Origin of the sequence: Vibrio crassostreae 9ZC13 (assembly GCF_000272045.2) — a bacterium.
In the GTDB taxonomy this organism is placed as follows: domain Bacteria; phylum Pseudomonadota; class Gammaproteobacteria; order Enterobacterales; family Vibrionaceae; genus Vibrio; species Vibrio crassostreae_C.
In genome coordinates this window covers 651,246-766,588 of sequence record NZ_AJYZ02000019.1, presented here as the reverse complement: position 1 = coordinate 766,588, position 115,343 = coordinate 651,246, and the positions used below count along the sequence as shown (strand labels likewise).

79 protein-coding genes and 4 pseudogenes (1 of these 83 only partly in view) are annotated in these 115,343 nt (G+C 44.1%); 47 read left to right on the top strand and 36 right to left on the bottom strand.

From position 1 onward, the window contains the following. Together A136_RS04655 and A136_RS04650 are read left to right on the top strand one after the other, a co-directional pair. Positions 1 to 17,363: part of a tandem-95 repeat protein coding region (locus A136_RS04655; RefSeq protein ID WP_017064674.1), annotated on the top strand (this coding region is incomplete at its 5' end). The annotated region extends 1,504 nt beyond the left edge of the window; the window shows 17,363 of its 18,867 annotated nt. A 206-nt stretch (positions 17,364 to 17,569) separates the two neighbouring features. Next, the gene (locus A136_RS04650) at positions 17,570 to 17,923 is read left to right on the top strand and encodes a hypothetical protein (protein WP_017060510.1); all 354 of its coding nucleotides are present in this window, start codon (positions 17,570 to 17,572) and stop codon (positions 17,921 to 17,923) included. A 173-nt stretch (positions 17,924 to 18,096) separates the two neighbouring features. Here the strand turns inward: A136_RS04650 and A136_RS04645 are convergent, their stop codons facing one another. The 5 genes from A136_RS04645 to A136_RS04625 form a co-directional block, all read right to left on the bottom strand. Further along, complete coding sequence (locus tag A136_RS04645; protein ID WP_017060509.1) at positions 18,097 to 18,993, bottom strand: sigma-70 family RNA polymerase sigma factor; 897 nt, start codon at positions 18,991 to 18,993, stop codon at positions 18,097 to 18,099. A 414-nt stretch (positions 18,994 to 19,407) separates the two neighbouring features. Further along, complete coding sequence (locus tag A136_RS04640; protein ID WP_017060508.1) at positions 19,408 to 19,740, bottom strand: Hpt domain-containing protein; 333 nt, start codon at positions 19,738 to 19,740, stop codon at positions 19,408 to 19,410. Continuing rightward, positions 19,734 to 21,323 carry a response regulator gene (locus A136_RS04635; protein WP_017064673.1) on the bottom strand — a complete coding sequence of 530 codons (1,590 nt, stop codon included), beginning with the start codon at positions 21,321 to 21,323 and terminating at the stop codon, positions 19,734 to 19,736. The genes A136_RS04640 and A136_RS04635 overlap by 7 nt, the downstream gene beginning before the upstream one ends. A gap of 289 nt (positions 21,324 to 21,612) precedes the next feature. Continuing rightward, the gene (locus A136_RS04630) at positions 21,613 to 23,163 is read right to left on the bottom strand and encodes a DHA2 family efflux MFS transporter permease subunit (protein WP_017060506.1); all 1,551 of its coding nucleotides are present in this window, start codon (positions 23,161 to 23,163) and stop codon (positions 21,613 to 21,615) included. Between the two features lie 3 nt (positions 23,164 to 23,166). Further along, positions 23,167 to 24,228, bottom strand: coding sequence for an HlyD family secretion protein (locus A136_RS04625; RefSeq protein ID WP_017064672.1), 1,062 nt, complete (start codon positions 24,226 to 24,228; stop codon positions 23,167 to 23,169). 128 nt (positions 24,229 to 24,356) lie between these two features. On the opposite strand from A136_RS04625, the gene A136_RS04620 reads away from it, so the two are divergent. After that, positions 24,357 to 25,259 carry a LysR family transcriptional regulator gene (locus A136_RS04620; protein ID WP_017064671.1) on the top strand — a complete coding sequence of 301 codons (903 nt, stop codon included), beginning with the start codon at positions 24,357 to 24,359 and terminating at the stop codon, positions 25,257 to 25,259. Between the two features lie 68 nt (positions 25,260 to 25,327). Here the strand turns inward: A136_RS04620 and A136_RS04615 are convergent, their stop codons facing one another. The 4 genes from A136_RS04615 to A136_RS04600 all read right to left on the bottom strand — a co-directional run bounded on the left by A136_RS04615 (position 25,328) and on the right by A136_RS04600 (position 30,626). Then, positions 25,328 to 27,676, bottom strand: a complete 2,349-nt coding sequence (locus A136_RS04615) for a glycoside hydrolase (protein ID WP_017064670.1) — start codon at positions 27,674 to 27,676, stop codon at positions 25,328 to 25,330. Positions 27,677 to 27,779: 103 nt separating this feature from the next. Next, positions 27,780 to 28,592, bottom strand: a complete 813-nt coding sequence (locus A136_RS04610) for a DUF2861 family protein (RefSeq protein WP_017064669.1) — start codon at positions 28,590 to 28,592, stop codon at positions 27,780 to 27,782. Further along, on the bottom strand, positions 28,592 to 29,239 hold the full coding sequence (locus A136_RS04605; RefSeq protein ID WP_017064668.1) for a response regulator transcription factor: 648 nt from the start codon (positions 29,237 to 29,239) through the stop codon (positions 28,592 to 28,594). Before A136_RS04605 ends, A136_RS04610 begins: the two co-directional genes overlap by 1 nt. Further along, positions 29,217 to 30,626: an ATP-binding protein gene (locus A136_RS04600; protein WP_017064667.1), complete on the bottom strand. Its 1,410-nt coding sequence runs from the start codon at positions 30,624 to 30,626 to the stop codon at positions 29,217 to 29,219. The genes A136_RS04605 and A136_RS04600 overlap by 23 nt, the downstream gene beginning before the upstream one ends. A gap of 243 nt (positions 30,627 to 30,869) precedes the next feature. Between A136_RS04600 and A136_RS04595 the strand changes: the two genes are divergently transcribed. Beyond that, entirely contained in the window at positions 30,870 to 31,403 is a 534-nt protein-coding gene (locus tag A136_RS04595) for a YbhB/YbcL family Raf kinase inhibitor-like protein (protein WP_017060498.1), read from the top strand. A gap of 56 nt (positions 31,404 to 31,459) precedes the next feature. Further along, positions 31,460 to 32,257, top strand: coding sequence for a helix-turn-helix transcriptional regulator (locus A136_RS04590; protein ID WP_017064666.1), 798 nt, complete (start codon positions 31,460 to 31,462; stop codon positions 32,255 to 32,257). 30 nt (positions 32,258 to 32,287) lie between these two features. On the opposite strand, the gene A136_RS04585 is transcribed toward A136_RS04590, so the two are convergent. Beyond that, a complete protein-coding gene (locus A136_RS04585; RefSeq protein WP_017064665.1) occupies positions 32,288 to 33,481 on the bottom strand; it encodes an MFS transporter in 1,194 nt (397 codons plus the stop codon). 132 nt (positions 33,482 to 33,613) lie between these two features. On the opposite strand from A136_RS04585, the pseudogene A136_RS04580 reads away from it, so the two are divergent. From A136_RS04580 to A136_RS04560, 5 genes and pseudogenes are all read left to right on the top strand, one after another. Continuing rightward, positions 33,614 to 34,243: pseudogene (locus A136_RS04580) on the top strand (D-serine ammonia-lyase); the annotation flags it as partial. Positions 34,244 to 34,452: 209 nt separating this feature from the next. Next, positions 34,453 to 35,253 (top strand): hypothetical protein, encoded by an 801-nt coding sequence (locus A136_RS04575; protein ID WP_017064663.1) that lies wholly within the window; start codon positions 34,453 to 34,455, stop codon positions 35,251 to 35,253. 226 nt (positions 35,254 to 35,479) lie between these two features. After that, positions 35,480 to 35,941 carry a hypothetical protein gene (locus A136_RS04570; RefSeq protein ID WP_029235242.1) on the top strand — a complete coding sequence of 154 codons (462 nt, stop codon included), beginning with the start codon at positions 35,480 to 35,482 and terminating at the stop codon, positions 35,939 to 35,941. A gap of 356 nt (positions 35,942 to 36,297) precedes the next feature. Next, on the top strand, positions 36,298 to 37,161 hold the full coding sequence (locus tag A136_RS04565; protein ID WP_017064661.1) for a delta-class carbonic anhydrase: 864 nt from the start codon (positions 36,298 to 36,300) through the stop codon (positions 37,159 to 37,161). Between the two features lie 234 nt (positions 37,162 to 37,395). Next, positions 37,396 to 38,022, top strand: a complete 627-nt coding sequence (locus tag A136_RS04560; protein WP_017064660.1) for a LysE family translocator — start codon at positions 37,396 to 37,398, stop codon at positions 38,020 to 38,022. Positions 38,023 to 38,124: 102 nt separating this feature from the next. On the opposite strand, the gene A136_RS04555 is transcribed toward A136_RS04560, so the two are convergent. Beyond that, entirely contained in the window at positions 38,125 to 39,507 is a 1,383-nt protein-coding gene (locus A136_RS04555) for an MATE family efflux transporter (protein WP_017064659.1), read from the bottom strand. 406 nt (positions 39,508 to 39,913) lie between these two features. On the opposite strand from A136_RS04555, the gene A136_RS04550 reads away from it, so the two are divergent. Both A136_RS04550 and A136_RS04545 read left to right on the top strand, forming a co-directional pair. Next, positions 39,914 to 41,161 carry a DUF3644 domain-containing protein gene (locus A136_RS04550; RefSeq protein ID WP_017064658.1) on the top strand — a complete coding sequence of 416 codons (1,248 nt, stop codon included), beginning with the start codon at positions 39,914 to 39,916 and terminating at the stop codon, positions 41,159 to 41,161. A gap of 67 nt (positions 41,162 to 41,228) precedes the next feature. Further along, entirely contained in the window at positions 41,229 to 42,257 is a 1,029-nt protein-coding gene (locus tag A136_RS04545; protein ID WP_017064657.1) for an IS110 family transposase, read from the top strand. Between the two features lie 543 nt (positions 42,258 to 42,800). On the opposite strand, the gene gcvP is transcribed toward A136_RS04545, so the two are convergent. From gcvP to A136_RS04530, 3 genes are all read right to left on the bottom strand, one after another. Next, the gene (gene gcvP, locus A136_RS04540; RefSeq protein WP_017064655.1) at positions 42,801 to 45,680 is read right to left on the bottom strand and encodes an aminomethyl-transferring glycine dehydrogenase; all 2,880 of its coding nucleotides are present in this window, start codon (positions 45,678 to 45,680) and stop codon (positions 42,801 to 42,803) included. An 89-nt stretch (positions 45,681 to 45,769) separates the two neighbouring features. Further along, complete coding sequence (gcvH, locus tag A136_RS04535; protein WP_017064654.1) at positions 45,770 to 46,150, bottom strand: glycine cleavage system protein GcvH; 381 nt, start codon at positions 46,148 to 46,150, stop codon at positions 45,770 to 45,772. 51 nt (positions 46,151 to 46,201) lie between these two features. After that, a complete protein-coding gene (locus A136_RS04530; RefSeq protein WP_017064653.1) occupies positions 46,202 to 47,494 on the bottom strand; it encodes a serine hydroxymethyltransferase in 1,293 nt (430 codons plus the stop codon). 440 nt (positions 47,495 to 47,934) lie between these two features. Between A136_RS04530 and A136_RS04525 the strand changes: the two genes are divergently transcribed. The 3 genes from A136_RS04525 to A136_RS04515 all read left to right on the top strand — a co-directional run bounded on the left by A136_RS04525 (position 47,935) and on the right by A136_RS04515 (position 51,489). Beyond that, positions 47,935 to 48,558 (top strand): helix-turn-helix domain-containing protein, encoded by a 624-nt coding sequence (locus A136_RS04525; RefSeq protein WP_017064652.1) that lies wholly within the window; start codon positions 47,935 to 47,937, stop codon positions 48,556 to 48,558. A gap of 447 nt (positions 48,559 to 49,005) precedes the next feature. Further along, positions 49,006 to 50,139, top strand: a complete 1,134-nt coding sequence (gene gcvT, locus A136_RS04520) for a glycine cleavage system aminomethyltransferase GcvT (RefSeq protein WP_017064651.1) — start codon at positions 49,006 to 49,008, stop codon at positions 50,137 to 50,139. 279 nt (positions 50,140 to 50,418) lie between these two features. Next, entirely contained in the window at positions 50,419 to 51,489 is a 1,071-nt protein-coding gene (locus A136_RS04515; RefSeq protein ID WP_017064650.1) for a S1 family peptidase, read from the top strand. A gap of 91 nt (positions 51,490 to 51,580) precedes the next feature. Here the strand turns inward: A136_RS04515 and A136_RS04510 are convergent, their stop codons facing one another. Beyond that, entirely contained in the window at positions 51,581 to 51,907 is a 327-nt protein-coding gene (locus tag A136_RS04510; protein ID WP_017064649.1) for a hypothetical protein, read from the bottom strand. 200 nt (positions 51,908 to 52,107) lie between these two features. On the opposite strand from A136_RS04510, the gene A136_RS04505 reads away from it, so the two are divergent. Beyond that, positions 52,108 to 52,425: a helix-turn-helix transcriptional regulator gene (locus tag A136_RS04505; protein WP_017059843.1), complete on the top strand. Its 318-nt coding sequence runs from the start codon at positions 52,108 to 52,110 to the stop codon at positions 52,423 to 52,425. Positions 52,426 to 52,518: 93 nt separating this feature from the next. On the opposite strand, the gene arfB is transcribed toward A136_RS04505, so the two are convergent. Beyond that, a complete protein-coding gene (arfB, locus tag A136_RS04500) occupies positions 52,519 to 52,929 on the bottom strand; it encodes an alternative ribosome rescue aminoacyl-tRNA hydrolase ArfB (protein ID WP_017059842.1) in 411 nt (136 codons plus the stop codon). An 87-nt stretch (positions 52,930 to 53,016) separates the two neighbouring features. Here arfB and A136_RS04495 point away from each other — a divergent pair, with 87 nt between their 5' ends. Further along, entirely contained in the window at positions 53,017 to 53,622 is a 606-nt protein-coding gene (locus A136_RS04495) for a beta-phosphoglucomutase family hydrolase (RefSeq protein WP_029235241.1), read from the top strand. 63 nt (positions 53,623 to 53,685) lie between these two features. Here A136_RS04495 and A136_RS04490 read toward each other — a convergent pair whose 3' ends face one another. The 4 genes from A136_RS04490 to A136_RS04475 all read right to left on the bottom strand — a co-directional run bounded on the left by A136_RS04490 (position 53,686) and on the right by A136_RS04475 (position 59,784). Next, on the bottom strand, positions 53,686 to 55,590 hold the full coding sequence (locus A136_RS04490; RefSeq protein ID WP_017064647.1) for a sensor domain-containing diguanylate cyclase: 1,905 nt from the start codon (positions 55,588 to 55,590) through the stop codon (positions 53,686 to 53,688). A 237-nt stretch (positions 55,591 to 55,827) separates the two neighbouring features. Continuing rightward, complete coding sequence (locus A136_RS04485; protein ID WP_017059839.1) at positions 55,828 to 57,576, bottom strand: formate--tetrahydrofolate ligase; 1,749 nt, start codon at positions 57,574 to 57,576, stop codon at positions 55,828 to 55,830. Positions 57,577 to 57,870: 294 nt separating this feature from the next. Beyond that, positions 57,871 to 59,175, bottom strand: a complete 1,305-nt coding sequence (locus A136_RS04480; protein ID WP_017064646.1) for an inosine/guanosine kinase — start codon at positions 59,173 to 59,175, stop codon at positions 57,871 to 57,873. A gap of 129 nt (positions 59,176 to 59,304) precedes the next feature. Continuing rightward, positions 59,305 to 59,784, bottom strand: coding sequence for a CreA family protein (locus A136_RS04475; protein ID WP_017064645.1), 480 nt, complete (start codon positions 59,782 to 59,784; stop codon positions 59,305 to 59,307). Positions 59,785 to 60,032: 248 nt separating this feature from the next. Here A136_RS04475 and A136_RS04470 point away from each other — a divergent pair, with 248 nt between their 5' ends. The 3 genes from A136_RS04470 (at position 60,033) to A136_RS04460 (ending at position 63,425) form a co-directional block, all read left to right on the top strand. Next, positions 60,033 to 60,527, top strand: coding sequence for a hypothetical protein (locus tag A136_RS04470; protein ID WP_017064644.1), 495 nt, complete (start codon positions 60,033 to 60,035; stop codon positions 60,525 to 60,527). 60 nt (positions 60,528 to 60,587) lie between these two features. Next, positions 60,588 to 62,396 (top strand): HD domain-containing phosphohydrolase, encoded by a 1,809-nt coding sequence (locus A136_RS04465; protein ID WP_017064643.1) that lies wholly within the window; start codon positions 60,588 to 60,590, stop codon positions 62,394 to 62,396. A gap of 303 nt (positions 62,397 to 62,699) precedes the next feature. Continuing rightward, the gene (locus A136_RS04460; RefSeq protein WP_017064642.1) at positions 62,700 to 63,425 is read left to right on the top strand and encodes an HAD-IA family hydrolase; all 726 of its coding nucleotides are present in this window, start codon (positions 62,700 to 62,702) and stop codon (positions 63,423 to 63,425) included. 408 nt (positions 63,426 to 63,833) lie between these two features. Here A136_RS04460 and A136_RS04455 read toward each other — a convergent pair whose 3' ends face one another. Beyond that, entirely contained in the window at positions 63,834 to 65,258 is a 1,425-nt protein-coding gene (locus A136_RS04455) for a methyl-accepting chemotaxis protein (protein WP_017064641.1), read from the bottom strand. A 148-nt stretch (positions 65,259 to 65,406) separates the two neighbouring features. Further along, the gene (locus A136_RS04450; RefSeq protein WP_017064640.1) at positions 65,407 to 66,630 is read right to left on the bottom strand and encodes an aromatic amino acid transport family protein; all 1,224 of its coding nucleotides are present in this window, start codon (positions 66,628 to 66,630) and stop codon (positions 65,407 to 65,409) included. A 446-nt stretch (positions 66,631 to 67,076) separates the two neighbouring features. On the opposite strand from A136_RS04450, the gene A136_RS23100 reads away from it, so the two are divergent. The 3 genes and pseudogenes from A136_RS23100 (at position 67,077) to A136_RS04440 (ending at position 69,340) form a co-directional block, all read left to right on the top strand. After that, positions 67,077 to 67,205 (top strand): hypothetical protein, encoded by a 129-nt coding sequence (locus A136_RS23100; RefSeq protein WP_017059831.1) that lies wholly within the window; start codon positions 67,077 to 67,079, stop codon positions 67,203 to 67,205. A gap of 205 nt (positions 67,206 to 67,410) precedes the next feature. Further along, positions 67,411 to 68,011: pseudogene (locus A136_RS04445) on the top strand (ACP phosphodiesterase). A 57-nt stretch (positions 68,012 to 68,068) separates the two neighbouring features. Continuing rightward, positions 68,069 to 69,340, top strand: a complete 1,272-nt coding sequence (locus A136_RS04440) for a DEAD/DEAH box helicase (protein WP_017064638.1) — start codon at positions 68,069 to 68,071, stop codon at positions 69,338 to 69,340. 115 nt (positions 69,341 to 69,455) lie between these two features. Here the strand turns inward: A136_RS04440 and A136_RS04435 are convergent, their stop codons facing one another. Further along, a complete protein-coding gene (locus tag A136_RS04435; protein ID WP_017064637.1) occupies positions 69,456 to 70,199 on the bottom strand; it encodes a TetR/AcrR family transcriptional regulator in 744 nt (247 codons plus the stop codon). 150 nt (positions 70,200 to 70,349) lie between these two features. On the opposite strand from A136_RS04435, the gene A136_RS04430 reads away from it, so the two are divergent. The 3 genes from A136_RS04430 to A136_RS04420 are packed head-to-tail and all read left to right on the top strand — an operon-like array spanning position 70,350 to position 75,549. Further along, entirely contained in the window at positions 70,350 to 71,438 is a 1,089-nt protein-coding gene (locus A136_RS04430) for an efflux RND transporter periplasmic adaptor subunit (RefSeq protein WP_017064636.1), read from the top strand. Next, positions 71,438 to 72,493, top strand: a complete 1,056-nt coding sequence (locus A136_RS04425; RefSeq protein ID WP_017064635.1) for an efflux RND transporter periplasmic adaptor subunit — start codon at positions 71,438 to 71,440, stop codon at positions 72,491 to 72,493. Before A136_RS04430 ends, A136_RS04425 begins: the two co-directional genes overlap by 1 nt. Further along, positions 72,490 to 75,549: an efflux RND transporter permease subunit gene (locus A136_RS04420; RefSeq protein ID WP_017064634.1), complete on the top strand. Its 3,060-nt coding sequence runs from the start codon at positions 72,490 to 72,492 to the stop codon at positions 75,547 to 75,549. The genes A136_RS04425 and A136_RS04420 overlap by 4 nt, the downstream gene beginning before the upstream one ends. Positions 75,550 to 75,728: 179 nt before the next feature. On the opposite strand, the gene A136_RS04415 is transcribed toward A136_RS04420, so the two are convergent. Together A136_RS04415 and A136_RS04410 are read right to left on the bottom strand one after the other, a co-directional pair. Next, positions 75,729 to 76,466 (bottom strand): EAL domain-containing protein, encoded by a 738-nt coding sequence (locus tag A136_RS04415; protein ID WP_029235240.1) that lies wholly within the window; start codon positions 76,464 to 76,466, stop codon positions 75,729 to 75,731. A 575-nt stretch (positions 76,467 to 77,041) separates the two neighbouring features. Continuing rightward, positions 77,042 to 77,677, bottom strand: coding sequence for a hypothetical protein (locus A136_RS04410; RefSeq protein WP_017067365.1), 636 nt, complete (start codon positions 77,675 to 77,677; stop codon positions 77,042 to 77,044). Positions 77,678 to 77,929: 252 nt separating this feature from the next. Between A136_RS04410 and A136_RS04405 the strand changes: the two genes are divergently transcribed. The 3 genes from A136_RS04405 (at position 77,930) to A136_RS04395 (ending at position 79,434) form a co-directional block, all read left to right on the top strand. Further along, on the top strand, positions 77,930 to 78,175 hold the full coding sequence (locus A136_RS04405; protein ID WP_017059821.1) for a DUF2164 domain-containing protein: 246 nt from the start codon (positions 77,930 to 77,932) through the stop codon (positions 78,173 to 78,175). A gap of 153 nt (positions 78,176 to 78,328) precedes the next feature. After that, positions 78,329 to 78,868, top strand: coding sequence for a cytochrome b (locus tag A136_RS04400; RefSeq protein WP_017064631.1), 540 nt, complete (start codon positions 78,329 to 78,331; stop codon positions 78,866 to 78,868). After that, on the top strand, positions 78,865 to 79,434 hold the full coding sequence (locus A136_RS04395) for a YceI family protein (RefSeq protein WP_017064630.1): 570 nt from the start codon (positions 78,865 to 78,867) through the stop codon (positions 79,432 to 79,434). Before A136_RS04400 ends, A136_RS04395 begins: the two co-directional genes overlap by 4 nt. Positions 79,435 to 79,708: 274 nt before the next feature. Here the strand turns inward: A136_RS04395 and focA are convergent, their stop codons facing one another. Further along, positions 79,709 to 81,160: a formate transporter FocA gene (gene focA, locus A136_RS04390; RefSeq protein WP_017064629.1), complete on the bottom strand. Its 1,452-nt coding sequence runs from the start codon at positions 81,158 to 81,160 to the stop codon at positions 79,709 to 79,711. Between the two features lie 273 nt (positions 81,161 to 81,433). On the opposite strand from focA, the gene A136_RS04385 reads away from it, so the two are divergent. Both A136_RS04385 and A136_RS04380 read left to right on the top strand, forming a co-directional pair. Then, on the top strand, positions 81,434 to 82,339 hold the full coding sequence (locus A136_RS04385) for a LysR substrate-binding domain-containing protein (RefSeq protein ID WP_017064628.1): 906 nt from the start codon (positions 81,434 to 81,436) through the stop codon (positions 82,337 to 82,339). A 204-nt stretch (positions 82,340 to 82,543) separates the two neighbouring features. Beyond that, the gene (locus A136_RS04380; protein WP_017059817.1) at positions 82,544 to 83,038 is read left to right on the top strand and encodes a DUF1097 domain-containing protein; all 495 of its coding nucleotides are present in this window, start codon (positions 82,544 to 82,546) and stop codon (positions 83,036 to 83,038) included. A 176-nt stretch (positions 83,039 to 83,214) separates the two neighbouring features. Here A136_RS04380 and A136_RS04375 read toward each other — a convergent pair whose 3' ends face one another. Further along, a complete protein-coding gene (locus A136_RS04375) occupies positions 83,215 to 84,966 on the bottom strand; it encodes an ATP-dependent endonuclease (protein ID WP_017059816.1) in 1,752 nt (583 codons plus the stop codon). Between the two features lie 238 nt (positions 84,967 to 85,204). Between A136_RS04375 and A136_RS04370 the strand changes: the two genes are divergently transcribed. The 8 genes from A136_RS04370 (at position 85,205) to A136_RS23090 (ending at position 94,326) form a co-directional block, all read left to right on the top strand. Continuing rightward, positions 85,205 to 86,944 (top strand): bifunctional metallophosphatase/5'-nucleotidase, encoded by a 1,740-nt coding sequence (locus A136_RS04370; protein WP_017064627.1) that lies wholly within the window; start codon positions 85,205 to 85,207, stop codon positions 86,942 to 86,944. A 574-nt stretch (positions 86,945 to 87,518) separates the two neighbouring features. After that, entirely contained in the window at positions 87,519 to 88,520 is a 1,002-nt protein-coding gene (locus tag A136_RS04365) for a TerC/Alx family metal homeostasis membrane protein (protein WP_017059813.1), read from the top strand. 313 nt (positions 88,521 to 88,833) lie between these two features. After that, positions 88,834 to 89,022: a hypothetical protein gene (locus A136_RS04360; protein ID WP_017059812.1), complete on the top strand. Its 189-nt coding sequence runs from the start codon at positions 88,834 to 88,836 to the stop codon at positions 89,020 to 89,022. Between the two features lie 175 nt (positions 89,023 to 89,197). Continuing rightward, a complete protein-coding gene (locus A136_RS04355; RefSeq protein WP_017064626.1) occupies positions 89,198 to 89,938 on the top strand; it encodes a DUF1223 domain-containing protein in 741 nt (246 codons plus the stop codon). A gap of 201 nt (positions 89,939 to 90,139) precedes the next feature. Further along, entirely contained in the window at positions 90,140 to 91,429 is a 1,290-nt protein-coding gene (locus A136_RS04350; RefSeq protein ID WP_017059810.1) for a DEAD/DEAH box helicase, read from the top strand. Between the two features lie 213 nt (positions 91,430 to 91,642). Beyond that, positions 91,643 to 93,361: an autotransporter assembly complex protein TamA gene (locus A136_RS04345; RefSeq protein WP_029235239.1), complete on the top strand. Its 1,719-nt coding sequence runs from the start codon at positions 91,643 to 91,645 to the stop codon at positions 93,359 to 93,361. A 228-nt stretch (positions 93,362 to 93,589) separates the two neighbouring features. Beyond that, positions 93,590 to 93,955: an aspartate/glutamate racemase family protein gene (locus A136_RS23095; protein ID WP_017064623.1), complete on the top strand. Its 366-nt coding sequence runs from the start codon at positions 93,590 to 93,592 to the stop codon at positions 93,953 to 93,955. Further along, positions 93,928 to 94,326 carry an aspartate/glutamate racemase family protein gene (locus A136_RS23090; RefSeq protein ID WP_017064622.1) on the top strand — a complete coding sequence of 133 codons (399 nt, stop codon included), beginning with the start codon at positions 93,928 to 93,930 and terminating at the stop codon, positions 94,324 to 94,326. The genes A136_RS23095 and A136_RS23090 overlap by 28 nt, the downstream gene beginning before the upstream one ends. A 101-nt stretch (positions 94,327 to 94,427) precedes the next feature. Here the strand turns inward: A136_RS23090 and A136_RS04335 are convergent, their stop codons facing one another. The 7 genes and pseudogenes from A136_RS04335 to A136_RS04310 all read right to left on the bottom strand — a co-directional run bounded on the left by A136_RS04335 (position 94,428) and on the right by A136_RS04310 (position 102,761). Beyond that, positions 94,428 to 95,885, bottom strand: a complete 1,458-nt coding sequence (locus A136_RS04335; protein ID WP_029235238.1) for a phospholipase D family protein — start codon at positions 95,883 to 95,885, stop codon at positions 94,428 to 94,430. Positions 95,886 to 95,969: 84 nt separating this feature from the next. After that, positions 95,970 to 96,620 (bottom strand): annotated as a pseudogene (locus A136_RS23225) (carboxylesterase family protein); the annotation flags it as partial. A gap of 278 nt (positions 96,621 to 96,898) precedes the next feature. Then, a pseudogene (locus tag A136_RS23220) lies at positions 96,899 to 97,952 on the bottom strand (carboxylesterase family protein); the annotation flags it as partial. 369 nt (positions 97,953 to 98,321) lie between these two features. Next, positions 98,322 to 99,980 carry a hypothetical protein gene (locus tag A136_RS04325; RefSeq protein ID WP_017064619.1) on the bottom strand — a complete coding sequence of 553 codons (1,659 nt, stop codon included), beginning with the start codon at positions 99,978 to 99,980 and terminating at the stop codon, positions 98,322 to 98,324. A 326-nt stretch (positions 99,981 to 100,306) separates the two neighbouring features. Next, the gene (locus tag A136_RS04320; protein ID WP_017064618.1) at positions 100,307 to 101,662 is read right to left on the bottom strand and encodes an FUSC family protein; all 1,356 of its coding nucleotides are present in this window, start codon (positions 101,660 to 101,662) and stop codon (positions 100,307 to 100,309) included. A gap of 9 nt (positions 101,663 to 101,671) precedes the next feature. After that, positions 101,672 to 102,538, bottom strand: a complete 867-nt coding sequence (locus A136_RS04315; protein ID WP_017059803.1) for an HlyD family secretion protein — start codon at positions 102,536 to 102,538, stop codon at positions 101,672 to 101,674. A 10-nt stretch (positions 102,539 to 102,548) separates the two neighbouring features. Continuing rightward, positions 102,549 to 102,761, bottom strand: coding sequence for a DUF1656 domain-containing protein (locus A136_RS04310; RefSeq protein ID WP_017059802.1), 213 nt, complete (start codon positions 102,759 to 102,761; stop codon positions 102,549 to 102,551). Between the two features lie 471 nt (positions 102,762 to 103,232). Here A136_RS04310 and aspT point away from each other — a divergent pair, with 471 nt between their 5' ends. The 8 genes from aspT (at position 103,233) to A136_RS04270 (ending at position 113,237) form a co-directional block, all read left to right on the top strand. Then, the gene (aspT, locus tag A136_RS04305; RefSeq protein WP_017064617.1) at positions 103,233 to 104,948 is read left to right on the top strand and encodes an aspartate-alanine antiporter; all 1,716 of its coding nucleotides are present in this window, start codon (positions 103,233 to 103,235) and stop codon (positions 104,946 to 104,948) included. A gap of 151 nt (positions 104,949 to 105,099) precedes the next feature. Further along, positions 105,100 to 106,695: a bifunctional aspartate transaminase/aspartate 4-decarboxylase gene (locus tag A136_RS04300; RefSeq protein ID WP_017064616.1), complete on the top strand. Its 1,596-nt coding sequence runs from the start codon at positions 105,100 to 105,102 to the stop codon at positions 106,693 to 106,695. Between the two features lie 70 nt (positions 106,696 to 106,765). After that, positions 106,766 to 107,974 (top strand): sodium/glutamate symporter, encoded by a 1,209-nt coding sequence (gltS, locus tag A136_RS04295; RefSeq protein ID WP_017064615.1) that lies wholly within the window; start codon positions 106,766 to 106,768, stop codon positions 107,972 to 107,974. Between the two features lie 98 nt (positions 107,975 to 108,072). Next, on the top strand, positions 108,073 to 108,930 hold the full coding sequence (pdxY, locus tag A136_RS04290) for a pyridoxal kinase PdxY (protein ID WP_017064614.1): 858 nt from the start codon (positions 108,073 to 108,075) through the stop codon (positions 108,928 to 108,930). A gap of 213 nt (positions 108,931 to 109,143) precedes the next feature. After that, positions 109,144 to 110,316 (top strand): patatin-like phospholipase family protein, encoded by a 1,173-nt coding sequence (locus A136_RS04285; protein WP_017064613.1) that lies wholly within the window; start codon positions 109,144 to 109,146, stop codon positions 110,314 to 110,316. Positions 110,317 to 110,333: 17 nt separating this feature from the next. Then, positions 110,334 to 110,759, top strand: coding sequence for a hypothetical protein (locus A136_RS04280; protein ID WP_017064612.1), 426 nt, complete (start codon positions 110,334 to 110,336; stop codon positions 110,757 to 110,759). 159 nt (positions 110,760 to 110,918) lie between these two features. Continuing rightward, positions 110,919 to 111,824 carry a LysR family transcriptional regulator gene (locus tag A136_RS04275; RefSeq protein ID WP_017064611.1) on the top strand — a complete coding sequence of 302 codons (906 nt, stop codon included), beginning with the start codon at positions 110,919 to 110,921 and terminating at the stop codon, positions 111,822 to 111,824. Between the two features lie 261 nt (positions 111,825 to 112,085). Further along, complete coding sequence (locus A136_RS04270) at positions 112,086 to 113,237, top strand: BamA/TamA family outer membrane protein (RefSeq protein WP_017064610.1); 1,152 nt, start codon at positions 112,086 to 112,088, stop codon at positions 113,235 to 113,237. Positions 113,238 to 113,320: 83 nt separating this feature from the next. Here A136_RS04270 and A136_RS04265 read toward each other — a convergent pair whose 3' ends face one another. Both A136_RS04265 and A136_RS04260 read right to left on the bottom strand, forming a co-directional pair. Continuing rightward, complete coding sequence (locus A136_RS04265) at positions 113,321 to 113,878, bottom strand: PhnA domain-containing protein (protein WP_017060062.1); 558 nt, start codon at positions 113,876 to 113,878, stop codon at positions 113,321 to 113,323. A 223-nt stretch (positions 113,879 to 114,101) separates the two neighbouring features. Further along, a partial coding sequence (locus A136_RS04260; RefSeq protein ID WP_017064609.1) for a VolA/Pla-1 family phospholipase occupies positions 114,102 to 115,343 on the bottom strand: 1,242 nt, incomplete at its 5' end.

The window sequence follows — 115,343 nt, the reverse complement described above, 5'->3', positions numbered from 1 at the left end:
CAATTTCTGATGAACAGTTGCTAGCTAACTCTTCGGATATTGAAGGTGCGGTGTCGGTTGATACTGTGACTTACAGTGGCACTGATGGTGTGTTCCAAGATAACGGCGATGGCAGCTATACCTTCCTTCCTAATGAAAACTTCAGCGGTGATATCAGCCTTGATGTGATTGTTGCAGATGAAGAAGGTGCAATTGATGAAACCACAGCAGGTATTACCGTTCTTGAAGTGAACGATCCACCAGTTGCGGGTCCAACGTCATACACCATTGACGAAGATTCGGTTCTGACGTTCAGTGAATCTCAGATTCTTGTGAATGCTTCGGATATCGAAGGCGATGTAGAACTTGTTGGCATTAACTACGATGGCTCTGACGGTATCTTCACTGTAAATGGTGATGGTACATGCAGCTTTGCACCCAACGAAAACTTCAATGGTCAGGTTCAACTGGGTGTGACCATTCAAGATGAAGATGGCGCAACGGTTGAAACACGCATTAACGTTGATGTATTGCCAATCAATGATGCGCCAGTATCGGGCGATTTGGCTTACACCATCAATGAAGATAGCTCCATCACGCTAAGCCAAGAGCAATTGCTAGCAAGAGCAGGTGATATCGATAGCGATAACTTAGAAGCTATCAATCTATCTACTGATGAAAATGCGACCATCCAACACAATGATGATGGTAGCTACACCATCACACCGAACGCAGATTACAACGGTGACCTAGATCTGAACTTCGATATCATCGATAACGATGGTGGTTCAGTTCAAGTTGGCCTAGACATTAGCGTGAATCCGGTTAATGACTTGCCACAAGCGCAAGATCAACAGTTCACGATTGAAGAAGACGGTACGTTACTCTTCACCGATGCTGACCTGCTTGTAGGCGCGTCGGATGTTGATGGTGACGAGCTGTCGATTGAAAACGTGCTCTACACTGGTGCAGATGGTGTTCTTAGCGATAATGGCGACGGCACATATAGCTTTGCTCCAAACGAGAACTTCAATGGTGATGTTCAATTCTCATTCGATGTCTCTGACGGTACTGATTCAACATCAGCTGTTATTGATGTCAGCGTAACGCCTGAGAATGACCCACCAGTAGCGGGCTCAACATCGTACACAGTTCAAGAAGATGGCCAAATCACGATCAGTGATGAGCAATTATTGGCAAACTCTTCCGATGTAGAAGGTGATGTTTCACTGTCTGGAGTATCGTACTCCGGTGATGACGGCTCTTTTGTTGATAATGGCAATGGTACTTACACCTTTACGCCAAATGAAAACTTCGATGGTGATATTTCACTAGACGTTGTTGTCGTTGACGAAGACGGTGCAACCGCAACCACAACCGCTGGCATCGATGTTATCGCTGTGAATGACGGACCTGAAACTTCGGGCATTCAGGCTGAAGTCGATGAAGATAATTCAATCACCATTACTCAAGAGCAGTTACTCGCTAATGCGACCGATGTTGAAGGTGATGAGTTAACGGCATCTAACCTACAAACCAACGATCCAGATGCGACAATTGTTACTAATGACGATGGTTCATTCACTATTACGCACACAGAAAACTTCAATGGCGAGTTGGACTTCACATACAGCATCAGTGATGGTGAGAATGAAGTTCTGACGACACTCGACTTGACGGTTAACCCTGTCAACGATGCGCCAGAAGCGGGCGATGAAATCTTCATCCAAGCGCAAGAAGACCAAACAGTTGGTGTGACACTTCGTGAAGAACCAGCACTACGTTTAGACCAAGCGCCAGAAAACGGCATCATTGAAGCAAATGTTAATGACGAATGGGTGGTACTGGAAGTAGGACAAGAAGTTCCTGCAGATACCGAAGTGCGCTTTGTTCCAAGTGAAGATGCTCTTGCTGAAGGTACACACACCACACAAATCGGTACGTTTGACGATAACGCGAGTGTGGATGATTGGGGTACAGAAGTTGACCCTTATACGCGTGAGTTCTCAGATGGTGACTTAACGGTAACTGTTCAAAGTAACGATGACCCTCTTGGTGCCTGGAATGGCAACACCCACATTGGTCATGGTATCGGTGATACTGACCGCCAAGGCTTAAGTGGTGATGAGAAACTGACGGTTTCAGTTGAAGGTCAAGACATCAATGAAATCAGTTTCCACCTAGATGGTTTGGGTGGCTGGTTCATGGAAGAGTCTCGTCACTTTACAGAAGTAGAAATCAAAGCGTTCAATGAGGATGGCGACCTAATTGACTCGATGACTTACCACAAAGAAGACCGTGGTACTTTCGAGACAGATTACACGCTAACGGTTGATCAACCAGTGTCCTACTTTGAGCTCGGTACCGTGCAAGGTAATGGTACTTACGTCGTTCAAAACATGACAGTGTCACAAACTTGTCATGATGAAGCGGTGTTTACATCGATTGGTGTAGATGGCTCAGAGATTACTGAAACGGTTGAGTTGAATATCCATGCGGGTGACAACGAAATCGAGTTAACGGCTGATCTTCCGAATATTACTGTCGATACCGATGGTTCTGCCCAGTTTGCTTCGGTTGTGATTACCGAAGAGCAACTACTGGCGCAAGCATCTGATATTGATGGCGACGACCTTGATATTGAAAATCTAGAGCTAGTGGGTGAAAACTCAGAGTATGCAACACTCACCGATAATGGTGATGGCACTTGGACGGTAACACCGGATGAAAACTTCCATGGTGAAATCGAACTTGGTTACCAAGTTACCGATGGTGAGCTGACAGACAGCAATATCATCAATATCAATTTTGAATCAGTAAATGATGCGCCAATCGTTTCTGGCCCGATTGTTCTATCAACAGATGAAGATGAAGGTATCACGTTCAGTGCAGATGACTTGCTAGCGAACACCACAGATGTGGAAGGCGATACGCTGTCTATTTCTGACATCACTTACGGTGGTGATAACGGTGAGCTAGTTGATAACGGCGATGGTACGTTTACCTTCATGCCGAATGAAAACTTCAATGGTGAAATCGACATCGACTACAAGGTGTTTGATGGAACTGATGAAGTTGCAACGCATCTAGACCTAACGGTCGTACCAGTCAATGATGTGCCGGTTCCGGGTGAACCATTGCACACCCAAATGCTTGAAAACGGCTCCATGATCATCGAAGCGAAAGACCTATTGTCTGGTGCTACCGATGTTGATGGCGACATTCTTCATGTCGAAAACCTATTACTTGCAGACCAAACGCAAGGTACGTTAACGGATAACGGTGATAATACCTTTACCTTCGAACCTGCAGAAGACTTCTACGGTGAAGTGAATCTGACTTTCGATATCAGTGATGGCCAAGCAAGCGCACCAAGTACAGCAAGAGTTGACGTTGAAATTGTCAATGAAGGCCCAGAGGTTAGTGGTCCAATTGAAGCCGCTGTTGATGAAGATGGTTCAATCACTATCACTCAAGAGGATCTGTTAGCGAATGCGACGGATGTCGATGGCGACAACCTTGAAGCCGTTAACTTAGCGACCAACGATCCAAATGCGGTTGTTGTAGAAAACCCAGACGGTAGCTTCACTATTACACCAAGTGCAGATTTCTTTGGTGAGATTGAGTTTACTTATGATGTCACTGACGCGATCGAAACTGTTGCGGCTGACCTCAACCTAACCGTAAACCCTATCAACGATGCTCCAGACGTGCCTGACATGTCTTTCACTACGGAAGACGGTCAAGCGATTACCATTACCGAAGCTGAACTATTAGCACAAGCGACAGACATTGAAGGCGACGAACTGTCAGTTGTGAATGTGACGAGTGCAAGCGACACGGTAGAAGTCACAGACAATGGCGATGGAACATACACATTAACACCAGAGCAGGGCTTCTTCGGTAACGTTGACTTAGCGTTTGATGTGAGCGATGGCACTGATGTGGTTGCCGCAAACATCGACCTAAAAGTTGAGTTCGTCAACGATGCGCCAGAAGCGACGCCAATGGTGGCAGATGTCGACGAAGATGGTTCAATCCTCGTTACACAAGAAATGTTGTTGGAGAACGCGAGCGACCAAGATGGCGATGAGTTGTTTGCAAGCGCGCTTGAAACTAACGATCCAAATGCCAGCATTGTAGACAATGGTGATGGCACGTACACAGTGACACCTTCAGAGAACTTCAATGGCGATATTGCATTCACTTATGAGGTGAGCGACGGTGAGCTGAGCACGTCTAATGATATGACATTGACCGTTAATCCGGTGAATGACATTCCAATTGTTGCTCCAGGAATGTACCACATCGAAGAGGATGGCAGCATCCTGTTCACTCAAGAAGATCTATTGAGTGCTGCAATTGATATTGATGGCGACGACCTAAGCGTTACCAGCATCAATTACTCTGGTGATGAAGGCACAGTAACCGACAACGGCGATGGCACGTTCAGCTTCGTTCCTGAAGAGCACTTCAGTGGTGATCTGCAGTTCAGCTTTACTGTGACAGACGGTACGGATGAAGTTGAACAAGACATTAATGTTCACATTGAAGCAGTTGCTGATGCGCCTGACTTAGTTATCACGGATGGTGATGGTGTTAACGTCGACGACCAGGCGATTTTGGTTGAGCCAGGCGGTATTGTTGAACTGAACATTGCTGCGGCACTTGTCGACCAAGACTTGTCTGAAACACTCACTGTTACAGTAGATGGTGTGCCAGAAGGTTCGGTTATTCAATACGATAACGAAGGCGTTCTGAATGACCAAGAGAACGGTATCACCAGTTACAACGACACTGAAATCACAGTAACGTTTGAAGGTGAGACGGCTGGCTACCAAAACGCTGCGGGTTACTACAAAGTAGACGAAGACGGCAACATCACAGGTGTTGAAGTTGTTTACGAAAACGCATCACAAGTTGGTGGTGGCGGCGACCTTGTTCCAGGGCAAGATCAATTCAGCTTCCAAGTCGAGGAAGGTGAGAGCTTTAACCTGTTCTTAATTCCAAACGGACATCAGCACAACGACTTTGATGCGATGCAAGACGGTCAGTACGAGTTCCGTGCTGAGGATGGTTCGCCTGCGAACATGGATACGGTTGATCCTCAACTTGTCTTTGTGGCTGCTGATGGAACCGAGACAGTGATTCAAGGCCAAAATGGTGACGCGATCTTCCATGGTGGTTCAAGCTCTCAGCTAAACCAAGATGGTATCGAACATACTCGTACTACGGTTAATGAAGACGGCGAGCTGGTTTACGGATTTGAAGATTTGTATGGCGGCGGAGATGCTGACTATTCTGACTTCAACTTCACAATCGATGTCGGTGAAGTGAACAGCCAAATCTACAGCGGTGAAGTAACGGTTGGCCCTGATGGTACGGTGAACTTACCAACAACGGCTATCGAAAATGCGTTACAAATCCAGTTACCAGAAGACTTCAATGAGCAGCTTGAAGTTCATGTAACCGCAACTGCGACAGAGTTATCGAATGATGATTCTGAAACGGTATCTCAAACCATCTACATTAACGCGACAGGCGCGCACATTGAGCACGCACCTGAAGCACTTCCGGTTTCTGCAACGGTTGAAGAAGATGGTTCAATCATCATTACGCAAGAAGACTTATTGGCTAATGCGCGTGATTTAGATGGCGATCAGTTGACGGCTCTGAATTTAGCAACCGATGATGAGAGCGTTACGATTACCGATAACGGTGATGGTACGTACACATTAACGCCAGATGCTGATTTCAATGGCGATGTGAGCTTTACGTTTGATGTGTCTGATGGTGACGATGTTGTCTCTACCAACCTTGAGTTAACAGTTTCACCAGTAAATGACGGTCCAGAAGCACAAGACCACGCATTCACAGTCGGCGAAGATGGCGTGTTAACGTTCAATGACCAAGACCTATTAACAGGTGCAACGGACATTGAAGGGGACGACCTAAGTGTTGAAGGTGTAACTTACACTGGCGCAGATGGTGTCCTAACCGATAATGGCGATGGCACCTACAGTTTCGCGCCGAATGAAAACTTCAATGGCGATGTGAACTTCTCGTTCAATGTATCAGATGGAACCGATACGGTAACCGCTAACATTGATGTGAGCGTGACGCCAGAGAATGATCCTCCGGTTGCGGGTAGCACGTCTTACACGGTTCATGAAGACAACTCTATTACGATCAGTAACGAACAATTGCTAGCGAACTCTTCGGATATCGAAGGCGAAGTCGCAATTGATAACGTGACTTACAGTGGTAGCGACGGTGTTCTGGAAATCAACGGTGACGGCACATATACCTTCTCTCCAAACGAGAACTTCAATGGCGAAGTTAGCCTAGATGTTGTCGTGACGGATGAAGATGGCGCGACTGAAGCAACAACGGCGGGTATTACAGTCCTTGAGGTGAACGATCCGCCAGTTGCTGGCCCAACGTCATACACCATCGATGAAGATTCAGTACTGACTTTCAATGAGTCTCAAGTTCTGTTGAACGCTTCTGATATTGAAGGTGATGTTGAGCTTGTTGAGATCAACTACGATGGCCCAGACGGTATCTTCTCTATCAATGGTGACGGTACATGTAGCTTCGCTCCGAATGAAAACTTCAACGGCCAAGTGCAGTTGGATGTGACCATTCAAGATGAAGACGGCGCTCAAGTTGATACGTTTATTACGGTTGATGTATTACCAATCAACGACGTGCCAGTATCAGGCGACCTGGCATACAGTGTTGAGGAAGACGGTTCGATTACCTTGAGCCAAGAGCAGCTTCTTTCTCAAGCAAGCGATGTAGACGGAGACGACCTTACTGCTTCTAACTTGATTGTTGATGGAGACGCGACGGTTGTTGCTAACGATGACGGCAGCTTTACCATTACGCCAGATGCGAACTTCAATGGTGACATTGACCTAACGTTCGACATTAGCGACGGTACAGATACGCTTGTTGCGACGGCTGACCTAACCGTCAATCCAGTTAATGACCTTCCACAACCACAAGACCAAACGTTCAGCATTGGCGAAGATGGCGTCTTGAACTTCACTGACGAAGACTTGCTGACAGGGGCGACCGACATTGATGGGGATGACCTATCGGTTGAAGGCGTTACTTACACAGGTGCGGACGGTGTTCTTACTGATAATGGCGACGGAAGCTACAGCTTTGCGCCAAACGAGAACTTCAATGGTGATGTGAACTTCAGTTTTGATGTGTCAGATGGCACGGATACGGTTCAAGCCAACATTGATGTCAGCGTGACACCAGAGAATGATCCACCGGTTGCAGGTAGCACGTCTTACACCGTTCATGAAGACAACTCAATTACCATCAGCGACGAACAGTTACTTGCTAACTCTTCGGACATTGAAGGTGATGTGGCCGTTGACAGCGTGACTTACACTGGCGCTGATGGTGTCTTTGAAGACAACGGTGACGGTACTTACACCTTCTCACCAAACGAAAACTTCAACGGCGAAGTTAGCCTTGATGTTGTCGTTACCGATGAAGAGGGCGCAACTGAAGCGACCACCGCGGGTATTACTGTACTTGAGGTGAACGATCCACCAATCGCAGGCTCAACCAGCTACTCAGTCAACGAGGACGAAGTTATCACCATCAGTTCAGAGCAACTGTTGGCAAACGCTTCTGATATCGAAGGTGAAGTGGCGATTGATAGCGTTAACTACACAGGTTCAGACGGTATCTTTACCGACAATGGTGACGGAACATTTAGCTTCGCACCAAACGCGAACTTCGATGGTGATGTAAGCCTGGATGTTGTCGTTACTGATGAAGATGGTGCAACTGTAGCGACCAACGCAAGCATTGACGTTCTGCCTGTGAACGATGCTCCGGTATCGGGCGACTTGGCGTACAGCGTGGACGAAGATGGTTCAATTACCTTGAGCCAAGAGCAATTACTTGCTCAAGCGAGTGATGTTGACGGCGATGACTTAACAGCGGCTAACCTGACCGTTGGTGGTGATGCGACAGTTACAGCAAACGATGACGGTAGCTTTACTATCACACCAGATGCGAACTTCAATGGCGACATTGATTTGAACTTCGACATTACCGATGGTGATGCGACGCTTCAAGCAACGGCTGATCTTACCGTTAACCCTGTCAATGACTTGCCAACAGTCGGTGAGCCACAGTTTGTGACTCAAGAAGACACCAGCTTTACCTTTACAGAAGAGCAACTGCTGCAAAATGCGGGCGACATTGATGGCGATAACCTATCGGTTGAAAATGTGGCTTCAGATAGCGGTACTTTGGTTGATAACGGCGACGGTACTTACACATTCGCACCGAATGAAAACTTCGACGGCAATGTGAACGTGACGTTCGACGTGAATGACGGTACAGCGACAGTACCAGCAGAAGCGACGATTGATGTTCAATCTGTGGTTGATATGCCAGAGCTGTCGATTGCTTCTGACCTAGTGATTGCTTCAGACAACTTCGAGTCTGGCTCAAACGGCTGGAATACCGGTACTGAAAGCTCACAAGGCTTCGAATCAGGTGACATGCTAGGTCGTATTGGTGGCACTGGTGGCGATGAAGCTGTCAGCAAAACTTACGACATTCCAAGTGATGTGAGCGAAGTTAATATCTCGTTCAGTTTCTACGAAATTGATTCTTGGGATGGTGAGTCATTCCAAATCTTTGTCGGCGGCGAAGAGCTTACTTCGTTAGATAACTCGGCGTTCCAAACTCAAGATGGCACTACAACGTTGTACGATTCAGCGGGCAATGAAGTGGGTGAAGTTGTTCACGGCGTGTCGCAAGGTGAAGGCTTTAGTGGTTGGAACGACCAAGCACATCAAATCAACCTAACGGTGCCAGTAGAAGACGGCCAACTTGAACTTGGCTTCGGTTCAACCCTGAATCAAAGCGTCGATGACGAGGCGTTTGGTATCGACAACATCGAAATCACAGTGTCTGACGCGGATTACCAAATCATTGGTACTGAAGACACACCTGTACCACTTGATATTGATGCAGCTCTAACAGATACCGATGGCTCAGAAAACCTTGCTATCTTGATTGAAGACGTGCCAGAAGGCAGCTCGCTTTCTGCAGGTACCGATAACGGTGATGGCACTTGGTCATTGCAACCAGGCGAGCTAGAAGGGCTAGAGTTTATCCCTTCAGGTGACTTCAATGGTGATGTGGTTCTAACTGTGAATGCAACATCAACAGATGTTGATACCGGTACAACCGCAACAGCTACGCAAGACGTGACGATTCACATCTCACCTGCGAACGATGCTCCAGAAGTTGACGGTGATATTAGTGCCGTTACAGCCGAAGATAACAGCATCACGCTAACTCAAGAGCAGTTGCTAGAGCACGCTGTTGACATTGATGGTGATGATTTATCAGCAATCAACCTAACTACCAATGATGAAAATGCGACCGTTCAAATGAACGACGATGGCAGCTTCACCATTACACCGAGTGAAAACTTCAACGGTAATATCGAATTTAGTTACGATGTAACCGATGGAGAAGACATGGTCGCGGCTGGCCTAGACTTGACGGTAACACCTGTCAATGATGCGCCAGAGCCACAAGACCAAGCATTCACTATTGGTGAAGATGGGGTTCTTAACTTCACTGACGCTGACCTGTTAACGGGTGCGACGGATGTTGAAGGTGATGACCTAACAGTCGAAGGTGTGACATACACTGGTGCTGATGGTGTGCTTACCGACAATGGTGACGGAAGCTACAGCTTTGCGCCAAACGAGAACTTCAATGGTGATGTGAACTTCAGCTTTGATGTGTCAGATGGCACGGATACGGTTCAAGCCAACATTGATGTGAGCGTGACGCCTGAGAACGATCCACCAGTGGCGGGTAGCACGTCTTACACTGTGCATGAAGACAACTCAATCACGATCAGTAACGAACAGCTATTAGCCAACTCTTCAGATATTGAAGGTGAGGTTGCGATTGATAGCGTGACTTACACTGGCAGTGATGGTGTGTTCGAAGACAACGGTGACGGCACTTACACCTTCTCGCCAAACGAGAACTTCAATGGTGATGTGAGCTTAGCGGTTGTTGTTACCGATGAAGAAGGGGCAACAGAAGCGACCACCGCGGGAATCACCGTACTTGAGGTGAACGATCCGCCAATCGCAGGCTCAACCAGCTACTCAGTCAACGAAGATGAAGTTATCACCATCAGTGCAGAGCAACTGTTGGCGAACTCTTCTGATATTGAAGGTGAAGTGGCGATTGATAGTGTTACTTACACAGGCGCTGACGGTATCTTTACTGACAACGGCAACGGCACATTCAGCTTTGCACCGAACGCAAACTTCGATGGCGATGTTAGCCTCGATGTAGTGGTGACAGATGAAGACGGTGCGACAGTAGCCACCAGCGCAAGTATTGATGTTCTTCCAATTAATGATCCACCAGTATCGGGTGACTTGGCATACAGCATTGATGAAGATGGTTCGATTACTCTGACTCAAGAGCAGTTGCTGTCTCAAGCATCTGATGTGGATGGCGATGATCTGACCGCAAGCAACTTAAGCGCAGGCGATAATGCAACCGTTGTTGATAATGGCGATGGCACCTTTACGGTAACGCCAGATGCGAACTTCAATGGCGATATCGACCTAAGCTTTGATATTTCGGACGGCACCGAGTCGATTGTGGCGAACGCCGATCTGACGGTAAACCCAGTCAACGACTTGCCAACGACATCTGATGTTTATGCGAACGTTGATGAAGATAATGTCATCACTATCACGCAGGAGCAGTTACTTGCGAATGCCGCTGATATTGAGGGCGATGACCTTGTCGCTTCCGACTTAACCTTAGTGGGCGACGATGCAACGATTGTCGACAATGGCGATGGCACGTTCTCAATCACTCCAAGCGAAAACTTCAATGGCTACATCGATGTTGCCTACAGCATCAGCGATGGCGACACACCAATTGCCGCTAACTTAGGCTTAACCGTTGACCCAGTTAACGACGCGCCAATTGTTTCTGCTGATGTGGCGATAACCATTGAAGAAGACGGTTCATACACCATTACTCAAGAAGAGCTCCTACAATTCGCGACTGACATCGAAGACGATGACATGACCGCAATTATCGGAGAGCAGGGCGATGAAACAACCGTAACCGGTACAGTGTTGGATGCTGAAACTGGCAATCCAATCGCAGGTGCGGATGTTACGCTAACCGACAACGCAGGTCATTCTTACACAGCGGTGACCGATCAATCTGGTAACTACTCTGTGAGCGGTCCAGTTGTTGACCAAGGTACCGTTACGATTGAACAAGAAGGCTCAATTACTAACAGCTTCCTAGTTCCAGCAGGCGAAGATACCAATGGTGGCGTGACTGCAATATCTGAAGTCCTTGAAGAAACAGATATGCGTATCGTGGTCACATGGGGTGACAGTCCACGTGATATGGACAACCACCTATGGCTCTACGATACAGAGAATGGCAGTGAGCTAGACCATATTTACTATCGCGACATGAGCCATGATTTGGGTGAAGGTAATGTCGTTCAGCAAGATGTAGATGACACGAATGGCGGTGGTCCTGAAACCATCACTATTCCAAATTATCAAGATGCTGACATGCACTATTCAGTACACAACTACACCAGCAGAAGTTGGGATGTAGATGGTGTTGAAGATGTACAGGTTCAGGTATTTGTTGGCGATACATTGGTTGAAACCTTTAGCCCTGATTTATCTGAAAGCCCATCGGGTGACCACTGGCATGTATTTGATATCGTGAACGGCGTTATTGTTCCAAGCCAAGATGTAGGCAGCGAGAATGCGTTTGATTTACCAACGGCAGAAGAAGCGCTCGCGAATGAAAACGGCATTGATATCTCTGAATTGCTAACCGGCGAGGAAGGTGATGATTCTGGTGAAACGGGTGGTAACGAACCAAGTGTTGGAGATGTTTCCATTGAGAACGCTCTTATCACTGACAATGGTGATGGTACTTACACCATTACACCGGAAGAGAACTTCAATGGTGAATTCTCGATTAGCTACAACGTAGACGATGGCAACGGTGGGGTTACTCCAGCGGAACTAGACGTGACCGTAACAGCAGTTAACGACCTTTCTGTAATTTACGACCACGACTACACCATTAATGAAGATGGTTCGCTGACCTTTACCGATGAACAGCTATTGGCTGGTGCAACGGATATTGATGGCGATGACCTTTCTGTCGAGTCGGTTAACTACGAAGGTACAGACGGTGTGTTCACGGATAACGGCGACGGTACTTATACCTTTGCTCCAAACGAGAACTTCAATGGTAATGTCGACCTAACTTACGATGTGAGTGATGGTACAGATGTTGTATCGGCGAATATTGATGTTCAAGTGGTTCCAATCAACGACGTACCGGTAGCGGGTTCTACGACTTACAGTGTTGAAGAAGACGGCAGTATCACCCTAAGCGATGCACAACTTCTAGCGAATAGCTCGGATGTTGAAGGGGAAGTGTTTGTCAGCGATGTAAGCTACAGCGGCACTGATGGTGTATTCACTGATAATGGTGATGGTACTTACACCTTTGCTCCAAACGAAAACTTTAACGGTGACATCAGTCTTGATGTCTCTGTTATGGATGAAGATGGCGCAACCGCTGAAACAACCGCAGGTATCGACGTCATTGCCGTTAATGACTTGCCAGTTGCAGGTTCAACGACCTACAGCGTTGACGAAGATAACGTGATTACCATCTCTGAAGCACAGCTTCTTGCGAACAGCTCAGACATTGAAGGTGATGTATCCGTTAGCGACGTTTCCTACTCAGGCGCAGACGGTATCTTTACTGACAATGGTGATGGTACTTACAGCTTCGCACCAAATGAAAACTTCAACGGCAATGTCAGCCTAGATGTCACCGTTGCTGATGAAGAGGGTGCAACGGCTGAAACCACTGCGGGTATTGAAGTTATCGCGGTTAACGACGCGCCAGTGTCAGGTGACTTGGCTTACTCAGTGGATGAAGATGGTTCAATCACACTAAGCCAAGAGCAGCTGCTTGCTCAAGCATCGGATGTGGACGGCGATGATCTTACCGCTGCCAACCTAACCGCCGGTGATAACGCGACCGTTACGGCAAACGATGATGGTTCATTTACCATTACCCCAGATGCTGACTTTAATGGCGATATTGACCTAAGCTTCGACCTTTCTGATGGTACTGAAACGGTTGTTGCAACGGCTGACCTTACTGTGAATCCAGTGAATGACATCGCAGTTGTAGAAGATGTCGCTTACACCATTGAAGAAGACGGTTCGCTTACCTTTACGGACGAGCAACTGCTAGCAGGTGCTTCTGATATTGATGGTGATGAGCTTTCAGTTGCCGACGTGTCTTACACTGGCGCAGAGGGTGTGTTTACCGACAATGGCGATGGAACCTACACCTTTGCACCGAACGAGAACTTCAACGGTGACGTAAGCCTAGACTTCTCAGTATCTGACGGTACAGAGACGGTCGATGCTAACATCGACGTAACGGTAACAGACGTTAACGATGCACCAGTGGCAGGCGCAACGTCTTACCAAATGAACGAAGATGGCACCATCACATTGAGCCCTGAGCAGTTGATTGCTAATAGCTCCGATGTGGACGGTGAAGTGTCGCTTGATAGCGTGAGCTACTCAGGTGCAGACGGTATCTTGGTTCAAAATGAAGATGGGTCGGTAACGTTCGCACCAAACGAAAACTTTAACGGCGACATCAACCTTGATGTGACGGTTATTGATGACGACGGTGCAACGGCTCAGACTACCGCTGGTATTGAAGTTATTGCAGTTAACGACGCACCAGTGGCCGGAAACGTGGCTTACTCGGTTGATGAAGACGGTTCAATTACGCTATCTCAAGAGCAGTTGCTGGCTAACGCATCCGATGTTGATGGTGATGCACTAACCGCAAGCAACCTATCTGCAGGTGACAATGCGACCGTAACAGCGAACGAAGATGGTTCATTTACTATCACTCCGGATGCTGATTTCAACGGTGACATTGATTTGAGCTTCGATGTTTCAGATGGCCTTGAAACTGTTCAAGCTGGCGTCGACCTAACGGTTAACCCAGTCAATGACCTACCAACAGCAGAAGACCAAAACTTTACCGTTGAGGAAGATGGAACGCTAATCTTCACGGATGCAGACCTACTAGCAGGCGCTGCAGACATTGACGGCGATGACTTGTCTATCACGGATGTGTCTTACACGGGTGCAGAGGGTGTGTTCACTGACAACGGTGACGGCACTTATAGCTTTGCTCCGAACGAGAACTTCAATGGCGATGTAAACCTTGGCTTCACAGTGACTGATGGCACTGAGACAGTCGATGCGAATATTGGTGTGACGGTAACGGATGTTAACGATGCGCCAGTAGCGGGTTCTACGTCTTACCAAATGAACGAAGATGGCACCATCACAATCAGCCCTGAGCAGTTAATTGCTAATAGCTCTGACGTTGATGGCGAAGTGTCGCTTGAAAGCGTGACTTACTCAGGCTCTGACGGCACCTTGGTTCAAAACGATAATGGGTCTGTGACCTTCACGCCAAACGAGAACTTTAATGGTGATATCAGCCTAGATGTGGTCGTGACCGATGATGACGGTGCAACGGCAACAACAACGGCAGGTATCGAAGTTCTGGATGTGAACGATGGACCTGAATCTGAGGATGTGAAACTAACCACAGCCGAAGACAGCACCATTCTTATCACACAAGACATGTTGTTAGCTCAAGCTACCGACATCGATAACACCGCAGACGAGCTGTCGGCTTCTGGTCTACAAATCGACCCTAGCTTGGGTGAGTTGCTAGATAACGAAGATGGTACTTGGTCATTTACACCAAACGAAAACTTCAATGGCGATGTGCCAATGACGTTTAACGTTAGCGATGGCCAAGAGACAATTTCAGTCGACGGCAACATCGATGTTACGCCAGTGAATGATGCACCTGAAGCGCCAACCATTGAGATGCAAGGCGAAGAAGATGTGGTCATGGTGATTGACCCTGCTTACATCGCGGGTCAAGTGACAGACCTTGATGGCGACGAGATCAGCATTGAGAGCATCACAGTACGAGCACCAGCGAATGCGACCTTAACTCAGCAACCAGACGGCATGTATCACTTAGTGACTACTCAAGACTTTAATGGCTTAGTAGAACTCGGTTATCAAGCTACTGACGGTGAAGAAGTGGTTGATGGCTCGCTGAATGTGGATGTCATTCCGGTTAACGACGCACCATTCAATGTCGGCAACGCAATGATGACCACAGACGAAGATGGCGCGTTCACCTTCGATGCTGGCGACTTGATGAACTTGTTCGGTGACATTGATACCGCAGACCTTGTTGTTTCTCGCATTATCACCGCAGACGGTGAAGATGGCGGAGAAGTTACAGACAACGGTGATGGTACTTGGACATTCACACCAACAGGCGACTTTGCGGGTGTTTCTGACCTACAAGTTGTCGTGAGTGACGGTGAGTTCGAAACGGTTCTCGATGTTCCTGTGTACGTACGTCCTGTCGCAGATGGCGCGGTTATTTCAACTGACCATGACGGTCCATTAGTCTTCGGCGAAGATGAAACGGGTCACTTGGGACTGAACGTTGGCCTAGTCGATGATTCAGAAACACTAAGTAACTTGGTGATGACAGGTTTCCCTGTTGGATTCGAGGTAACAGATGGTGTGAATACCGTGATGATCACCGAGCCGGGTCAATACATCGACCTGTTCGACTGGGATATCTCAAACATTCAAATGACGCCGCCTGAAGACTTCCATGGTGAGTTCTTCGTAACCGTAAGCGCAACAACGGTTGATTACGGAGATGAGCCGGAAGCGTTTGATGATGGTATCGATTCAGGTGATTTCGAAACTGTGGCGGGTGATTCCATCATCCTAACGGCGGACGACCTAATTGGTTTGGCTGAGAATGTGGATGCAGACAGCGATGATGAAGTGAAACTGGTTCATCTTGCCGACCGCAGCCAAGGTGAGATTGTCGATAATGGCGATGGCACTTGGACGTTCACACCAGCACCAGGCTTCACGGGCGAAGCAGACATTGCGTACGTAGTTGATAAAGATGGCGTGCTTCATGATGAGCAAACTGGCGTAGTCGTGAAAGAAGGTGACTCGCAAGGGAATGCAGCACCAGAAGTTAACAGCATCACAACGACGGAAATCGCAGCGGATGCCACCTTGTCGTTCACTGATGAAGACATGTTAGCGAATCTGAGCGATGCAGAAGGCGACAGCTTGAGCATTGAGTCAGTAAGCTTGATGGAAGGTCAGGGCGTAATTGAGAGCGATAACCAAGGTAACTATCAATTCACTCCTGCTGAAGACTACACCGGCGATGTTCAAGTTGGGTTTATAGCGACCGATGGCGAAAATCGCATCGAAAGCTTCTTCAATGTGGATATCCAAAGTGGCGATGAAGCAGCGGCGAGCGAAGGTTATACCTTAGCTGATGATGGTTCACTAACTATCACGGATGCACAGCTGGTGGATGAGTTAGGCGTCAGTGATTCTGCACAAGTTGTTGATGTTGCAGACGCGAACGATGCTGGCTTCTTTGCTCAATCTGGTGAAGGTGAGTGGACTTACTGGCCGAACGAAGACTTCGATGGCAATTTAGCGATGAATGTTGAAGTTAACGACGGCGGTGAAGTATCAAGTCACAGCTTAAGCATCCAAGTTGAAGATGATTCAGTACAAAGTGATGAACCACAAGTCCAAGCTGCTCAAGCAACAGAAGAGCAACAAGTGGAAGTGGCTCAACAAGCTGATGACCAAGCTCAAGATGCTGAAACTGAAGACAGCGCAGCAGATGTAACTGCGGCGCCGGGCGATACTATCTCTATCTCGATTCCAGATGAGGTGAGTGGTAACGAATCGGTTGATTACGCTGATATGTCTGGCTTACCTGAGGGCGCTACTGTGAACAACGCACTGGATAACGGTGATGGTAGCTTCACAATCAGTGGCAACCTAGAGCAGCCTGTATCCGTTGAACTTCCAGAAGGTTATGAAGGTACTAGCGAGATCCAATTCCAAGGTTACGACGAATTGGGTAGTTCAATAGACGGTGCTAGCGGTTCTGTTGAGGTTGAGGTCGATGATCAATACACCATGCAAGGTTCTACTCAAGAGCAGCAACCAGACATGGCGGGTATGGAATCTGGAGGCAGCGACTGGACAAGTTCAGGTGGTCAAGATCAAGGTGTTGACTTCACGGACGACTCTGGAAGTTTCGATTCAGATTCTCAAACTGGAACCGATCAAGGCAACGACTTCGACCAAAGCTCGATTTAATCGAGAGGGCTTAGTTTTAGTCTGAACCGACATTTAGTCTAAACCGACAAGTAGATAGGGCAGCGTAAAGTTGCCCTCATTAAAGCCATGTAGAGTTATTGATACATGGCTTTTTTTTATTTATTTTTTTGTTTCGCTAAATAAACTTGAGAACAGGTAAATATGTCCTTAATTATTAGAAGGGTCCGTTAGACAGGAGGGACGACATGTATCGTTATGTCAGTTCACCGCAAGCGTCGAAGTACATAGTGCCACCGCCTCAACATCGAGAGTTGTCGAGTGTGGATGTGCCTGAGTCTGAATTAGAGATGCGAGAAATATTGAATAATTGGTTTGCTGATGGTTTAGCGCCCATTATTGAAAGTGACGATGACTACATCTCTGCGAGCGATCACGTTCGATTTGAAAAGCTTAGCCGCACCGTTGGGATGTTGTTGAGAAACAAAGATTATTATTTTGCGGCTAAACGGATTTTATCAGTGTGGGAACAAGATTGTCTTGAAACCACTTATATCAATTATCTCATTTTGCGCAGTGAGCGAGTCACTTCTTTAAGGTAAGTTAATGGTGTGGCATTTTTCATTAGGCATTAGCGACTTAGGGTTCGTGTGCTTACGATTTTTTTATTTTTCTAACGAATCAGCAAACAAAAAGGGCAAGCTTGGAGGCTCACCCTAAAGGTCTTTGTTTTGGCTTAACGTTATTTTCAACTAATTCTCAACTGGGTTACGACTTACACCCAACCATCAAATTTGAGTCGTTTTTGAATTCTTTCGACCGCTTCTTTCTGCATTTGTCTAACACGTTCATTAGAAACATTCACATCCAACATTTGTCCGACCTCAGACAGCGTTTTCACCTTGTTATCAAAGAAACCAAAACGGTGGATGAGCACCTTTTGTAATTTTGGAGGAAGTGTATAGATGATTTGTTCTAGAGCTTGGGTAAAGGATTGATCCTCACAATCTTGTTGAGGGTCTGGGATATATTCACTTTCGCATTGATCAAGCACCATAGGCGCATGGCTAGTTCCAACCGTTGTCGTCACGTCAATAAACCCGCTTAACGCCACCAGTTGATCGACGCGTTCGGCCTTTACACCTGAACTGTCTGATAGCTCAGAAATTGAAACCTCTTTACTCATTTTTTTGCTTGCATCGAGCTTTTTTGAGGCGAGGCTGTTTATTTCTTTACACACGTGGGCTGGCAATCGAACGGTTCGACCCGTGTTCATGAGTGCGGCTTCAATGTTTTCGCGGATCCACCAAACAGCATAGGTTGAAAAACGATAGCCTGGTTCTGGATCGTATTTGTCGATGGCCTTAATCAAGCCAATGTTGCCTTCCTCGATCAGGTCGAGCAGGGTGAAATTATTGCCTTTACGTTTTAGGTAACTCTTTGCGATTTTCACAACAAGGCGCAGGTTTGATTCGATCATGACATCACGCGCTTTTTTATCACCCGCGCGATTCAATTTTGCGTAATACACCTCATCTTCACGCGACAACAGATCAATGCCAACAATATCTTTCAGATAATGAGCATAAGGGTCTGCACTGGTAGAAAATGATTCGGTAATGGGTGTTTCATCCGTGAGCCCCTGAAACGCAGCAAAACTATCGTTGTTCATTTCCTTGTCCTTATCTAGCCGACTGAACGTTTTAGTTTTTTTTATTATGCTACCAAGTGATTAACGCTTGGTTTCATTAGAGTGTAGATAACAATTTCTTCTTTACCAATAAATAAAATGCAATTTCGTATGTTTATGTCACAAAAAGATCTACAAATATTTAACTATTTTGCATCTCATCAAGTGTGTTGGTTTTTCGTTTAAAACATTAAGACGGATAGTTTATAAAGCATGTGTTATACATCGGTTTATCTAGATAAATGACGTGAATTTATAGGTGTGGGTTAGAACTATAATTGAGAGGAGAAATGATGAGAAAAATGTTAAGAGTCGAGGTTCAATGTTTCCAAGCACCTCAACTCTTTTAGCTGTGTCGGCTGTTAAGTATCGCCATGCACGTTTTAATTCTATCGACTAATAAGTGCTAAGAACCTCATCGATTTGCTGATTAATGATCTTCATTTCGCTGTAGATAACCGAAAGATCATCATCTTGCGGCGCAAGCTTATTGAGTGTGTTTTGTTCTACTCTTTCCAATGCAACTGTGGCCGTTTCTTCACCAAAGCTGGCTAAAATGCCTTTTAAGGTGTGCACGGTAAAATGAAGCTTGCCCCAATCTTGTTGTTGAACCAACTCTTCGATCTCTTGTAGCGAATTGCCATGGTCTTCTTGATATGTAGACAAAACGGCGTAAATGACGTCTCTGTCATTGTCTAAATAGGCGTTTAAAGCATCAAAGTCTAGCATGTGGACTCCTGTCGGCTGAATGTTGAAAATGGGCTAGGCGGCTTAGTGGAAAAACCATACCTTGATGAATCACTAATCCATTGATTCCATTTTGGAGGAAGTTCTAACTGTAAGATTTCTTCTAGATAGTCGTCGCTAAGTTTCTCATCTATATGAGCTTTATTGACGGCGTATATATAGTCAAGTTTGGCGGCAACTGAATATGGGTAACTGTGAATGTAGTCCTTTATTTCTTGGATCGAACCCAAATTTTCAATGTTTATACACGTTGAAGGGTCGACATTTTTGGACTCAAGTTGGTGATTTATGGCTTCTCCACGAGATTTGAGACATTCCACTGTTAAATGATAAAGAGAGTACTCACCAAAGTGGGCGAGCATGGGTAATAACTGAGTGAGCAAATAAGTCGGTTGGCTGTGGAAATTGTTCGCTAACAGTGTCGAAGCTCTAATCACTTTTTTGTGGGCAATCTGAGGGCTATTTTCGATGAGCAATATGCTGCTCTGAAATAGGGCAAGGCTGGCCAAAACTTGCTGCTGTTGTTTTACCGGAAGTTTCAGGTTTACCAACTCGGTGAATTGGTTGGCGTGCTCAAGCAAAATACGTTTGTACTTTAGTTGCGTCTCGCGCTGATACGTTGCTTTTAAGGAATTAAAGTGCGCACCAATGGAATGGATGACATCAATGTCAGCAGCTGAAATGTGGGTTGCATACATCTCACCTAACTTTATGATCATATGTGTGTTATCTGCGTTCTCAGCTAAGTCGATGGCCCTGATTGCACGATGGCTGATGCTGGGAGTCATCTCAAATGCACGAATCGCTAATTTAAGAGCAGGCAGCAGCATTTTATGTTTTTCATAGATACAGCTTAAGCAGTCAATCACGCTCAATGAGAGTGGCTGTGCTATTAGAAAATTGTGGAGCTTATCTATGGCTAAATTTGGCTTGCCTAAGCTGTCGAGAATCAGCGCCTCAGCCACCAATTTGGTTGGGTGCATGTTGGTTTTGGAGTTGTTAATGACGCTAGAGAGTAACTGCCATTTCTTACCTGCAATTAAATGTTCAATCAATGTCGCTTCGAACTGAACGCTAGTACCATTAGGGGAGATCGCCAAAGCTTGAGCTAATCTCTCTTGACTGGCAATGGGATACAAATCATTCAGTTGGGTGAGTTTCTTTGAAACGGACACGGCACTTTGGATCTTTTTACCCAACGTTTGAGTATTAATCGGTTTAGAAACGAAGTGGTGTGCTTCACCTGAAAGGGCGGTTAATACTGTTTCCTGACGCATATCCCCAGAGAGCAAGATTGTCGCCACAGTATGATCGATGAGGCGGTTTCGATACAGAATGCCCAACAGCTCAAAGCCAGTAAAAGACTGTTCTAAGTGGTAGTCAATGAGGAGTACATGAAAAGAGTGTGTCTCGACCGCTTTAATGGCTTTTCGATAGTCGGTCGCAATAAAAATACAGTCGCGCGAAACTCCCAAACTAGCCAGTTGCTGCTTAATAAGTATTGTTGCGCTTTTAGAGTCGTCGACGATCAAAATTCGAAGGTCTGTTGGTAAGGTCAAATCCATTTTCCTTAATACCAAATGTTATTTTTTAATTTAGGTGTCAAGTTGCACATTGTCAAGGTGCCTATATCACATACAAACACTCAATAAACTATTGGTAATTAAAGAGTATTAGATAACATTTATGAAAGCCTTCAAACGCAGGTGACTTTTACCTGATTTTAGTGGGGTTATACGTGTTTTAGAAATAAAAAAGAGGCAAGCCGATAAGCTCACCTCTCTGTTTTATTGTTCGAGTTTTTATTCGAAATGTTGTTCTTTGCTTGAAGTTTTATTTACCGAAACTCTAGCGTTAATCACGCATGTTTAGAATCAATACTGCCGCTAGAGCCAAGAACGCCGTCATCATTAAGAACACATCGTTGTAAGCCATGATGGCTGCGTCACGTTGCATTGTGCCGAGCAAACTTGCTTGTGCCTGTTGCATCGCAGTTGCGGCATCACTTCCTGACTGAATGAAAAACGCTTGTTGTTGCTGAAGCGTCTGCCAACCAAGTTGACTCACTGAAGGTAGCGACTCCTTGATGTGTGCTAAGTGCTCACGGGTTTTGTTATCCAATAGCGTAGCGATAATCGCGATGCTGAAAGCGCCCCCTAAGTTCCGCATTACGTTGGTTAACGTTGATGCGTCTGGCGTGTCCATTTTGCTGATGTTCTTCATGGCAACCAAAGACAGCGGAACCATGATGAACGGACTACCAATAGCACGCAGAACCATAGATAAAATCAGCTGTTGCCCGCCAAAATCGATTGTCATGTGTGTATTTACGTAACAACTAAAACCGAACATCGCGAAGCCAAAGGTAACCAAGTACTTAGGCTTAATGATCTGTGTTAGCTTTGGCACAATTGGGAATATCAGAAGCTGTGGGAAACCCATCCACATTAGCACTTCACCAATTTCCATCGCGTTATATTGCTGAATTTGAGTGAGATACATCGGTAGAACATAGATAGAGCCGAGCAATGCCATTCCTAGAATCAAATAGGCGATACAAGACATCGCAAATTGCCCATCCCGCAATAGCCGCAGGTTAACCAATGGCTTCTTGTGTTGGAGTTCGTTTATCACGAAGTAAACCAAACTCACCGCCGACACGATACTCAAGCCAATAATAAAGCTCGAACTGAACCACTCTTCACGGTTACCTTCTTCTAACACCACTTCCAAACAACCTAGCCCTAATGCCATGGTGGCGATACCAAACCAATCGGCTTTTTTCAGCGTGCCAAGGTCGAGCTTTTCATCGTCCAAGCCATATCGGATCATGGTGATCACAAGCAAAGCTGGCGGAATATTGATGTAGAAAATATAGTGCCACGAGAAGTTCTCCGTCAGCCAGCCACCAAAGGTAGGGCCAATCGATGGAGCAAAGGTCGCGGTTACACCAAACAGTGCCATACCCACAGCACGCTTGTTGACCGGCAATAACTGAATCACCAGCGAGAAAGCAAGCGGGATTAGAGCACCACCACTGAAGCCTTGCATCGCGCGGAACACGATCATCGAGGTCATGTTCCAAGAGAACGAACACAACAAAGATGAAATGGTGAAAATGGCTGTCGTCCACGTGATATAACGGCGTTTACCGAGCGCTTTAGAAAGCCAACCACTGAGTGGGATAGCGATCATCTCTGCGACTAGGTAAGACGTAGAGATCCACGAGCTTTCATCCAAGGTGGCTGATAGCGCACCTTGAATATCTTTGAGAGACGAGTTGGTGATCTGAATATCCAAGATCGCCATAAACGCGCCAATCAAGCCGCCAAATAGGGCGATCCAATGGCGTCTCGAAACCTCGTCATCATCATTTGTTTGGGTGACAACACCAGCGTTACTCATGGTCTAGCCTCGTTTATCGATGGTCGCTACCACAGACAAACCAGGAAGCAGTCGACCTTTCAACTCTTGCTGATCTGGAATAGTAATTTTAACCGGTACACGTTGAACGATTTTAGTGAAGTTACCGGTCGCGTTTTCTGGTGGTAGGAGCGCAAATTTAGCGCCAGTCGCAGGGGAGAAACTGTCTACCACACCTTCAAGAGGCTGCCCCGGGAACGCATCCAGCTCTACTTCAACCGTCTGACCTTTGTGAATACCACTTAGCTGTGTCTCTTTGAAGTTGGCTTCAATCCACACTTGGTTGTTTGGTACCAAGCTCATCAGTGGTGCGCCTGCTTGAATCAGCAAGCCTTCACGTACGCTGCGTTTACCAATCACGCCATCTGCTGGCGCGTAAATTTTGGTGTAATCAAGGTTAAGCTGTGCTTGATCTCTCTGGGCTTGAGCTTCGGTCACGGATGCATTTGCTTGCTCAATCTCACTAGCGATAACGGTTAATTGGTCATTGGTTGCAACGAGGTTTGCTTTTGCTTCTTCTAAATCTGCCTGAGTTACTTTTTGTTGTGCAACCATGCTATCGACTTCATCTTGAGACGCGTAGTTACGCTTGAGTAAGCTACGAGAACGTACCACTTGTTGAATCGCGCGTTCGTATTCAGCTTGTGCAGAATCAACGCGGCTTTCTGCTTGATTGATCTTGCTACGTTGTAACGTTTGTTGTGCCACTAGATTTTTGACGTCTGATTGCACGACGCTTAAATGGGCGTTTGCTTGAGCGAGTGCTGACTGGTAATCACGGTCATCGATTTGAACCAGCAAATCACCTTCTTTAACCGATTGGTTATCACTCACATAAGACTTAACAATATAGCCAGAGACCTTAGGGCTAATATTCGTGATGTCGCCTTGTAGGTAGGCATTGTCGGTAGATTCAAAGTACTGGCCATAGCCGTACCAGTATCCAGCACCGGCTAAACCCAATGACAGCATGATCGCAGTAGCAATAAGCGGAGCTTTTTTACGTTTTTTTGTGCTTACCGTTTGCGAAGCGTTGTTCTCTGTCATTTTTTCTTTCTCATTTTGTTTTTATTTAGATGTAACGAATTGTAAATGAATTCGATTGATTGATAAGATAGGAAAAAAGGGAAACACTGTTGCAAAAATCTAACTAATGGCGCTTTGGGAGAAGTACGATGGACTTAAATGCTGTGACTGTTTTTACACAAGTTGTTGATTGTGGGAGTTTCACGCACGCAGCTGAAGCATTGAACATGACCAAGTCGACCGTCAGCCGAAAGCTAGACGAGCTGGAACAGCATCTAGGTGTGAGGTTGATCACTCGTTCGACACGAAGTTTAGTCTTAACGCCAGAGGGTGAGCGCTTTTATCAGTCGAGCATGCAGATGCAAGAGATCATGAACCAAGCTGAGCTAGAGGTTTCAGCCAATCAGGATTTGATCCGAGGGCAGTTGAATGTTGTGTTGCCTGTCGAATTGGGGCATCAAGTATTAGCCAAATACATCCACAGCTTCCTAAAAGAGCACCCAAACGTGACTTTGAACTTAGAACTGTCGAATCGAGAAGTCGACATCATTGCGGAGGGTATCGATCTTTACGCACAAATTGGTGAGCTAGTGGACTCGAGCTTGGTTTCTCGCTACCTCACAACATCAAAGCGTGTATTGGCAGCCAGCCCTGAGTATTTAGAGCAGTTCGATGACGTCTCTTCACCCGATGATCTTGAACCGCCATTCAGAATGATTGAGGTGGTGAACAAGGCCGCGCGTCTACCCAAGTGGCATTTACAATTAGAAGGCGGAGAGTCGATTTTGATCGATCTGCCGTGTCAGTTGCGGGTGAATACCATCACGGCATGCCTAACAGCGTGTGTGGATGGGCTCGGCTTGGCGGTGCTTCCTGAATTCATTTGTCGGGAACACTTTAAGACAGGTAAGCTGATTCGTCTGTTACCTGAATATGAGATGCCAGAAGTTTCAGTAAGCCTAGTGTATGCAGACAGGCAGTTGATGCCGAAACGTAAAAAGGTCTTTATCGACTATCTACTGACTGCCTTTCAAAATAGGAAGCAAAAGTAACGGGGAAAACCTTAGCGGTTAAGTGCTTAGGCTTCCTATTATTCGTTATTGTCTAAACCGTATCGAAGCTAACTATGATCGGGCTGCCAGTCGACGACTTGCCCATTCGCCAATATAGCTTTGACCGATAGGGCAGCAATATCGACACCGTTGTAACGAAATGCCTTGTTAGAAAAGTTAGCAATGATCTTACTCCCGTCACTGAACTTCGTTTGTTGAACATCGCCGTTCTTAACTAACCATTCGAAATCGACCAACTGTTTATCCCATAACTGTTCGTGCATTGGTTCAAAGCCATCTTGATAGTGTTTGAGTGCTTTGATTCTCTGGCTTGAACTTGATAAAGCTTCATCTCTGGTCAAGTGAACCATCGGTGGTGTGTTGTACAGCATGGCGGTTAAGTCACGTTCTGCTTGTACATTAGTGAACTTAAGGCTGTCTGAATGCCAATGGTGCGTATTGATTGCTTCATCATGGAAAACGGCTTGGTAAAGTGGAATTCGATATTGTGGCGAAAATAGTAGCGACTTGTAGGGCTCTTTAACCTCGGCCGGCTTAAAGAAGAAGTCAGGCTTGTGGTCTGGGTACCAACGACCTAAGTAATAGGGAGATTGGCGGTTCTCTTTCATGTCTTTGTCTGTCCATCCAAAACCAACCGTTTCTAAGCCGTGTGCAAACGCGATGCCTTTTGTTGTTAGGCTGTTGCCGTCTTCAGAGCCTAATACTAACGAAGGTTGCTCGCTAAGCCACTTCATTCGGTTGTTGAACGCAGAAAGCATGTCTGATTCGTCGTTTGTATTGCCATTACTGTCTATAGAGACGCGGTAATCTTCACGTGCCATGGCGGTTGCATCAACATCTAAGAACAAGCTGTTGAAGTTGCCGAATCTCATAATGTCTTGAGCACGCTGTTTTACGTATTCTAAATGGCAGTTCGGGTTTAAGTAAAAGCCGTTTCCACGAAATCCTTTTTTCAAACTCCCATCCGCTAGTTCAATCGCACAACTTTGACGCATCGGCTCTGGTAATTGAGCGGTTAGCCAGTTGTCATTGAGCTTCACAGGAATTGCGGTGTTGTAGGAATCGTAAGTACCGACCAGATATCCGGACTGTTTTGCCAGACCCACAGCGTTAGGTTGATAGAATGCTGGCATCCAATTGTCGAATCCTAGCCACAGTTTTTTTAAACCTGCCTTATTTAGATTAGCGACCATGTCTGAAGACAACGCTTGTCCCCAAGTATCTGACGAGTTTAGGTACGGGGAAGCGTGCTTTAGCAACCAGTTCTTCTTATCCTGTGCTGCTTTGTATTGCGCTTTAATCGTGTTGTCTTCGAGTGTCGGATTACCAACAGGATATAACACCTGCAATGACTGGATAATAGAGTCCAACAATAGTTGTTTGTGGTACTGACTGAACCAATCTTTCCCCTTGGAGAGTGACGATAGCTCTCTTTTCGCTTCCGCAGAAACATTGAGTTTAGAGCCCTCTAGATACCATGTTTTCAATCCCCACCAGTCACTCACATCTTGGATGCTTAATGGGTCTTTGCCAAATAGGTAAACGTGGCTCGCGCCGATCAACTTAGTCACATCTGGATTGCGCTTTTGCTTTGCTACAAGCGTTTCAGACTGGTCATTATTGATGCGCCAATCTCGGTATTGTTTGGCACCATCTAACCACGAGTCTCCGAGGGTGATACGAACAAGAAAAGGTTGTGACTGATTGAGCATCGTAAATTGGTGTGCTGCCTTCATATCAATTTTGGTTTTTGTATTTGAGGAAGCATTAGAGGATGCATCTGAAAAGAGCAGTTGATTATTGGTTGCATTAACCATTTGATAGCTAATGAAATGATTGTTTTGCTGTACTGTCCAAAAAGGCATCTTCAAGTCTTGAGTAGTGTTACTTCCAGAATGGTTACCGACGAGATAACTTGCCCAAAGCTTGTTGTCAGTAGGCACGCGCATGCCTTCACTAAACGGAAGAAATAGTGTCTGAGTTTGTTGTTCGGCAAGATCAAACCACGCCAATTCGATGGGTTTGTTTCGTTTCACCTGTATATTTGAAGGTAAGCTGAACTGAAAAGTGAGCTGGTCTTGATTAAGCTCTGCCTTAACGTTTATTCCACTGGGTACTAAGGTCCAAGTGGCGATTTTTGCTGAGTCAGCTTTATCGGAAAAGCCAATGACCAGATTGGTCGCTTTCTGTGGTTTGTTATCAACGGTGAGAGCAGCACTGTTAACGCTTAAGCCGTTCCAATCGACCTCTAAAGTATTCGATGAGGTAGCGACGGTATTGTTGTTACTGGTGAGCGTTATTTGGCTCGCTTGTGCGTTGGATGAAAACAGACAAGCTGTTGTTAAAGCCACAATGGCAAAATTAGAAAGATTGAGTGGGTGACGTACGCTGAGCATATTTAGATTCCGTAAAGGGTAACTACGGTTATTACACCTAAGTAGCGCTAGTGCTTTGTCACCTATATGTCTCTATTTTCTGTTTGGCTTTAGTGGTTTTCCATTAGAAAGGCACGGCGACGCGCTGCACATATTGGACTTCAATAGCGCCTTGGTATTCAAACATTTCAACCGAAGCACTCAAGTGCTTGGCTTTGGTTCCAAGTGGACTTTCTGTGGGAACGGGTGCTTGCGCTGTTTTGATTGGCACTTTGTAACCCAGCAGGTTGTAGTTTTCATCAAACCATTGCCAACTCACGTTAGCGTCGGGGCAGTTGTCGATCACCTTTGGAGGCGAGAGCACGATATGTGGTTCGCTGAGTTTACTTTCGAGCGTCAGCCATCGATTACTGTTATTTAAAGCGACAATAATAGGGTAGTGATTTGAACCTATCTTTAGTTGATAAACACCAGATTCGGGTTTGATGAACATTTCATTGGTTTCAATCTCTTGATACTCATTATTGGAAGCGAGTTGTCCATCGAGAAGGACTTTACCTTTAGGTGATACCAAAGAAAGAGTTTGAGTTTCTGAGCCTTTGCTGAGTTGCTCGGCAGAGACTTTGATTTGATAACCGTGCGACGACAGGCCATAGCGTCGAATGAAGCTGACTTGGATGTGGTGTTTTGTCTCAGCACTTTGTTTGAGTAAGGTTCCACATTGAGTCTGGCTCAGGATCTCTTGTTTGACTGGCAGCCAAAGCTCACTATCGAGTGATTTGTGATCGAGTGCGATTTGCAGCTCTTGCCACGCAACTTGAGGTTGGTCATCAAGTAGAGATTGATAGGTGTGCTGCAATGGCGTGTCGGTAAACCATGCCGCATGACTTGCGAGCGGCAAAGCGCAGATCAATGCGATTAACGAAGTGACTCTCATTATGATTCCCCAGCTAAGCGGTAACCAACGCCGCGATGTGTTTCGATCTTTAGAGTTGGCAGCTTCTGGCGCAAGCGCAGTATGTGATTATCCACGGTTCGGGTACTTGGAAAGGCTTGATAACCCCAAATCTTATTGAGTAACTCATCACGATGAAACACACGACTTTGGTTCTGAACAAACAAGACCAATAACTGGAACTCTTTAGGTTTTAACGTGATCGGGCTTTCATCCAAATAAGCGATTCGTTCAGACAAGCGGACTTCAATGTTGGCGTAATTTAGTTGGCTCACCCCTAACGGACGAAGTTGGGTAATGACTCGAGCAAGCAACTCCTCGTTTGAGAAAGGTTTAGTGACGTAATCTTTGGCACCTGCCATTAAGCCTTCTACGCGTTGCTGGACTTCCACTTTAGCGGTTAACACAATCACAGGAAGCGCTTTGAGGAGTAGCCAATTCGGCAGGTGTCGCAAGCTGTCACCGTCTTCGAGTTGTCGATCCAGTATCACTAGATCGGAGCGGAACCATTGCTTACTGGCACTCTCTGAATCCTTCGCCCAAAGGCATGGGTAACCATTGGACTCAAAGAAGCTGACGAGGCCTTGTCCAAGTAGATGGTCGTCTTCAATCAGCAGTAGGGTGTTCACAAGCTATTTCCAAAATACATCGGGTTGGGTTACGAAGAATAATGAGACGGCCATTCGCTTGTTTCATCAAGTGTTCGACAATAGTAAGGCCAATGCCCATGTTGTCTTGTCTATGGTTGATATTCGGTGTTGCTCGAGATACAAACCGTTGCAGAAAAGAAGGGAAGTGACCTTCGTCTTGCACCTCAATCCTGAGCTTATCAGCGAGTTCGACCTTTACCAAAACCTCACCTTTACCATGTTGTTTGGCATTCTTGATTAGATTATCCAAGCAGATGGTTAGCCAGTAATAGGGAAGGTTCAGTTCAACTTCACGCGCTTCACATTGATAAGAAATATTGTGCTTTTCACAGACATGATCGAGCCACTCTTCTAATGAAGCGTTTTGCTTAAACAAAGGCTCTGACTGATCCGAACTTAGGTACACTTTGCTGTTTTCGGTGAGCTGAGAAAGCCTTTGATAGTCAGATATTAAACGCCAAACCGCACTTTGAGTTTCATCAGAAAAGTCATCGTAGCGATTTCTAAACATTTCGACGGTTAAGCCTAGGCTAGTAATAGGCGTGCGCAGTTCATGAGTAAGAAGCTGTAAAACGAACTGCCTCTCTTTTCGTTGTTTTGTTCTTAGGTATAAGACTCTAGCGAGCCCGGAAAGCAACGTTAGCAGCAATGTAAAGATCAACGTTTTCATGATCAGATTGTCATTGCTAGGCTCGTTTAAGCACACGTTACTGTAACGAAAAGTACAGGTTTCACCTGCCAAAGATACCTCTTGTTGCTCTGCGATAGGTTGCCAAACATCTAAGGGAATAGCTTTCCAGCCTTGTTCGCCACTTAACCAAAGCACATCATCTTGTTGCCAAGCGCGGTATCCATTGAGCAGTGCTTCTCTGCCTTGTGCACTTAGGCTTTCTAGTTTGTTATATAAAGGGTGCTGAGGGTTGGTAAGACTCAAAAATGGGCGTATCTGCTCGGTCACATCTGGGTAAGCGGCTAAATAACGACCAGCAAAGCTGCCACCGGCAGGGTGACGTTTGGAGTGTGCTGCAAACCAAATCGAATCCAATGTTTGTTGCTGACACAGAGCGAGCTCGAACTCGATGGCTTCATGTAATGAAGGGTTACTGCTTTCAATCGCTTGGCAGTGATCTTGTATTGACGCTAACGCTGCGATGTCGTCCCAACTGAATTGGTTGAAATCAGGATAGCGGCTATTTTCATGGAGCAGAACTTTCGGATACTGAGCCAACTCTTGTTGAGATACTAAGAGTGGGGATGATTGCCAGCTCAGTTGATACAGAGTTTGCCACTTATCTTGCAAACTTTGGGCATTGACTAGGGTTGGGAGCCAAAAGATCAAGCAAAGAGCTAATGTAAACCTGCGCATCCAATCATTCTCGTTAAAAGTCGTGGGGCGAGTCTAAAGAGTTTTGGGCGCGATTTGTAACCTGAATGTCAACAAGTGTTCTTTTAACAACAAATTGTCGAGTGGGTCATGCTTTTAAATAATAAAGTACAAATACAGTAAGTATCATTTATTTGAAATAAAATAGATAATTGTGTACTTACTGTCATTATTGGGCGAAATGAGGGGACTATACTGGGCTCATACCTAATAAGAGGAACCATCATGAAACTCATCATCAAATCAGTATTGGCAATCAGTATTTTGGCTACAGGCTCTGCTCATGCGTTCGAATTAACCAGCAACGATATTCAAGAAGGTCACCCAATGGCAAAGACTTTTGAATACTCTAGTTGGGGTTGTGACGGCGATAATCAATCACCACAATTGATGTGGAAAGATGCACCAGCAGGTACCAAAAGCTTTGCTATCACAGCTTATGATCCAGATGCACCGACTGAAAGTGGCTTCTGGCATTGGGTTGCGTTTGATATCCCTGCAACTGTGAACGAGCTACCTCGCGGTGTCGACATCTCTAAAGTCGGTGGCAAAGAAGGTCGCATTGATTACGGTACAGTTGGCTACGGTGGCGTTTGTCCTCCAGAAAAAGATGGTATGCACCGTTACCAGTTCACGGTTTGGGCATTACCAACGGACAAACTTAACCTCGACGAAAATACGCCGTCGGCTGTGGTTGGATTCACGTTGAACAGCATGGCTTTAGACAAAGCTAAACTGACCGCAACTTATACACGTTAATAGCTTATGTACGTTAAAGCTTATACACGTACATAATAAGTAAACAAGGGGATGAGATGAATCATCAATATCAAGTGACGATCTTTCGTGCAGAGCAGTTACAAAAACTGCGTAATGTGAGGATTCTATCCCCTAGTATCATTCAGATTATTACAGGCAGTAAGCGCCTGTTTTGGAAAGATTCAGCGGCAGAGCTCTCACATTCTGAGCTGTTGTTGTGTGAGGCATCAGCTTCACTAAGTTTTGAGAACATGCCCCACAAAGGGCGCTTCTTGTCGCGAGTGTTCAGCTTTCAATTCCAACCTTCTCAGGCGATGCTTGATTTAAGTGAGGAACGGTCGAATGATCTGGGACTGCCTACAGTAAAAGTGGATCGAAACTTACAAGACTCACTCAATGCTCTGTTCTCTTTTGATACACAGAGCATGAGCAAAGAGACTCAACAGTTTTGGTTGCAGGGCTTGTACCAGCAATTAGCTGAAAAAGGGGTGTTGCATCTATTGTTTGTCAGTGCCAACGTCTCGTTTAGCCAAAAGCTCAGCCATTACCTTTCACATTCACCAGATGAGAAACATCCATTAGAGTCGGTGGCGGAGCGTTTTGCGATGAGCCGAGCGACGCTGATTCGAAAACTCAAACTGGAAGGTATGCAATATCGTGAGGTATTAGCTGAAGTTCGCTTGAGTCACGCGCTTTATCTGATGCAAAACGGACAACAGAACGTGGCGATGTTGGCTCAGTCTTGCGGTTACCAATCGGAAGGGCGTTTTAGTCAGCGCTTTAAAGGCAAGTTTGGTTTGTCGCCAAGTGAATACATCAAAACCGTCGTCAGCCATAGAGTCGCGAGCAAATAAAGTCGCGACGCCATAACCATTCTGTTTGTTCTAAACGCTCACTTTTTTGTCTCGTGCTGCCAATGCCGCGAAAATCGTGCACGCAAATGCAACAGATGCGATCAGCAGAATGGGAACGCTCCAAGAATCTGTCTGAGCATGAAGCTTACCCACCAGCGTTGGACCTGTTGCCGCTAAAGCATAACCAATTCCTTGCGCCATACCCGACAGCGATGCGGCTTGGCTGCTATTCGATGTTCTCAGGCCAACAAAAGAGAGCGCAATAATAAACGTAGAGCAGTTGGCTAATCCAAAGAGTCCTACCCAAAAGATCGCAAACTCAGGCAAATACAGCAGCCCAATCAATCCAATAAATACACTCGAAGTACAAAGCGTAATGAGCCATTGTTGGTTATCGCTTTTACCTAAGAACGGCAGTAACAGCAGCCCCGGAACCATAGTCGAAAATTGCAGAAATCCATAAATGTAGCCCGCGTCGATTTCGCTGTAGCCAAGATCGTTCAATATCTGTGGCAACCAGCCAGCCAAAGAGTAGAAGGTAAATGAGTTAAGCCCAAGCGCTAACGTTACTTGCCACGCTACGCCGCTTTTAATCATCTGTTTCATCGGCAGAGGTTTGTCTTGTTGCTTGTTATTGTTGGCTGAAGGTGAGCGTTTTCTGATTTTAGGCAACCAGATCATCAAAGCTAATATTGGGAATATTAGGTTCATTAACAGTGCTAATTGCCAACCCGTGATCGTAAATAAGGTTAGATTTGAAAACGGCACCATCAAACTTGAGCCTAACGTCGACCCGATGCCCATCGTAAAGATGTACAGAGAAGTCACAGTAGCGATGCGTGTCGGGAAGCTAACTTTCACTACTACAGGCAACAACACATTACCAATCGCGATACCAAGCCCGATCATCACCGTGCCGATATACAAGGTTGGGGTTAACCCAGCAGAGCGCAGTGTAATACCCGTAGTGATCAGAACTAAGCCTAATAACAGGCTAGGCTCTAGACCAATTCGTTGGGATATCTTGGTGACTAATGGTGAGAATAAGGCAAAAGTTAACAGTGGCAAAGCTGTTAAGAAGCCTGCAGCCGATGACGTAAGGTTGAGGCCTTCCATAACCTGAGAAAGCACAGGAGCCAAGCTCGTAAAAGGCCCACGAAGGTTAAGTGCTAGGAATAGAATCCCTAACATCACGAAAATGCTATTACGAAGAGAGGCGCTCATAGGTTGTTCTACTGTTTGCTTATGAGAAGACAGGCTAGCCTACAGATCATTGAATGATTACACAAATACCGTTTAAATAGGTTTACTAATGATTGAACCTGCGCAGTACGCGCTTAGCCAGAAAAGTCACCCATGACTGTATTAAATATCGACAAGCTCATCTCGGACTTCCCACTGCTTCAACAATTGATTGCATTGGAAGAAGTGGTTTGGTTTAACCCAAATGTGACGACTCTGGAGCGCGGTTTGCTTTATGTGGGTTTAGGCGAACAAGATATTCACGATGCGAGCATGAGGCTGCAAAGGTTTGCTCCTTATCTAGCCAAGGCGTTTCCTGAAACTCAAGCGACCAATGGCATCATCGAGTCTGAGCTTGTTGACATTCCATCTATGAAATCAGCATTGGGAGCACATTATCAGCAGCCAATAAAAGGGCGTTTGATGATGAAGAAAGACAGCCATTTGCCAATTTCAGGTTCAATCAAAGCGCGCGGTGGTATCTATGAAGTACTAACGCATGCCGAGAAGCTTGCGATTGAAGCGGGGTTACTGTGTGAGAGCGATGACTACAGTAAGTTGCTCGAACCTGAATTTCGTGACTTCTTCCAACAATACAGCATTGCGGTAGGTTCAACGGGTAACCTAGGAATGTCGATTGGTATCATGAGTGCAAAATTGGGCTTGACTGTCTCTGTTCATATGTCGGCAGACGCGAGAGCTTGGAAGAAAAGCAAACTTCGTGAGCATGGTGTCAACGTTGTTGCAAATATGAGCTGCTAAAAAGATAAGTCATGATAGAAGAGTGTTGTTTATAGCTTGTACACACTCTTTCTCACCTCTAAATCCCACCTTAATTCAAACAATAACTTGCACAGATCGTTATCCAAAACACACATTTTATAAATTAAGCTTCTTAGATGTTCTAACTATCAGTTAGGTTGAGTGGCATTCAACTTGATAGGGATTGAGCAATGCAGACGGACAAAGTGATACAGACAAGACACATAAACACACCAGAAAAATTACTCCAGCGTTTAGATGCGATTGGGGAGTCTTTGGAAGCATCGGGTAAGGCTCATGCTTTGCTGGGGTTGGGCTCAGTAGGTATTGAAACAGAACGACTTGATCAGTACTCAGATGTCGATTTTTTCGCAATAGTGCAAACAGGGCACAAGCAGTATTTCTTAGACAGTTTGCATTGGCTATCTGATATTCACTCAATCGACTACGCAGTGAGAAATACCGTCGATGGCTATAAAGTTCTGTACGCTGACGGAATCTTTTGTGAGTTTGCAGTGTTTGAACCCCACGAGTTAGCGCACATTCCGTTTGCTGAATGGCGTATTGTTTGTCAGCAACATGAATTTGATACACAGTGTTGTGTTTCACCAATAAAAGGGGAGACAGACACTAATTCCCAAGATTGGATCATTGGTGAGGCTCTAACCAATCTTTATGTGGGTATGTCTCGTTATAACCGAGGCGAAAAGCTGTCGGGCAGTCGGTTCGTTCAATCTTACGCACTCGATCGTTTGATCGATCTTGTGGATCAAACTGAACAGTCTGAGCCTGAATTCGTTGATGAATTTATGTCGGATAGAAGGCTAGAAGCACGCTTCCCTAAGTTTGCCCAATTGCTACCAACCTTTACCCAAGGCTACGAGCGCACCGCTGAATCGGCACTTGCCCAACTAGCATTCCTCAACACCCACTTCGCAGTCAACCAAGCCATGTGTGACCGAATCTCTGAACTGTGTTCCAGTAAAGATTAAGCTTATAGCGTGTGAATCCCCAAGCCTAACTGACACCACCTTTCAGATGATAAGCGGCGGGCAACCTAATTGAGCTCTCGAATTATTATTCTTAAGCACTAAACCCGTACGCTTTTGTTTACTCTTCAAGACCGTGACTGTTCGTGTTTACTCCGCTTATCACTGGATGTCGTCAGCCAAATAAAATACAATCGAACAATGTTTTATTAATTCGTGCTTTATCATTATGATGAGAAACTTACTCATATTCATCGTTAGCCTGTTCTTCTTAACAGCCTGTTCTTCAACGAGTAATCATCAGCTAGACGACGAGACATTGAGCAACGAAGACGCTATGTCGAAAAGTATAGAGGGAGAGAGTAATCTCGAGACTTCAAAGGATACAAACGCTGAGACCAGCGTTGATTCTTCCCATGATTCAATCGTTAATCATCAACCACTCACTAACCTTGATTCAAATAAAGACACGATAGCTCACGCCAATGCAGAGCCAGAATCAGTGGAGCCTTCTCAAATAGAAGCGACAGAAACAACTGAAAGCGATGCTAAGAGTGGCGGTGAAAAAGGCATCGGAAGCTATTTTATTCGTCATAATAAACCGACTAAGACGGTGATTAAATCACTAGAGGGCGTGACAGATGCATTGAACGTCATGACGTTTGGGATATTTGCCACCGGTAACGGTTAAATCGTTAACCTAGAACGACAACCTAATAGATAGAATGAAACGTGAAGGCGAGCCAGATGGTTCGCCTTTTTTGGTCTTCTAAATCTGGCCACCATTCTTCCTAAGAATCGTGTTCACTTATCTGAGCGCTGAGTCAGGCGACGGTTAACGAAAATAGGAATTATTAGTTCTGGAAGGGAGTCGCCGATTTTACCCTGTTTGACTTGTTATATGCATCAAGGGTTCTAATACTCATCCCAAAGTAAGCAATGAAATCTAATCTTACAAAGACAACTCTTATATTCACTTACGAGCATAGTAAGATGTTTGCTGTTAAGTAGGTTTAGGTTTAGTTATCAATATTCTAGGGAAGAAAAATGAAGAATAAGAGTGTGTTTTTAAGTGTCGCGATGGTGATATTGTCAGCTCATGCAAATGCATCAGATGCGAACCATGAGTCTGTATCAGATGGAGTTATCGCAGAACAAAGAGCGAAGCTTTCTGAAAATACCCAAGGGCAAGGTTTTGGACCGCAAGCTCCACGAGATTTGGGTTCATTAGAAGGTAAAAATACTAGGCTGTTCTCGGATGCCCCTGATTCAACAGCGATGAACTTATGTAATATTCACTTCCATAAAAATGCTGAGCATAAAGGTGGAGAGTTTACTCAATACGCTGGTAACGGTGATGGTAAGGGATTCCAGAGTGGCTTTAAATACACAGGCAAGCTGAGTTCTGCTGAGCTGAAACCATTTGAGGGCAAGGTTTGTCCGAGCGAGCATGGTTCTTTGCATTCGGGTGACACCATTGAAGTTCACTATGTTTATTCAACGGCGCAAGTTGAACCGGGTGAAACACTGGGTGCTTGTTTTAACGATGCGATTACCAACCCGCAACTGCGTGTAGAAACCCAAGTTTACGTATTAGTGAATGACGACAAAGCACCCGACTTTGAAGCGCTCGCTAAACATTCAAAAGTGAACGGCTTACACCAAGCACCAAACATCCCACAAGATACGGGCTCAGCGATCCAATACGCAGGCTCTACAACGGGTCCTGGTTATAATGAGCAAGGTTCACCTTTCCAAGTAACATGGAGCGTTAGACCACAAGTCGCGAAAGTAAATATCGCGACAGTAGGTAGCTGGTGTGAAGGCAATGACTTTAACGAAGATCACGCCCACGGTGTGAGAAATTTGGTGGTTAACCCTGAGTTGTTATCACCCATTCGTAACGACTAAACGATTCTGGCGAACAAAATGATTAAGGCGAGCCAATAGGTTCGCCTTTTTTATGCCCTAACGAAAAGTACTTAGGTTTAGGTTTAATTAAGTCTGGTGGGTAAATTACGTGTGACACTTATTCAATACATGAGTTGTGTAAATCGTATTTAGTAAAAAACGTTCTTTACCAGAATCGAAGCTCCATGATACGTTCATGATCAATTATGTTGGGTTATAGAAAAGGACAGTCCAATGTCATTAGAAAGTGCGATTACATTCTTTATTGCCATGTTTGTATTTGGTATTACTCCGGGGCCTGGCGTCTTTGCCATTTTAGCTCGTGCTATGGTTCAAGGATGGCGAAAGTGCGTCACGCTTTCGTTAGGTATGATATGCAGTGATCTTATTTACCTTGCGCTTGCCTGTTTCGGTCTAGCAACGATTGCCGAGAATTGGTCGATTGCGTTTGAGGTGATTCGCTATGTTGGTGCAGCTTATTTGATTTACTTGGGCTACAAGATGTTTAAGAGCCTGCCTGAAGTGCAAGGCTCTGCGGAACTTGCGGCCAAACAGAGTCAGAAATCTGAACTCGCGAGTTTCGCACAAGGCTTTTTGATTTCAGCATCGAACCCTAAAGTGATTCTGTTTTATATTTCGTTCTTGCCGACTTTTATTGATCTGACTGTTCTGCGCTCACAAGATATCGTATTAGTTTCTGCTTTAGCATCTGTTGCTCTGATGTCAGGCTTAATACTTATCGCTGTGGGCGCGGGCAGAATGGCAGGTTTGTTAAAAACGCCACGCGCACATAAAAGGTTAAACCAAAGTGCTGGTGGAATAATGATTGCTGCTGGCTCATATTTGGCGATAAACAGATAAACACAGTTCAATTTAAATAGAAAAAGCGCGTTATTGCCTTGTGGCAGTAACGCGCTTTTTTGTATTTACTTTCAGGTGCGGTATTCGCTTACTAGAGCAGTATTAGCGAATTGCTGCGTTAATTGAAGGCAGTAAATCGCGCTTCTTAATCACGTATCGCAAGCGAATTAACATCAGCGTAGCAGAGATACTTAAGCCCGTAAGAATACCAATCCAGAAGCCTTCTTCACCCATTGCTGGAACAATGTGGTCTGTTAAGCCCAACACCATACCCAGTGGTAACGCTAAGCCCCAGTATGAAGCGATAGCTAAGATCATCGGGATCTTGGTATCTTTATAGCCACGCAGAGCACCATTTGCAGAGGTTTGCAGAGCATCACTGAATTGGTACATAGCGGTAAAGGTCAATAACACTGCCGCTGTTGCACTGATTACTGGGTCAGTGGTGTAAAGCCTAATGATTAATTCAGGGAACAGTAGGAACATCGCTACCGAAAGCAACGAGATTAATGCTGCCACCAAAATACCGACTTTACTGCGCTCAATCGCGCCAAGTTCATCTTTTTCACCCAAAGCGTGTCCAACACGAATCGTAATGCCAAACGAGATACTCATCGGGATCACATAAGTTAGGCTCGATATATTGAGAGCGATTTGCGCCGCTGCCACATTCTCGGCACCAATACGGCCGATCATCAATGCGATAACCGCAAAGATACTGCCACACACCGCGATGTTCATCCCGATAGGTAAACCTAACCTTAGAAGGTGAAGCATCTCTTTTGCTTTTGGCTTCGCATCTGAAAAGTTGATGATGGTCTTGTAATGGTGATGACCTTTAATGTAGGAATACAACATTCCCGACATTAACCAGTACACCAAGCTTGTCGCCCAACCACAACCTACAGCGCCCATTTCAGGGAAGCCAAACTTACCGTAAATAAGCACGTAGTTGACGGGAATATTAATCAACAAACCAATTACCGAAATGATCATCGGTACTTTGGTGTTGTTCATACCTTCACAAAAACCATTTAACGTGTAGAACAGGGCAATACCCGGCACACCAAAGGCTAGGGCAAACGCATAGTCACTGCCGATAGGAATGATCTCAGCGGCAACCCCAATCCATTCTAAGATCGGTTTCGCACTCACCAAGTAAGCGATAAGCAGTACGCTAGCAATTAATGCCAACCAAACCATCTGGAAGAATTCAACAGAGATGCTCTGAAAGTCACGAGCGCCGCGGTGGTAAGCGACAACGGGCGTTAACGCCATAATCACGCCGCGCAGTAGCAGCAACACAGGAATCCAAAGGCTAGTGCCAAGTGCAATAGCAGCGAGATCGGCAGGGCTCACTTGGCCAGCCATTGTCGTATCGACAAATCCCATCGCTTGGGTCGCTATTTGAGTCAAAATGATTGGAATCGAAAGATGCATAAGCGCACCCGATTCACGAGTAAAAGGACGAAGTTTCGTTAGCATGGAAGTTCAAAACACCAATATAAATGCACCAGTGATGGCAGGATGGCCGGTGTGCATTTTAGGATGTGCCCCGTTGGACGGGCGACAATATAAACACCTTACCGTATAGGGTCAAGCATTGGCTTTATAGAGTTTCACTTACTCCGAGGTACGGATAGGTTCTGATGGTTACAACACGGGTCTAACGCACGTAAGTTCATGATTTAGTGGAAATCATACTAGACGGGTAAATTCTATATTTGCCGCGCTAATCACTAAGGTGACGGTATAAGTGATTGTTATGGAAAGACAAAGGCTAGTACAATTGGTGGCATAAAGAACTAGATAGAAGCATTCTGTATTTAAATGGGGAATCTTTCTATCTAATAGCTGGCAATTGGCTCGTAAGTCCAACAGGAGGTTTAGATTGGGCAGATATGATCAAGTAGATTTAGCTTATACTTTCCTAGCTAACAAGGAAAATAAAGGTGAATCGTTCACAATTGAAGAGTTGTCTTTAGCTACTGGTTGGAAAACTCAGACTTGCGGTACATACCCATCTAAACGGTGGCACCAGTATGTTCAAAAAGATGGCACACATTACTTAACTTCAGGTATCAAGTTTCTAAGCAAAGAAGAGTTTCGTTCAGTCCATAGCCAAAAACTACAACAAGTTACGGACCAGTCAACCAAAGGCATGTTACTCCACAAAGCTAGAGAGTTTGCATTACTTGCTGTGTCAACATATAACAACCCATATACTGAATTTAAGACCTATGGTTACATTGTAAATATAGTCATCGCATACACAGCATTGTTTCACGCAATTTTTGAGAAAAAGGGTGTCAATTACTTCCATCTAAAAGATGGTAAACCCGTCAAAATTGATGGTGAAGAAAAAGCTTGGGAACTGATGGAGTGCTGCAATCAGTATTGGGTTGGTGTAGAGCGTCCTGAGAAATACAATCTTAAATTCCTCATCGGCTTAAGAAACAAAATAGAGCACCGCAGTTTGCCTGCTATTGACATGGCAGTCGCAGGTGAATGCCAAGCTGCATTAATCAATTTTGAAAATTTATTGGTCGAAGAGTTCGGGGATAGTCATGCCTTATGTACAAATTTGGCAATTGCAATGCAACTTAGCCGTGTATCAGAACAATCGCAATTGGATGCGATGAAGCAACTGCAAAAAGAAAACTATAAAGTAGTACGTAACTATATGGAAACTTATCGAACAGACTTAGAGGACGACATTGTTGAAAGTCAGCAATACCGTATTCGTGCTTTGTTAGTTCCCAAACTAGGCAACCATGCTAAATCATCTGACATAGCAGTCGAGTTTATTAATGTTAATAAACTCAGTGAAGATGAGCTAAAGAACTATGAGCAGGGTATTGCTTTTATTAAAGGAATCGAAAACCCATATAAACTCAAGCCCTCTAAAGTTATGAGCTTAGTCCAAGATAAACTGCCATTTTTCAATATGCCTCTTCACACAAAGTGTTGGAAGTTTTTTGAAGCGCGACCTCGTGAAGACAAAGTCGGATTTAAGGGGGAATATAGTTCATTTGTCGAGGGTTTTGATGGCTACTTATACACAAAGCAGTGGGTTAGTTTCTTGGTGACAGAGCTTCAAAAACCAGAAGTCCTAGAAAAGGTGAAAAAAGCCAATTAACAAGATAATTGGACTCCCCATCCACCCAGTCTATTCTGAACAGTGAAGTGTTTAAGGGAGTCTAATTATGAAAAATCTTATTATTGGCGTTGATCTAGCAACAAAAGAGATTCAAGTTTGCGTGTACGCAAACAAAAAAGTGCACTCTAATCGAGAAATGACACCGAGCCAATTTAGTGATTACCTGGCAAACCTTAGCCCTTCCTTAATCGTGTTTGAGTCATGTGCCGGTTCAAATTATTGGAACCAACTTGCAACAGAACTTGGGCATCAATCAAGATTAATTTCGCCACGATTAGTTTCTGTTATTCGTCAAAATCAGAAAACGGATAAGAATGATGCTTTGGCCATCATTCAAGCTTCTCAGTTACCTGATATCAAATTCGTCTCGGGTAAAACTAATAGTCAGCAACAAGCACAATCTATGCTTAAATTGAGAGAGCAAGCGATTAAACAGAAAACGGCCCTTAAAAATCAGTTAAAAGGGTTAATGAGAGAATTTAATCTACCAGTCGGGCGTAGTCACCAAAGCTTTATATTAATGATCGAGTTAACTCTTGAAGATGCAGAAAATGGTTTGAAATCGGAATTTCGCCACATGTTGAATACATCATTAGACTTGTATTTAGTCCTTTGTAAGGCTATTGAAAGTTATGACGATCTACTTAATCAGTGGGTGTGCCAATCTTCGGAATGCAAGAAACTCATGAAAATTGAAGGGATTGGAAAGTTGAATGCTATGCACTTGTATATAGGTCTTGATTCAGGAGAGCTTGGTCAATTCAAAAAGGGGAAAGACGCAGCGGCATGTATTGGTTTAACGCCATTGCAGCATTCTTCTGGAGGTAAGGTGAAATTAGGCTCGATTGGTAAACGGAAAAATACAAGCTTACGAAGTCTTTTGATTACAGGGGCCATGTCAGTAGTTCAACAAGTGGTGAAAAGGGAACCGAGAACAAGTAAAGAGGCTTGGTTAAAGTCTTTGATTGACCGTAGAGGCAAGAAATGTGCAGCAGTGGCGTTAGCAAACAAAAATGTTCGGACTGCATTTTCAATCCTACGAAATCAGACAGAATATAGAGCTGTAACACTCTAATTTTTACAATAATGAAGCGCAGGTATCAGTTGGGAGATGCAGTATAGTCGTTAGAGTGAATGCTCGTTAACAAGATTTGTACCCCAATGACCGAAAATATCTTTGAGCAGAGGTAGCTCCTCATTTATAAGCTCGTATATAAGCAAGCGAATATCTAGCGTAAAATTATTGTTGAAATGGGGGAGTCCATATAAGCGACTATGGCGCCAATATCAACTTGGCGCTATCTATCTTGTCCATACCATCATTTTTAGCTTCAAACCTGGTACTGTATCTGCCTCTTACTGCCACAAAGCTAGCAGAAACACAAAAAGACCAATTCCAAGCGTTACTTTTAGAAGCAAGCCAAGAGGGGCTCCGCCTTGTGGTGCTTTATTGCAACATCCCATAATTCTTTCCTCATTCATCATTGGATTCATTTCACCTTAAACCTTTCCCTTACGGTAAGGTCAACGCATTTGTTAGCCACAGATTTCAGAAAACAAAAAGGCGAACCATTTGGTTCGCCTTTTGTTATGTTTCACTGCTTAGCGCCGCTACGAATTAGTCTTCGTAGTTATCGATGCTTGGGCAAGAACAGATTAGGTTACGGTCGCCGTATACGTTGTCTACACGGTTAACTGTTGGCCAGTACTTCGAGTTCTTCGTTGCTTTCGATGGGAAGCAAGCCAGTTCGCGAGAGTAAGGGCGATCCCATTCTACGCCTGAAAGGTCAACTTGTGTGTGTGGTGCGTTCACTAGAGGGTTATTGTCTAGTGGCCATTCACCCGCTTTCACAGCTGCCATTTCGTGACGGATTGCGATCATCGCTTCACAGAAACGGTCTAGCTCTTCTAAATCTTCTGATTCAGTTGGCTCTACCATTAGTGTGCCAGCTACTGGGAAAGACATCGTAGGCGCGTGGAAACCGAAGTCCATTAGACGCTTAGCAATATCTTCTTCGCTGATGCCTGTCTCTTCTTTTAGTGGACGAATATCGATAATACATTCGTGCGCTACACGGCCGTTCGTACCACGGTAAAGAACAGGGTAGTGAGGGCGTAGTTTCTCCATCACGTAGTTCGCGTTTAGAATCGCAACTTTCGTTGCGTCTGTTAGGCCAGGTTCGCCCATCATTGCGATGTAAGCCCAAGAGATAGGTAGGATTGAAGCACTACCTAAATCTGCTGCTGATACCGCATAGTCAGAACCTTGTACACCGTTTTCGATGTGACCCGGTAGGAAAGGTGCTAGGTGCGATTTAACACCGATAGGACCCATACCTGGACCGCCACCACCGTGTGGGATACAGAAAGTTTTGTGTAGGTTCAAGTGAGATACGTCTGAACCGATGAAGCCAGGTGAAGTTAAGCCTACTTGAGCGTTCATGTTCGCGCCGTCTAGGTAAACCTGACCGCCCGCTGCGTGTACTTGTTCACACACTTCTTTCACTTGCTCTTCGTATACGCCGTGCGTAGAAGGGTAAGTGATCATGATGCTTGATAGGTTTTCTTTGTGCTTCTCGATTTTCGCTGCTAGGTCTGTCATGTCGATGTTGCCATCTTCATCACACTTAACAACCACTACCTTCATTGAAACCATTGATGCTGTTGCAGGGTTAGTACCGTGCGCAGAGCTTGGAATCAGACAAACGTTACGGTGAGCTTCACCGCGGCTTGCGTGGTAACGTTGAATCGCGATTAAACCCGCGTATTCACCAGATGCACCAGAGTTAGGCTGTAGTGAGAAATCGTCGTAACCGGTGATTTCACATAGCTTCTCTTTAAGATCTTTCGCTAGCGCTGTGTAACCCGCCGCTTGCTCTAGAGGTGCGAATGGGTGAATAGAACCAAACTCAGGCCATGTTACTGGGATCATCTCAGCAGCAGCGTTCAGCTTCATAGTACAGCTGCCCAGTGGGATCATGCCGTGCGTTAGTGAGAAGTCTTTGTTCTCAAGCTGTTTTAGGTAACGCATCATTTGCGTTTCGCTGTGGTGCGTGTTGAATACTGGGTGAGTTAGGAACTCTGATTCACGACGGCAGTTTTCTGGAATTGCTGCAAACTCGTTTGATGCAATGTCAGAAGATAGTGCTTGAACGTCTTCTTTTACGTCGAAGATAGCGAACAGTGCGTTCACGTCGTCGATCGTTGTTGTTTCATCTAAGCTGATACCGATTTTTCCAACAAGTCGACGAAGGTTGATGTCTGCTGCTTGCGCTTTCGCGTAGAGTGCATCTGTCTTCTCTTCAGAGTTGATCGTGATGGTATCAAAGAAGCTGTTGTTCGTTAGCTCGTAACCCGCTTTAGTCAGGCCAGCCGCTAGGATAGCTGTCATGTGGTGTGTACGACGGGCAATAGTACGTAGGCCTTCTGCACCGTGGTAAACCGCGTAGAAAGACGCCATGTTTGCTAGAAGTGCTTGAGCTGTACAGATGTTCGATGTCGCTTTCTCGCGGCGGATGTGTTGCTCACGAGTTTGCATTGCCATACGTAGTGCTTGGTTACCGTGAGTATCGATTGAAACACCGATTACACGACCTGGCATTGTACGCTTATGCTTTTCACGAGTACCCATGAATGCAGCGTGTGGACCGCCGTAACCCATAGGAACACCGAAACGTTGCGCTGAACCGATAACTACGTCTGCGCCCATTTCGCCAGCTGGCTTAAGTAGAGCAGAAGCAAGTAGGTCAGTTGCAACCGTTACAAGAGTCTTGTTTGCTTGAGCTTTCGCAATGATGTCTGTTAGGTCGCGAACTTCACCTGTTGTACCAGGGTATTGAACCAACGCACCAAATACGTCTTGCTCTGGAAGTGTTTCAAGAGCACCAACCATTACTTCAAAACCGATGTACTCAGCACGAGTTCTAACAACTTCTAGTGTTTGAGGGTGAACATCGTCAGCAACGAAGAATACTTTGCTCTTGCTTTTGCCTGCACGCTTACACAGTGTCATAGCTTCGCCAGCCGCTGTCGCTTCATCAAGAAGAGACGCGTTCGCGATTTCCATACCAGTTAAGTCCATTACCATTTGTTGGTAATTCAGTAGAGCTTCAAGACGACCTTGAGAAATCTCTGGTTGGTATGGTGTGTAAGCAGTGTACCAGCCTGGGTTCTCTAAAACGTTACGTAGAATAACGTTTGGAGTGAATGTGTTGTAGTAGCCTTGACCAATGAAAGTACGTTTCACTTGGTTTAGGCTAGCGATCTCTTTAAGAGAGGTCAGCATGTCCATTTCGCTCAATGGAGCAGCAAGTGTCATTGGTTTTTCAAGACGGATTTGTGCAGGAACCGTTTCGTCGATCAGTGCTTCTAAGCTAGTCGCGTTGATCGCTTCAAGCATTTTTTGCTGGTCTGCTTTATTAGGGCCGTTATGACGAGCAACAAACTCGTTTTGCGTACCCAAGTCTTTCAGTAATTGGCTTTGAAGTAATTCAGTCATGATATGTTCTACTTTCTCTCTGGAGCCGTGAGCTAGCCCCTAAAATTAAGCTGCTCAAAAGAGCAGCTTTATCGTAATGAGGTTACCTATTAGTCTTCTTCGATAGAGCTTAGGTATTCTTCCGCATCTTTAAGGTTGTTTAGTTCAGACGCATCAGACATCTTCACTTTAACAATCCAACCACCTTCATAAGGTTCTTCGTTGATTAGCTCTGGGCTATCTTCTAATTCTTCGTTGATTTCTACGATTTCGCCAGAGATTGGTGCGTAGATATCAGAAGCAGCTTTCACTGATTCAACTAGAGAGAAGCTTTCGCCAGCTTCAATTTCGTCGTCAGTGTCAGGCAGGTCAACAAACACAACGTCACCTAGCATCTCTTGAGCGTGCTCAGAGATACCGATAGTTACAGTACCGTCACCGTTGTCTTTTACCCACTCGTGGCTGTCTGCAAACTTAAGTGTATTGTCCATTGCTTATTCTCCAAAAATTTATGAGGTTTTAATTTAAATCTTAAAAACGGATTAACGGTAAAGAGGGAAGCGTTTGCAAAGCTCTTTAACTTGCTTGCGAACACGTTGCTCAACTTCAGCGTTGCCTTCAGGGCTTTCAACTAAGCCGTCAAGAACATCGCCGATCCATTCACCGATAAGTTTGAATTCTTCAGTGCCAAAACCACGACTGGTTCCAGCTGGCGTACCTAAACGAATGCCAGAGGTAATCATAGGCTTCTCTGAGTCGAATGGTATGCCATTTTTGTTACATGTGATCCCTGCACGCTCTAATGCTTCTTCAGTTACGTTACCTTTCAAGCCCTTAGGACGAAGGTCAACCAGCATTAGGTGCGTGTCTGTTCCGCCAGTCACAATGTCACAACCGCGAGTTTGCAACACTTCAGCAAGAACTTTTGCGTTGTCGATCACTGAATCAATATAAGTATTAAATTCTGGGCCAAGTGCCTCGCCAAACGCCACTGCTTTAGCCGCGATAACGTGCATTAATGGGCCACCTTGAAGGCCAGGGAACACTGCAGAGTTGATCTTTTTGTTGATGTCTTCGTGGTTAGTCAGAATCATGCCGCCGCGTGGGCCACGAAGTGTTTTGTGCGTTGTTGTAGTCACAACGTGTGCGTGTGGTAGTGGGCTAGGGTGAGCACCTGTCGCGATAAGACCCGCGATGTGTGCCATATCGACCATTAGGATAGCGCCAACTTCGTCAGCGATTTCTCGGAACTTAGCGAAATCAATAACGCGTGGGATAGCACTACCACCAGCAATAATCATTTTAGGTTGGCTTTCAATTGCTAAAGCGCGAACCGCTTCGTAATCGATTTCAAGTGTGTCGCGGTCTACGCCATATTGAACTGCGTTGAACCACTTACCAGACATTGCAGGGCGCGCACCGTGTGTAAGGTGACCACCAGCGTCTAGAGACATACCTAGGATAGTGTCGCCAGGTTGAAGTAGGGCAAGTTTAACTGCGCCGTTCGCTTGAGCGCCAGAGTGAGGCTGTACGTTTACGTATTCACATTTGAACAGCTGCTTAGCACGTTCAATCGCAATAGCTTCTACTGTATCTACGTGCTCACAACCACCGTAGTAACGACGACCTGGGTAGCCTTCTGCGTATTTGTTGGTAAGGCAAGTGCCTTGAGCTTGCATTACTGCTTTAGAAACGATGTTCTCAGAAGCAATAAGTTCGATTTGTTCGTTTTGACGAGTGTTCTCTGCTTGGATTCCAGCAAATACTGCGTCGTCAGTCGCAGATAGGTTCGTAGAGAAAAAACTGTCTAAGCTATGGTTTTGATAAGCGTTCATTGTCGAGACCTTTCATTAAGCTAATGGTGATTGTTTTTATAGTCCATTAGGTCTTACGTTGATTTCTGCATCGGTATCGTTTGCGTTATATAGGTGTATAAATAGTGCGTTGCTTCTTATTTATCCGACCATAGCGTCAAAGCGATCGTTGTAGGGTCAATGCAGCACGAATTGGTTCCCAAAAATTTCGGGTAAAAAACAGCTCTTACAAATGTTAAATCTATCACTTGCTGCAAGCTGAAGTAGCATCTCTTCATCTAACAAGTCGATAACATAGCTCCGATAAAATCAATTTTCAACAAAAATTTCCAATAGGAAACAGATTTTCTCGTTTTGCTACAGGGAGCACGCTTTATTTCTCTGTGTGCTCTTTAATCAACAAAGCGCTTCATGCAACAATGAAATTAATAGACAGGAAGCAAGAAATTAATGAGGGACCTATGTCAGAAGACATTTATGATGAGTACCCATCTTTAACGTTGGCGAAGGAAACGTTAGACCAGAATATCGAACCACTTAGGCTTGGCCAGCGTATTAAAGATATCCGCGGCAAGCTTGGGATTACGTTAGAAGAAGCAAGCCAAAGAACAGGCTTGGCTCGCTCTACGCTTAGTAAAATCGAGAACGAACAAATCTCACCAACGTTTCAAGCAATGCAAAAACTGGCGATGGGTTTGCAAATAGACATGCCGCAACTCTTTGAGCCACCAAGAAAAAAAGTGGCAACAGGACGTCGCGATTTAACCAAGGCAGGCCAAGGTAAACCACACCCAACACCGACTTATGAACATGAGCTGCTTGCGACTGAGCTTTCTAATAAGAAGATGATGCCGTTTAAGAGCCGCGTTAGAGCTCGTACTTTTGAAGAGTATAACGATTGGGTTCGCCACGATGGAGAGGAGTTCTTAATGATCATCTCTGGCGATGTGATGTTCTACTCAGAATTCTACGAACCTGTGCCAATGAGCGAAGGCGATAGCATGTATTACGATGCCAATATGGGCCACATGCTGATTTCTACCAGTACAGAAGATGCACTGATTTTGTGGGTGACTGCAAAATAAGTTAACAAAGTTAGAATTTCTTATAGTGAATGCAAACGTTTGCTTTTGTTTCTAACGTTTGCCAAAAGACGCGATGTTGGTGTGAAAAGCATCAATATCGCGTTTTTGTATGCGACTGAAAGTTGTTTTTAAATTGTTAAATATCACATTTTGAGCTGTTTTAATCTTGTTAAGGGTGTAAAACTGACTCAGGCTTGTTTACTATAGTGAACACGGTTTACTCATGTTGATTGAAGTTTACTGAAGTGAATTCTTAGAAAGTGAGTCGTATAGCTTTTATACAGAAGCCTCTTTTTATATCGCTAGTAATAAAAGCCTATATAGAAGACATCACTTTTTACTATCTACTGTTTCTAACGTTAACCCATATCGTTAGAGGCGACTCTAAATAGAGATATAAGCGGCAGATTCGATTTGGAAAGCCTGCAACGCTTCATGGAGAATAAAATGACTCAAGAACACGCTAATCAAGACCTACTAAAAACACCTCTGCATGCACTTCACGTTGAAGTCGGCGCAAAAATGGTTCCTTTTGCTGGCTACGACATGCCAGTTCAGTATCCACTAGGTGTAAAGAAAGAGCACTTACACACTCGTGACGCTGCTGGTCTTTTTGATGTTTCTCACATGGGGCAACTGCGTCTACACGGTGAAAATGCAGCCGCTGTTTTAGAATCTCTGGTTCCAGTAGATATTATCGACCTGCCTTCTGGTAAGCAGCGCTACGCCTTCTTTACTAATGAACAGGGCGGCATCATGGATGATCTTATGGTTGCTAACCTTGGCGATCACCTATTTGTTGTTGTGAACGCGGCGTGTAAAACACAAGATATCGACCACCTAACGGCTCACCTTCCTGCAGACGTAAAAATGGAAGTGATTGATGACCGCGCTCTATTAGCACTTCAAGGTCCGAAAGCGTCTGAAGTTCTGGCTCGTTTCCAACCAAGCGTTGCAGACATGCTGTTCATGGATGTTCAAAAAGTCGATATCGACGGCGTAGAGTGCATCGTAAGCCGCAGTGGTTATACCGGTGAAGATGGCTACGAAATCTCAGTACCGAACGATCACGCTGAAGCACTTGCTCGTAAACTAACATCAGAAGCAGAAGTAGAGTGGATTGGCCTTGGTGCTCGTGACTCACTTCGTCTTGAGTGTGGTCTATGTCTGTACGGTCACGATCTAGATACAACAACAACGCCGGTAGAAGCTAGCCTTTTATGGGGTATCCAAAAAGTGCGTCGTACTGACGGTGAACGTGCAGGCGGTTTCCCTGGCGCTGATATCATCCTTGAGCAAATCGCGACTAAAGACGTTCAACGCAAGCGTGTTGGTCTTGTTGGTCAGACTAAAGCACCAGTACGTGAAGGCGCTGAGCTGTTCGATGCTGAAGACAACAAGATTGGCGTTGTAACAAGTGGTACTGCGGGTCCTAACGCGGGCAAGCCTGTTTCTATGGCTTACGTTCGTACTGACCTAGCGGTTATTGGCACTGAAGTATTCGCTGAAGTTCGTGGCAAGAAGCTACTAATGACAGTAGAAAAAATGCCATTCGTACCTCAGCGTTACTATCGTGGCTAATCTCTTTTAAGAGAAACCACTAAGCTAAATGAAAGCCTATTGTTTGCTTCTCTTTATTGGGAAGCCTAACGGTAGGCTTTTTTGATTTTGGTAGCGTATGTCTTTGGTAACGTATTGCTTTTAACGTTACCCACTAACAACGGTTACTTAAAATTCGTTTATAAAATGAGATATGTGGCGATATCGTTACAAATACTTACTATAATCACGATTGTGACGTGTTATGGTGACGATTCATCATTTTTGTAAATAAGTAGTAGGGGTTACAAGGAGTTAACTATGAACGTAAACCATACAATGAGTCCGGTTCGTAAAGCCGTTTTAGGGCTTTTAGCGCCATTAATTTACACATCAAGTGTTATGGCAACGGAAAACACGGACGAAAGTACTCCTGATGTGGGTGTAACACCCTATATTGTGAATGGTAGCGACGCTTCAGTCACGGAATTTCCTTCGATGGCAAGCTTGTTCATTGATCGTATTGATTATGACGGTGTTTACTCAACAGGCCCTTACTGTGGTGCAACAATTTTAGATCCAACGCATATTCTAACCGCAGCGCATTGTATATACGGTAATGAAGAAGGGCAGTTGTTTACTGTTGTCGTCCCTCAAATTGAAGATACTTCTCAGTTTCCCAACGGTAACATCCAAAAAGCTCGTGTATCTGAGGTTTACTATCGCAGCGATTATTCAAATGCGTTGAGCGACCTATTACGCAATGACGTTGCAATACTTAAGTTAGAAAGCGCACTGAATATCGACTCAATCAATGATGTTGTAAAGCGTCCTAGTTCGGATGGTTATCGCAGTTCTTCTGAGGCGTTTACCGCTGTGGGCCATGGTGATACACGCACTGGTTTCGACGGAACCACTTTGCTACAAAAAGCAAACCTCAATTATGTAGACAATGCGACTTGTAAAACGGTATTTGCTGCTGGCAATGAGTTAACAGAGAATCAAATTTGTTTCGTTGGAGATGTGGCTACTTCTGGCTTGTACGGTGGCACTTGTCAAGGTGACTCTGGAGGTCCTGTCTACTGGAAGGATGGTTCGGTTTACAGACAAGTAGGGATTACCAGCTTTGGTCCTGAAACGTGTGGTGGCAGCTCAAGAGTAACTTCGGTATTCACTGAAATCTATGACTACAGAGATTGGATTACAGATGTAACTGGTGGTGTGATAGATAGTTCTGAAACCGTTCAAATTTCAGCAACAGAAGCTAAGCGAACGGCTTATGTGAATGCACGGACTTCATCTGGTTCAGGCGGCAGTGGAGGCAGTTTGTCGTTTGGCGTGCTAGGCGCGTTGATGTTACTCGGTAGGTTTAGAAGAGCGATGTCTTGTTAGATACCCACGTCTTCATGTTAGCTAAACAAACGGCCAGTCATTCAACTATGACTGGCCGTTTTTGTTTTGTTTGTTTAAGCCGTTCAGAGGATTAGGCACAGAATTCAGTAGACGCTTTTCTACTGTACCTTTCGACAATCACATCCATCTCTTTAACTGCGTCGTTGATGCTTTGAATACCGCCTTGTGCGACACCTTTTTCATTTTGGTTCAGAGCAGAAAAGGCCTGCTTCAATTCTCTCTCTTCCAACATACTTCCGTGCAGCAGCACTTCTTTGTAAGTGAGTAGCCTATGCTGCACTGCAATAATTTCGGAGCGGGCATTGTCCGTTTCTAATGCGTGCTTAATGCAAGGAAATGCCAATTTATAACGATTCGCAATTTCCAATATGACGTCTTTCTTATTCGCAATTTGCAATTTTTTTAATTTCCCAACACTTGAATACTCAAGTTACCTAGCCTGTACGTTCACAACTGATATCAGTGTGAAGGTTTATGAAACGTAACGGTTTTATCAAGCGAATAATATGCCTTTGATGGCTTATGTAAACCATCACAAGTCAATATGGTCTGCTTCTTGCTGAATTTAGGACATAACTGTCTTTTGAGGATGAGCTTATGTCACAAGAACCCATAATATTGGCGCTGATTGAGCGTAGGAAACAAGCCAACTTGTCTCAAGAAAAGTTAGCCTCGAGTGCAGGAATGAGCTTAAAAACCTATCAAAGGATTGAACGCGGAGAGGCGGACATCAAGATGTCTCAGTATCGTTCAATCACTAGAACCTTAAAAGTGACGGATTTGGATGTGGTGCTTGATATTGTTGGCGCATCACAAGTAACAGCGGAAGATGTAGCTGCGGTCAGTCGTCTGCTGACCAGCGAAGAGCGCCTGTTGTTGATCAAGCTGATTTTGTCGGTCAAAAAGAAGCAGTAGTCTTTCTTTCAAATAAACAGCGTAATAGATCGATTCGTTAGTCAAATTGACAGATACTTCTAGGGTAATGTGTTCTCTGAGGGCATGAAGCCATCAGCTCACTCTTCCACGCAGCTGTTTGGTGGTGCTTCTTTGTTTTTTGCTTTCTAAACGTCTTTTCTGAGAGCCACGCGTCGGCTTAGTTGCTCGTCTTACTTTTTGAACCTTTGTCGCTTCCAAGATCAATTCTTTCAAGCGCACTAAAGCATCATCTCGGTTTTGTTCCTGAGTTCTATACTGTTGCGCTTTAATGATAATCACACCGTCTTTGGTGATGCGGCTATCTTTGTGTGCGAGGAGCTTTTCTTTATAGAAGTCAGGTAGGGTAGAGTGCTTGATATCAAAACGTAAATGTATCGCGCTCGATACTTTATTGACGTTCTGACCGCCGGCTCCTTGTGCTCTGATCGCTGTTAACTGGAGTTCCCAGTCTTGAATCGAAACAGAGTTAGATATTTGTAACATAAACATCCATTTTGAACGGTAATATGGCGCCATGATACTGAATATTGGTTATGGTATCAGTAACTTTATTTAAGAGTGGTAGTAGTGATGAAAATAGATTTAACGGCATATGAAGGATTAATCTTTGATATGGACGGTACGTTGATCGATACAATGCCTGCACATGTAAAGGCGTGGGAGCGAACGGCTGAAGAGTTTGGCTTTCATTTTGAAGCGTCTTGGCTGCATAGCTTAGGTGGCATGCCGAGTTATAAGATAGCCGGTGAGGTGAACAGCAAATACGGTTTATCGCTCGACCCACAAGCGGTTTCTACGTTTAAAATGGCGTCGTTTGCGGCTATCGAAGACAAAGGAGACGTTATCCCTTGTACTCACTCTCTGTTGTTAGAGCATCTGGGTAACAAGAAGATTGCAGTCGGAACGGGCAGTCAACGTAAAAGTGCCGAACAGTTACTGGATAAGACAGAGATCTTGAGTAAGCTCGATATTCTCGTGACAGCAACAGACGTTAAGAATCACAAACCAAATCCGGATACTTTCTTAGATGCGTGTTTTGGTATGGGTTTGCAGCCAAAGCAGTGTGTTGTGTTTGAAGATACGAACCTAGGTAAGCAGGCTGCTCATGCTGCGAACATGGATTGTATTCTAGTGATAGAGGGGAACAAACTAGAGTTCTATCCTGCACCAAGCTGATTGCAAGGATTGGGTTGTTAAACCGCCAAACTAATAGCCTAGCGGAACAATACTGATTTTCTGTTAGGCGATTTCGCTCATTTCGCTGTCTAGGAACAGGCACACACTGTTTCGACCTGCTGCTTTGGCTTCATAAAGTGCTAAATCGGCGCACTTGTAGCTAAGAGCAGGGTCGTTGGTCAGGTTGGTAATTCCACCACTGACCGTCACCACGTTATCGAGCTCAATACTGACTGCGATTCTCAATCTGTTAAGTACATACTCAGCTTCTTCTGTTGTGGTATGAGGCAGAATAACGCCAAACTCTTCGCCACCAATACGAGCCACAAAATCAGTTTCTCGGCACTCTCGTTGTAATACTTGAGCAACGGTTTGAATGACGCGATCTCCATAATCGTGACCAAATCTGTCGTTGATGCGTTTGAAGTGGTCTATGTCCAAAATCGCTAAACAAGACTGTTCGCGAGTAGGGTAACGATTAACACGAGAGCACTCATCTCGCAGCTCAAGATCGAATTTACGGCGGTTCCAACACCCAGCTAAGGCATCTTTTTCACTCAGGTTTCTCAGTTTGTTTTCTAGCTCTTTGTGTTTACTTATATCCACAAATGAAGCGACATAAAACTGAATCACGTCTTTCGAGTCTTTAATGGTTTGGATTCGCAATATTTCCGTGATCAAAGACCCGTCTTTACGACGATTAACCACTTCGCCTTCCCACATGCCTTTCTCTTTGATGATACTCCACATCTTGATGTAGAACTCTTCGTTGTAGCGACCAGAGGCAAACATGGACGGTTGGCGGCCTTTTACGTCTTCTAACTCGTAGCCACTCACACGGGTGAACTCTTGGTTTACTTTGATGATTCGGTTGTTTCTGTCGGTAATCACCAAGGCAGACATGCCATTCATTGCGGCCTTAGCAAGTTGGCTCTCGATACTGTTCTTCTTGTGGTTGCTGTTCCACAATACGAAGCCAGCGGAGATCATCGAAATCAAGAAAGACAAGGTGATGATCTGAACGACGATCGCTTGTTTTTCTTGTCGGTATTGACTGCTGAAATGCTGATTCTCAATGTGAAGAACCATGTAAATAGGGCCTGCAAACTGCTTTATCTTTGGGCTGATGTCCGAGTGGAAATACCAGTTCTTACCATCGAAATAGCTAGACGAAGAGTTGTCTTGAATGTCTTTCCAAAGCTCTGGGTATAGCTTTGCGTATGTCTGCTCTGAACGTGATTCAATCACATGCCCAAATGATTCAGCTGGGTCAGGGCCCATGATGACATGACCAGTTTTGTTTAGAATGACCGGGACTGCATCTGAGTCTCCAATTTGGTAATGAAGGCGGTTGTAAATCTCTAGCATGTTTAGATTTGCAATGAAGTAACCAATAATTCGATTCCCTTCAGCGACTGGCGTCATAATGCGAAGCGCCGGCGTTAACGGGTGGATGATTTCTCCATTTTCCATTTCTAGGTCAATGCCTCTGGATCTGACATCACCAATCTCTAATTTCTGAAGCATCTGGTAGTAATCTCGAGAAGATTTGTTCTGCAGTTCGTTCTCGGGGACGACAGTGGCTCGACCGTCTTTGTAGTTAACGCGGAACACTTCGTTGCCGGCTAGATCGAGATAACGAAGCTGGGAATAGTATTTTTGGCCACGAGCTAACATCACCCAAAGATCTTGCAGGGTTTCTTTATGGATAATAGAAGGTTCTCGAATCGCTCGGAGTAGTGTTTGAGAGTCGGCGATTGACGGAACAGAGTTAGAGATTTGCTCAACAATAACAGCGAGTTCATGAAAGCTGTATTCGATCTGGTTCTGGCTGGACTGTTGGATATTTAGCGTGTGCTGAGCTTCAACCCTGTCAAATTCAGAGTTAATGTAGAGGGCAGGGACTAGTCCTAGGGCAAAGATGGTACATAGAAATTGGCTGACTAGTTTTTTTATACTTGTATTCATCACTGTCCTCAAAGAATCAGCGCAATACTATATATTTTATAGGGTTTTTAATGTGATCTTGACCCAGAAGTTAAGACAAGATTCGCATATAACTACGATTTAAGTGCAACTTTTTGCAGTTAAGCTTGATTGTTGAGCAATCACTTCGTTAGTAAATGATTGCTCAATATAGAACACTGCTCCGAAACCTAAGCTAAATTAATCGCGATTAATTGCCGATTATCTAACTAAGGGCAGCTAGCTTAGGCCGACGATATTTCCATTACTATCAATATCTAACGACATGAACGCCGGTTTGTCAGGCAAGCCTGGCATGGTCATTACATTGCCGCACAACGCGTAAATAAAGCCAGCACCAGCACACAATTTTAGTTCTCTAACAGGCACGTCAAATTGGGTTGGTGCACCTTTTACGTGTGCTTCTGTCGAGATCGATAGTGGTGTTTTTGCCAAACAAACTGATAGGTCGCTATAGCCATGCAGTTTGAATTCAGCCAGTTGTTTTTTAGCCAGTGGAGATAGCGAAATACTTGCCGCGCCATAACCAACTTCAGCAACTGCCATCAGCTTTTCTTCTAGGCTTTGCTCTGAGTGATACAAAGGCTTAAATTCACTCTGTTTTTGGCAAGCTTTGACTACAGCGTGAGCCAGTTGAGTCGCGCCTTCGCCACCTTGACCAAATGCTTCGCTTACTTCAACGTTAACGCTTGAGTCGAAGTCGGTGATCATCTGTTTCAAAGCATCGAGCTCTTGAGCTGAGTCTTGTGGGAATCGGTTAATCGCAACAACTGTAGGCACTTGGTATTGCTTAACGTTGTTGATGTGCCATTTTAGGTTCTCAAAGCCTGCAATTAGCGCGTCTTGGTCATCATTAAAAATTGAATCTGGTAATGGAGTGCCGGGTCTCAAATCGTATAAACCAGAGTTGGCCTTTAATCCACGTAATGTTGCAACAACCACAGCGCAATCGGGCTTTTTGTTCGACGCTTTTGCTTTTATGTTGCACGCTTTTTCAAAGCCCATATCTGAGCCGAAACCACCTTCGGTCACGACAAAGTCACTCAGTTTTAACGCTATCTTATCGGCAATAATTGAAGAGTTACCATGTGCGATGTTCGCGAAAGGCCCGGCGTGAATTAGGGTAGGAACGCCTTCAAGGGTTTGCATCAATGTTGGTTCAATAGAATCCTTCATGGTTACGGTCATTGCGCCTGCAACGTTGAAGTCATCTGCGGTCAACGGCAAGCCTTGTTTGTTGTAGGCAAGTACCACTCGTCCGATGCGCTTTCTCAAATCTTGAAGGTCATTGGCTAGAGCAAGAATGGCCATTAGCTCTGAAGCAGCTGAGATATCAAATCCATCTTCTCGCTCAAAGCCGTTAATTGTTTTGTCTGCTTCGTTCTTGCCAACCGTGATCATGCGTAGTGCGCGATCATTGTGGTCAAGTACACGTCGCCAAACGATTCTGCTTGGGTCAATATCCAAGGCTTTTAAGCCAGAACGCGCTTCAAACGCCTCTAAGCCTTCCCGTTGTTCATGATACAAACGTGCATCAATGGCGGCAGAGGCGAGGTTGTGAGCGGCCGTAACAGCATGAATATCGCCCGTCAGGTGCAGGTTTAATTGTTCCATAGGGGCAACTTGAGAGTAACCACCACCCGCAGCGCCACCTTTTACACCAAATACCGGACCCATTGAAGGCTGGCGAATGCAGGCCATTGCAGATTGGTTAATCTCTGCGAGGCCTTGTGCTAATCCGATAGTAGTGACGGTTTTGCCTTCACCAAGAGGTGTCGGTGTGATCGCCGTGACTACGACTAATTTACCATCTTGTTGGTTGGCGAGGCGTTCAAGTGACGTGAGAGACACTTTAGATTTGAATTGCCCTAATGGCTGATGTTCGTTGTGGTGCAGGCCAGCTTGCTTGGCAACCTCACTGATGTTTTTAAGGGGAGTAGAGCGACAAATATCAATATCAGACAGCATATTTGATCCTTATATCAGAACCGAAAGGCGGTACGTAAACGTTTGCGTGGCGATAGTACTGTATAAATTTGCCAAGTAAAGGCAAACCACACGAATTATGTGCTGGAAGATAACAGATCTAAAGAGTCATTGCGCGAGATCAAATCTTAAACGAGCAAAATATTCGTTCTGATTACCTTCAGTTGCAATTATATTGGCGTTGAATACAAAAAGGGCTGCATATAGCAGCCCTTCAAGGAATGGGTAATCTCACTTGGCGTTAACCTCTAAGAGGTAACTACCTAATATGGACGATTAACGATCCCAGTATGTTTCTTCTAAGCTATCTTCGCGTTCAGGCAGTGCACGAGAAAGGCGAGGAGAGTGCTGAGTCAACACTTCGTAGCTTACACGGTTTGCGTACTTACAAATTTGAGACAGTGAAGAGTACGTCAGACAAGCGTGCTCGTGTTTCTCTGAGTTTGGTACATTCACGTGGTGGTAGCTGTTTGCTGCCATGTCGTGAAGTAGTGCTGAAAGTGCACCATCGCCAGCGCCATTGGTATTCTTAATCTCAAGTGGGCCGCCTAGGTAAGGGCCAATGTGAGAGTACACTTTTACTGGGTCTTTACAGTCTTGCTTACGCATCGCACGGCTGAATTCGTATTTATTGAACTCAGGGATGTTACCCGGTAACAATGGCAGTGTGGTTTCGCGTTTCGCTGGTTCGTCAGTGTAACCTGCCATGTATAGACCAATAGGACCTGCAGTACATAGAACTAGGTCAACCCACTCAAGTGCCTTGTTAGCAGCCAATAGAGGATCTTTTTCACCCGTTAGCGCTTCACCTTCATCTTCGTTCATCGCGACGATGGTTACGTTTTCTTTCAGGTATTCTTGCCACCATTCAGCGTTGCCTTCGATCACATACTTAGTACCAAGTGTTAGTACAACAGGCACATTGTGCGCTTTCGCGTATTCAATCGCTTTTTGTACCGCTTTTGGCATCGGATCTTCAGGTTTGCCACGCATTAGGTATGACGACACAACCAATGCAGAAGCTTTCTCGAAGACTTTTTCAGGAATGCTTTCTGGAAGAAGTTGGTTCATGTGGCCTTCGTTGATTGCAAACGTACGTTCGCCATCTTCAGAAATCAGCGTGTAACAACGACCAATTGGACCATCAACAGTTTGAAGGTGGTTTAGATTCATACGAGAAGAAGTGCGGCAAAGGTAACGATAACCAAATGAGCCAACTTCAATCTTCTTAGACATTACGCCAAGCAGGACAGATTTGCTGTCCGCAAGTACGGAATAGTTGTGCAGTGTGTTGCCGATAGTATCGCCAGGATATTGATGCGTGATCAAACCGCGCTCAACTAACTCTTCATACAGCGCATCTGCTTTACTTTCTTCCAATACCAGTGAGTGACCTTTACTCAGCTCGTATTTTTCTAGGAACTCGTTGTCAACACGGGCTTCGATATCAACAATCGTTTGGCCAACACCCACAATCGTTGCGCGGTGAAGCTTAGGCGTTTGTTGAATTTGGTTGACCAACGGATCACGTGCGTGAGTTGGAAAGTAGTGCTTAGATTTACGCTGTCCAGGAAACTTCATATGAAAAATACAGTGAAAAAATTTTGCCGCATGATATCACATTTTGTTTCTGTTTCTTTCATTTTTATTACATTTTGAATCACCTGCACAATGTCTGCACAGGTGATTCAACTAACTATATGTTTGAAACTACTCGGTTGGCTGTACTAACGTCGCTGGATCAACGTAAGCCTCTGTACCCCATAGTGGAACAGTTGAAAGGCTGTGTTTGAAGCTACCTTCTGTTTCTTTGGTGGTGTAAGACAAGTAAAGCAGCGACTGATTCTCTGCATCGTAGATACGACGAACCTTCATTGTTTTAAAGAAGATACTTTTCGATTGCTTGAATACCACTTCGCCAGACTTACTCTTGTCTATTTGAGCAATCATTTCTGGTGTAATTTCACCTGTTTGACGACAAGATATAGAGCTATCACTTGGATCAGAAAGGCTAAGGTTTGCTTCGATTGATGCGATATGACAGGTAACACCCGCGATCTTATCGTCATCTAATGAAGACATCTTGATATCCTTCATTGTGAAGAAACCCAGTGAGACGTCGCCAACCTCGTTGTCCGAACAGCCAGCTAACATTGTCACGATACCTGCTGCTATTAAGGCTTTTTTCATAAGAAGTCCTTTTTATTTATATAGTTCTGTTTACTATAAGGATATTGAAAGCTTGGATACGAGTGTAGAGCTTTTCGTTAAGTTCTTAAAGGATGTTGTTGGATAATGAAAAATATGAAGCATTTAAAGTACTTGTTGGCCTTGGTCATGCTCTGTATGCTCTCTGCTTGTAGCTCGGCACCTCAGCCGACCGTATGTCTTCCAAATAACTGCGATATTTGGGGATACTAACCGTAGGTACTAAAAGAATGAATAACGAAATACCTGAAATTGCACACAAGAAAAACCAATGGCTATTTAGTCAGCTCGATATTGCTTACCCCGCAAAAGAGAGCCTCCTCGGCCGTGAACTTTATCAAAGCAAACTTCCATCCAAGACATACCAACTCCTAGCACAAGATCAAACTCCTTCCCAAATTGATGAACTGCATAAAGTCGATTTCCATAAATTGACCGTGCTATTTTCACTCAACCAAGCAAGCGTTTACCAAGATGAAATCGAAAGGGCACACATGCTTGAGTTCTTGAGCCAAATTATGCTTTCTGACGATCATGTATTATATATTGGTACTCAAAACGGTGAAGTTGTGGCGAGCGCTATCGTCACAGAAGCGGATGGTTCCCTATTGATCTCGGATGTCGTTGCTGAAAATGGTCAGAGTATCAACAACTTTGCTAAGCAGTTACACGATTTTTGGGCACAAGATCATGCTTCTTGCGATAAAGTATGGATCGAGAACTAAAGATTCTTTGACAAAGCGTTAATCTAAGTACAATACCCCGTCTTATTTAAAGGGTATTGTATGTACAAGCTATTGATATCAATCGCTGTATTATGTGTTAGCGCTTATTCTTCACTCAGTTTTGCTAACGACTGGGATATTAAACGCATCCTAGTTTTACACTCATACGAACCTTCTTATCAATGGACTGCTGACTTCCAAAAAGGGATAGACAGTGCGTTCAGCCAGTCTCAAACCGAAGTTAAACTCTCAATAGAGTATTTGGATTCAAAGCGTGTCCACAGCCCAGAGTATTACGACTCTCTCGCGAACTACTTACGTGCGAAGTATGCAGGTTATAAATTTGATGGCGTAATTACGACGGACGATAACGCAGCCAATTTTCTTGAATCTCTGCCTAATTTGATTGATCGCTCCACACCTGTCGTTGCAGCCGGCATCAATGATTTCAGCACCGACATGTACGCGGTGTCTGACAGAGCAACTGTGCTTTACGATAACGATCAGATAGACGTTAATATTAAGCTGATCTCCAAATTAAGACCTAATCTAAAGAATCTCTATTTTGTAAATGATTACAGTGTCACGTCTGAATTGATTCATAAAGAAATGAACAAAATGATGGCTGAATTTTCAAATATCAATCTCGTAGAAATTCGCGACTTGTCGCTGGAGCATACGAGCCAATTTTTGGAAGGGATCTCTGCGGACGATGCGGTATTGCTCAGTCATTACAACACCGAGTTAAAGCAAGGGGTTTATCACACTTACCAAGAGATTGCGGATACGTTGTCAAAAGCGAGTGCTGCTCCGGTGTTTGCTTTATGGCAGTTCTATATTTCGGGTGATGTACTCGGTGGTTACGTTAATCACTCACAAAGCATGGGTGAACAGGCCGTCGATGCGTTGGATAAATACCTTCCACTTGGTTTTACTACACCGTTAACTCCCGGAGACAACAAACGTTTTGTATTCAATTACCCTGCAATGAAGAGATACGGGATTAGTGGAAACGCGTTACCTGACGAAGCGGTTTTCATTAACGAGCCTTCATCCTTTATTCGCAAAAACTTCCAGTTGTTATTGGGGCTGTCGATGGTGATTACGGGTTTGAGCCTGATCATCTTGATGCAATTTGTCACTCTGCGCCAAAAGAAAGAGTTGGCGAATAAGAACAAACGAATCTTAAAGCTTCAGAAACAGACCTTGAATATCCAAAAGGATATGATTCATGTTCTCGGAGAAGCAATTGAAACCCGCTCTGGCGAAACAGGTAATCACGTTAAGCGTGTAGCCAAGCTGTCTGCATTGCTAGCGAAGTATCGTGGCTTGAGCCATCGTGAGGTCGAGATGATTGAGATCATCAGCCCAATGCACGATGTGGGTAAGATTTCAGTCCCTGAATCAATCTTGGATAAACCTGGGAAATTAACCGACCAAGAGTGGGAGGTGATGAAGCTTCATACTACGGCTGGCTATAACTTACTAAAGAGCGGAGCGGGTGATATTACCAACCTCGCGGCAATCATTGCTAACGAACATCACGAGCGTTGGGATGGTGCTGGATACCCGAATGGAAAAGTGGGTGATGAAATACACCTGTTTGCTCGTATCACTGCCGTAGCCGATGTGTTTGATGCGCTGCTTAGTGCACGTTGCTACAAAGAACCGTGGCCGTTAGATATGGTGGTCGATTTGTTTGAGCGAGAGTGTGGCTACCAGTTTGATCCTCAGCTAACTAAATTGCTACTGAAACACTTATCCGAGTTTGTCGCTATCCGAGATTCGTACCCCGATACTGGAACTGTAGAATATGCGTCTTCACCTTCGCTTGAAGCTAAGGTCTTAGAAGAGTCGGTTGTTAGCTAATTGTCGCTCTATCTGAGTAGCCTATAAGCCATTTTTTTTATCGATTCACCACGATCCGGCTAGGAAGTAGTGATTTATATTTTCTCCTGAAATTGAGTAGCTTATGTAAACCTCGCAGTCTTTGATTTCGTAGAATCTGGGGTCATTTGATGAAAGCTGTTGCTTATGTCGAGCGATAAAGTGATCAACTCCATATTTCGCGAAGAGAAATAAGCCTGTATCTGCAAACTGTTACCTCAATCATCTCGCGCATTGAAAGAACACTATAGGATAAAACTTGGATTCAATCTGAGTGAGATACCTATGCGGTTAGAACAGACTAAATGTGTGATTTTCGATTGTGACGGAACACTTATCGATAGTGAAAAGCTGTGCTGCCAGGCTTTGGTGAACGTTTTCACTGGCTTTGGGGCGGAGCTAAACGTCAACGACTGCTATGCGCACTTTCAAGGCGGGAAGCTAGCCGACATCTTAATGGATACACAAGAACGTCATGGGCTATCTATCTCGATTGATACACTTGAACCGTTATATCGCACTGAATTAGAAGCACTGTTCCAGCGTCATTTAAAGCCGATGGATGGAGCTATCGAACTTATTGAATTTCTCAAACAACAAGATATCGAGTTTTGTATCGCTTCCAATGCACCAAAATCTAGAGTTGAATCTTCATTGGCGATGACAGGCATGCTAGACGACTTCAAAGGCAAAGTGTTCTCAGCTTTTGATGCTAACAGCTGGAAGCCAGAGCCTGATCTAATCATGTACACGGCCATGAACATGGGCTTTCTGCCAAATGAGTGCATCTACGTGGATGATACGTTGAAAGGGATTGAGGCTGGTGTTCGCGCGGGTATCCAATCGTTTCGATTACGCCCGAGTATTGATGAAGCAATCGTAGATCCCGAAGCCGACTCAGCAGAACTCGCGGCTCAGGATATCTACAGTTTAGAAGAAATTTCAGTTTGGATTAATGGCAAGCACTGCTCAAATGGTGGTATATCGAATTCTGCAGCTTTGGTGGGGTAGAGCTTAGTTGAAGGCTGACTACCTTACTAAATTGTTTGGTGTGGAAACCGCAAGATGCACAAGTAAACTTTTCTCCACTTTCTGAAAGCAGATACTCGTCGTGTTGGCATAAAGGGCATGTAATGTCGTCGGTGTTTGGTGTTTCTGTTTTATTCATTATGTGTCACCTGCAGCAAGGGGGTAAGCGAAAAAAGACCCGTTCACTTAGATTACTCCTAAGCTCGAATATTAGACAGTTCTGACACTTCTTAATCTCTCCTTTGCGACTTGCTTCATGGTAATTGATAATGTCATCGTTATTGACCATGGTTCTTGTAATGTTATTAAACAAAAGCCAAAAAGAAAGGACCCATTACGAGTCCTCATTAGTTTGTTTTCAATTCACGCCGCTAGTTCACCAGTTGATCCTTAAGTTCGGTAGCGTGCCAATGTCTGAGATAGAGAAACCGACGCTTCTGTTAGCCTAGATACGCCATTTGAAGAATTCTGAGCCACGTCTTTAATCACATCGGATTGGCTTCGAATATCGTTAAGCTCTGCTGCAATCGTATTGGCAACGTTACTTTGCTCATCGGCTGATGTTGCGATTTGGATACTCATGTCCATTAGTGCTTGAGCTGAATCTGCAATCGAGTTTACGTCGTGACCAATGTTTGAAATCAACTGGCTACTGGTTTGCGCTTGGTCAACCGTCTGTTCGGTGATCTTCGCGATATTTTGGCTCTCTTGCTGTAAGCGTTCAATCATCGCTTGGATTTCTACAGTAGCCGACTGAGTGCGGCTTGCCAGTGTTCTTACTTCATCAGCAACAACAGCGAAACCTCGGCCTTGCTCGCCCGCACGAGCGGCTTCAATCGCGGCATTTAAAGCAAGTAAGTTAGTTTGCTCTGAAATAGCATTGATCGTCGTGATGACCTCGTTAATTTGGCTCGTATTCACATTCAAGCTAGTAACAGAAGATGAGGTTTGCTCAATCAAAGAAGAAAGGGTGGTGATTTCCGAGATTGCCTGTTGAACCTTCGCGTGGCTATCGTTGATTTGCTGCGCGTCTTGTTCTGTTTGTTCAGTTGAGCGTGCAGAGATGTTAGAGACTTCATTTGCTGAAGCTGTCATCTGATCCATTGCTGTCGCTACAGAGTCTAGAGATGCGTTTTGGCTCATGATTTGTGTTTCGCTGCGCTTCATCTCAGTTTCGAAAGAAGCCGATGTTTCGCTTAGCGTTGCTGCACTGTGGTTTACGTTGTTGACTAACTCACTAAGCGTGTCCATTGAACGGTCAAGCGCACAACCAATCGTGCCGAACTCATCACGGCCAGGGTGGAAGCCAAGGCGTGATGTTAAGTCACCATCACCAATCTTTTGAGTCGTTGAATAAAGAACCCAAAGTGCGCCGCCTAGGAAAGTCGCTACCCAGTAACAGAAAAGACCAAAAGGCACACACCACAAGAAGCTCAGTAATAAAGTGTACAGTGCTTGCTGCTTTTGATTCTGTATATCGTTAGTTGAAACGGTAAGTGAGTAGTAGTTGCCATCTTGTGCGAGTGCTGTGGCAGTCACCGAACCATTGTTTGAAATAGTGGTTTGTTGAGCGCGAGTTTGCTGGCTAACAGAGCGAACAGAAGCAGGGGAATCTGATGCTGATAAAATGCCTTGCAGTTGATACTCGACCTGCTGTTTTGCAGTTACGTCAATGTGTTCCATTTTGTTGACGTAGTTCAGTCCAGCTAGGCTTGCCAAAGCGGCAAAAAAGATTAAGAAAATGACCCAAAATTTGTCGTTGATCGACATCTTGATAAACAGTTTGTCTATCGTTCGAAATTGTACTTCTTTCATAAAAACTCCACGGTAAATCCTTTACCGTGGACTCTAAATAACCGACCTCAATAAAAATGTGACTTCAATCGACTAATTGTGAAAATTAATGATAGTGACATGTTATTTGTGAGATCTGGATCAAGTAAATTAGTTCTGTATAGGTTTATTAGCCCAAAGAAGGCAGTAACCCTACTGAAATAAGAACTTGAATGGCAATGATAAATACGCCAACGCTACCTGCTAAAAACAACGCTTTGCTACCGCCTAACACTTGGTAACTGGCTTCTGCAGATTGAGGTTTGACAGAGAAATCAGTGTAACGAACCTTGTAGACCATCACTGTTGGTAACAGAATCGCGAGCACTGAAAGTGCAATGGCTGCGTAGCCTAAAGCCATGATGAAGCCTTGTGGGTAAAATAAGGCAAAACCCAGTGGCGGTAAGAAGGTGATAGCAGCTGTCTTAACACGTTTTGCGTTACCTAGTTTCTTGCTCAGTGAGTCGCCCATGAATTCAAATAAGCCCAAGCTTACACCAATAAAAGATGTCAGCAGTGCAAGGTCCGCAAACACACCGACGATCACGCTTAGGTTGGATTGATGAACCGTTTGCGATAGCGAGACTAATAGCGCGCCTAAACTTGTATCAGACAATAATTGCTCTTGGCTAATCACACCCAAAGTAACACTTTGCCAGAAAACGTAGATAACCAGAGGCAGTGCCGAGCCAATAATCATTACCTTACGTAAAGAACGAACGTCACCATCTAGGTATCGAACAATTGATGGGATGCTGCCGTGGAAACCAAAAGAGGTAAACACAACCGGAATCGCCGCCACAATCAGGCCTTGCTGTAAAGGCATGCTCATTAGGTATTGAGAGGTAATGTTTGGCGCCAGGAAGCTGAGTACCAAAACCATCGCGATAAGCTTTAAGCCAAACAAAACGCGGTTAACTTTATCAACACTGTGTGTACCAATCGTCACAACGCCGGCAACTAATAGGGTAAATAGAAGCGTGGTGATTTGAGCATTGAGTTCGATACCCGCGATATCCGAAATTCGTTGGTTAAATTGCGCACCGCCGCCAGCTATGTATGCCGCACACAGAGCGTAGAAAAGAAACATCACCGCGAAGCTCGCAATCCACTTTCCTTTTGTTCCTAAAATGGTATGAGCTAACGTGTGTAGGGTAGCGTCAGATTCTGCGAATTGGTGAAGCTCTACCATTAATAGCGCCGTAAAGGCCATTAACGCCCATAAACCCAGCATCAAGAAAAGTGAAGTTGAAAAGCCAATACCCGCAGAAGCAAGTGGAAGAGCGAGCATGCCAGCACCAATAGTTGTGCCTGCAATGATCAAAGTACTACCAAAAACCTTTGATTTATTCATTGTATATAATTCTTTACGTTAGGGTGTGTTTTAATTGTAATTCTTCTGGCTTAAGCGCATAAACCCAAAGAATATCTCGATTTTTAAGTATTCTGATTGAGTTTAATTCCAAATGCAATGCCTAATGTAATTAAAAATATGCACTGTAAATTAATATTTACATAAAGGGGCGTTGCAGCATTCAAATGAGCAAAGCAAACGTTTGACCATGACCAGCTTCAAAATTTATAGAGTAATTTGTTGTACTTGGTGTAAGGTGGCAGTACATATGTCGTTCGCGTATACCCCTTTAGCGTAAAAAAGCGTTAATGATCGCGAGTAGCTTTAAGCTATGAATATGGAATGGGTAGAGTAGAGTGCGTTCATCAAAGTGACATAATATAAGTCCAAGATGGTGCACTAGTTAATAGGACATCATGTCCACATCAAGGAATAGAGGGGGCACAATGAGTGACCAATCTTATAATGACGAAAGTCTAGAGTTGTTAGATGCTATGGAAATTGGCATTGATTTGTCTGACTATGAGCAGACAGTGAAACAGTTAGCAGAAGAGCTTTTCAAGTCTTCGAACTAAGCTTTTAAGATCTTTAATTCAGTTTCAACTGAAACGTTTTAAAGCTAAAAGTTTTCTTAGCTAAAGCTTCTCAAAGCAAACAATTCTAAACTGAGCAAATCGTATTCGCTCACACGTCATACCAAAACTATCCTCATTAAAGTTCGCGAAGATAAACGAGTACGTTTACCATGTTACTTAGTTCTCGATACTTTAATGAGGTTCAATGAACTTTCTCGCACACCTTCACATCGCCAAGCACTGTAACAGCAACTTAGCAGGTAACCTGTTAGGTGATTTTGTTAAAGGCGACCCTAATAAACACTATTCTGATTCCCTTTCTGACGGTATTAGGCTTCATCGATTTGTTGATAGCTATACTGATCGTCATGATGTATCTCGTTCTGCAAAATCACTTTTCTCAGACCAAACACGACGCTTTGCGCCTATCGCACTCGATGTATTTTGGGATCACTGCTTAGCCAATCATTGGGATCAGTTTTCACAGCAGACATTAGAGCGTTTTTGTTTAGATAGCCATGAGCAGATCTTTGAACATCAAGAGCCACACTGGCCTGAAAATTTCGTTATGGTTCATCAGAAAATGGCTGAGCATAGATGGTTAGAGAGCTATCAAGACATGTCATCTATAGAGGTGGTGTTGCAGCGAATGGCGTTGAGAAGGCCTAAGCTCGGTATGCTACGATGACCTCGAACGTCACTATGATACGTTGCAGTGTCACTTTAATGAGCTTTATCCCAACGTTTTAGAGGAAGCTAAGCAGTTTAATGCGCTTCAAATGAAGAAAAATCAAAAGGAAAGGTAAACAGCGTAATGCAGGTTTGCTACAATCCGCGCCTATTTAATCTTTGAGCATCATACTATGTCTGAATCTACAAAATCTTTTAACCAACTAGGATTATCTGAGCATCTTCTTGCCACGTTGTCTGAGCTTAATTTTACGGCTCCTACCAGTGTTCAAGAACAAGCAATTCCATTGGTATTAGAAGGCAAAGATGTACTGGCTGGTGCTCAAACGGGTACAGGTAAAACGGCTGCGTTTGGTTTACCGATTATTCAAAGATTAATCGAGACAAAAGACAACGTTATTCCGAACCCTAAGCTCGTCCGTGCGCTTGTATTAGTGCCAACTCGTGAATTGGCACAACAGGTTTTCGATAACTTAACTAGCTACGCAAAGGGCACCGACATTAAAGTCGTGGTGGCTTACGGCGGCGTTAGCATGAAGGTGCAAACTGATAACTTACGCGGTGGCGCAGATATTCTTGTCGCGACGCCTGGTCGTCTTATTGATCACATCTTCACTAGAAACATCATGTTGAGCCAAACGGAAGTACTGGTACTGGATGAAGCTGACCGTATGTTAGATATGGGCTTCATGCCTGACATTAAGCGTATTCTTTCTCGCATGAACGAAGTGCGTCAAACTCTGTTCTTCTCTGCAACGTTTGATAACAAAATCAAAGCGATTGCACACCGTATGATGCAGAAGCCAAGTGAAATCCAAGTTACGCCAAAAAACAGCACCGCTGAAACCGTAACACAGATGGTTTACCCGGTAGATAAGTCGCGTAAAAGTGAGCTATTAGCGTATTTGATTGGTTCAAAAAACTGGCAACAAGTGTTGGTGTTCACAAAGACTAAGCAGGGCACTGATGCTCTCGTTAAAGAGCTTAAGTTAGACGGCATTAAAGCGGCATCAATCAATGGCGATAAGAGCCAAGGTGCGCGTCAAAAAGCCCTAGACGATTTCAAGTCAGGCAAAGTTCGTGCGTTGATCGCAACCGACGTGGCAGCTCGTGGTATTGATATTCAGCAGCTAGAACAAGTTGTGAACTATGACATGCCATTTAAAGCAGAAGATTATGTTCACCGCATCGGACGTACTGGCCGTGCGGGTAACAGCGGCTTAGCGATCTCTTTGATGAGTCAGGATGAAGCTTACCTATTGGGTGATATTGAGCGATTACTTGATACTCGCTTGCCTCAAGAGTGGCTAGAGGGCTTTGAACCAAGCCTTGAAAAAGATCTAGCGCCCGATCGTGGTGGTCGCAGCAAAAGCCGTTCATCAGAAAAACGTAAGATGAAAGCGAAGCTTAAGATTCACCAAAACCGCGGTAAAGCACGTCGCTAATAAGCTGGACAAAGCTCCAGTTTAAAGATCTATACATATAAAAACGCGCCGTTACAGTGACTTCTGTAACGGCGCGTTTTTGTATCTTATAAGCTCATCATGGGTATGAACCCGATTAAGCTTTATGTTCCTGGTTACACTTCCATTCACATGGCACTTCATAAATCAGCTCTTCAATCGAGGTTGGATTTAGAGCCCACTCTTCATCAATATTGAACTTGCTGACCATCTGCGTGTTGAAAAGCTGCCAATGCTTAAGTAGGGCGTCTTCGGGTGAGGTGACCATATCACCTTCATTCCAAGTGCTTTCCATAAAGGGAGTGAGGCATACAGCGCCGTTTGCGTACATGATCATTTGCCATTTAACTTCGTAAATGTTGATCATTTTGTCTGGGTTAGCTGCATTGTACTCAGCGGCAAGCCCGTTAATCTCTTTTTCAACATCGCCGACATTGTCGATGAAGTAATCAACTAGGTTGTCTTCTTGGCGAACAGAGTCTGAAATAAGCTGCATTGGCCTACGTGAGTGAATCATGTTGGTGAACAGACGCATGCTAAACAGGTAGATAGCGATATTTGGCGCAACATCTTTTGGCAGCTCTTCCATAATCTTACTGATGTAAGACTGAAAATAATCGTGTAAACAATCACTTATTGCATGCCAAATCTTTTCTTTGCTACCAAAGTGGTGGCGGATAAGGCTATGCGAGACGCCTGCCTTTTCACTGATGTTTCGCAGTGATACACGATCGTAGCCAAAGTCACAGAACATGTCTGCGGCAACGCTCATGATCAAAAAACGCGTCTCTTCGGCGTCTTTTGCACTTCTTCTACCTTGCTTCTTTTCGGTCATCTTCATTTCACATAATTACCTGATTACAACATTCTACACTGTTTTTACTGAAATAAAAAATACTGCACAAGTGGAAAGTAAAGCTTGAGAATTATTTAATATTAAATATACTGCCCACCTGTGTAATAAATCATAATAATTAAACGGAGAGGCATCATGCAGTTCAATTTGTCGATCAATGCCATATCGAGCAAGCGCATGGGAGCTGTTATTGCAGCACTATTGCTCGCAGGCTCTCTAACTGGATGTGACAAAGTTCAGTCAGAGGAAAATGTGCAGGTAATCAAGCCAGTCAAGCTGTTCGAAATCCCACAACAGACTGATATTGATCTCGATAGCTTCATTGCAAAGGTTGATGCAACCGACCGTGCGGCACTTTCTTTCCAAGTGGGTGGAGATATAGAAACCTTCGATGTTCGTATGGGACAAGAAGTGAAGAAAGGTCAGGTGTTAGCCGTATTAGACGCGACGGATTACCGTATTGCCGTTGACGCAGCCCAAGCTAAATTTGATCTGGCGAACAGCCAATACAAACAAGCTTCTGAGTTGTATGCGAAAAAACTGGTCAGTACCGATTACTACGACCAAGCCGTAAACACTTTTACTGCCGCTGAAGTTGAGTTGGACCAAGCAAAAACAAACCTTGGCTACACTACCTTAGTTGCTCCATTCGATGGCGTGGTATCGATGGTGTTTGGAAAGCAATATCAATTGATCGCAGAAAAGCAGCCTGTACTGAATATTTTGAATCACAGTGAAATGGATGTGACGTTTTCAATTCCAGTATCAAAGCTTGAAGACCGTTCTATTCAAGACCTAACGAGCTCAAACATGTGGGTTGTGATGGACAGCCACCGCGGCATTCGTATCCCGACTCGCTTTAAAGAAATCTCAACGCAACCAGATGAAGATACCAACAGCTACCAAGCGGTTGTGTCTATCGAAAAGCCAGAAGGCATCAATCTACTTTCTGGTATGACAGCGCAAGTTGAAGTTCAGAAAAGTAAATCTGACTACGGCATTGGTATTGTGGATTCAGCTTGGTTAAACAAAGACGTAGGCCATGGTGAACTATGGCGTTATAACCCTGACTCTCAACTGATTTCTAAAGTACAAGTCCTTCTTGATGAGCAAGGCAAGGTTATCGACGGATTGTCGTCTGGTGACCTTATCGTTGAAGCGGGTGTGGATGTGTTATCAGACGGACAACAAGTAAAAGCTTGGCTTCGTGAGGGCGGTATTTAATGAACCTTTCAAAATTATCAGTTGTTGTCGCGTCGGTTCTGTTACTTCAAGCCTGTAACAATGAAGCTGTACACCGTGAACAACCACCTTTGTTGGTTTCTACCTTTGAAGTTGGCGCACCGCTTACTAATCAGTTCAGAAGTTTTAATGGACAGGTGATGCCAGCTGAATTGACTCCCTTGGCATTTAAGCTAGCAGGCGAGATTCAACAAGTATTAGTAGAAGCGGGCGACAATGTCGAAAAAGGGCAGTTATTAGCCACCTTAGATAACGCAACGTACGTCCAAGATCTGACTGATGCTCAATCTCAATTCAAACTGGCGAGCAAACAGTTGGCCCGTGGTACTGAGATGTTTGGCAGCGAAATGTTATCGCAATCAGAACACGACCAACTGACGGCTAACTACAAGCTCGCATCGGCGAATTTGGCGGCGGCGAAACGCAAGCTGAGTTACACAGAACTTTTAGCGCCGTTCTCAGGAACAGTTTCAACTGTCGATAAGCAACGATTCGAAAATACGACGCCTGGAGAAACACTACTGAGTGTGTACCAGAACGACAAGGTGTATGTGCGAATTCAAGTATCAGATTCGATCTTGGCGTCAATTAGCCCAGACATGCGTTCAAATAGCTATCGTCCTGAGGCGACCTTTGGCGGTCACACAGGCCAATATCCACTGACGTATCTAGAACACACCAGTGAACTGCACCCACAATCCCGTACCTACGAATTTTGGATGCAGATGCAGCAGCCTGAAAGTGAAATCCTGCCAGGCACGAGCGTTACGGTCAATGTAGATATGGCGAAAGCGGGCCTGAGCGATGTTCAAGGCTACCAATTACCAATGACAACGCTAGAAGCGGGCTCTGAAGCGAATCAGTTCTATGTGTGGAAAATGGAAGACGGACAAGCATTCAAAAGCGAAGTAGAAGTCGACAAGATCAGTGGCCAAGGCGCATTAATCGCTCATGGTGTTGAGCAAGGTGATCGACTCGTAAACTCGAATCTAAGAAAACTCCGTGACGGAATCAAATTGTCAGGAAAAGCAGAATGAACATCGCAGAATATTCAATAAAAAACAAAGTAATCAGCTGGCTGTTTCTCGTCATATTGGCCATTGGCGGTGTGACGTCTTTTGGTAATCTATCCCGTTTAGAAGACCCAGCTTTTACCATTAAAGATGCAATGATTATTTCAACTTACCCTGGCGCTACGTCAATGGAAGTTGAAGAAGAGCTGACTTACCCACTAGAAAAAGAGATAAGACAGCTTCCGTACATCGACAAGATTACCTCGACATCATCGAACGGTATGTCCCAAATTATGGTCAGTATGAAGATGGACTACGGTCCAGACGAGCTGCCTCAGATCTGGGATGAAATGCGCCGTAAGATCAACGATCTACAACCAACACTGCCAAGTGGTGTAAATTCCGTTCAGATCATCGATGATTTTGGTGATGTGTTTGGTGTGATGATCATGCTGACCGGTGATGGTTACGATTACGTTGAGCTCAAACAGTACGCAGATTACCTAACGCGTGAAATCGAACTGGTTGACGGTGTCGGTAAAGTTAGCATTGCAGGTGACCAACAAGAACAACTGTTTGTTGAGATGTCACTGGAACGCTTAGCCGCATTGAACCTAGATATGTCGACGGTGACAGCATTGCTAGCACAACAAAACAGTGTGGTATCGGCAGGCGAGGTGATGCTGAATGGTCAAAGCCTAACGATTAAGCCAAACGGCACATTAAGCACGGTTGAAGAACTAGAAAACCTAATCATTCATGGTCGTGACACTGGCAATCTAATTCGTCTAAAAGACGTTGCTGAAGTGACTCGTGGTATTCAAGAAAAACCGGGTAATGTATTAACGTACAACGGTAAACCTGCAATCAACTTGGGTATTGCGTTCTCTTCTGGTGTAAACGTGGTTGAGATTGGTAAAGCACTGGATGCGGAACTGGATCGCCTAGAAAGCATTAAGCCAGCGGGTGTAGAACTGAATTACTTCTACAACCAAGCGCAAGAAGTAGACAAATCTGTGGCTGACTTCTTAATCAGCCTAGTGGAAGCGGTGGCGATTGTTATCATCGTACTTCTGTTCGCGATGGGCTTACGCAGTGGTTTGATCATCGGTGTAGTACTGTTACTGACGGTGTTCGGTACGTTCATCTTGATGGACTACAACGATGTTGAACTGCACCGTATCTCGCTGGGTGCTTTGATCATCGCACTGGGTATGCTGGTGGATAACGCGATTGTTGTCGTTGAAGGTATTTTGGTGGGCTTGAAGAAAGGCAAAACCAAGCTTCAAGCAGCGAAAGACATCGTCAAGCAAACACAATGGCCACTGTTAGGTGCGACCATTATCGCTATCACAGCGTTTGCACCGATTGGTTTGTCGAAGGATGCGACAGGCGAATTCATGGGTTCACTGTTTTGGGTACTGTGTTTCTCACTGTTTTTGAGTTGGGTAACTGCACTAACACTAACGCCATTCCTTGCCGAGATGTTGCTTAAAGAAGAAGACAAGGTTGATGAGAACGAAGACCCATACCAAGGCATCCTGTTTGTGGTATTCGGTGCGTGTCTGAAAGTAGCACTTCGATTTAGATGGCTTACTGTAGTTAGTATGGTCGCTCTATTAGCAGTTTCTGTCGTCGGTTTTGGTATGGTGAAGCAGCAGTTCTTCCCGCCGTCAAATACCCCAATGTTTTACGTAGACATGTGGATGCCAGAAGGCACCGATGTTCGTGAAACGATCAAGCAGACAGAAAAAGTTGAAAGCTACATTCGCCAGCAAGACTACGTGGAGTTTGTAACGACAACGGTTGGGCAGGGCATGCAACGTTTCGCACTGACTTACCAACCAGAGAAAAGCTACGAAGCGTACGCCCAGTTACAAGTAAGAACCACTGACCGCGACACTATGTTTAAGGCTCTAGCGGCGCTAGACAAAGACTTAGCGAACGAATTTGAGCAACCAACGTTCCAGTTCAAGTTGATTGAGTTTGGTCCGTCACCCGCTTCAAAAATTGAAGCGCGTATTATCGGTGCCGATCCACAAGTACTGCGTAACATTGCAGTTGAAGTCGAAGACATCTTGCTTGCCGATCCAGGCTCTCGAAATGTTCGTCATGACTGGCGTGAACGCACTAAAGAACTTGTACCACTGTTCAACGAATCTAAGGCTCGTCGCCTAGGCATTTCAAAAACTGACTTGTCTGAGACATTACAGATGGCGTTTGGCGGTTACAACATCGGCCTACTGCGTGATGGTACTCATATGTTACCTATCGTGGCGCGTTTACCGGAAGAAGAGCGTTTTGATTTCGAATCGCTAAACAATGTGAAGATTTGGAGCCCATCACTACAAACTTACATCCCAGTTGAGCAAGTGATTGATGGCGTAGAGCTTCAATGGTCTGAGCCACTGATTCAGCGTCGCGACAGAAAACGTACGCTAACAGTATTGGCTGACCACGATGTTCTTGGTGATGAAACGCCAGCGAGTCTGTTTGCTCGTGTGAAACCAAAGGTAGAAGCATTAGATTTACCAGAAGGCTACAGCATTAGCTGGGGTGGTGAGTACGAAAGCTCTAAAGATGCGCAAGAATCTCTGTTTGGCTCACTGCCAATGGGTTATTTGCTGATGTTTATCATCACGATGCTTCTGTTTAACTCGGTTCGTAAGCCGCTTGTGATTTGGTTTACGGTTCCACTCTCTATCATTGGTGTTTCAATTGGTCTGTTAGGTACCAATATGCCATTCAGCTTCACAGCGTTCCTTGGCTTATTGAGTCTAAGCGGCATGATTTTGAAGAACGGCATTGTACTGCTTGACCAGATCAACAGTGAGCTATCAACAGGTAAAGACCCATATTTAGCGGTTGTCGACAGTGCGATTAGTCGTGTACGACCGGTATCTATGGCAGCATTAACGACTATCTTGGGTATGATTCCTTTGGTATTCGATGCATTTTTCGGCTCGATGGCGATTACCATCATGGCAGGCTTAGGCTTTGCTACCGTACTAACGCTAATAGTAGTACCGGTGATGTTCGCTATTTTATATAGAATCAAACCGTCCACTGCGGGTTATTAGGGAATGATATAAAACAGATTCTTTTAAGCCAGCCCAGTCAAATTTGACTGGGTTTTTTATGCGTGTTGTCCCGTCCTGAAATGTGTTGACACGTGAGAGCGGTAAGAGGGTACGAATAGGCAAGCATTAAAAAATCCGCTACTCAATGGGCAAGCGGCTTTAAGAACAATAGGGCGATTCTAAATTGCTAGCCGTATGTCTAACTCAATCGGCTTTGGCATGGCTAAGTGGTAGCCTTGATACATATTGAAGCCTAAGCCCTGCATCGCTTCGAGTTGTTGTTGGGTTTCAATACCTTCAATCACTGTCTTTGCGCCAATTTGGTTTGCAAGATCAAGTACTAACTCCATTTCTCGAGTGTCGCCTTGTTCAAAGTCCAACATAACCGAGCGGTCTATCTTGATGATATGAGGGTTAATGTGACGAACGCGTTGTTCGGTTGATGCTTGTGTTCCAAAATCATCGACCGCTATTTGAAAGCCATTATCCGCAAGAGAAAGAGCGGCATCTTTCAAACGCTCTTCACTTTCTGCGTTCAACTCTACCAACTCCATCACTATCTGTTCGCATGAAAGGTTAAGCTCGTGAAGGCGTTTAGCTAACAAGCTATCGCTGACCTTTTCTGCAGCAAACAACTCACCAACGTTTGGAAGAACGTTCAAAAATAGATGTAAATGACGGATTGTCGATTGTGCGAAGTTACGGATATGAATCGCTCGACTCAACCTCTCTACATTGATTTTGTCTGTGCTTGAGGTTTCGTCGGAATGGAAGAAGTGATCAGGACGAACAATATCACCTTTGTTATTTGAAATGCGCACCAAAGCCTCAACACCTATTTGAGTCATAGAAGAGTCGAATATAGGTTGATAGACGCTCCTAAGCGTCAGGTCTTGGTATTTCGCAATAAACTGCATATCAGCATCTACGGATATACAGCTAATAAATTCACTTCTGTCTGATAAAATCATAGTCGCTAGTAAAGAGGCTTATTCAATGGCGGACGTACATGTCGCGGCTGTCACAATATTGACAGGTGTTACTAAATTGTCAATTAATAAAAATTCATTTGTAACGTCAATATTTAAATTAATATAACTAACGAAAAATCAGCATGATAAATGACATTAACCATTAAATTTACTTATCATTGACTGTGTTTGATAGTTTAAGTGAATCTAATGGCTGAGTAACGTCTCACATATTAACCCCAACCAATATAAGGCTAGAACGCTGATACACCAGAGAAAAGTAGGGTTAATGGCTTAAATTATGGGGGAGTGTCAAAGTTATAAAATAGATTGACTAAGCGAGTTACACAGAAATGATATCTATCTCTCAAAATCGAGACTGTGAGTCGATCGGCTATTAATAATTAAAACAGGAAGTTCGAATAATTAATGAACAGGGAATGAGTTATCTTTTATAAAATACTGGGATGAAGGTCTAACAATTTACTTTCAATATTGAATGAAAAAGTTGACCCGTATTCTTACTGCCATTGAAGTACTGCGTAAAGTTGCAGGTATTTACGAACCAGTTGTTGATTTCCTGACCGCTTTAAAGGGTGTCCAAATTTAATGAAGCAAGGGCTGATTTTAAAATTATTATTTAAGTCAGTAGCGAATTGAGAATCACTCTCTCTTAGCGTGATGCCTTGTTGGCTATATTCCGTGATCTCGTCTGGGAGTTCACCCATCCACCAATGCAATAATTCACCACTGTTTTTACTTCGGCTAATCCAATGGTCGGAGACAATGATCAAAACGTCATTGGGTTGAATGGAAAATCCATACTCTTGTTGCCAATTATGGATGTCCAACATCAACTTTCTACGACATGTTTTCCCGGCGCTCACCATATGATGACTGATCATCCAAACGGTACCGATTTCGGAAGATATTCGGAAGTGTCGAGGCGTTTCTCTAGAGGAAAGCATTTCAAGTGGGCTGATGTTGCTTGCATGATTAAAGCTAACGAAGGTGTGCTCCATTCGGCGGGCAAATGCCTTACCTATATGGTGCTCACTGATCCCTTGATTGTGTACAGTAGGGTAGTGGCGTTCACAGAGCTTTAGGCAATCGTCTTGAAATTGATTAACGCTTTTAATCACTAGATCTAATAACAATGAAGTCCCTTATACACAGCTACTATCTTATTGATGGGCAATAGTACGGTAATTGCGGTTCCGTTACCTATCGTCAAAGTGCGAGTTCTTGATCTCTCTATCAAAATTAACCATTGCTGAGTGATTTTATGGATAGCACTGGCGCTCTACAGGTCTGTATTCTAAATTATGAGGAATTCTAGCTAGTTACCTCGACTATAGTCTAGTCAGCAAATCACAATTGATCTACTTACTCTTTATTTGGAAACATTCATGACCATTCAATTAGATTCGAAACAAAAGTCTGAGCTTACTCATACGCTCCAAAAGTACCTGCAGGATGAACTCGATGTGGAGCTTGGTCAGTTCGACACGGAATTCTTGGTCGATTTCATAAGTAAAAAGTTTGGGGCGGTTTACTACAACAAAGGGATAGAAGACGCTCAAAAAGTCATGGAACGTAAAATGTTAGATATCTCAGATGAGCTTTACGAGATCGAACAAATCGTTGAAATCTAACGTTTAGCCCAAACTTGTTCAAATAATTTGAATAACTCGTTTAATTTGAAATGATGTTACCAATGTAAAGCTTGGTAAATAATATGTTACACAAACTTGGTGTAGGGTACGCTTTTCGAAACTACACTACTCGTTAACATTCGGAAGAGATGCATGGACAACAACGTCAGAAATTACAACCCTTTAGCAAGAGCGATGCATTGGATTTCAGCTCTCGCGGTATTTGGCTTATTTGGTGTAGGCCTGTGGATGGTTGATCTTTCATACTACAGCGAGTGGTACAAAACAGCGCCAGACTATCACCGCTCGGTAGGCATTCTTTTGGCTGCAGTTACCGTTATCCGCTTGGTCTGGAAACTAGTTACCGCGTCACCTAAAGTGGAAGGTAAAAGCTATGAAATTGCAGCAGCGAAGATCGCTCACGGCTTCATGTACATCAACTTAGCGGTTTTGTTTATTTCAGGTTATTTGATTTCGACATCAGATGGCCGCGGGATAGAGGTATTCAATTGGTTCACTGTACCAAGTATGGGCGAACTGTTTGCAAACCAATCTGATCTCGCAGGTACGGTTCACTACTATGCTGCATGGGTACTGATCATTATGGCATCAGTGCACGCCTTAGCGGCGATAAAACACCACGTTATCGACAAAGACGATACGCTACGAAAAATGATAGGAGCTTCAAAATGAAAAAGTCAATTATCGCTACAGGATTAGCATTTGCTATGGCAATGCCTTTCGCTGCGAACGCCGCTGATTACGTGATTGATACAAAAGGTGCGCATGCTTCAGTTAACTTTAAAGTTAGCCACCTAGGTTATAGCTTTATCCAAGGCCGTTTTAACACATTCTCAGGTGATTTCTCATTTGATGAAAGCAACGTTGAAGCATCAAAAGTAAACGTAACTATTGATACAACAAGCCTTGATTCAAACCACGCAGAGCGTGACAAGCACATCCGTAGCTCTGACTTCATTGATGCAGGTAAATTCTCTGACGCTACTTTCAACAGCACAAAAGTGGTTGATAAAGGCAACGGCAAACTTGAAGTAATGGGTGACCTTAAGCTTCACGGCGTAACTAAGCCAATCGTTATCGAAGCTGAATTCATCGGTGCTGGTCAAGACCCTTGGGGCGGTGAGCGTGCTGGTTTCGTGGGTACAACTCGTCTAGAACTTGCTGACTTCAACATTCCAGTAATGGGCGCTTCAAGCTATGTAGACATGGAACTACACGTTGAAGGCGTAAAAAAGTAATCTAGCTTTCTAGCTCTCTGACAGGTATCAACATTATTTAGAAATATCAAAAGTTTGGTCGATACTAAATAGGTCAGCAGTTAGAAATAGAGAAAGGCGCAAAGTTTTCACTTTGCGCCTTTTTTATTGAGATAAATGGCAACGCGTTTAGGTCTGTTTTGTGTCAAACCGTTTAGTACGTTAAAAGCCACCATTTACCTCTAGCCAGTCAACGTTGCCATGACTGAGTTATCTAATTGAACTACTAATCCCTAATAGTTCAACTTACGATTAGTTAAGCTGTTTCTAGTTCAGCTTGAGGAACCACGTTTAGTCGGTCACCGTAGATTGGACGCAGTGCTTGCATCACTTCAATGCGAGTCAACACACCCACCATCACGCCATTTTCTAACACTGGAAGCATATGTGGTTGGCTTACTTTCATCGCTTTTGCACGCTCTTCTAGAGAAAGAGATGTCAAGCGAGTTGCGAAGCCCATGCTTGTCGTCGGGTACAGTTGCTCTTTGTCGATGCATAGGAACTCAGCAACGTCTACTAGCTTGTCGTTTGCATCGATTGCCACAACGTCACGGCTCATTAGGTCTACGACTTTTTGGCCTTTAGTTGGGATGTAATCTTGGCACCAAAGGTCAACCATTACGTCATGAACCGAGAAGATACCCACTAGACGGCCTTCAACATCACAAACAGGAGCGCTAACAAGTTGCGCGTCTAAAAGTGTATCAATCGCGACTGATGTTGGCATTTCAACGCTCAATGTAATTGGTTGAGTGTTCATGATTTGCTTGATAGTAGTTGCTGTGTTCATAGTAATTTCCTTAACTGACGTAATTTCTGTTGTTTGTGTAATAGCGGTAATTTTTGCTGCTTTAAGTTGTGGGCGACGGTAGATACTCCAGTTGGCTAAGCCGACCAATACTGAACCACCTACGATGTTGCCGATTGTCACTGGTATTAAGTTTGCTGTGACAAATTGCATGACGTTTAAGTCTGCGTACTGCGCCGGTGTTGCACCGATTTGCATCCAGAAGCTTTCCGGGGCGAATGTTTGAATCGTGATGCCTAGAGGAACCATGAACATATTCGCCACACAGTGTTCAAAGCCTGAGCTTACGAACATTGCAACGGGTAACACGGTCATCATTGCTTTGGTCATTGCGTTAGCAGAGCTGAACGTTAACCAAATCGCTAAACACACCAACAAGTTACAAAGCACACCCAAAGCAAACGCTTGAACTGGGCTGTGGTGCAGCTTGTGTTGAGCAATGTTTAGAGCGTTTAAGCCCCATTGGCCGCCATCCAGTTGATATAAGCCTGCTGCGCTTACCAAAGCCAATAGGAACATGGCACCGATAAAGTTGCCGACATACACTTTGCCCCAGATAGACAGCATCTTAGTGAAGGTGATTTGCTTGTTAGCCCATGAGATGCTGGATAACACTGAGCTGGTAAATAGCTCACCACCGCAAATCACAATCAAGATCAAACCCATACTGAATGCAAGACCGCCGGCTAAGCGACTCAATCCCCATCCAGCATCAGCGCTGCCCGTGGTTACCGTGATGTAGAACAAAAAAGCAAGCCCGATGAATGCGCCAGCCATGATTGCCAAACTCAATGTCATGCTGCTGGTTTTATTTGCTTTACTTAATGCAAACTTCTCTGCTTCCGCCATCATTTCTGTTGGTGAGAACAGTTGATGATTTTCAGAAGTGCTGGTTGCCATATCCCCCCCTTGAACAATCCGTCATGTGTAATTCCTAGTGTTAATGACTTGGTTAATCCGTAATGGTTAATCAGTAATGTTTTGCAGGGCTCGTTGTGTCCTGCCATTCCAGATTAGGGCGTTGATGGGTAGAGGTAAAATTGATAATTTTTAGAAACCACATCAAATTTATTGATATAGATTGGGTTACGCGTAGAATGAAATTGATTGCTCATTGGCTTTATAAAAAACGAGCATCAGGACACAAATAATTAAAAGCATTAAGGATGAATTTTGCGTTATTCATTAAAGCAACTCGCGGTATTTGATGCAGTAGCAGACTCCGGGAGCGTTAGTCAGGCAGCAGACAAATTGGCGTTGACTCAGTCGGCGACAAGTATGTCTCTTGCACAGTTGGAAAAAATGCTCGGCAGGCCTTTGTTTGAAAGGCAGGGCAAGCAAATGGCTCTTACTCATTGGGGGATGTGGCTAAGGCCTAAAGCGAAGCGTTTACTGCAAGATGCGCAGCAAATTGAGATGGGTTTTTATGAGCAGCATTTACTAAGTGGAGAGCTCAAACTCGGTGCAAGCCAAACACCAGCGGAACACCTAGTTCCTGACCTCATCAGTATTATTGATAACGACTTTCCTGAGATGCGAATCTCGCTCGGCGTACAAAGTACCGATGCGGTTATTGATGGCGTATTAGATTATCAATATGACTTGGGTGTTATCGAAGGTCGTTGTGATGACAACCGAGTTCACCAAGAAGTGTGGTGTACGGACCATTTAACGGTGGTTGCATCGGCTCATCACCCGTTTGCGAAGCGTGAACGAGTCAGCTTGGCGCAATTAGAACAAGCAAAATGGGTATTACGTGAACATGGTTCGGGTACTCGCAAAGTTTTTGATAGCTCTATTCACCATTTAATTGGTGATCTTGATGTTTGGCGAGAGTATGAACACGTTCCTGTTTTAAGAAGTTTGGTTGCAAACGGCCCATATTTAACGTGTTTACCTTATCTCGATGTCGAACAGTTTGTTGAGTCTGGTCAACTGGTCACATTAAATGTCCCTGAGCTTGAAATGGAAAGAACCTTGTCCTTTATTTGGCGTGCAGATATGTCTGAGAACCCACTTGCTGAGTGTATTAAGCGAGAAGGTAAGCGCATGATGAAAGGCAAGCCATCGGTTTTGTAACGATAAATTGATAAAATACTGATAACCAAATATGTTGAATAAGCGATTTCGGTCTCTATCTAGTGATAAATACACATCTGCATACATTATTAATGTGATCGTGATCGGCTAAATAAGGGCTATCTTCCCATAGTATGCTTACTTGATTTTAAGTGAGGCTAAATCCGGTTGCGTTCAATTACGTAATTAGGCTTTAGAAATAGTATGAGTACATTAGTCGCGATTTCATTAACAACAGGTATTTTGTCAGGTCTATGGGGATGGATTGCTATCTCTTTCGGCTTATTGTCATGGGCAGGTTTCTTAGGTTGCACCAGTTACTTTGCTTCGCCAACAGGCGGCGTTAAAGGACTAGCAGGTAGCTTATTGACCAACATGACTGGCGTATTCTGGGCAATGGTGATTATCGAAAGCTCAACCTTCGCAGGGTTAGAGATTTTAGGCTACATGATTACTGCTATTGTGGCTTTCTTTATGTGTATTCAAGCGAAACAAGCGTGGCTAGGTTATATCCCAGGCACCTTCATTGGTTGCTGTGCGACGTTTGCTGCAGGTGGTGATTGGCAACTTGTAGTGCCATCTTTACTGCTTGGTGGTGTATTTGGATACTTGATGAAAGCAACGGGGCTATGGCTTCACGAGAAATCGACTCAATCTTCGGAAGTTGTTGAACAACACGCTAAACAGGCAAAGGCTTAATTCGTTAACCTAACCTAACCTTAGTTAGTCACTGTGAACTCTTGCAAGATAACCCCCAATTAATTTGTATATCGATTTATACAGGCACACCGTTTGGTGTGCCTTTTTTGGTTGAGGCGACTAGATAAATATTTCATCAGTAGAGCAACTGATAGCATCTATAAAACAAATTATGTTTAGGTATTTCCATTCGCCATGGTGATCACGCGTTTTAATGTCCACCTTAATAAAAGCGGAATGCATTCTTGTCCTTGATTCTCGCAATGAGAAACAATGGCGAGTGCAAGGTCGGGTTTTGCATGTTTCTTCAATACCTTGGCAACCACTTTCTTTGGAGGGATAGGGTGATCGTATGGAATCTTAACCATGTCACGGAAAAAGCTCTCAAATCCATTCATATATAGGTAATGCTCGATATCTTTATCTGGCAGTTCCGTGAGTCGATGTCTTTCCTGATCATTACCAAGCTTCGATAGCACCGTTGCTGCGTATTTTTTACCCGCCGCATCGCCGTCAGTTACCACATGCCAATCGATGCCAAACTCTTGCGCGACCTTAATCAGTGCCTTAAGTCCTGATTGGGCGAACTCAATAATCTGCACACCTTCTGCTGCTAGGTTATAGCCACATTGGTTGGCAAGTTCATTGAACAACCAAACCTCGGTTTCACCTTCTACTAATAGCCAACAGCGAGCAAATAGTGCCCCAGAGCGGTGGAAGCGGATATGAAAACCAATTCGTCGAAGTTCATCCTTACTGAAATGGTTCATGTTGAGTTGATTGGCGATGGTTTTGTCTGACTGACGAACCAAGCGACGAATCGATTGAAGTGGGACCGCCGCAAGTAGGTCGCCACTGTTGGTGGTCAGGATTTTCTGCATGGGCAATTTCTGCATCAAGCTCCAAGCCCTTGCCAAGTGTGTTGGGTGCAATCGACCTTCTGGATCTTCAAGGATCAACAGAGGGCGCGCACATCGCCTTAAGTCGTTTGGCCCTTTAGCTTGTAGATAAGCGTTAAGTAACCCCATGAATAATAAGCGAGTTTGTTTGTTCTTGGTCTCTTCGACGAGTTGATGAATACTCTGATCATTGGTACCCGCAGAATAAAGCAATCCGTCTCGCTGTTTTCTAGGGTTACGACGAGAAGTACTTTTGAAAGAAAAATAGTGCTCAATCAAACTTTGCATCGACTCTAGGCTACTGCGCATTTCACCTTTATTAACATGTCCGGGTATCGCCATAAGACGGCGGCAGGTGTTGTCTATTCGTTTTTCTATTCTTGCTTGTCGACCATTACCGTTATTGGCGCCGTTTCCATTTGTTGTGCCATTGCTCGTGTGATGGTTCCCGTTCCCGTTTGAATTTGCATTAGTTGCGTGAACATTAGTCGGCAGGTGAGCATTGTGGTTAAGGGACTTGCCGTTGAAAGGACGATCAAAGTGCCTTGCATCACGCAAACGGATAACGGGATGTAAGGTCATTAATTCTTGAGCAAGCTTTTCTGAATGATGAAGCTTGAGCGGATTACCGTCCAAACCAAGAAATGCATAGTGTGTTGTTGTCTCATACTGTTCTAACGTCGCGCTGATGCGATAGTAGATGCGAAATACGCCAAATTCATCTTGAACCCAAATAGGTTTGAGTTTGCGATAACGACCTGCGTTAAGTTCGCTCTTATCGTTAGCTTTTAAAGCGAGAACAATTTGAAGATGTTGAGACTGCGGGTGTGAAACAGAGTAATCGACATGAAAATCGGTCATTTCAAAGTGATATGGCACACCGTCTGAGGGCAGAATGACGGAAAGGGCATCCAATAATGAAGACTTACCCCAAGTATTTTCACCAATAAGCGTGGTTAGCTCGTCAAACGCGAGTGACATGCGCTTGATACCTCGAAAGCCAGAAATCTCGATTCTTTCTAGTTGCATAGGCTTACTCCTAACGGAAGGCTCTGCTAATTATTTGAAAGCTAACAGATATCTTTAATCATAATCGAAAAATCCAAATCCGGTATGCTCACCTGTCACAAAACCCGTTGTTTATTAATACGGTGCAAAATGAGATTTTTGATCTATCTCGAGTATTTTTTTGCAGTGCAGTTTCATAAAATTCACGATTCTGTCATGATTCTCGACCTAGTATGAAGGGACAAAGAGAGAAGAAAATATGACTAAAAAGAATAAGCCGACAAAAATAGTGTTGGCACACATCAACGACACCCACTCATACTTTGAACCAACCTCGTTACAGCTATCACTTAAAATGAACAACCACATCATTGAACCTTATGTCAGTGCTGGTGGCTTTGCTCGAATTTCAACACGCTTCAAACAAATAGAACAAGATGCCCAGCGTCAGAAGGTTGGAACCTTGTTCTTGCACGCTGGTGACTGCTTCCAGGGCACGTTGTACTTTTCCTTATTCAAGGGAAAAGCCAATGCCGATTTGTTGAATGCCCTTAATATAGATGCCATGACGCTCGGTAATCACGAGTTAGACATGGGTAATGAGCCCGTTGCGATTTTCGCGAAAAGAATCAAATTCCCGCTGTTGGCCGGTAACTGGAATCTATCGAATGAGGATATCAATAAAACTCATACGCTAGCGGACAACGACATTGTTAAGCCTTATCTACCTGAAACACGAAGTGCTTCTTTTATAACGAAAGAGTTTGATGGCGAGAAGGTCGCAATATTCGGCTTAAGCATCGACAAGATGGCAGGCATCGCTAACCCAGATACCGATACACCGTTTGAAAATGCTTTGGAAACAGCAAAAGGGACCATTGAGCAAATCCATCAAGCAGGTATCAACAAGATTGTGTTACTTAGCCATCTTGGTTACGAAGCTGATTTAGAGTTAGCAGCCAACGTAACAGGTATTGGTGTCATCGTTGGTGGTCATAGTCATCGCTTACAAGGTGATTTCGCTGATATCGGCTTAGTTAAAGATGATGAATACGGTGTGAAAATTGGCGATACCTATGTTGTGCAAGCGGGTTTCCACGCCATGAGCTTAGGACACTGCGAAATCGAGTTCGATTCTCAAGGCAAAGTGACGCACTTCAATGGTAAAAACGAACTGTTATTAGGCCGTCGACTCTTTATAGACGCGAAACTGAGTGAAGTAGGGCAAGACGATGCCCACGATATGGCGTGTGAGTTTTTAAACAATCACCCTAATATTGCAGTGTGTAAGAAAGATCCTGAGCTGCAGAGCATTCTGACGGATAAATACCAGCCGCGAGTTCGAAGGCTTCAGCAACAAGTGATTGCTCATGCAGACACTAAACTTCGCCATGTACGTATTCCAGATGCTAAAGGCCCGAGTCAACTAGCCCCCTTGGTTGCTCAATCATTTCACCATCTAATGAACAAGAAAGGGCATCAGGTTGACTTTGCCATTCACAACGCCGGTGGTGTAAGAAATTCACTGAACAGCGGCGATGTCTCTGTTGCCGATATTGCCGGAAAACTACTACCGTTTGCCGTACCTATTGGTGTGTATGAAGTAAAAGGTGAAACGATCGCTGGCATGCTTGAAGGTGCAATCAATAACGCGATTGATAATGGTGTCGTGGGCACAGGTTCAGGTAGCTTTCCTTATACACATAATTTGAGGTTTTGTTACCACAAAGAAGCGCCTATAGGACACAGGATTCACCATCTAGAAATTCACTCTGATGATTCAGGTTGGCAAGCTGTTTCTCGCAACCGTATTTACCGGGGCGCGTCGTCAGCCTATACAATGAAAGGCAAAGAGGGCTATAACGCTGTGTTGGATATGATCGGTGATGGCACGGTCACCACTGACTCTATGGCAGACTGCTTCATCGAGTTTCTGCAAGACCACCCAGAGTCGCTTCAACTCAATGAACCGTTGAATTGCATGGAGTGTTTTAGATAACTAAAGCTGATACTGATATTTAACACTATTACTTTGGGTTATTTATAAAATTGGCATTGTTTATGCTTTATCTCTGCAGGTCGCCTTCTTGTGGAGATATGCATGGATAAGAAAGATTGGTTAGATGCGGTAGCGGTTGTCGGTTGGGTATCAGTTTGGTCAGCGTTAGTGTATTTAATACCTGCCGCAGGGCTGTAAATTGCTCTTTTTGCAACTTCATTACGCAGTGCAATAGTGTGTTTGACTTGCGAATTTATTCTTAGAATCAATTCGCGTGTCTATTTGACAAAGTGGCATCAATCAGAAAGGAGCGTTTGCTCCTTTTTTGCTTTTTCCGTGCAAATTTATATAGACGAAACACAACCAGAGGATTATTATCCACGCGTTTGGGGAGTAGTTAGCGCAAGTTTACATATCGTCATCTCGTTAGGCCAAGAGTCTATCCGGTATGTAAAAGTGAAATCCCATATTTCACTTCAACGAGACCAACGCAATCACAGTCAAGATCCGTAATGGAGCTTGATATGCTTTGTTTGCGGAAGGTCTTTGTACAGTTCTTCCGCCCGGAGGAATAATGAACTCAACTCAATCTCTATTATCTACAAATAGTGAATCCTTTTTTTCATCGCCAATCATGACGACTTATGCGGGCTTTTTCCTGCTAACGGTTATTCTCGTCTCTATTGATATCTATCAGACTCGTGGCGGTAACGTTACTATCAAGAAAGCGGCAATCTGGAGTGTTTTCTGGTTTGTACTTGCGTTTTTGTTTGCTGGCTCGATTTACCTATTTTGGGACATTTATGCGCCGAACAGTGACTACACAGCGCAAAAAGCAACCGTGTCATTCATTACGGGTTACTTGTTAGAAAAATCCCTTAGCGTAGACAACTTGTTTGTTTTTGCGATGATCTTTGCTCAATACCAAGTTCCTGAGCATCTAAGACCTCGTGCGCTTCTTTGGGGCGTAATTGGTGCATTGGTGCTTCGTGCAATTATGATCGCACTAGGCGCACAGCTATTGGCGGAATATCACTGGGTGCTTTACGTGTTCGCTGCGTTCTTGATTGGTACAGGTATTAAGCTGGCATTAGACAAGGGCGAAGAGGAGAGTGTGAATACTCTGCCTGAAAAGCTACTTCGTAAAGTGATGCCGGTAACAGAGGACTTCCATGGCCCTGCATTAATGGTTAAACAGGGTGCTAAATGGGCATTCACTCCAATGATGTTGGTCATCGGTGCGATCGCAGTCATGGACGTGATGTTTGCATTAGACTCTATCCCTGCGATCTTTGCGGTAACACAAGAACCGTTCTTGGTACTTGCGGCTAACGTGTTTGCGTTACTTGGTCTTCGCTCGTTGTATTTTGTACTGCAAGGTATGATGGACAAGTTCATCTATTTGAAACCCGCGCTTTCATTCATCATGGTGTTCATTGGTGTGAAAATGCTTCTGGTTGATAGCGAGTGGGCTATCCCAACTTACTGGTCATTGGCGGTATTGGTTTCTACGATGACGATTGCGGTTATAGCGTCGGTTTATGCGAAGAAGCCAGGCATTGAACAAGTAAATTAAAAACAAATATAACTTATCGAAAAGTCGATAATGAACACGTGGCTGCTGAAGTGGAAAATTTATTTATGTAAATTTTCTGTGACATTGGCCACTGTTGTTTGCGGGGTATTTGTACTAAATGCATGATCTAAACACTATATTGAATTTGTACTCACATAATCTGCATATCTATTTTGTGGCGTTGTTAATGGTTTGTTTTATTAGAAAAACTAATCCCAAAATCTAATTTTAGTCATTTTTTAACCTGCAAAAGATCACCTATTATTCTTGTCATCAGAACGAAACACATTAATAAATTTATAGAGAGGCAATCATGGCTCAAGCAGTACAAATGAATACTATCGCTGTTCCTAACTCTATGGATAAGAAAACCTACTCGGTTAACTTCAAAGGATTGATTGCACACATTTTCGATATTCTTTTCGTAGACAACTCTCCACGTAGTTACTACGCAAGCGACCTATCTGGTCACATGCAACGCGATATCGGTATTAACCGTTAATCTCAGCGTTAACATGTAAATATAGAATTTTAAGAAAACGCCAGCTTCTAAAGCTGGCGTTTTTGTATCTGAAATAAACTCAATCTCTTCGTAAACTAAGCACCTGAAAGAAAAACCTAGGCATAACGGTCTGTATTTGAGCGCCATTCAATTCGCTTTGTACAAGGATCTCGGTATGTCACACGCCAAACGCAATTCATCATTGATTAAACTTTGTTTATTTGCCTTACCGATCGGCTTCTATTCCTCAGTGTCGCTTGCACAAACCTGGAGTAATGAAGGCCAGTCCGCACAGGTTATCGAGCTCTTCACCTCTGAAGGTTGTTCAAGTTGTCCACCTGCTGATCAGTACCTCAGTACTTTTGAAGACCATCCAAAACTTTGGACACAAGTTATTCCGCTTGCCTATCACGTCGATTATTGGGATTACTTAGGTTGGGGCGACAAGTTCGCGAGTAAGGCGTTTAGTCAGAAGCAACGCTTGTACAAAGCTTATGGAGTAACAAGTGGGGTTTACACCCCCGGCTTTGTTGTCGATGGAAAAGAGTGGCGCGGTTACTTTAATTGGTTAGACAGAACGTTGCCTTCGCTCAAACAACAAAATAACCCCAAGCTAACGGTCAACTATAAAGGCGATACGTTCAGCGTAAGTTACGAAGGCAAAGGGGATTATGTTGCTCATATAGCTTTGCTGGCGATGAACGAAGTCACCAGCGTTAAGGCGGGCGAGAACAGGGGTAAGAAACTCGAACATGATTTTGTTGTGGTTTACGATGGTTATCAGCGTGGTGAGTCTGAATGGCAATTTAATATCAATTTTGAGCCACTTGTCGCTACACCAGACGCAGTCGCTGTTTGGTTAACCGAGCCGAATTCGTATGCACCGGAACAAACGGTAGCAGGTTGGCTGAACTAACTGCAACCCACGACAATTGTGTAGCTGGAATACTCTTAGACGAAGTTGGTACGGCGAGTATCGAGGTTCTCACATCGATAACTTCGCTTCTGACGGATATTAATCAGTGAAATAGAAGCGAAAGGGCGATTTAGTTACGTAATACTGCTGAAATACGTTAATATAGCGCGCTATTATTTTAGCTTTGAGTTCCTGCAATTAATGACTAACACCACTACACCAACCAACTTCTCTGATCTTGGCTTAATCTCTCCTTTGATGGCTCGTTTATCTGAGCTTGAATACCAACAGCCAACGCCTATCCAAGCGCAAGTTATTCCAAGTGTGTTAGCAGGACGCGATTTAATTGCAGGCGCAAATACCGGTTCAGGTAAAACCGCAGCATTTGCACTTCCACTGTTACAAAAGATTCATGAAGATGCCCCTCTGGACCGTCGTTCAGGCAAAGGTAACTTTGTTTCTGGCCTTATCTTGGTTCCTACTCGTGAACTTGCTAAGCAAGTGGCTGACAGCGTTAAATCTTACGCTGTGCATTTCAATGGCGCGATTAAAACGGTTTGTGTGTTTGGTGGTGTATCGGTAAACACTCAAATGCAGGCGCTACGTGGCGGCACTGATATATTGGTGGCAACACCGGGTCGTCTGCTTGACCTTATTTCGAGCAACGCTATCAAACTAGATAAAGTGAAAACGTTAGTGCTTGATGAAGCTGACCGAATGCTAAGCCTAGGTTTTACCGAAGAACTTGATGCAATCTTGAAGCTCTTGCCGAGCAAAAAACAAACCTTGTTGTTCTCTGCAACTTTCCCAGAGCAAGTTAAAACGCTGACTCACGAACTTCTAAGCGATCCAATTGAAGTTCAACTTCAAAGTGCCAATGCGAGCACACTGGTTCAACGTGTATTCGAAGTAGAAAAAGGTCGCAAGACAGCGTTACTCGCACACCTAATTCAACAACATGAATGGCGCCAAGCTCTGATCTTCGTTAATGCGAAGAACAGCTGTGAGCACCTAGCAGACAAGCTTTACAAGCGCGGTATCATCGCAGAAGTATTCCACGGCGATAAAGGGCAAGGTTCACGTACTCGTATCCTAGAAGATTTCAAATCTGGCGAGATTGACGTTCTGATCGCGACAGACATCGCGGCACGTGGTCTGGATATTGAGAAGCTTCCAGTGGTAATCAACTTTGACTTACCGCGTAGCCCGTCAGACTACATGCACCGTATCGGCCGAAGTGGTCGTGCAGGTGAAGTTGGTCTTGCGTTATCTCTGATCGATCACGAAGATTACCACCACTTCAAAATCATCGAGAAGAAGAACAAGATTCGTCTTGAGCGTGAGCAAATTGAAGGCTTTGAAGTGGATGAAGAAGCGACAGCTGAACTGATCGCAGCACTAAAACCTGTTGCGCCACCGGCCGGTACTGGCAAGAAGAAAAAGAAGAAGAAAGCTCCAAAAAACCAAGATGTGTGGCTGAACAACAACTGATCTTGAGTCAGCAAGCCATATAAATCAATAAGTAATAGACATTCAAAGGTGCTTAATTGCGCCTTTTTTGTGTCTGTAGGGCTGGGATTTGAGTCGTTAATAAACGACTGTTGCAGTGTTAAACAACCCGATAAGCCGTTCGAAGGATAGCGTCCTCCATAAGAGATTCGGCGATTTAACGCTTTGCTCATAACCTGTTCGGGTTTTGAGCAATTGGGTAACCGCGTGAAGACCTCGATTAAACAATTAGTGCTGGCCACTTCATTTTTCCTGTTTACCCAACACTCTTCTAGTGCTGCTGAATTTGAGGTTAAAGGGGTTAATAAAACTCTCACCGAAAATGTAGAATTATATTTAGAACCTTTAGCCGATGTTCCTGCATCACAGCTATCGAAAACGAAGCTATCTAAACGTATTCAAGATGCACTCAACCCTTATGGTTATTATCACCCACAGCTCGATATCGACCTCAATGATTCTGATAACGTGATCATTAACATCGATTCTGGTCCTGTCATGCGCATCGCAGAATCGATAGTAAAAATAACAGGTGAAGCTAGCCTAGATGCGGAGTTCATCAATATACTCAATCAAAGCAAGTTAGGCTCAGGTTTAACTTTGTCTCACCAAGAATACGACCAAACTAAGCGTGCGATTTTCTCTTTAGCAAAGCGGAAAGGTTATTTTGACGGCAGGTTTATCGAGTCAAAGATTGAAGTTATTCCTAGCGAGAACATCGCGAATATACACTTGTATTTTGCAAGTGGTCCACGCTACAAGTTCGGTTCTATAAGTATTCCTGATGATGGGGTTGACCCTACTCGTATCGAGAAAATACCCACCTTTAAAAAAGGTGATGACTTTGACACCATCAAGTTAGGTGAACTGCAATCTGATTTGTCAGACACTCAATGGTTTCGAAGTGTCATCGTACATGGTGACTTTGACAAACTTGATGACAACCTAGAAGTTCCAATTGAAATCATTGCCGAGCCAAGTTCTCGAAATATCGTGCAGGTCGGTGGCGGCTATTCTACAGATCTCGGTTTACGCGCCTCTCTCAGTTGGTCAAAGCCTTGGTATAACCGGAGAGGCCACAGCTTTGAAACACAGACATATTTGTCTGAACAGGAGCAATCACTTCAGTTGGGGTACAAAATCCCCACAGAGAAAGTCACAACGGATTACTTTGGTATTCAGTTTGAATCGAAACGAATTGATCATCGAGACACCAATAGCTTTACAAACGATCTTAAGTTCGAACGTTACTGGCAATTAGACAGTGATTGGCAAAGCACCATTTATGTCAAATACTTGCATGAACAGTACCGTCAGGCGTCTGAGGAAGAGCAATCGCAATTACTGTTACCTGGCATCAGTTTTTCTCAGGTTGATCGTAAAAATGATCAGTTGGAGCTCAATCATCGACACATCTATTCTGTCGAGTATTCTGACCCTAGTCTGTTCTCTGACTCAAGGCTGTTGCGGTTGGAAGGAAACAGTGTCCTTTCATGGGATATTAGTGACAGGCAGAAGCTCCATTTCCGCTCCAACGTAGGCATCAACATTGCCAAATCATTATCTGATGTGCCGTCGTCACTGCGGTATTTTGCTGGTGGCGATGGAAACCTGCGAGGTTATGGTTACGAATCTATCTCCCCTAGAGACGAGAATGGTGAACTAACGGGGGCACGTTATATGTTAACTGCTGGGCTCGAATATCAGCATCAAGTCTATCGTTCAATTTGGTTGGGCGCATTTCTTGATGTGGGTGATGCATTTGATCAACAAGCGGATTGGAAGCGTGGGACGGGCGTGAGTTTGATTTGGAACTCACAGTTAATGCCAGTTAAGCTCGATTTTGCTTACGGCTTAGATGCGCCTGAAGGCGACGAATTTCGTATTCATTTTTCCTTTGGTACTCAATTCTGATTTTTGTACGCTGTTTATGCACTCGCGAGGATGCGAACCATCTAATAGGATTCAAGTAAATCGAAAGAGCGTAATAACCTTTGTGCTTTAGCAAACACAAAGGTAAAAACTATGAAAAAGCTACGATTCGGTGTATTTGGTAATATGGGCCCTGAAGCAGATGCTCTGTTCCAAGATATCGTCGCCAAGAAAGAAATTGAACACGGCGCACTTAAAGACTAAGACCACATGGCCATGATAGTGGTGAAAAACTCAGATATCCCCGATCGATCTGAAGTGATTAACGAAGGCGGTACCGATCCTGTGCCTGAACTGATTGAGTCAGCGTGCATTTTAGAACATGCCAATGTTCAGTTTGGCGTAATGACCTGTAACACCGCTCATTACTTTAGACCTGAGGTTCAAAAGCACACCAACGTTTATATCGTCGACATGCTTCAAACCACCGTTGATCAAATCAAAGAGCAGAACTCTGAATCTGTTGTTGGTATTTTATGTACCAACGGCACATACAATTCGCGAATCTGGTGTTCGTTAAGCCAGATTCCTTTGAGCAAGAGCATAACGTGCATAGTGCTATCTATGGTGAAGTAACCGGTGAGATGACAGAGTGTGGACAAGCAATCCGAGAAACCAACGGGATCAAAGCGGGCGAGTTTGAGCGTAATGCCGCACTGCTTGCTGTAGCGATTCAATCCATCGTAGAGAAGGGCGTTGATACGGTTATTTGGGGATGCACGGAACTTCCTTTGGTTAGAAAGCAACTTGAAACGGCATTTCCAACAGTCACTTTTATTGATCCTATGGAAGCGGTAGCTGAGCGTGTCGTTGATATTTACCGTCTCGCTGAGCAATATGTAGAGCGTGGACATGTGGATTACAACATTAATGATGTTAATTCGATCTTCACAACGCTTGATATGGTGAACTACGTAGCCCAAAGAGCGATGACCTACCGTCTATAAGCTCAGATACGTGTATTTGAAACATGAGAAAGCCGCGAATTACGCGGCTTTTTTACATTTGGACTGGAGAAAATTAAAAATTAAGATTCGAAGCTGAACACTTAAAGCTCGAACTCGCCATTCATTTTTCGAAATAACCAATCAGGTACCTTGTTCCATGAACTGTAGTTCGGGTTCTTAGTATGGATTTGTTCCTCTGAAGCCCAGATGGTGTCACCTGATTGTTCTCGCGACACAGCCCAGAACAACTCCTCTTTCTGACGTGTTAAGTAGTGTGTCACTTGCTTCGCAAACTCTTCACTGTCAACCAACACCCCAAACTCAACGTTGAGAAAGTCTGATCTTGGATCGAAGTTAGAAGAGCCAATATAGGTGACACGCTCATCTAAAATTACTGTCTTGTTGTGGTAGTAGGTATCAACATGAAAGTAGTGATCATCATTGATCGCTTGGCTTTTGTACTCATAGATACTTACGCCCTTGTCGAGTAGAGTCTCACGGTGTTTTTCGTAATACGCAGGCACAAAGCCCGAATCATTAGAAGCCGATGAATTCGTCAGTAAGGTGACTTCGGCTTCGCTCTCTCTAAGTGCATCGACGAATACAAATTTGTTATCGCTTGGCACCATATAAGGCGTAGAAATAATAACCTTAGAAGGTGTCGGTACTTTTTGCTTCATCAAGTGTTCAATACGTTGGCGAAAGTAGGGCTTGTTGTCATTGAGTTTCTCCAGTGAGTCAAATACCGGCGTGACAGAGGCTGAAATGAACTTCGGTTGGTTTAAGCTCTTTATCTGCCTTTCGACTTCAGACGTGATCAATGCTTGATTCTTTTCACCTTTGTTCAACGCTTTGGTGAACGCTTGGTATTGCTCTTTCTCTTTGATTTTAATGCGTTCTTGAATTGGCACTACATGCTCACTGTTCCACAACGCTTGGTAGTTTCGGTCGAAAGCAGCAATCACGTCGCCTTTAAACAGCACATCCATATCAAAGAAGTTGGCACTTTCGCTGTAGCCAAAGTAGTCATCACCGATGTTGCGCCCACCGAGGATCATCGATTGGTGATCAACGTTAAAGTATTTCTCATGCAGTCGATTATCTAACTGTTTTTGATGAGTAGAGAAGTTGAGCGCACGACCAATCCAGCCAGCTTTACGTGACTCAAAAGGGTTGAACAGTCGAATCTCAATATTGGCGTGTGAGTCCAACTCCGCAAGCCATTTGTCATTGAATACCAACAAGTCATCCAGTGTGAGGCGCACGGCCACATCGCGATCAGCGGCGTGTTTTAGCTCGTTTAACAGCATCAAACCCAGAGTGTCGTTTTCCCAAGAGAAGTAGGTCATATCAATCGAGTGTTTTGCTTGGCGAACCAGATCAATGCGGCGCGCAAAGGCTTCAGGCGCACTCGGGATCAAATAGACTTCGGCTTGATGTTCTGTGCTTTGCCAGTTAGCTTCGAAGTCAGGTTCAACATCGGGGTAAGGTTGGGCACATCCTGTGACCAAAGCAATCAACATTATTGTGCATGCTGTTTTTAGTTTGCTAAGTGTCATAACTAACCTGCGTTTAAACATAAAATTTGGATATAGAAACGGCCAGCGAGCTGGCCGTTAAAGTAGGAAGGGTGTTGAATATGTTTAGTTTAGGTACCAGTCCCAAGGCATAAGACCTTGCTCTGCTAGACCCGTTAAGCGACCTTCACGAAGCTTAGGATCAACACCTGGGTTTGTGACATAGTCCCAGTCGAAGGTAGTGCTGTTGTCGCTGAATCCTGCACCATCAATGACAAGCACATTGTCGGTAGCATCGCTGTACTGGTAGCTCTGGAACAATTCATCGCTAAACCAAAGACGCGACATTTCGTTCATAAGGGCTTTATCTTTGCTTGATGGATTTACTTCGCTTCCATCAAAACGTACAGCTTTGTTGAACATAAATGGCAGTTCTGAACCGTTACATGCACCGCTGATGCAACCAATCGTTTTGAATAGATCAATGATTGACAGTTGGTCGTATTCGCCCGTTTCTTCATTTAGACCTGTTTTATAGTTCCACATGTTAAAGCTTGGTTTGTGCTCAAAGTGGTATAGCGTTGCTTCTACTTCGCTGTTTGCTGCCATATAACGAGCTGGGCCATTGAACAAGGTGTCATTTAGCAGGGTTTTAAATTGCTTCATGTTGTCAAAAGCGCCACCTAAGCTAGATTCTGAATTAGGGAAAAAGTCAGTTAGGTTTAAAACTTTATTAGTTTGTTCATGGCCGTTTAATTCAATATCTACATTTTTTACGATACATTCGATTACCTCTATTGGGTCGTCTTTAGTTAGACAAATTGGCGTAAGAACTCCTATATCAACAGATGAATCCATCCCCCAAAATAGTTCACTAACAGCTGTATATGCAGTGAGTGAAAGACCTTCATTTGCAGCAACGTCCTTAGAACTCATGTTATTTATTCTTGCCAATAAACGATCTTGATTGTGCTCATCATCTAGCCATTTCAACGCATCTAAGGCAATGGCCTCTGAGCGCTTACCTTTTATTGCTTCAGTTGAAAGAAATTCGTCAATGATAGTTGGAATCAAAAAGGTCACACTGAACAACATCCCAAAACTATTTGCTTCATGAGCATTGTTTCCCAAAATCGTTTGTACAGAAAGATCAGAATTTAGTGGTGATTTAGATGGTTCTATACATATTGCCTCTGACTCATCAGTGGTAGCAAGTGACTCACAACCTAGATAAGGAGCAAATGGCATCAGTGTTTGCATAGGGGTCTTTCCTGATTTGGGGCCTACTTCTAACTCTTGACCCAAATAAGAAACTGAAACCGATAGCGAACTCAATAACCAATTTTTTAGCTGTTCAATACCATCCAAAGCTGTTTCTTGCGACGCCATGATCTTGTCAAGCGAAGTGTCTGCTGTAAAACCCTTACTGCGATCTTTTGCAACTTCATAGCTTGGATACTCAAACCCATAAGGGTTGCTTTGCATGATTGCACGTTGGAAATATTGACCTGCGATATCATGATCTTGCTGTAAGAAACCAATAGACATAGCACCTGAGCCTTGACCCATAACGGTTACGTTTTGAGCGTTACCACCGAAGTCAGCGATATTATTGTGTACCCACTCCAAGGCACGCTTTTGGTCACCTAGGCCATAGTTTCCATCTTCGTTCTCGCCTTTAATCCATTGAGTACCTAACTGACCAAGACGGTAGTTGAAGCTTACGTAGATGAAAGGCTTACCATCGTCGCTTCCTTGAGCAACCACGGTATCACCTTGGATGAGCGGCTCTGCACCAGAACCGTATTCGAAATCACCACCGTGAATGAATACATAAACCGGTAGGTCTGCATCAGCATCTACGCCTACTGGGCGCCAAATGTTCAGGTTCAAACAGTCTTCAGATTGTGTCTGTGAAACGGTCTTCAATTGAGGACATGCATCACCAAACGAAGTGGCATCAATGTCACTCCCAAGATCAACCATTTCACTGTGCTCAAAACGCTCTGCATCGGCAAACTTAATGCCTTTAAAAGACTCAACAGAAGCCAGTTTATCGTCTTCGGTATTAGATGTAACAACCAGCTCTTCTTTGGTCGCAGTAATCATCACATCGCCGATTTGAGTGGTAAAGGTTTCTGAAGGTGCTGGAATTAAAGGTTCAGGTTTATCAGGGAAAGGAACCGTTGGTTGGCTATCGTCGCCACAGCCTATAAGGGCAGTAGCAATAGACAATGCGATAAGTGAGCGGTATGCAATATTCATATTTAATTTTCCACAATAATATTCGGTATAGTTACGATCAAACGCACTTGTATCGACAATCCTGCAGTTCCATTGGGTATTGCGCTCCATCTATGGAGCATCGACATGGCATATATTTGAGTTGTCATCTTGCTGGACGACTGAGCTTCAGAGGCTCGTATGAAAATATCGCTCTAACGAATCTATATTCACAATAGAGCGATGGTTTGACCGTTAGAATCGATAGCCAAGGTTCAATGTCACAGCCGAACGAGTTTCACCTTTGTTGTACAACACGGTCATGTTGTAATGCTTGCCAATCTGTTTGTTGACTCCGGTTAAAAATGCCCACTGGTTAATGTCGACACCAACGTCGTAATCAAACTCAATATCGTCTGTCTTTACAGTACCTTGCATACGTGAATCTAAACCTTGGTATTCAGCACCAACGAAGAATTGAGCGCGATAATCAACTAATTGGTAGCCCAACATTGGCTGAATCGTGACAATGCCGTCACCCCAATCATCCATCCCTTTCAGACGGGTTTGTGAATAGGTGCCGGTCACTGAGGCAAAGAACTCTTTGTAACCAACAGATAATGTTGTACCCGCACCGCGTAAGTCATATTCGAGATGGAGTGGTACATTTAAACGCCCACTGTTACACAGTGCTGATACGCCCTCGCACAGTTTGTCGCCTAGACCAGGTAATTTGTTATTGAGTTTATCTTGTAGATATTCTCCCGCAGCGCCGGTATAAGAGGCGTCAATATTCGCATCAACGTTTACCTTTCCTACGTACCCGAATACATTCCAGAATGGCAAGATATTTACGTCGCCGCGTATCGAAACACTTTCCGCTTTGACCGTCGCAACACTGTCTTCCGGGTCGAATAGGTCATTCAAGCGCACACCGCTAATGACGTAATCGGTCATAGGAAGGTTCATGTCTTGATTGCGATAAGCCACTGAAACACCGAATGGTAATGGCAAATCGATACCTTGACGACGCACCATGTCACCCATTAAAGGGAATACTCGATCTAACTTAACACTCGCTTCTTGCATACGAGGATCTGAAACTTCTTTTAGACGCTCTTCATGCAGGACATTAACGCCGTTGTCGTCTTCATAAATTGCGACGGGTTCAGTTACAGCGCTCATGGTCATCGGTTTCGTTTTAGACGTACCCTCGATGTTAGTTGTCTTACGTTCAATAACGACTTTACCAGAGTCTAACGTTTGGAAATCAATCACTTGGTAATAGGTATCGACTTTTGACTTACCAAGATTAAATGGCTTGTCGTTGGTGATTACCATGCGTTTTGGTGTGCCGCCTACAAGTTCAATATCAACATTCAAGAAACGGAAATAGGCGATGTCTTGTGGTAAGCCGTATTTCGAATAGTTGAAGCTAATGGTCACGTCGCCGTTGTCTTTTTCATTGACTTTCACTGACGATGGATCGAAGCTTTCTGCATAATTTCTTAGTCGATACTCAGTGCGCGTAAACTCTTCAATTTCATCGATCAGTTTTTCGTTTTCATCCAGCTCTTGCGGGTTGTATTTGATGCGCAGGTCGATGTTGCCTTTGCTGTCTGTGTTTTTTATCAGATAGACGCTTGAGTCACGAACCTCATCGCCAATTTGTATGGTTCGATGTGCGTGTTCAACTAGGTGTTCGCCCTGTACGAGCGAACTGATTGCTAGCTTTGGTAAATCATGACTGATGCCATATTTGTCAAATAGTGCTCGACCTTTTTCCATAACTTCGCTGTAAGTATTGGTTTGTGCCGCAGACGCAAAATTGGGGGTGGTAAGTAATAGGGCGCACGCTAACACAGAAAGAGTATGGGTCTTACAGGCGCTGGTGCGTATTTCAAAAAAACTCATGACGGTTCCCACGCTGAGTAGCCTCAAACCTTCGAGACTCAAACAGTCGATGTAATACTGAACGTCGTGTTCAGTTGTTATGTATTTATCCGTTAGGATTGCTAGTGTGAATGTCGCGACTAAAAATGCATTGCGTCAATCAATGAGAGGATTTTAAGAGGAGGTGGCAGATCGCGTTAATCGCTTTTGATGGACGCTATCCTCACTTAGTAATAATTAGCGTTAATCAATTGATTTATAATGATTTTCAATAGATAAAAAAACGGCCTGTGAAGTAAAAATACTTGGCAGACCGTTTTGTTGTGAGTTGTTAAGCGCATTTAGTTCTAAGCAGTTACCCTCACTCTAAATAGATCAGTAAACAACTTCGCTATCATCAGAATAATCAAAATGTTTACGAGCATCAAAAGTGGCGTTTCAATTCCATAAACAGGTGTGAGGTTGAGCGCACCAGATGTGAGAACAACTAATAAGTTAATACCCAATATTCGGTGTACCATGAGCTTAGGTGTCGCGAACACTTTCCATATCACCATAATGTTAAGGAAGTAGAATAGTCCCAGCTCCCATAGTTCTGTCATTAATGGCATCACAAAGATGTATTGCAACAGAACCACCGACCCTGTACCCAACACACCATAAAAAGCGTCCTTAATAACGCTTGGTGGCATGGTCGGCACCATAGAAGAGAATACACCGGCTAACATAGGAAATATGAAACCACCTGGAACTGGAAGATAAATCCAAACCAACAGCGATGTGATAAACATCGACACGCCTTGCAGCACTTTGCGCCCATCTTCATTCAAATGTTCAACAAACGTGCGATGTGCATGATGCCAAGACACGTCTTTATGATCACCTATGACATTGAGTTCACCCTCAACAAGAGATTGTTCTGGTGTTAATACATCGAACGTCTTCAAGTTGTGAGTAAGAACTACCCATTGGATATCTAAGTCTGATTCGCTGTTACTTTGTTTGAGTAATGTATCTTGGATATGTGCCATTTCATCGATACGCAAGCGCCATGTTTGGATGTTCTCTTTAAGGTGGTAGCTTCCGGTCAGTGGCAGATCTAAAAGTTGATACAGCTTATCAATATTCGCGGTGTTGCTTTCAAGTGCGGCAATGTCGATGTTGTCTGTTTTTTCCATCGCATCTAACAACGCTTGTTTACTGGTTTCGAAACGTTGTACAAAGTTGAGTTCAGTATTCACAGGCCACACGATGCGATACACAATAGAGAACACAACAACACCTAATAGTGTTTCTTGAAGTCTAAGTACAGCAAAGTGAAAGGTGGTTTGGTTATCAAACCCGCCCATACAAGCAACAATCGAACACACGGTAAATCCTATTGAAAAGATGTAGCCGTATTTCTCGTCACTAGACATGAAAATACAAGTGCCTAAGAACACGGTAAGAAATGTTAGAAACAAAAATCGATCTTGTGAAAACATCGCAATGAGGAAAAAGGCATAACCGGTCCCTAACAAGGTTCCCATTAACCGGTTATGGCCTTTGTTTATTGAATGGGCGAAGCTCTCGTTCAATGCCATCACTGCGACGGCTATCGCAGCCCAATACGGTTTTTCCCAACCAAACCACAACGCTAGGCAGATTGCGATAACGATAGAGAGTGCGACTTTAATCGCGTCTTTAGTCGATGCAGTGAACATAAGAATCACCTAGCTATTTTTGATTATTTTGATCGAGGCAGTCATACCAACACGCAGTTGTACGTCTTCTGGTATTTTGTCTAACTTCACTTTGATAGGGATGCGTTGAGCTAGGCGTATCCATTGGAAGTTTGGATTCACGTTTGGCAATAAATCATTACCTGTGCTGCCGTCTTGCTTCGCGATACCAAAACCAATACTTTTGATATGTCCTTCTAGCTGAACATTGTTGTGCATCATTAAGGTCACATAAGCAGTGTCCTGAGCATCGACACCGACTAAATCAGTCTCTTTGAAATAACCTTCAATCCAGAAGCTATCTTCATCAATTAGCGCAACCACAGGTGAATTCGCGACAACTTGAGAGCCAACACGTAGGTTCAGATTGGTGATATAGCCGTTAGTAGGCGCATATACCTTGGTGTACTCAAGGTTGAGATGTGCTTCTTCTACGTTCGCTTTTGCCAGTTCGACATTTGCGGCGCTGGTTTCTACCGCGTTGTTCAAGTTGTTTAGTGTCAGCACGGGCACGGCACCGGGCGTTCTTTTCTCTAAATTCAACGCGCGTTGCTCTTCGTTTTTGGCTTTGGCGAGTAGGGCAAATGCTTGTTTTTGAGTCGCAAGTGCTTTTCTGTAGGTCGCCTTGTAAATACTCGGATCGATCTCAAAAAGAAGATCGCCTTTTTTTACCTTCGAGTTGTCTTCGACATGCACTTCAATGACTTGACCCGTGACTCGAGGTGTAATCGAGACGATATAAGCGCTGACTTGTCCGTCTCTGGTCCATGGGTTACTTGAGTACGACTGGTAATAGCTATAAACCACAGTTCCCGCAGCAGCCAATAATAAAAGTGTGATGAGATAACGTTTGATCACAGTAAGTGCCTCAAAAAATGGTAATAAAATGGCCGATAGCGCCAGTAAAAATCACGATCAAGCTCAGTTCTGCTATTGCAGGAAAGGCGACGTACTTATGAAGGCCAAACCGTGTCGCGATTGACCCTGTTAGCATTGTCAGTATGTAAGCCAGTGCGATAACCAATAACAGCGGTGGGAAGTAGACTTCATCCCACACAAGCTCATGCGGCATGGTATTCATGGTTCTGTTCTCTATTTGTTTGATGAATGCAACGATAACGGAGTTCGATTTATTGTGATAATCGCTTATAGAGGATCGTACCCATCAAAATCCAACTTTATTCGGTGATTATGCCAACTGCCTCTTTGTTGAGAGCCGTAAGCCAGTAAAACAACGGTAGGTAGGTTGTCGTTCTTGAAGTGGAAACACTTAATTGAAATTGATTTCGAAAATCATCTACTTTTGCCGGTTTAAGATAAATCTATTTAAACCAATCACTTAAGGTGTAAATTGCACTTCAAAAACTATGCGAACAGTTAAAGTGATGATTTGATCCATCAAATGGGATTACATAATAAAACCTTTTGTTCTTAATATTCGGTTCGAAGCAACGAGATGCTTTATTTATTTTGAATAATCCAACAAATATCATTATTAAGTTATTCGTTAGATTATTTACTCCTTATATTTAGTAACAAGAGTAAATTTGTCATGGACATTATTTCTAATCTGTTTGACATGGCACCATTTGTCGCATTATTTATTACACTCTCATTGGGTTATATGGTTGGTAAAATTACTATCGGCCGATTTGTTTTAGGCGGTGTGGCCGGAACATTATTAATGGGCGTAATTATTGGGCAATTTGGTGTTCAGATTGATCCCGGCGTAAAAAGTATTTTCTTTGCGCTCTTTATTTATGCTGTGGGTTATCAAGGCGGCGCACAATTCTTTAAAGCGCTTAACTTTAGAACCATCAACATTCTGTTGTCTGCGGTTGTTATGACGGTTTCAGGCTTATTGTGTGTACTTGCCGCTGCGTGGTTGTTTGACTTAGATAGAGGTACTGCTGCGGGCCTAGCTGCCGGTGGTTTAACTCAGTCTGCGATCATTGGTACTGCAGGCGATGCGATCGCCCGTTTGGGTGGTGTGTCTGAAGAAGCCAAACATCTGATGCAAACTAACGTTGCTGTAGGTTACGCTGTAACATACATCTTTGGTTCATTAGGTCCAATCTTGATGGTGACTTGGGTATTCCCAACGTTGATGAAGTGGGATATCCGCGCTGAAGCAATCAAAATGGCAGAAGCGAACTCAGATGGTAATGCAGAGCTTGGTGCTGGTGAATTCAATGCGATGACAAAACTTGAGACTCGCGCTTTTGAAATCAAAGCAGAGAGCAAAGTGAATGGTTTGACACTAGCCCAAATCAATCAAGATTCAATAGACGCATGCATCGAAGTTATCGAGCGTGATGGCAAAGCGATTGAAGCAGACAAATTTACTAAGCTTCAACAAGGCGATGTTCTGGTTATCACAGGTACTCGTAAAGCCATTGGTCAGTTGAAAGGTGACTCTGTTGGCTCTGAAGTTGTGCTTCCAGAAGAGTACGAAGTCATTGAAGAGAACCGTCAGCTTATCGCAGACAACAAACAACTGATTGGCCGTACACTAGGTCAAATCAAATCAGAAGCGAACAAAGGCACTTACCGTGGTGTTTATGTGACTGACTACCTTCGCGAAGGTGTATCAATCCCAGTTCACGCTGACCTTGTTGTTAAGAAAAATGATGTTATTCAATTAACTGGCTCACCAAGCGATATTAATCGTGTTCAAGGTACAATCGGTAAGCCAATGAACTCAGCAACAATGACTGACTTCATTGTACTAGGCATGGGTATGGTATTGGGTCTTTTGATTGGCCTAATCAACTTCAAAATTGCAGGTATTCCGGTCACTATCGGCTCTGGTGCAGGCTGTCTAGTGTCAGGTCTGATTGTTGGTTGGTTACGCAGCCGTAACCCACATGTGGCGCAATTCCCAAAATCAGCAGCAAGCTTTATTCGCGACTTCGGTCTAGCAGCATTTGTAGGCATTGTTGGCCTCCAAGCGGGCCCTCAAGCGGTAGACACCATCAAAGAACACGGTATGAGCCTACTATTCTTGGGTGTTGCGGTAACCATCATTCCACAGATTATTTCATTCTTCTTCTCGTACTTTGTATTGAAGATAAAGAATCCGGTAGAAGCGTTAGGTTGTGTAACCGGTGGTCGAAGTGCAAACCCAGCGTTCGCTGCATTGATGGAAAAAACAGGCAACGCAACGCCAGTATTCTCTTTTACTGTGACTTACGCCGTAGCCAACGTGTTACTGACTCTATGGGGCCCAATTATCGTCGGCATTATTACCGTTAATGCGGGTATGTAATTAAAACCTACAACTCATTATAGATTTAAAAAATCATCAACTTATTAACAGACCTACCCAATCAAAAATAGGGTAGGCCTGAATAATCACGCTTAAGTAAAATACTTTATTTAATTACAAGTGTTTAATATTAAATTATTAGGTAAATATTATGACTACACAAAATACAAATATCGACTTTTCAAAATTCGCTGATTTAAGCCCATTTGAATTAAAAGACAAATTAATTGAAGTGGCGCAAGCAGTGCCAGACCGTGCTTTACTAGACGCAGGTCGTGGTAATCCAAACTTCTTAGCAACATTGCCACGTAAAGCATTTATTCGTTTGGGTGAATTTGCAGTAATGGAAGCGGAACGTAACTACGCTTACCTCGGTGGTGATTTCGGTGGTATCCCTGATGGCGTCGGCATCGTTGAGCGTTTCGACACGTTCGCAAGCCAATATGCAACAGACAAAGGCGTTGATTTCCTACGTCGTGCACTAAGCTACGCAAAAGACCGTCTAGGCATCGAAAAACAAGCGTTCCTAAACGAGCTAGTACTGGCTTACCTTGCGTGTAACTACCCAGTGCCACCACGTATGCTAGTGAACATCGAGAAAGTGGTTAAACAATACATCGCAGAAGAGATGTACGGCCCAATGCCAATGACGACTAACTTTGACCTGTTCGCAACAGAAGGCGGCACTGCGTCAATGACGTACACGTTCGCAACCATGTTCAACAATGGTCTATTGAAAAAAGGTGACAAAGTTGCGCTAATCACGCCAATCTTTACCCCTTACCTAGAAATCCCAGAGCTTTCTGAGTACGAACTAGAGATCGTTGAACTGCGTCTTGATGAGACCACTTGGCAGCTTCCAATGTCTGAAATCGAGAAACTGGCAGATACAGACATCAAACTACTTTGCGTCGTTAACCCTGCTAATCCAGCATCAGTGAAATTCTCTGACGAGACTCTAGAGAACCTAACAAACTTTGTGAATGAGCAACGCAGTGACCTATTCATCATCACTGATGACGTATATGGTACATTTGCCGATGACTTCGTTTCTCTATTTGCAAAACTACCATACAACACACTTTGTGTTTACTCGTTCTCTAAGTACTTTGGCGCAACAGGCTGGCGTTTAGGTACCATTGGTATCCAACACAAAAACGTATTTGATGACGCACTAAGTTCTTTCAGCGAAGAAAAACAGTGCCAATTGGATGACCGTTACAAAACACTGACTCCAGAGCCACGTGACATTAAGTTCATCGACCGCATCGTTGCGGATAGCCGTAGCGTAGCCTTGAATCACACTGCCGGTCTATCTCTACCGCAACAAGTGCAAATGGCGATGTTTGCTCTAACTTGTCTAATGGACTCAGAAGGTCGCTACAAAGCCGCTTGTAAACGCATCATCCGTGAGCGCTACACAACGCTTTACAAAAACATGGGTGTAGCAATCGAAGAGAACAAAGACCGTGTGGATTACTACACACTACTAGAGCTAGACACGCTAGGTGGCAAACTTTACGGTCAAGAGTTTGTCGACTGGTTCAAAGCTAACGAGAAAGGTAAAGACTTCCTATTCCGTCTTGCTCACGAAACCGGCGTAATCTTACTACCTGGTAAAGGTTTCGACACAGTACACGCATCAGTACGTGTATCACTAGCGAACCTTACTCACCACGAGTACGAGCTAATCGGCCGTGCAACACGCACTGTGTTGGATGAGTACTTCCAAGAGTTCTCTGCGTAATTCGTAGTTGCTAGAAAATATAAGCCCCGTCAAGTCGGGGCTTTTTTATTCGGTTGTTTAGGTCGTGATAATGAATGTAATTTCTGTAAATGCCGTTGAATCTGCCATTTTGGCACTCTTGATGTTGTTGTTTGGTGAGGTAACCAAAAAAAACACACCAATATTAAGTAAATATCATATCCCAGGGCCGGTGATTGGTGGGTGCATCGCAGCCTTAATTACTACTTGCTTATATCGCATGGGAATGGAGTTCGAATTTGAACTTCCTTATAAAGAGACGTTGATGCTGATGTTTTTCGCAGGCATTGGTTTAAGCGCAAATATCAAGCAGCTATTCCAAGGTGGACGCTTGTTCGTTGTCTTTCTCGGAATCGCCGTTGTTTATATTATTTTTCAGGACGCTATTGGTGTCGCTGCAGCCTCGTTCTTAGGGCTGGATCCTAAGCTAGGACTGATGACGGGCTCTATCACCCTATCAGGTGGGCATGGGACAGGTGCTGCATGGGCGTCGATGTTTCATGACCATTTTGGTGTCGATAATGCACTCGAAATCGCGATGGCCTGTGCCACTTTTGGTCTTGTGATTGGCGGTATTATCGGAGCGCCTTTAGGCACGTATTTGGTTGAAAAAAATCAAATTTCAACACCGAACGTACATGCAGCAGATGTGGAACACAAAAAGGCCCATCACATGCCGACTAAGGGCAATGTACTACATGGCATCGGAAGCGTTGTTCTTTTAGCATGCTGTGTTGAGCTCAGCCAAATGCTACATAGTCTAGTGCTTGTGCTCGATGTGCATTGGCTGAACATGGTGCCAAATTTCGTCTATGCGTTATTTGTTGGTGCACTATTCTCAACACTATTTAGCGAGAGCAAACCTGCCAAGATTGCGATGGTCGAAGTGGCACGTTTAAGCTCAATTGCCCTAAGTGTCTTCTTATCTATGGCATTGCTTGAAATCAAACTTTGGCAGCTGTTTGATATGGCGTTGTCGCTGGTGGTTATCCTAACGATTCAAACATTGTTTACTATTGTGTTTGTTACGTCCGTTACCTATAAGCTACTCGGTAAAAATTATGATGCCGCGGTGATGGCAAGTGGTCATGCGGGCTTTGGTTTGGGTGCGACACCGACAGCCATGCTCAATATGAATGGTATCACGGGTTACTACGGCCCATCGCCACAAGCGTATTTTATCGTGCCGTTAATTGGTGCGTTCTTTATCGATCTCTCAAACCTAATCGTTATAGAGACATTCTTACATTTCATGTCTTGATGGATCTTCCCCATCAAAGGGGATTACCAAAGTTCAGTACTTTGACTTTAAAATTTACTCAAGACATCAAAAACTATATTCAGAAGAGGAGTGACGGTTTGAAAGGTGTAATTTCAATTCAGTCTCATGTGGTTTACGGGCATGCAGGAAACAGTTCTGCGGTTTTTCCAATCCAAAGAATGGGACTCGATGTGTGGCCAATCCACACTGTTCAGTTCTCTAATCACACTCAATATCAACAAGGTTGGACCGGGCAAACATTCGGCTCAGATGATATTCGAAACTTGATTCGAGGCTTAGACAACATCAACGTACTGAAAGACTGTGGTGCGATCCTATCGGGTTATCAGGGAAGCGCAGACCAATGTAAAGCGGTTGCCGAGTCGGTTAATTTAGTTAAAGAAAAGAACCACAGTGCACTCTATGTTTGTGACCCTGTAATGGGTGACCCAGATAAAGGTTGTATCGTTGAGGATGGCGTTAGAACCGCCATTACTAAACACTTGCTTCCTATTGCCGATGTTATAGTGCCAAACCAATTTGAACTAAGTGAATTGACCGGCATTAAAATCCTCTCCCTTTATGACGCGGTTACAGCATGTAAGAAAGCATTGGAGCTTGGTCCAAAGATGGTGCTCGTGAAGCATCTTCACTCATTACCCGATGACGCGTTCAGTATGATTTTAGCAACGAAAAAGGCATGTTATTTAGCCCAACGACCGAACATTGAATTTGCTCAACAACCGGTTGGTGTCGGTGACCTTATCTCTGGCCTGTTTACCGCAGGGTTAATAAAGAGAATGTCTCCCGTAGCTGCATTCCGACATGCAAATAACGCGGTCTATGGTGTGTTGGAGCTAACTAAAAGCTATGGCACTTGGGAGCTACAAACAATCAATGCACAATATGAATTTGTAGAGCCTACCCACGATTTCAACGTGGTCAAAATCGGGTAGAGCGTTTAACTCCGATAGTGGTGGAGGGTGTACCTATTCGATGGGTCGCATCCTACAAACGAGATTACGAGCTAAGACTAAACCTAGCTATATTACTCCCAGAAAGAGACGGACTTCACTTTATCCCTATTTATTAACTTCTCTGTTTATAGCTGTTCTTTTGATTAAACAGAGTATCTGAATCATTTTAGAGAACATTAAATGAGCCTAATTATGAACCGTCTAATTTCCTCGGGTTTTACCGTTGCTTTGTCATTACTTGTAGTGGCATGTAGCTCACCCCACACGTTGGATGTACGCGTACACAAAGACAATTACAAAGAAGTGGTTGTAGAAGAAGCGATATCAGTAAAAGAGCCATTGCGTATGTGGGCGAGTGAGAACCCAGACTTCTTATACTCTCCAATCGATCAAACAACGCCAATTAAAGTGTCAGGTGAGCAACTAAATATCTTAGCTTTGTCAGGAGGCGGCGCGAACGGAGCCTTTGGAGCCGGTATTTTGATAGGGCTGGAAGAATCTGGCCAATTGAAAGACTACTCAATAGTTACTGGCATCAGTGCAGGAGCGCTAATAGCACCATTTGTATTCATCGGCGGAGATGCATTTCCGAAGATGAAGGAGGTGATGTTAAACATCAATGACAAATCAGTGCTCGGCAAAAAGAACTTTTTAAACACCGTGTTTAAAGATGCTTTTACTGACGGTAAAAACTTGAATCAATTTATCGCTCAGGCGTTCCCTGAACCGATGATCGAGCAAATTGCTGCGCGACACCGCAACGGTAAGCGTTTGTTTATTGGTAGCACACACTTTGATTCTGGAGAGCTTGTCATTTGGAATGTGGGCGCAATTGCAAATAGTGACATGCCAGATAAGTCTGAACTTATATATAAGGTTTTAGCAGCAAGTGCTTCTATTCCTGGAGTCTTCCCACCGCAGTTTATCAATGTGAAGTACGAAGGTAAAAGTTATGAAGAACTTCACGTCGATGGTGGTTTAGCCGCTCAAGTATTTTTCAATCCATCTAACTTCGACTATCAGCAGATCTCAGATGCTCTTGGGTTAGAAAAACCACCACAGCTCGATGTTATTCGAAATGGAGCACTGAAAGCGCCGTACCACTCGCTGAGAGATAAGGGTCTAGATTTAGTAGCAAAGAGCGTATCAAGCCTGACTCTTGCTCAAACACGTGGTGATTTATATCGAATGAAATACATCTGTGAAATCAACAACATTGATATGCAATTTACTTACATCGAGCACGACTTTGGTTACGCCAAACGAACCAAAGACATGTTTGATGAACACTATTTATTAACCATATACGAATATGGTTATCACAAAGCAACTCAGGGCAAACCTTGGGTAACAGAATTACCTTAATTTAGGGATATCGTAAAATGAATAAAACAGCTTTAGCGCTACTTATCATGGCAACGTCTAGCGCTGCCATAGCACAAAATGTGACCTCAATGGAACAGCAAAAAGTCGATAACGACATGCTACAACTGGCCGACGTTCAACAAGAAGCGGCGTTGTTCATGGTTGAAGAAAATTCAGACTACGTGGAGATTGACTACATTGGTCAATGGGTTGACGTGAACAATTACGTCACACACAAAGAAGCTAAAGAACGCCAGCTTCAAAAGACCACCAAGAAATACATTTACTCGCAAACAGGTGAAACTCTAGAATCCATCGAGCAGCGAATTGCTGAGCATATTCAAGTGGACCAACCTAGATATTTCAGTGTCGATGTTTACCGTAATTACCACGGTGATTCTGGGGACTTTAACTATCTAGCTCGAGTTATCGAATACATTTAAGTTATTCGTTTGACATCAACGATAAAACCTACTAGCTTAAGTAGGTTTTTTTTGTTTCAAATTGACGAATTATTTTCACTAATATTATTCTGACAAAGTAGATATTTCGCCAACCTGTGATAATTTAAATACATAACGATTAAAAGTAAGCACAACAACATGAATTTCAGCATTGAACAACTTCTCGCGTTCGTTACCGTTTATGACCAACTCTCTTTCAGCAAGGCAGCAGTCAAGCTTAACAAGCACAGAACGACAATCGGGCAGGTTATAACTAACCTTGAAGACCAACTCGCGGTAAGCCTATTTGAAAGGGTTGGACGCTCTGTAAAGCCGACAGAAGATGGTCATCTTCTTTACCACTACGCTAAGCAAACGATTGAACAGGCACGCACTTTCGACAAGGTAGCCTTGAGCTTGTCTTATGGCGGTTTGGAAAACATTACTTTTGCTTATTCAAGTGTGATACCTCATCAAATCCTTGTGGATATTCGAAAGAAGTTGCGTCGTGATTTCCCGATGATGCGAGTGAATTTTCTTGTACGAAATAAAAAAGACATTAAGCAAGGCCTTCAGAGCGGTGAGTATCATTTTGGATTGGTCAACGTGCATGACAGTCGTGGAATACACAGTTTTGATGCCAACTTTTTAGGCCATATAGAATTTTTTCCTTTCGTTCAAAAAAATGGTGAGTTTTCATCTTTGGCAAAAGAAGATGTACTTTTAGCGCTAAGAAATGCGAAGCAGTTTGTCTTAAAATCCTTCATTGAAGAAGGAATGTCCGAAAAAATAACCGTTAGTTCTGACAATGAAGAAGTCGACCAATTAGCGCTAGTTATCAAAATGGTTGAAGCAGGTCTAGGATGGGCACTTCTACCAAAAACGTTCGCTCATTCTGAATTTTCGCATTACGACATCGAACCTATACAATCGTCTGAAATGGAACAAGGATTTAAATTTGGCTTTGCACTATGGTGCCCTCATTCTAAACAAATTAGCGAAGTTAAGTCATCAGTATTATCAGTTATCAAAGAAAACGTAGAGCGATTGCTAAAGCGAGATTAATGAACCAATAACACAGTTTACTTGTTCACAGAGGCTCATTTATATGAGCCTTTTTCGTATTTGTCATCTTTAGAATGATTTGATTTTGTAGGGCTAGATCCTCCATATGAGAGTAGGGCAATACCACAGTTTGACCTATTCTAACCTTGTCGATTAAGGAACCCTTTATTGGCAATAAGTGTTTAATTTCTATGTTTATTGCAAGGAAGCAAACTTTCGGCCGGGTTTTATTACCCGGCCTTTTTTATTGAGGCCAATCTTATGAATCGCTGCGGCGGCTTTGCTCTTTTTTCCTGCTTTTTATTTACAACATCTTCTTTCGCATCGTTTTATGATCCTGTTGATGGTCAATTTGATATGGGGCATCACCTTGCGGAAAACGCATATGGCTTTTTGCCTATCCCAATTTTGATTACCGAGCCTGCGGTGGGGTACGGCGGCGGTGTGGCTGGTTTGTTTTTACATGAGACGGATGAGGAAAAGCGACAAAGAAAGCAAGCTGCTCTTTCTGCCATAGATGGTGGTGCGCAGTTAGTACCCTCAGCAATGTCAGTAGTGGGCGCAGTAGGGACAGAGAACGAAACTTGGTTTGTATTTGGTGGCCATAGACGATCTTGGATGAATGATTCCATTCGTTACACAGGAGGCGGCGGCTTTGGTGTTGCGAATTTGGATTTGTACACATCAATCAACTGGGGCCCCATAGATCATGACCTTAGAATAGGCACGTCAACTTCGGTAGCCGTACTTTCACAAAAGGTGCAGTTCCGGATTGGGCATACGCCTTGGATGTTGGGAATAAAGCAGTTATTAGCTAAGTCTGAGATTGAATTTGATAACATGGTTTTAGACCGAATTTTGGGTAACGAATCGGTTACTTCTGGTTTAGGGTTGGAGGCTGAATATGACACAAGAGATAATTTATTTTATCCAACCAAAGGTTACAAATTGTCTGCAGATTACATGGTGTACGACGATGCGATTGGCAGTGATTACAATTACCGAAATTTGAACATAGATGGCGAAGCCTATATCCCAATTACCAATAAATGGACGTTAGGCTTGGCTGCAAATTATCAAAGCTTCGAACAGCAAGACCTGTTTGTATCACCCACAGCGAAACCGTACGTGTCGTTACGCGGGGTGTCATCTTATCGGTACCAAGGAGATGAGATTGAAACAATCCAAGGCCAATTGACGTATAGCATCACTCATCGTTGGAAGGTGTCTGGGTTTTACGGTTCAGGGGTTGCAAAGCAAGATAACGGCATAAGCCACGACAGTACCGTCAATGCCGGAGGTGTCGGCTTTCGATACCAAATCGCGAGACGTTACGGTTTGCACCTTGGGATGGATTATGCGCAAAGCCATGAAGAACGCGCTATCTACTTTAACGTAGGCAGTGGTTTCTAGAACAACGGAATAGGTTAAATTTTTCCAAGAAAAAAGGCGCTAATTAGCGCCTTTTCGTTTTCTATCACTTTCTTACAGTAAGATTACTTCTTACGGCAGAACTCAGCGATTACGTACATTGATTGACCGCCGTTTGTTTTACCAGAAACAAGCTTAGGATCGTCACCAACGCTGATACCACGAATAACAGTACCTTGCTTAATCACTTGGTTAGTACCTTTGATTGGCAGGTCTTTGATTACTGTTACGTCGTCACCTTTCTTAAGTTCAACGCCATTCACATCAAGAGGCTTGTCATCAGCAGACATGCCGATTTGTGCCCAAACTGATGTTTCTTCTTCAAGGTACATCATGTCTAGCGCGTCCTGAGCCCAGCTTTCTGTGTTCAGACGAGTAAGTTGACGCCATGCCGTTACTTGAACTGGCGCTTCCTGGCTCCACATGCTGTCAGTCAGACAACGCCAGTGGTTGATATCTTTAGGATCGTCAATCTCACCAAGACATTTGTCACATACCATGATGCCGTGATCCACTGTTACGTGGCTGTGTGGCGGCACTGCGTATGCAGTAAGAGAAGAATCAGAACCACATAGTTCACATTTAGATTGGCAGCGTTCTAGCATAGTAGCTTCAGAAGACATAATGGACTCACATTTATTAGGTATTAAATTACGGGGCTATTATCCACTTTATTTACAATAAAGAAAGAGGTCGTACGGTATTCTGTCTTGATTAATTTTAGCTGAGATCAACCATTTGTGTTTTAAAGTTTTATGCAAACGGTCAACTAGGGGACTTGTTCGAACGACAGAGACAAAAATGCCAGCGGTTAGGCTGGCATTTAGTTTCATTTAGAGCTCGTTATTATTCCAATACAGAGGCTGCGTTGGACACTGTACTCAATTTGTTGTTTACCAAGAAATCTTTTGCTTGTGCCTGCATTTCTGCATGGTGAGCGGAATCTAAAGGTAATGGTGTTGTATCGTCTTGTGGGATAACAAAGGTACTGTGCGCTGCAACATTGTTAAATTTCACAAATTCGTTAGTTCCGGCACTGCTAGGTGTCGCACTACTTGAATCAACAACAGTTAGGTTAAGCTTGGTTGCCAACGGTGTTGTTCCCGCGAATGGAGCGCTTGCTACAGAGTTAGGTACTGTATCATCGCCTTGAACTTGCCCAATATAAATAGGTAGTACAGGTGAACCAGAGCTTAACAGGTGATCAGCGTTAGTGAACGGATCGATGGTATCCAACACGGTTTGAGCTGCATACGCGAATTGCTGAAATGCAGCCGTCATCACTGCTAGTTGGGCTGTGGTTGCATTAGTTTCAAACGTTTCGTAGCAGAGTTTGTCTGATAAGCTGGCACAGGTAGCACTTGCGAAACTCGCGTATTCCGTTGAAGCGCTCAACGCAACATTGTGTTTAACCTGAGGACCAAACTCTGTAGAACCGAGTAGAAGGTTAGATATTTGACCGCCAGAGTTTTCAAAAGCTGCCGAACTAAACGAATACAGAGCATCAGCCGTTGGACTACCTAACGTACGGTTAGAGGCAGCAACAGCAGTCGTTCCAACAATACCGCCCAAAGAGTGACCTAAAAATTTAACCTGTGAACCTGTATTTAGATTAAATGCACTCAAAGGTGAACTAGCAAGTAAACCAGCTTGCAAAGAAGCGGTTAACGAAGCTCTCAAGCCCATTACATCTAACGCACTTTGTCGAACGTTATCGCGCGCTACTGGCAAGTTAGTTAGGTTTAAATAAGCTAAGACGTTTGCATTTGCTGAGCGTGTATCATCTAGACTACGTGTACCGTGGATTGGTAAATCTATTGCTAGAACCGCTGTATCATCGCCCACTAAGTTATAAGCAAACGCATAAGCATTCTCTTTAGCAGAGGTAATACCATGTTGATAGATAACAACGTTTTTTGGTGTTGCCCCATTCTTAGTAAATAACAAGAACTCTACATTTTCTAATGACTTAACTTGAGGAACAGGAGAGTATTTCGTAATAACTCTTTCGCTATCAAGCGAAGAGCCATCAGCTAGTGTAAGGTTCAAACCTACCAGTTTAAGTTGTTCTGTTTGGCTTGTCGCTAA

What these genes read in the sequence shown, in the direction of transcription:
- A136_RS04275 (WP_017064611.1), top strand. Translation starts at nt 110,919, where the DNA reads ATGAATTTCAGCATTGAACAACTTCTCGCGTTCGTTACCGTTTATGAC.
- gltS (WP_017064615.1), top strand. Translation starts at nt 106,766, where the DNA reads ATGAATGTAATTTCTGTAAATGCCGTTGAATCTGCCATTTTGGCACTC.
- A136_RS04525 (WP_017064652.1), top strand. Translation starts at nt 47,935, where the DNA reads ATGTCAGAAGACATTTATGATGAGTACCCATCTTTAACGTTGGCGAAG.
- A136_RS04485 (WP_017059839.1), bottom strand. Translation starts at nt 57,576, where the DNA reads ATGCTGTCTGATATTGATATTTGTCGCTCTACTCCCCTTAAAAACATC.
- A136_RS04560 (WP_017064660.1), top strand. Translation starts at nt 37,396, where the DNA reads ATGTCATTAGAAAGTGCGATTACATTCTTTATTGCCATGTTTGTATTT.
- A136_RS04265 (WP_017060062.1), bottom strand. Translation starts at nt 113,878, where the DNA reads ATGTCTTCTGAAGCTACTATGCTAGAACGCTGCCAATCTAAATGTGAA.
- A136_RS04365 (WP_017059813.1), top strand. Translation starts at nt 87,519, where the DNA reads ATGAACTCAACTCAATCTCTATTATCTACAAATAGTGAATCCTTTTTT.
- A136_RS04625 (WP_017064672.1), bottom strand. Translation starts at nt 24,228, where the DNA reads ATGACAGAGAACAACGCTTCGCAAACGGTAAGCACAAAAAAACGTAAA.
- A136_RS04370 (WP_017064627.1), top strand. Translation starts at nt 85,205, where the DNA reads ATGACTAAAAAGAATAAGCCGACAAAAATAGTGTTGGCACACATCAAC.
- A136_RS23095 (WP_017064623.1), top strand. Translation starts at nt 93,590, where the DNA reads ATGGCCATGATAGTGGTGAAAAACTCAGATATCCCCGATCGATCTGAA.
- A136_RS04285 (WP_017064613.1), top strand. Translation starts at nt 109,144, where the DNA reads ATGAACCGTCTAATTTCCTCGGGTTTTACCGTTGCTTTGTCATTACTT.
- A136_RS04615 (WP_017064670.1), bottom strand. Translation starts at nt 27,676, where the DNA reads ATGCTCAGCGTACGTCACCCACTCAATCTTTCTAATTTTGCCATTGTG.
- A136_RS04360 (WP_017059812.1), top strand. Translation starts at nt 88,834, where the DNA reads ATGGCTCAAGCAGTACAAATGAATACTATCGCTGTTCCTAACTCTATG.
- A136_RS04420 (WP_017064634.1), top strand. Translation starts at nt 72,490, where the DNA reads ATGAACATCGCAGAATATTCAATAAAAAACAAAGTAATCAGCTGGCTG.
- A136_RS04610 (WP_017064669.1), bottom strand. Translation starts at nt 28,592, where the DNA reads ATGAGAGTCACTTCGTTAATCGCATTGATCTGCGCTTTGCCGCTCGCA.
- A136_RS04545 (WP_017064657.1), top strand. Translation starts at nt 41,229, where the DNA reads ATGAAAAATCTTATTATTGGCGTTGATCTAGCAACAAAAGAGATTCAA.
- A136_RS04495 (WP_029235241.1), top strand. Translation starts at nt 53,017, where the DNA reads ATGAAAATAGATTTAACGGCATATGAAGGATTAATCTTTGATATGGAC.
- A136_RS04620 (WP_017064671.1), top strand. Translation starts at nt 24,357, where the DNA reads ATGGACTTAAATGCTGTGACTGTTTTTACACAAGTTGTTGATTGTGGG.
- A136_RS04415 (WP_029235240.1), bottom strand. Translation starts at nt 76,466, where the DNA reads ATGCAGTTTATTGCGAAATACCAAGACCTGACGCTTAGGAGCGTCTAT.
- A136_RS04280 (WP_017064612.1), top strand. Translation starts at nt 110,334, where the DNA reads ATGAATAAAACAGCTTTAGCGCTACTTATCATGGCAACGTCTAGCGCT.
- A136_RS04320 (WP_017064618.1), bottom strand. Translation starts at nt 101,662, where the DNA reads ATGTTCACTGCATCGACTAAAGACGCGATTAAAGTCGCACTCTCTATC.
- A136_RS04565 (WP_017064661.1), top strand. Translation starts at nt 36,298, where the DNA reads ATGAAGAATAAGAGTGTGTTTTTAAGTGTCGCGATGGTGATATTGTCA.
- A136_RS04645 (WP_017060509.1), bottom strand. Translation starts at nt 18,993, where the DNA reads ATGAACAACGATAGTTTTGCTGCGTTTCAGGGGCTCACGGATGAAACA.
- A136_RS04300 (WP_017064616.1), top strand. Translation starts at nt 105,100, where the DNA reads ATGACTACACAAAATACAAATATCGACTTTTCAAAATTCGCTGATTTA.
- gcvH (WP_017064654.1), bottom strand. Translation starts at nt 46,150, where the DNA reads ATGGACAATACACTTAAGTTTGCAGACAGCCACGAGTGGGTAAAAGAC.
- A136_RS04435 (WP_017064637.1), bottom strand. Translation starts at nt 70,199, where the DNA reads ATGAAGATGACCGAAAAGAAGCAAGGTAGAAGAAGTGCAAAAGACGCC.
- A136_RS04630 (WP_017060506.1), bottom strand. Translation starts at nt 23,163, where the DNA reads ATGAGTAACGCTGGTGTTGTCACCCAAACAAATGATGATGACGAGGTT.
- A136_RS04405 (WP_017059821.1), top strand. Translation starts at nt 77,930, where the DNA reads ATGACCATTCAATTAGATTCGAAACAAAAGTCTGAGCTTACTCATACG.
- A136_RS04505 (WP_017059843.1), top strand. Translation starts at nt 52,108, where the DNA reads ATGTCACAAGAACCCATAATATTGGCGCTGATTGAGCGTAGGAAACAA.
- A136_RS04380 (WP_017059817.1), top strand. Translation starts at nt 82,544, where the DNA reads ATGAGTACATTAGTCGCGATTTCATTAACAACAGGTATTTTGTCAGGT.
- A136_RS04400 (WP_017064631.1), top strand. Translation starts at nt 78,329, where the DNA reads ATGGACAACAACGTCAGAAATTACAACCCTTTAGCAAGAGCGATGCAT.
- A136_RS04425 (WP_017064635.1), top strand. Translation starts at nt 71,438, where the DNA reads ATGAACCTTTCAAAATTATCAGTTGTTGTCGCGTCGGTTCTGTTACTT.
- A136_RS04480 (WP_017064646.1), bottom strand. Translation starts at nt 59,175, where the DNA reads ATGAAGTTTCCTGGACAGCGTAAATCTAAGCACTACTTTCCAACTCAC.
- A136_RS04555 (WP_017064659.1), bottom strand. Translation starts at nt 39,507, where the DNA reads ATGCTAACGAAACTTCGTCCTTTTACTCGTGAATCGGGTGCGCTTATG.
- A136_RS04325 (WP_017064619.1), bottom strand. Translation starts at nt 99,980, where the DNA reads ATGAGTTTTTTTGAAATACGCACCAGCGCCTGTAAGACCCATACTCTT.
- focA (WP_017064629.1), bottom strand. Translation starts at nt 81,160, where the DNA reads ATGGCAACCAGCACTTCTGAAAATCATCAACTGTTCTCACCAACAGAA.
- A136_RS04600 (WP_017064667.1), bottom strand. Translation starts at nt 30,626, where the DNA reads ATGCGCAGGTTTACATTAGCTCTTTGCTTGATCTTTTGGCTCCCAACC.
- A136_RS04635 (WP_017064673.1), bottom strand. Translation starts at nt 21,323, where the DNA reads ATGGATTTGACCTTACCAACAGACCTTCGAATTTTGATCGTCGACGAC.
- A136_RS04310 (WP_017059802.1), bottom strand. Translation starts at nt 102,761, where the DNA reads ATGAATACCATGCCGCATGAGCTTGTGTGGGATGAAGTCTACTTCCCA.
- aspT (WP_017064617.1), top strand. Translation starts at nt 103,233, where the DNA reads ATGGACATTATTTCTAATCTGTTTGACATGGCACCATTTGTCGCATTA.
- A136_RS04490 (WP_017064647.1), bottom strand. Translation starts at nt 55,590, where the DNA reads ATGAATACAAGTATAAAAAAACTAGTCAGCCAATTTCTATGTACCATC.
- A136_RS04590 (WP_017064666.1), top strand. Translation starts at nt 31,460, where the DNA reads ATGAATCATCAATATCAAGTGACGATCTTTCGTGCAGAGCAGTTACAA.
- A136_RS23100 (WP_017059831.1), top strand. Translation starts at nt 67,077, where the DNA reads ATGAGTGACCAATCTTATAATGACGAAAGTCTAGAGTTGTTAGATGCT.
- A136_RS04515 (WP_017064650.1), top strand. Translation starts at nt 50,419, where the DNA reads ATGAACGTAAACCATACAATGAGTCCGGTTCGTAAAGCCGTTTTAGGG.
- A136_RS04450 (WP_017064640.1), bottom strand. Translation starts at nt 66,630, where the DNA reads ATGAATAAATCAAAGGTTTTTGGTAGTACTTTGATCATTGCAGGCACA.
- A136_RS04470 (WP_017064644.1), top strand. Translation starts at nt 60,033, where the DNA reads ATGAATAACGAAATACCTGAAATTGCACACAAGAAAAACCAATGGCTA.
- A136_RS04375 (WP_017059816.1), bottom strand. Translation starts at nt 84,966, where the DNA reads ATGCAACTAGAAAGAATCGAGATTTCTGGCTTTCGAGGTATCAAGCGC.
- gcvP (WP_017064655.1), bottom strand. Translation starts at nt 45,680, where the DNA reads ATGACTGAATTACTTCAAAGCCAATTACTGAAAGACTTGGGTACGCAA.
- A136_RS04640 (WP_017060508.1), bottom strand. Translation starts at nt 19,740, where the DNA reads ATGCTAGACTTTGATGCTTTAAACGCCTATTTAGACAATGACAGAGAC.
- A136_RS04575 (WP_017064663.1), top strand. Translation starts at nt 34,453, where the DNA reads ATGCAGACGGACAAAGTGATACAGACAAGACACATAAACACACCAGAA.
- A136_RS04650 (WP_017060510.1), top strand. Translation starts at nt 17,570, where the DNA reads ATGTATCGTTATGTCAGTTCACCGCAAGCGTCGAAGTACATAGTGCCA.
- arfB (WP_017059842.1), bottom strand. Translation starts at nt 52,929, where the DNA reads ATGTTACAAATATCTAACTCTGTTTCGATTCAAGACTGGGAACTCCAG.
- A136_RS04530 (WP_017064653.1), bottom strand. Translation starts at nt 47,494, where the DNA reads ATGAACGCTTATCAAAACCATAGCTTAGACAGTTTTTTCTCTACGAAC.
- A136_RS04430 (WP_017064636.1), top strand. Translation starts at nt 70,350, where the DNA reads ATGCAGTTCAATTTGTCGATCAATGCCATATCGAGCAAGCGCATGGGA.
- A136_RS04270 (WP_017064610.1), top strand. Translation starts at nt 112,086, where the DNA reads ATGAATCGCTGCGGCGGCTTTGCTCTTTTTTCCTGCTTTTTATTTACA.
- A136_RS04570 (WP_029235242.1), top strand. Translation starts at nt 35,480, where the DNA reads ATGATGAGAAACTTACTCATATTCATCGTTAGCCTGTTCTTCTTAACA.
- A136_RS04460 (WP_017064642.1), top strand. Translation starts at nt 62,700, where the DNA reads ATGCGGTTAGAACAGACTAAATGTGTGATTTTCGATTGTGACGGAACA.
- A136_RS04585 (WP_017064665.1), bottom strand. Translation starts at nt 33,481, where the DNA reads ATGAGCGCCTCTCTTCGTAATAGCATTTTCGTGATGTTAGGGATTCTA.
- gcvT (WP_017064651.1), top strand. Translation starts at nt 49,006, where the DNA reads ATGACTCAAGAACACGCTAATCAAGACCTACTAAAAACACCTCTGCAT.
- A136_RS04355 (WP_017064626.1), top strand. Translation starts at nt 89,198, where the DNA reads ATGTCACACGCCAAACGCAATTCATCATTGATTAAACTTTGTTTATTT.
- A136_RS04455 (WP_017064641.1), bottom strand. Translation starts at nt 65,258, where the DNA reads ATGAAAGAAGTACAATTTCGAACGATAGACAAACTGTTTATCAAGATG.
- A136_RS04475 (WP_017064645.1), bottom strand. Translation starts at nt 59,784, where the DNA reads ATGAAAAAAGCCTTAATAGCAGCAGGTATCGTGACAATGTTAGCTGGC.
- A136_RS04595 (WP_017060498.1), top strand. Translation starts at nt 30,870, where the DNA reads ATGAAACTCATCATCAAATCAGTATTGGCAATCAGTATTTTGGCTACA.
- A136_RS04465 (WP_017064643.1), top strand. Translation starts at nt 60,588, where the DNA reads ATGTACAAGCTATTGATATCAATCGCTGTATTATGTGTTAGCGCTTAT.
- A136_RS04440 (WP_017064638.1), top strand. Translation starts at nt 68,069, where the DNA reads ATGTCTGAATCTACAAAATCTTTTAACCAACTAGGATTATCTGAGCAT.
- A136_RS04395 (WP_017064630.1), top strand. Translation starts at nt 78,865, where the DNA reads ATGAAAAAGTCAATTATCGCTACAGGATTAGCATTTGCTATGGCAATG.
- A136_RS04350 (WP_017059810.1), top strand. Translation starts at nt 90,140, where the DNA reads ATGACTAACACCACTACACCAACCAACTTCTCTGATCTTGGCTTAATC.
- A136_RS04335 (WP_029235238.1), bottom strand. Translation starts at nt 95,885, where the DNA reads ATGACACTTAGCAAACTAAAAACAGCATGCACAATAATGTTGATTGCT.